We start from the raw sequence: 115343 nt of genomic DNA on the forward strand, positions 1-115343 counted from the left end.
TAGATGAAGGAGAAAAAATCCTCTATAAATCAGAAAATGTGAGCTTAAGTAGATTAATAAGATTATGTTGGGAATATAATATTGATGTTCTTGCATTAGATAATATCTATGAACTAGGAGAAAATGACAGAGAAATCGTAAACATTATTAAATTACTACCTCAAAATACCAATATTGTACAAGTAACATATCATAATGGGGAATTCAAGCAACTAAAGGAATTAGCGAGAGAGATAGGATACGAGGTTCAAGGAAAACTAACTCCACAAAAAACTGCATATTTAGATGCAATATTGGCCTTGAGGGGGTATGGAACAAGTATAAAAGTTGAGGAAAAACGAACTAAGATAATAGTATCAAGAGGACGAGCGTTAGGTCCAGGTGGAATGAGCCAAAACAGATATAAGAGATTCATAAGGGGAACTCTTTTGCGAGTAGCTAAAGACATAAAGGAAAAACTTGACGCTAAGGGATTAGATTATGATATGATAGTAAGAAGATCTAGAGCTGGAATTGAAGGTGCAGTATTTATAGTATATGCTCCTAGGGATAGGCTTTTCGGTATAGTAAAGAAAATGAGAGGGCATGATGTCGTAGTGGATATCAAACCAATATACAAAAATAAAATTGAGTTTAAGGATAAAAAAGCTGAGAGAAGATTAATAGTTGGGATAGATCCCGGTATAGAAGTGGGTATATCAGTAATTGATATATACGGTAAACCAGTATTACTAACCTCGAAAAGAAGCATCGATAGAGACGATATAATATCATTAATTTCAAAGGAGGGAAAAGCAATAATAGTGGCAACTGATGTTAATCCACTCCCAGATACCGTAAAAAAGATTGCAAGTAAATTCAATGCAAGATTATTCATTCCAGAAAAAAGTTTAAGTGTAGAAGAAAAACAAAGACTTATTGAAGATTATTCTAAACTATATAAATTAAAAATAGATAATCCGCATATCAGAGATTCCTTGGCTGCTGCATTAAAGGCGTATTATGAAGTAGAAAATAAAATAAGACAAATTGAGAGTTTTATTAGTAGATTGGATATTGATATAATTAATGAGAATAAAATTTATGACTGCGTAATATATGGTTCTACTTTATCTGAATGTATAGAAAAAGAAATTGAAAAATACATTAAAAGGGATGACAAAAAAATTGAGGAAAAAAGTGATAAGAAGGATGAAAATATTATGTATAAATTAACCAGATTAGAAGAAGAGAATAAAGAACTAAAACTAGAATTATCAAGGTACAAGAAGCTAATTTATAACCTCATAGCTGAAAGGGATTCGTTATTGAGAAAAATCGATGAGATAAAACTGCAAATAAATAGGGATATAGAAAGGGATAGAAAAATTTACGAATTAAACTTAAATTTACAAAATGCTTATAAACTTATAAATGAACTAGAAATTAGAGAACTCACTATCCAAAGACAACTTGGAAAATTGAAAGAAATACTATATAAGTTAATAAATGGAAATGCTATAGTACTTAAGAAGAATAATGGCATTGGTAATATATTTTTTGATGGGAATAATCTTTATATCATTGACGAGAAAGTTAGTAACGAAATTGCAGAGTATGCAGATAAGGAAATCGTAATATTAGATAAATGTCTATTAAAAGATTCTGAGCTGTTATATAAGGAATTACAGATAGAGAAGTCCAAGAATATAGATATTAAAAAAATAATTGATGAATATAGAAACAGAAAAATTAAAAGAGAGTGACCTTTCCCTCTAATATTAATTCAGTAATCTTATTGAATGAACTTAACATCTCATCTACAATACCATTTATTTCATTTTTAGTCTCATCAGTAAGACTACCGTTATGAGTAACCACATCTACGTTAGCTATTAAAGGATCATCTATAGGTCTTCCTATTTGCCCTAAGATCTGTACTTGAGTGAACTTAACTTCCTTAACTTCCTCAGCTATTTTCCTGGCTATAAGACCAGCTATTACATTATATAACTTACCAACATGGTTAACTGGATTCTTACCAGCAGTGGCCTCTAAAGACATGGGTCTCATTGGTGTTATTAAGCCAATGCCTCTATTACCTCTTCCAGTCATTCCATCATCTCCATGTTCGGCAGAAGTCCCAGTCACAGTCAGATATAGTATATTTTTATCAATCTTATCTCCAGTATTAATATGAACTCTTACGTTATACTCTGGAGCAATCTTTGACGCTAGATCTAAGATCTCGTTCTTCACTTGCTCTTTTACACTAATATAGTGATTAACGTCTTCTATTAGCTCGCTAATTGCTGCCATTGCTATTGTAAGATCTACCTCATTATTCCTCCTTAGTCCCATAACCTTTATATCTTCTCCCACTTCAGGTAATTTAGATTTCAATTGTTTAGAATTCAGATATCTCTCTGTCTCATAAACTAGCTTTTCTAATCTGGTAAACGGTGCGAAACCTACTCCGAAACTAGTATCATTAGATAGAGGAACTCTCTTGCCTGCTTCGAAGATGCCTACTAAATCAGCCGAACCCTTGCCGATTTTATAATCTACTATAATATGTTTTTCTGGATCAAGATATCTAAAATTATTTTTTATCCACTCTTTAGCACTCTCTATTATAATTGTACCTATAGGGATTTGATCTATTCCACTTTCTGTTTTTACCTCAGTAGTCGCTCTGCCCGCTACTATTATGTAAATTGGATGTATTACGTCACCACCTTTAAAACGAGGTGAAGCTTGTCCTCCTACTACCAGTGTCTTATCCAGGTTGTGATGCAATATTACACCATATCGTTTCAGATAGTATAGAGAAAGCTTCCTACTTGCTTCCTCTGCTACAGCATCAGCAATATAGTCTGGATGACCTAATCCTTTTCTTTCTACTAGCTCAACTTGCAATTTCTCTATATCTGAAAGCGGATTTAACTGCACATTTATGTTTCTCATTATAGGTTCCTCAAACAGTATAATAATTTAAATCTTATTTCTCAGTGTTCATTACGGTTTCGTAGTCTACGCTGATAAATAATATATTACTACCTCTTATGAGAACTCTACCATATTTTGCTACAGGCTCAGAAGTACCTTCCCTAATTTCAGTACAATCTCTTAATACTAAATTCATTGTACCATCAGTTTGCTCTAACTTTCCTATATACTCAGAACCATCCTTAAGCTTTACTAATACTATCCTATTTACTGCAGTTCTTAGACTCTTCAACGGATTTTCTACTTTTGCTTGCACAATCTCAACCCCCATTTCTTAATTTAAACTTTATCTTGTATGCTTTGACTTGCTATTATATATGCATTATTGTTTATTAGAGTTGCGCTAAGAACCTATTAATTATGGATCTAATAATAGATGACCCAGAGAAAATTTATGAAATTTCTAAAGCCTTATCTACAATGACAAGAATAAATATATTACAATTAATCTCAGTTTATCCGATGAGTGTAACTGAACTCACTGAAAAACTTAAGATGAGTAAAGGAAACATAAGCTCACATATAGCAGAACTTGAAAATTTAGGTTTAGTCGATGTTGAATATCAAAATGGAATAAAAGGGATTAAAAAAGTAATAAAAGCAAAATATGATAGAATAATAATAATCCTAAAGCCCAGCAGCGGCCTTAATGAATCCTAAGTATATTGGGGAAGGATTATTTGGTCTGCTCTTAAACTCTGGATGAGCTTGAGTAGCTACAAAAAACCTGTGCTTTGGTAACTCTATAATTTCTACTAATCCATTATCACTAACTCCGGAAACAACTAAGCCAGCCTCTTGCAACATATCTACATATTTAGGATTAACTTCATATCTATGCCTATGTCTCTCATATACAATTTTCCTTCCATATAATTTATATGCAAACGTCCCTTCTTTTAATATAATTCTCTGTGCACCTAATCTCATCGTCCCTCCAAGCTGAGTCACATTTTTCTGTTCGTCTAGTAAAGTAATTACTGGGTCTTTCGTATTGGGATTTATTTCAGTAGAATTTGCATCAACTAAGCCTAATACATTTCTCGCAAACTCCACAACTGATAATTGAAAACCGAAGCATATGCCTAAAAATGGTATATTATGCTCCCTAGCATACTTTATAGCTTTGATCTTACCTTCAGCACCTCTGCTTCCAAACCCTGGTAAGACTATAATACCATCCGCTTTTCCTAGAATCTCATCTAAATTATTAGAATCTTTCTCTAGATCAGATGATTCAATCCATATTAGATTAGGTTTAACTCCCAAATACGCTGAAGCATGATAAAGTGCCTCTTTAATACTAATGTAACTATCTTTTAGTTTGGTATATTTTCCTACTAATGCGATATTCACAGTTTTTTTGCTATTAATTCCTTTCACATTGTTAACAAAATTTATCCAATCAGAAAGATCTATAGGACGATCCTCTAATTTTAATTTATTAAGTATCTTAGTAACTAGTCCTTGTTTCTCAAGAACTATAGGTACTTCATATGGTGTATCCACATCATAGCTGGAAACTATATGATCTACCTTAACATTTGTAAATAAAGCTATTTTACGTTTAGTCTCTTCATCTAAAGCTAAAGTGGCTCTACCTACTATGAAATCTGGTTGTATACCAATTCTCCTCAATTCTTGTACACTATGTTGCAGTGGTTTAGTTTTCAATTCTCCAGTTACAGATAAATATTCTACTAGAGCTATATGAACGAAAACCACATTATCCTCCTCTTCTAATTTAAGTTGCCTTACTGCTTCAAGGAATGGAAGACTTTCTATATCCCCAACTGTTCCGCCTATTTCGACTAGTGTAATCTCAGCGTTATTTATCTTTGCGGCATGCCTTATCATATCTTTTATCTGATCTGTGACGTGAGGGATAATTTGAACAGTTTGACCTAAGTATTTTCCCTCTCGTTCTTTCTTTATGACCTCAAAATATACCTTACCAGCAGTTATATTATTATATCTAGTCATGTTAATATCCATAAATCTTTCATAATGACCTAAATCTAAATCAGTCTCTGCACCATCATCAGTAACGTAAACCTCTCCATGCATATAAGGATTCATTGTACCGGCATCTACATTAATATAAGGATCTATTTTTACAGCCGTAACATTATATCCTCTTTTTTTAAGCAACATTCCAATCGACGCTACTAATGTACCTTTACCAACGCTTGATAGGACCCCACCTGTGACGATTATGTACTTAGTAGACACTAATATTCACAGTAATTTGCATTCACGACTATAAAATAAAAAGTCACTGTCAATTACTTTAAGTACTTTTTAAGCCATTATTTACCATAGATGAGAGAGGTACTACTTGAAAAACTGCATAATGGAAAATTCTTGCAAGTGGCACTAGATTTTATAGATATTAATGCTGCATTAAAAATAGTAAATGAAGTAAAAGACCTAGAAAACGAAATAATTGAAATTGGGACACCTCTATTAAAATCAACTGGGATAGAAGGAATTAGGAAAATAAAATTATTGCTAAATACAGATAAAATTATTGTTGCAGATACAAAAACTGCTGATGCAGGGGATGTTGAGGTAGAAATAGCGAAATTAGGTGGTGCGAACGTAATGACAGTTCTAGGAATAATGGATGACTCTACTATTTACTCGGCAGTTAGAAAAGCTAAAGAAGAAGATCTACTTGTTCAAGCTGATCTTATTAACGTTAAAAACATCTACGAAAGAGCAAAAGAACTGAAACAACTGGGAGTTGATATCATAGGATTGCATATAGGTCTAGATGTACAAAAAAGCAGAGGCATAACTATAGCAGACCTAAAAAATGAGATAAAGAAAGTATCTGAATTAGGTTTAATATTATCAGTAGCTGGAGGATTAAATAAAGATAGAATAATGGAACTAATAGAACTACCAATAAATATATATGTGGTGGGCAGTGCGATAACTAAAAGTAAAGAACCAAGAAGAACTGCTGAAGATATAGTTAACATATTAAAGGGCGGAAGATAATTATATATGGGGTTTAAAATTGTCACAGCCAGGTCAACAGAAATCTAAAGAATTGAAAATGGTTTCAAAACAAGTCATAAACCCTAGCATATTAAATGAAGATAAAAGGAAATTGCAACTGTTATATATAATAAAACAGATAGGGAAATTAACGGAAAAGTCAATAATAATGTTGTTATATGAACTAAAGCAAAAAGGTATTGATCTTGGATATCAATTTAATGTAATAGGTAATAACGTCTTTAGCCCAATGGTAAAAGAGGATTTAACTTCACTCTTGTATTTAGGCTTAGTAGAAAACGATCCAATATCTAAGAAAATTAATATATCTAATAATGGAATTGAAACATTAGAGAAAAGTCAATTAGAAGAAGATTTTAAGAATAAATTAGCTCAAACATTAAATGAAATAAAAACAAAAATAACTGCCTATGATGAGGAATATAACTTAAAAATAAAAAGTGAAATGAAATTGAGAAGAAGATAATAAAATTTATATAATTTTTATTTTATATTGTAGATAATGGGCCTCTTCTCTCTCTTTCTTGATGCTCCTCAGCTACTGGCCTAGTCCATATTAATGGATCCAATTTACCCTCTTTACTCATTTTAGAAATCATTTCTCTGAACTGGCTGGTATGTCTAATATCCAACTCTAATAACTTCTCTAGTAGTTGCCAACTGGTATTCTTCACATCCTCTAACATTTCCCTAGGCATATGTTTTATAACCATTGGATCTTGCAACCATTGATCAAAGGCCTTTAAGGTTCTCATCATATGCTGAAATGCAGTTCTAGATGCTAATATTAAATCTAATCTATCCATACTTTCTGTTGGCTCTTTTTTCTCCATATCCTTTAGAGTTGATAACAAATTCTTCTGCAACTTTATCCATTCATCTAAATTCCCTATAAATGAACTTTCCATTACTTTACACCATATTATACTCTCCTCAAACAAATTAATAAGCTCATTTTAAACGGAACGGAACACCGTTACTTAATATAGTTTTCGGAATTCTCTCCTTATATTTTTCTAAAAACTTTACGTCCTCTTCTTCTTTTCTTAACTTATCTGGTAACATCCTTGGAATTTCGTCAATTATTGGATACCATCTATTACAAGACTCACAAAAGAGTAGTCCATCAACTATCTCATGCCTAATGCAATCCTCACATGGAGGTGACGAATTTAAGTCCTTAACATAAGAAGACTTAAATGAACAGTACAGTTCACATAAAGGCTTTTTATCTTCTGAACTTAGCTCTCTTTCTACTTCCTTTTCTGAAAAGACATAAAGTTTAAGTGGGAAATGTTTACACATGGGACATGCAAGTAAATCCATTAATCTATATTTCATACTAATTCACTCACTAATTTCTCTAATTCTTGAGCTAATTCTTTGGATTTATTTTCATCTTTAGCTTCGACTAGTATCCTTATTATAGGTTCTGTTCCACTTTTTCTCACTAAAAGCCAAAAATCATTACCAATTATTTTTATCCCATCTATCGTTATTATGTTTCCATATCTTCCGTATTTATTAATTACTTCATTATAAATTTTCTGAATATTAGTATTTTCTGAGATTTTCACTTTAGTTTTTACTAGATAATACACAGGAAGTCTATTAAATAAACTTGCTGAAGTTTCATTTTCAGATGCCATCATATCTAACATTAAAGCAAAAGACATAGCCCCATCTCTTACAGCTTGATGAGGAGGATACATAAAGCCACCATTCTCTTCAAACCCAGCAACTCCCCCTTCTTTAAATAGCATGTGTGCTATATCTACACTGCCCACTTTGGTCCACTTTACCTCTATATTAAAATTCTTTAAATACTCCTCAACAAGGCTAGAACTGGAAACTGCAGTAAATATACGTTTAGGTAAATTAGGAGCTTTTACTGAAGCCCAGTATGAGAGTAGTGTACCACTTCTATCTCCCCATTGAACTCTACCAGCAGAATCTATGAAAATTGCTCTATCTGCATCACCATCGTGAGCTACAGCTAAATCCACATTTAATTCTCTTGCAACACGGGCAGTTTCCTTAAGGCTATCAAAAGTAGGTTCTGGAGTTCTAGCTGAAAATAATGGGTCCAAATTTCCATTAATAGTTAAAACCTTACAGCCCAGCTCTCTTGCAACAATAGGTGTAGTTAATGAACCTACGCTGTTTGCAGGATCTATAAGCACTTTATATCTTTTACTTCTTATCTTATTCACATCAACGTGTGATAGAATACCCTTTACATACACATCTATAACTCTTTTCTCCTTCTTAACATCATTTATCAATTCATTCCAATCGACAGAATTAAACCTATTATTAAAATAAATCTCCTCAATCTTATCTTCATCTTCTCTAGATATTTCAATACCATATGGAGAAAGGACCTTAATACCATTATACTCAGCAGGGTTATGACTAGCAGTTATGATAACTCCACCATCATATCCCATAGTCTTTACCGCATATTGAAAGGCAGGAGTAGGAGCCATTCCTGCTTCATAAACAATTACGCCACTACTCAGTAACCCACTCTCTACAGCCTTAAGTAACATATCACCACCTGCTCTAACATCCCTACCTATTAAAACCCTTGCACCTCTGCCAAAATATGAACCTATAGCCTTTCCTATTTTAAGTGCAAACTCGGGTTGGAGTTCACTATTAGTAATTCCCCTTATTCCATCTGTTCCAAATAACTTACCCATATAGTACTATAACTATCTTATAAGATATAAAGATAAGCATAGAAATTACGAGAGCTAGCTCTACATTTAACTAAAAATCGGCCTTGACGTAGAGTAAACTCAGATATTGAAAAATATTAGGAAGACTATTTTATCATCTTATTAACTATTTATCTATTAATTGTTATTATTGAAATAATTCGTTTCATCATGAAGACTAAATTATTTCTATATCTTTTCTCACAAACCCAGAATATTTTGAACTAAGAATATTCCTAAGTCTTTTCAAGAAATTTATATACGTAAAGAACTCTTGAGAGTGTCCGAAATGAGAGAAATTCAGTGAATAATTATTTGAAATCTATCCCATTAATGAAAAACTGAATAATACTTAAGTTGAGCAAATTGACATCTATGTTAGTCAATTTAACCTCAAATTAAGGTGATAACTTGGAACATAGAGTTAATTTTATACTTTATATTAAAATAGGCCGAATTTTATGCAATTCGGACACTCTCTCTTGACTACCTAACGATATAATGTATTTTCAATATTTTTCAGTTAGATAACTTTTAAAATGAGTCTAAGTTAATACTATTGGGGAAATATTAGATCATTATGGATATTATAGCCTAAATTGGGGATAAATTTAATATAAGTGTAATAATAATGTAAATTATGGGATATGTAGCCAAAGTTGATGATAGAGGAAGAATAAAATTACCAAAAAAGCTAGCCAATTCTAGCGAAGTGATAATAATTGATACTGGAACTTTCTTTATTGGTATACCAATTCCAAAAGATCCAATTCTAGCTACATCTAATGTTACCAATATAGACGTTGAGGTCTCACAGTTAAAGGAAGCTGCGGATAAGGAAGCCGAAAATGATGCGTTAGAAAATGCTAAGAAGAAGGGATTTATAGAAAAGTGATTTGAAATGTTACTCGAAAGTGATCTCTTAATAGCTCATCTGAAAACTAAAGATAAGCTAAAAGATATTGCAGACAAACTTCTATTAAAAATTGCTAAAGGTGAACTTACTGTTATCGTAAATAGGGAAATAATTCATGAAATATATTATGTTCTACGCAATTTGAATTTTTCTATACAAGATATACTAATTAAGATAGGTGCTTTAAAAAGTATCCCTAACATTGAATGGATCCCAACTACTATAGACACTGATCTCTTAGCTATGGCTTTGATGAGTCAATATGGAATAGCTTCCATTTTTGATGCATACAATATAGCCACTTGTTTGCTTTACGATAAAGATAGAACTATTATTTCAACAAACCATATATATGATAGGATAAACAGTATAAAGAGAATAGATCCTAGAGACCTTATATAAATCTTCATGTCTACTATTAGGGTTTACGTAAATCTTTGTCTGAAACATACCATAGTTTCGTCATGAATGCATAAATTATTTCTATTTTTTGACACTTATCTTCATCCCTTATCCTATACAAATCTTATCTTTTAGCCTCATATTATAGATATCATAGGTACCTTAAATTCTCATTACTTGGCAGCGCTACGTACTTGTTTTTCCCAAGGGTGAGAGAAATAGGGAAAATCATAGGTTATTTCTTATCTTTGTTAGAGGATGTGGATAACGAATTTGTATTGAAATATACTAAAATTTTAGAAATATTTTTAATAATTCAGATTTATTTTTCAAGGTGATGATTTTATGTCTACCGCGTAGAGTAAACTGAGAGAAGAGAAATGGCGTTAAGCTTATTTTAATAGAAGTAAGATAATTAACAAGGGGCTCAGCTCGTAACGGGTTCATCGTGGATCAGCTCTCGCTCCATTCATCGCCATGCCCCCGTTTTCTAATTTCGACTTTTGAAGTATTTAGATCTTTCGGTTTTTATTTTCACTCTATTAATATCTCATTAGTAATAATATTACAGTATAAGGCTAAGCAAGCCATCACGCCTTCATCTTCTGTCTACCCTTCTCGTCATCGCCTCAATAATGAAATGAGATCTGATATGGCAAAGACAATAATAGAAATCCTATGAACATAGTTATTCCGTTGATAGTAGGATTATCATATCTGAAATGGGCATAATTTTTGAAACAGTATAAGATTGTAGTTCAGGGTATTTTTTGAAGATATCGTCTAGTCCTTTAATAAATGCATCAATATAGAGTATAGCATTAGTAAGAGAGTCTGGGATTATTACATTTCTAGCTGGAGTCAGTAATTTAGTATATTCATCAAAAGATAATAGTTTAGAAGGATCTTCGGTACGCTATCGCTCACCTCCCTTTTACCGTTTTTTCAGAAGATACCAGTAAGTAGAAGATATTTCCTTAGGTTTTCCGTATTTTTCATTAATATGTTGTAACATTCTTTTTTTCTAGTGGGTTCATCAATTTTTTCAGTTAATCATCTGGGAACTCCTCACTCCCCGCTAAAAACTGTCAAAAATATCTAACAGAGTTATATGACAGTATTTACTCACTCCCTTAGAAAAACTCATATAACAAGTCATATAACAAAAACATCTTACGTAAAATTTCTCTTTCTAGGAACTTTCTTTCAATTTAATATAAAGAAGGGCTCGGGCCGGGATTTGAACCCGGGACCTCCGGGTCCACAGCCCGGCGCTCTCCCAGGCTGAGCTACCCGAGCCAAGCACTATTCTATATCATTATCCGGCTTATTTTAAACTCTTCTTTTGTTATCTTCTTAGTTCTTCCCTTACTATGTCTAGTATCCTTCTAGCAACAACTGTTTTGAAATTTTTTTCTATTTTCCTTACATTCCCTATTTTGTCTATTACAATAACTTCATTGTAGTCAGATGAGAAGCCTATATCTTTTCTTCTAACGTTATTAGCAACAATTAAGTCAAAACCATGCCTTTTCATCTTAATCTTTGCCTTCTCAATCAACTCCTCATCTGAATTTACAGTTTCTGCAGAGAAACCTACTAAGAAGACTCCATATTTTTTAATATGCTCACTAATTTTGGGAGTTCTTTCTAATTCTACCTTAGGTATTTCCGTATGACTATCTATTTTTGTATTTGACTTAGTACTAAACTTATAATCAGCAGGCGCACCAGCGAGAATTACAGCATCGTACTTAGCTTTTTCTAGATTCTTAGTTACTTCATTTAACATTTCTTCTGTAGATTCTACATGTGATATGTCTTTAACGTATGGCCTTAATCTAGAGCTTATGGGACCAGAGACTAACTTAACATTAGCACCTCTAAAATAAGCTTCATTTGCAATAGATATTCCCATTGTTCCACTGCTAGGATTAGAAATAAATCTGACAGTATCAAGATATTCCCTTGTCGGTCCCGCAGTAACCAATATGTTGAGACCAGCTAGGTCTCTTCCTCTTAATATGTATGATGTTATTCTGTATGTTAAATATTCCAATTCTGGATAATGTGCTATGTCCCCTACTATATCCGGTTCAATTATTTCTACTCCCATTCCTTTTAGCCTATCTATTGCACTGACGACTTGTGGAGATATATACATTTGCAGATGCATAGAAGGGACTACGATTAAGGATTTCTTCATCCCGATGAAGTTTAACGCTGTTACAGTTATTGGCGTATCAGCTATTCCATAAGCTATTTTAACTATGGTATTAGCCGTAGAGGGAGATATTATCATTACGTCATTATCTTCTGCTAAAGTAACATGCTCTAAATCGCCTGTAAGTCTAACATTCACATCATTTCCCGTTGCCCATTTAAACATCTCTGGAGAAATCAGCTTTGAGGCATCCTTACTCATCATAACATTTACTTCTGCCCCAAATCTCATTAAGTTTCTAGCTAAATCTAAAGACTTATAAATTGCAACACTTCCAGTTACTGCTAATAATATTCTCTTTCCAGACAATTCCTTACTGATACTCCCAATTATTTTCTTTGAAGGATGCACCATGTATGTGTGCATATATATTAACTACATTATATAAAGATATTGATATGGAAATCGCTGAAAAGACTGAAGGAAAAGATTTTGTTATAAGGAATGCAAGAATGGACGATATAGATCAGATAATAAAAATAAATAGAGCAACACTACCTGAAAATTATCCATATTATTTCTTTGTAGAACATCTAAAGGAATATGGCTTAGCCTTCTTCGTAGCCGTAGTTGAGAACAAGGTAGTAGGATATATTATGCCCAGAATAGAATGGGGATTTAGTAATCTGAAGCAATTGCCTGCGCTGGTTAGGAAAGGCCATGTGGTTTCCATAGCAGTATTAGAGGAATATAGAAGAAAGGGAATAGCCACGTCTTTATTAGAACATTCAATGAGAAGTATGAAGAACGATTATAATGCTGAGGAAGTTTATCTTGAGGTAAGAGTTAGTAATTATGCTGCAATAAGCTTATATGAGAAACTTGGATTCAAAAAGGTTAAAGTTCTAAAGAATTATTACGCCGACGGAGAAGACGCTTACCTTATGGCTAGATCTTTATAAGTGATTTGAATTTTATCTCATCTTTTTCCGGATAATACTCCACGTAATATCCCCTATTTAAATTGCCTATAGATATTACTCTGGTCCTACCTATATAATAGTCGCCTTGAATCTCGGAGTGTGCATGAAAAAGTATCTTAGGTTGATTAGATAAGACTTTAGATAAGACACTTTCTAAACCTATCTTCACACTATCAATAATACCGGTGATCGAATCTTTTGGAGGATAATGTGTAACTACGATATCAGATGAAAAATCGGAAGATATATTTAAAATTCTAGTAAAATATCTTCCACTATTACGTAAATATTTCAGAATTGAAACGTCCTCCATTTCTCCGATTATACCTTGAAAATTTCTTATAAATTGAGGGCACTCTATATCTCCTAAACCTATAAAAAGATCTGTATCAAAATTGTTAAGTAATTCTATTAAATTTATATCACATTGAAAACCTGCTATCAAAGTTATTTTTCTTATACCACTCATCTAGATAATATATACCTAATGCTGAGGCTATAAGATCAGCTGTTGATCCTGGATTAAACCTATTTTCAACCAAATATTCATTAAGCAGATTTAACTCATGAGAAGATGGACAATCGGAAATCATTCGAGCAAACTTCGATACCTTAAGTGCAACAGAAGCACCATATTTTTTGAATATTAACGTATCTGGGTATTCTGAAAGAATGCGTATAAAAGCCCTTTGAATATCATTTTCAAATCCACATTTTCTCTCTTTTATAATCTTATACGCTTCAAAAGTTATGAAGTATTCATTTGTAATATTTAATGCTAAAATATCATATTTAGATGAAAATTCCATAAGTTTAAAAAAATCTATATTTTCTATTTCCCTATAATCCATTGAACTTAACTTACCTAGATAAGTTAAACTTAGTTCCCTTAAGGCTTTAATAAACCACCCAGCTTCATCAGTTCCTAAGCGTTTTAGAACATAGCCTACTCCTCTTTTTAAGCTAAAGACATCTTTTACTGCAATTGATTCATACGCAATTGGTGCCAACAACATATAGGTACCAAAGAGTTGATACTCAAATCCAAGCCTTCTAGCTCTGATTACTAAGTCGTATAATGTATCATATATCCTCTTTATCCCTTTAACCCTTCTCACGCACAGCTCTCTATAATATTGGCTTGATAATGTAGCACTTCTTACAAGATCAATGTATTTTACGTTAGCAAGATCTTGGAACCTACTGGCATTGCCTGGTTTAAAAACATACGATTCAACCAATGAGGCTTGAGCCAGAATATAAGCAATTTCATTACAAAGGTTTAACGTATCCTCTAACATCAATATCCCCAATAATTACAACATTCTCATTCTGGCATTTCATTAACATGCCTTCAATTTCAACTTCTCTCTCTCCAAATAAAGCAGAAGAGAAAATGCCCTCATAGCTTACTACCTTATTAACATTATAAATATTATTACTTATAACATTTGCAATAGATGGATAAAATAAAGCCTCACAAGTACCCGAAATCGTAGCTCTAAATTTAATCCTGCCTACCTTTTTGCATACATCGCTACAATATTTCCAGGGTCTATCATCAACAAAAAGAATTGACACCCTTTTACCTTTATAAACTCCACGTCTTCTATTATCGTATAATATATCTGCAAAATCTATTCCATAATTTTCGTTAGCTTCATATATCCATTCGTAATCCTTCTCAAATCCCGTAAATGTCTCCATGAAGTCTAAGGTCTTTTTACACCCATATATTATTAGATCGATGTCTGAATCTTTATGATAACTATTCAACAAGATAGATCCAGTTACGCCTACCTTATCGACTCGTATATATTTTTCAACAATCTCTATAAGCCTATATAAAATCTCGTCATTTATACTTCTGCTTAATATTTCTTGTAGCTTCTCTTCGGGTTTCAAATGTTTAACGATATTGGAAAGGTTGACTATGGGAAAGGAAGCATCATAACAACTTTCAAAATTGAATTTTTGTTTAACTTTAATAAGATTATGTATTCCATATCTTTTCAATACCCTTTCATATCCATTCCAAATTCCCTTACCAGTATAAATATACTTGAGATAGGCAAATATATAACCAGGAGGATTATAATTTGTTAATACTGTATATACATTATTCTCCTTATCAATTATAATGTCCCTATCCAAGAAATAACCTCTTCCCACTCTCTCAGCCTCACGTATGAAATTGGAGTTCCACTGCTTTCTAACATATCTAAGTAATAACGCAGATTACCCCCAAAATAAGCATTAGCTATAAAAGCTGAACCAACAGCAGACTCTTTAAATTTAAAGTCATACTTCTCGCCAAAGTCTAAGGAGTTCTTATTATAGCCAGATACGATTATAGGTAAGTGATATTTTTGACTATACCATTCAGCAATTATTCTTATAAGATCTAAATTCCTATTAATGTTATAAATTGTTGATTTATTAATGCCAGAATACTTACTAAGAAGATACGCAACTTCTCCATCTAGGCCATTCAAATAGGTACCACCATATCCATCTATTATTTTACCTTTAATTACAACTATAATTGCGGAAAATTTTCTACCCATTTCAATTAAAATGAAATCATCAACCTTCAGAAAAACTCTATAAAAAAACGCTGAGGCTACTTTGTCTGCAGTCCCTTTATCTATCACGTCAATTTTCTTTTCAGTTGGCACACTCTCTAATTCAATAACAGATGGCACGGTGAAAGAGTTATAAGAGCTTAAATACTGCCTAGATGCCAATAAAAAATCTCTTAAGGGACCATGAGAATTAGGATCTTTCAGTGTAAGCAAAAAAATTTCTTTCCCACCTATATTTCTTATATTATAAAAAGGTAAACCGTGACCAGAAGGTAAAGCGATTGACATAGGGCGATAATTTGCAATCAATTTAGCTAAAACTATGGAATTCTTCTCAATCAAATCCGTAGGTATTTCAAAATAGTTAATCAAATTTCCTAGCTCATCAACAAATGCAAAAGCATAAGTTTCACTTCCAGGATCAATACCTGCATAAATCATCAGTGGCTGCCTCGCTATATCACTATTCAATACGGCTTTTCGTCATCATCAATCACAACATATTAATCAAATATAAAAATATATCTTGCTAAATGCCACGTTAGCAACTCCAATAACTTCTTTGCTCTCTTTGATACTGTTACAAGCATAGTCAACCCAAAATTTCTGAGACTGTAAATTACGTTATTCGTCTCATTCTTACTATTTCTTAACATGACATGAGATAAAATACAATAAACGAACTTAATACACTTACAAGAGATGCTATAAATATGGTCAAAATCCTAAACAAAGTCGATATTATCCACTTCTGCTATATAAAACTCGTCCGTTTGCCCCTTTCCGGAAGATTTTTCATAAAGCACCTCGATACTCGATCGAGTATTTTTTATAAAAACTAATTTTGCATGGAGATAAAAATTTTTTGAAGAGTAACGGAAATGCTCTTAATAAGAGTAGTAGGGGGCTATGACCCCCAATGCGCCGCGGCCGGGATTTGAACCCGGGTCAGGGGCTCGACAGGCCCCCATCCTAGACCGGGCTAGACTACCGCGGCATTTACCATTCTTTAAGATTCGAACTTGTGTTGCGCTCTACGTTATCGTATAAGTATGTAATAAAAACTCACTTAAAAAACCATCGCTTATCCGAGAACCAAGAATCCCATAAGATTATTTATAATAAAAGTAATGCTAAAGATTTGACATTGAAGTTAAGATTAATTTTTAGAATAATCCATGTAAAGATAATTAAGGGTTCTACTCAAGTAAAATTAAGAAAGCAATAACATAATAACTTCCTAGGATACTAACTTTTTAGATTCTCTAAACAGTAAATATAAGAATCAATAATAATGGTAGCGGGGCCTGGATTTGAACCAGGGACCTCGGGGTGTCCCAACGCGTGCCTACAAGTATATGAGCCCCGCGGCCTTACCAGGCTAGCCCACCCCGCTACTTTACCCCGCCATTTATTTTAAATGCTACTTAACCTTTAAAGTTATTGTTACCATGATTTTGATTTTTAAGCTTAATAATTAAATCGACCACAAAGTATCTGCCCATATATCTATTGTAACTTTGTAATTACGTAATCAAGATTAAATGGAATGATTTCTCTAAAATATAATGCCTATTTGGAATATCTAAATGGGATCTCTACACAATTGGGTTTAAATTACAGCAATATTATAATTTAGGGAAAACTTGTAAGATATAATTTTTAACGCCGGGGGCGGGATTTGAACCCGCGCGGGGAAGATCCCCACTGGCTGCCTGGAAATAGTCTCCAGGCCAGCCCCTTAGTCCGCTCGGGCACCCCGGCACTAATATTTTTTTGCAAGAACTATAAAAAGATTTTTTTATATTAGCTGGATTTCGATATATACGTCTTCCGGAACTCTAACTCTCATTAATTGTCTCATTACTCTCTCATCTGCTGCTATATCTATTAACCTTTTATGTACGCGCATCTCCCATTTTTCCCATTTTTTCCTACCTTCACCATGAGGTAGTCGCATTATTGGGACTTCTAGTTTACTAGTAGGCAGTGGTATAGGACCTCTCATCTCTATTCCTGTTTTTTCAACGATACCTCTTATCTGCGTAATTACATAATTCAAATTTTCAACATTAGTACTCCATAACCTTATTCTTGCTTTTGTAGGCATAAAATCACCAACAAAAAATAAAATTAAATCACTTTATTTCTACTTTAGCTGGCTTCACGTCTGTAATCACGCCGACACCTACAGTCTTACCCATATCTCTCATTGCGAATCTGCCTAATGGTGGGAATTCGTTATACTTCTCCACGCATAATGGTTTGATTGGCTTAAATTTAACTATTGCTACATCACCCTGCTTTAAGAACTGAGGATTCTTCTCAGCTTCTTGTCCAGTTCTTGGGTCCAATCTCGCTACTAATTCTGAAATTCTACATGCTACACTAGCTGTGTGGACGTGAATTACTGGTGTATAACCGTTTGCTAATGCTGTGGGATGCCAAACTACTATTATTCTTGCAGTGAACTCATCAGCTACTGTGGGTGGATTGTTTGGATGACCTGCTACATCTCCTCTCTTTATATCTTTCTTTTCTACACCTCTAACGTTAAATCCTATATTATCTCCAGGCTCTGCTTTTTCTAACTTAGTGTGGTGAGTTTCAATAGATCTCACTTCTCCTACCTTTCCTGCTGGCATGAATACTATTTTATCACCAACTTTCAATACTCCACTCTCTATTCTACCTACAGGAACTGTACCTACACCTGATATTGAATATACATCTTGAATTGGTATCCTCAATGGCTTGTCTACTGGTTTTGGTGGTAGTTCTAATTGATCTAAATACTCCTCTAAGGTTGGGCCATTATACCACTTCATATTCTCGGATTTATGAGTAACATTTTCACCCGTGGGTGCGACCACTGGCACAAATTTGACTTTATTCATATTAAATCCATAACTCCTCATAAATTTACCTACTTGCTCTACGATTTCCTTGTAACGTTTCTCATCATAAGGAGGCTCTGTGAGATCCATCTTATTGATTGCAACTATTATCTGATCTAATCCCATCGTCTTAGCTAAAATTATATGTTCTCTGGTTTGTCCTTCCGCACTCATTCCGGCCTCATATTCACCCTTCTTTGCAGAAACTACTAGAATAGCTGCATCTGCTTGACTAGCACCGGTTATCATGTTCTTTACGAAGTCTCTATGACCAGGGGCGTCAATTATCGTAAAGAAGTACTTCTTCGTTTCGAATCTCATGAAAGTTAGATTTATTGTTACGCCTCTTTCTCTTTCTTCCTTTAATCTGTCTAGTAGGAATGCGAATTTCTCGCTTTCTTTACCTAGTTTTTTAGCTGCTTCTTCTGCTTCCTTTACTGTCTTCTCATCAATAAAACCTCTATCCATTAATAGCCTTCCGACTAATGTACTCTTACCGTGATCGATATGCCCTATTACTATTAGGTTAAGGTGAGGCTTCTGAGACATTTATAACACTCTCCTAACCGATATAGTGATAGAGTTAATAAAAGTTTACCTTGAACTTAACGCTATTCTTTCTATCTCTTCTTTTCTTTTTATTGCAAAGCTTTTTGGATCATTATTTGCAGCCGCAATTATCTCTTCAGCTAATGCCTCTTCTATAGGCTTCGGATTATTAAATGACGAATCCTTAGCACCAAGAGCGATATGCCTCAGCGCTAAATCTATCCTTCTCTGTGGTGAAACGTCAACTGCCACGTAGTATACAATACCACCGTACATTATTCTTGTTACTTCTTCTCTAGGTGCACTATTCTCTATGGCTCTAACTAACACTTGTATTGGATTTTGGTTAGTTTTTAGATAAATTATGTCAAATGCCAATTTTACAATATTATACGCTAAATGTTTCTTTCCTTTGTTTCTACCAGGCCTCATTATTTGATTTACTAATCTTTCCACTATTGGCACTTTGGCTTTTCCGAATCTTCTGTGTTCATGCCTACCTCCAGTATGTGGTAAATAAACTGGCATAAGAGAAATATATTTCTTTAAACTGGGATCTCTTACCTCAACCTTTGTATCCCACTTGCCAAACACTTTAATATCTAACTGCAAGTTCTCCAATGACATCTATTTGTTACCTCTAATGCTATCTATGATTTGGATATTTAAATTTATGATACATAAGTATATGATAGTGTATAGATGATGAACCTCCAACCCATTAAGGATGAGGATTTCATAAAAGTCAATTCCGTTGACGCGTTCTTCATGCCACTTCACGGTATCCCTACTATAGTCTGCTATTTAGAAGACGGGAGACAATTCTACTTATTTAGCGTTCCTGCAGAAATTGTAATAGCGATAAATAAAACGAAAGGTAACAAAGAAGAAGAATTCGGTGATAAGAGAGAAAATATATACGATATCATTTCATTTATACCAGAAATTGTAGATGATTTCTCAAAACATATAGAAAAAGTTATCATAGATGATATGATAAGAGATACTGGAGTATATGTTGCAACTGTAGAGTTCAAATTCGATGGGGTTGTAATTCAGAAGAGAATGATACCGAGTCACGCAATATTTCTTGCAATAATTACGAATAAACCAATTTTTGTAAAAAAGGGCCTTGTTGATGAGCAAGAAAAAGAAGGTAGAGAAAACCAGCAAAAATTCTAAATTTCCCTCTAATCTAATGTTAGCTTTCAATGCTTGTTAATTTAAATCTTAAAGCTTGATAGATTCAAAACTCGTCTTGATAAATATTTTAAGATCCACAATTTAGTGTTTGGGTCTAATCGAATTTCATATACTTTGTATTCAACTCTCAATCCTCATATAAAACATATTAGTCGGGTTTGAGTTATACAAACCCGATGAACGAGGTCGACTAGACCCTCGTATTTCACCGAAGTCGCGGATTTTTCCGCTTATCCTTTCCAATCCCATTAGGAGGATAATCCCACTCACCCTTTAAGAAAACCCTCCACATCTTGACTCTTCTTACCCACCATCATTCGGGAATTTATCATCCACATCTAGGGTGGGATCTAAAAAGTAAATCATGCGTATAGCATATAAATTTCGTGTCTTTATGGGAACTGCTTTCAACGTCTATTAGTTAAAGCTAACCTTAAATATTAACAACTGTTAAGGACTTTCTACTACCTATTATATTTTTGGAAAGATATAGAGAATTAAGTTGTGTTAACTTAGGATTTTTAATTACAAATATAAACATATAAAATAATAATAATAATTAAAAAGTATCTAAGAAAAAGTCCATAAAAATCTTTGATGGACTTAGTTGGTCAGATTATATCATTATTGTATATAAATAAACCAACTCATAAAAATCGTAACATCGCAATAAATAGCAAAAATTTTGAACGATTAGAAAACATTAAAACTTATTGGATATCATATTTAAATAGTGTAAAATTACCTAACTGGCTTCTGTTTTTTCCCTTTGTATAATGCATCTAATGATACGCCATTTACCATTATAACCTTATATCTTACTCCAGGTAAGTCTCCCATTGACCTACCTAACGTACCACCTATACCCGTAATTATTACCTCGTCATGTTCATCAATGAAGTTAACACCACCGTCACCTGGAACAAAAGCTGTAACAACTCTACCATTTTTGACTAATTGCACTCTTACACATTTTCTAACTGCTGAATTGGGTTGTCTAGACTCTATACCAACTTTTTCTAACACTATACCTCTAGCCATTGGTGCGCCTTCTAATGGATCATATTTCTCCTTCAACTTTAGGATCTTTGTCTTATATTTCCTTTGACTTCTTCTAAACTTTAATCTCTTTAATCTTAATTTCCTAGCTGCGTATATTCCCTTTGGTGATTTACTTTTGACCATTTCCCTTAACACCTTAAACTATTACTACATTATCAATATCCATGTACCTCTTTAAAATTAGCTTTGCTCTTACAACGTTCCTACCATTCTTACCTATTGCTAATCCTTTATCTTGAGGATCTACTGTTATATAAACTGACTTTTTCGAGTTAGTATTTACTACTTTTACGCTTCTAACTCTAGCTGGGCTCATTAGATTTTTCACCAAGTCCTCTAAATTGTCACTATATGCAACAAGCTCTATATCTTTTCCTATAATTTTCCTTAACTTTTTAACGTTAGTACCACTCTTACCTATCGCGACTCCCATATCTTTTGAATCGACCAGAAATATTATTCTATTATTTTCATTGTCAATTATACAATCTTTTACATTAGCCTTAGTAACTTCTTGAAACAATGAAATGTAACGAATCTCTTCTGGTGTTAATTTAATCTCGGGCAGAAAAAATCACCTCTCCTTTATAATATCTAAAATTTTGGAGTCTCCCTCATCCAAAACACTTATTGTGGAAATCATAAATGGTTTTCCACACAACGTACCGAGATCCCATCCACTACCTTTGTACTCATAAATAGGTATATTAGAGAGCTTTGCGTAGTATGTTATATCTTCTTTAAGATCTCCTCTTAACGTTGATGCTATTATTACCATTTTAACCTTACCTAATTTTACGTATTTTATAGCTTTTCTTGCTCCAAAGATAACCTTACCAGTTTTTAAAAGTGTCTTTAACTCACCTTCAAATGACACTTGTTGTTCTGCCATTTTAATCACCTTAATATCGGCCTCATTCTTAATTCAACCATTCCAGTACCTAGTTTAATTGGATGGCCAATTATAATGTTTTCTACTACACCTTTAAATTCTTCCACGTCGCCTCTAGCTGCTGCATCCAAAAGGTGCTTTACAGTAACCTCGAATGCTGCCCTAGCCAATACACTACTCTTCTCTCCGGTTACACCATGCCTTCCTATTTGCCTAACAACACCCGTTCTAGTCATTACATCCGCAACCAACAGTATATGTCTAATATCAACATCTAGGCCTTGTTCAGATAGCACTTTACTAATCTCTCTTATTATTATTTCTCTTGCAGCCTCTATACCAAAGACGTCTTCAATCTCACGTATGTTATTAGTCTCTATTTTGGCTGCATCTATACCTTTTACGCCAAGAACACCAGCCAAATTTGAGCCATCAGTAATAATTATATATTCGTCTCCTTTCCTTTGAACTATAGCCCGTTTTATTCCCTTTATTCCCTTTATTTTAGTATTTAGTATTTTATCTCTTAACTTAAATAACGCCGCTATACTATCTACGTTTGCAAAATTTATCGTTAAAGTATTATTTTCTCCTTCCTCTATGGAAAAATCACCTAATTTCAGCCTGCTTATAGCCTTTTTAACATCATCCACAGTAACACCCTTATCCTTCAACATGTCATTGTCTAGCTGAAGAATAATGGACATAGAAGCAATATCAATACTAGTAGATGCCACTACATTTTCTATTTTTGTATATTCTAATTTTCTAGCAACCTCTAAAGCCTTTTCCTTTTCTTTTTTATATTCATCAGTTAGGTAAATTGTCATCATTGGTGTAGATGGTACCTTCTTTGCATCAACAATTTCTATAAGCCTCGGAAGACCTAAGGTGACGTTTAACTCCCTTATCCCTGCAAAATGGAAGGTCCTTAATGTCATTTGCGTACCCGGCTCACCTATGGATTGAGCTGCGACGATTCCAATAGCCTCTCCTGGTTCTATTAACCCCTCACTATACTCCTTAATAGCTAAATCAAAAATCTTATCAATTTCTTCTCTAGTTATTAATACTTCTCTATTTAATATTGCATTCCTTAAATCATCTATGATTCTTCGAGGTAAAATCGTAGAAGCTTGTTTAACTTTTTCTTCTAAATATTCTTTATCTTTTTCTTCTATCATGTCTTCCACCCTATAACTCTTTCTAAAATCCTGTTTACGTCTACGGTTTTACCATGAGCTGAATACATTGGGAATACTCCATCATCACCATACGCAACCTGGATAATTTCCCCATACAAACTTCTTACTGTACCGTCATACTCTGCTCTTAAATCTGATAATGCATTTATAAGTCTCCTTTGCATGTATCCACTTTGTGACGTTCTTACCGCAGTGTCTACTAATCCTTCTCTACCTCCAGCCGCATGGAAAAACAACTCAACAGGCTTCAAGCCACTTCTAAACGAGGAATATATGAAACCTCTAGCCTCTGGAGAGATATCGTATGGTTTAAAATGAGGTAATGTTCTAGTCATATAACCTCTTTTTATTCTCTCACCTCTAACTGATTGTTGACCCAGCATGGCAGCCATCTGTGTAATATTTAACACGCTACCCCTAGCTCCAGTTCTTGCCATTATATACGCAAAATTAAATGGGTCTAGGTATTTACTTGCAATATCACCTGCAGTACTTCTTAACTTATCTAATGTGTCAAGAATATAGTTTTCTAAACTTTCTTCTATTGTTCTCCCTGGTATAGGTTCTAACTCTCCATTTTTATACTTTTGTATTAAATTATTAACTTCTATTTTAGCCTTATCTATTTCATTATAAATTTCTTTCTTAACCTCATCCGATAACGTTACGTCTTCAAGCCTCATAGTAAATCCTTGCAATTCTATAAATCTTATAAATACTCTAAATAAGTTATCCATTATCCACTTTCCATACTCGTTAGAATATTCTTTAATTAACCAATGAAGTATACTCTCTGGTTGCTGGTTACCTATGGCCTTTTTGTCGAAAACTCCTTCCAATAAGATCCCATTCTTAATTACAATAAACGAATCGTGAGGGCAGTCTTCATTCTTACATAATCTAGGCCCGCTACTAACGTTAGCTTGGCCATGGAAGTTAAAGTCCTTAGGCAGAAACGCACTTACGATTTGTTTTCCAGTATAGTATTCTTTAGGTGCTAGAATGGCAGGCTCTCCAAGATCAATTTTAGCGTCAACTACACCTAATATTTCTTGAGCCTCTTCTTTAGTCAATAATGTAGTCTTAACAGTTAGTAAATATGCACCACTTATATAGTCTTGAGCAGCACCTATTATGGGTCCACCATATCTAGGAGTTATAATGTTTTTATGGACTAACATTATTTCCTTGGCTTCAGCTATTGCCTCCTCTGATTGTGGAACATGTAAGTTCATCTCATCTCCATCAAAATCTGCATTATAAGGAGGACACACAAGTAAGTTTAGCCTAAATGTAAGTCCTTTTAATACCCTAACTCTATGGGCCATCATAGAAATCCTGTGAAGTGATGGTTGCCTATTGAATAAAACAACATCTCCATCAACAAGATGACGCTCTACTATATAACCGGGGGCAAGTGTTGATGCCAGTTCTTTTCTATCCTTAACATATCTTAAGTCAATTCTTCTTCCATCTGGTCTAATTACATAATTAGCACCAGGCCATTTATCTGGACCATTAATAACAAACTGTCTTAATTTTTCTATGTTCCATATGGTAGCCCTCTCTGGTACCGTAAGTGTTCTTGCTACAATCTCTGGTACACCTACCTCATCAATACTAATATTAGGATCTGGGGATATGACTGTTCTTGAGGAGAAATCGACTCTCTTACCAGATAAATTGCCTCTGAATCTACCTTCTTTTCCTTTTAATCTTTGCGCTAACGTTCTCAATGGTCTTCCAGATCTGTGCTTAGACGGAGGCAAGCCGGGTATTTCATTATCAAAATAAGTTGCCACATGATATTGAAGGAGATCCCATAAGTCTTCTATTATTAGCTGAGGAGCTCCAGCATCTATACTCTCTTTTAACCTCTCATTAATTCTAACTATATCAACTAATTTATGAGTAAGATCATCTTCAGCTCTTATACCACTCTCTATCATTATGGAGGGCCTAATAGTAATCGGAGGAACTGGTAGAACAGTTAATATCATCCATTCTGGTCTGCTGGTTGTGGGATCATACCCTAATATTTCAACGTCAGAATCAGGAACCTTTTCCAATCTTTCTCTTATATCCGAGGGGGTTAGCTTAACTACTCCTTCTTTTCTCTCCTCATAGAAGTTATAAGGTTTCTCTAACTTTATTTTAAATTGTTTCTCCCCACAATGAGGGCATATTTGAGCTTTCATAGCTGTTTTCTTTACATATTCAGTTAATCTTCTGGCTGCGGAAGGCCATCTTTTCTTAATTGCGTTATATATCCTTGAATATTTTTCTATTTCTTCTTGCGAAATTTTTACCCTTCCACATCTCCTACATGTTGCCCTTAAAAATTCATATACATGTTTTACAAAACCTACATGAATAACAGGCCTTACTAATTCAATGTGACCAAAATGACCTGGGCAACTGCCTAATGTGTTACCACAAGTAGGACATTTTTGTCCTGGTTCTATAACACCTAGTCTTGGATCCATTACACTACCTTCTATTGGCGTCCCGTCTTCATCATACACATCTGGCGTTATTATCGCAGTTACAGACATCTTTCTTATCTCGTCTGGAGAAAGCACACCAAATCTTATTCCCTTTATTATTTTTTCACTCATTCTCCCTACCCCTACTTAGCTCAACCTTATCCTCTAGAATTAACCTAGGTGAAATAATCATACTCATCAACTCTTGAATTAGAAGTTTGAATGCATAAGACACTGTTACTGCATGCAAATTACTCTTATCACCATGTATTGGACAGACATATTTATTCTTATTCTTATCATACCAGCCTATATATCCACATTGTTCGCATACATAAATCGTCGTTCTGTCTGAGTTATCTAATAGTCTATCCTTTAACAGCATCGCAGTACCAAAACCTATTAGACAATCTCTCTCCATTTCACCAAATCTTAGACCACCTTCTCTAGCTCTCCCTTCAGTTGGCTGTCTAGTTAAAATTTGAACTGGCCCTCTTGCTCTAGCATGAATCTTATCCGCAACCATGTGATGTAGCTTCTGATAATATACTACGCCAAAATATATTCTGGATTTGACTTTCTGTCCTGTTCTGCCATCATAAACAACTTCTGTAGCGTCAGGAAGATATCCATATTTCAATATTTCTTTCTGCAATTGCTCTATCGGAATCTTATAGAACGGCGTTGCGTCTACAAGATTCCCAGACAGTGAAGCATATTTACCTGCTATCCCCTCCATAATTTGCCCTAACGTCATTCTAGATGGTAGTGCGTGAGGATTTAATATTATATCTGGAACGACACCCTTAACCGTATATGGCATATCGACTTGAGGTATAAGCATCCCTACGACACCTTTCTGGCCATGTCTGCTAGCAAACTTATCGCCAATTGATGGTATTCTAAGATCTCTAACTCTCACCTTAACTAGTTTATTACCTTCAGCAGTCTCAGTTACTAAAACCAGATCTACAATGCCCATTTCACCATGTCTAGTTACTATTGAAGTATCACGTTTTGCTTGCTCTGGAGATAATTCTTTAAATTCTTGCAAGAATCGTGGAGGACTAACTTTACCTATTAACACATCTCCTCCTTTTACCTCTACCTCTGGAGAAACTATTCCATTATCTTCTAAAAGTCTATAATATTCCTTACCTTTGTAGCCTCTAACACCTGGTTCTGGTACTACTATCTTATCTTCTTGCCCTCCAGGATATTTTACCTCTTCTGTAGAGTATAATCTAAAGAAGGTAGATCTATACATTCCTCTCTCTACAGAAGATCTGTTCATTATTATTGCATCTTCCATGTTGTACCCAGTATATGCCATTATAGCCAAAATCGCGTTGTTACCAGCTGGTCTATTAGTATAACCTATAACCTCCAATGCTCTGGTCTGAACTAAAGGCCTCTGTGGATAATGAAGCAAATGTGCCCTAGTATCTGTACGTAACTGATAATTTGCTGCATAAAGGCCTAAAGCTTGCTTAGCCATAGCTGATTGATATGTGTTTCTAGGTGACTGATTATGCTCTGGATAAGGTATTATAGATGCAGTGATGCCTAGAATTGCTGGAGGCCATATTTCTAGGTGTGTATGTTCTGATGTTATATCAGTAGGTTCTAGCGCAACATACGCATTTTCCTCCTCTTCCGCATCTAAATACTCTATTTTTCCTTGTCTAACTAAATCGTCAAAACTAATTGCACCGACTTCCAGTTTCTCTATATCTTCTTTAGTTACTAACGGTTTGCCATTAGAAACAATTATTAGTGGTCTCCTAACCCTTCCTGAGTCACAATTTATATGAACCTCATTAATAAATTCGGTAACAATATGCGCTACATTAACTTCATCACTGATTTCGCCTTTTCTCCTTTTTTCTCTAATCTTAATTGCTAACTCGTTACCATCTGGATAATATCCGACTAATCTACCATTAAGTATAACTTTAGACCATTTTAAATACTCATTTTGATCTTCTCCACCTTCAGTAACTCTTCTTATAACTTCTTCTACTGGAACTACTCCTAGATCATAAAGTGTTTTCTCCACAATTTTTTCATTTATCCCTACTGCAATCTGCGCCATTAATGCTAGATTTTTCACTAATCCACTATTTGGACCTTCTGGCGTCTCGAATGGACACATCCTACCCCATTGGGTACCGTGTAAGTCTCTCGCTTCAAAGTTTGGTTGGCCCCTCGCTAATGATGATATCACTCTCCTTAAATGGCTTAACATTGAAAGCCAATTCGTCCTATCTAGCAATTGACTAACTCCAGTTCTCCCGCCAACCCAATTTCCCGTTGCGAGAGCATGCCTTATTCTTTCTGTAATAATGTCTGGCCTAACTAATGCCTTTAAAGTTAGCTTTCTACCTCTAACCTTAGATTTTTCTAACTGATATGTTAAATCTTTTACAAAGGCTTTAAATGCTACTCTAAACAAACTTGCAAATAGATCTCCAGCTAATCTTAATCGTTTATTGGCGTAATGATCCTTATCGTCTGGCTCTCTTCTACCAAGGTATAGTTCAATTATTTTAGATACTGCATAGGCTAAGTAGTAGGCCTTCCTTTTTCTATCGTCTGGTGAAGTACCTAAATGAGGTAAGAAGTATTTATCTAGTATCTGCTGGGCTTTTTCTATTCTATTTTCTCTCTTCTGTCCTATCGCAATTTTACTACCTATGAAATCCAACGCATCTTCGGTAGTAGATATAGAACTCGCTTGCTCTAACGAGGGGAATAATTCGTTCTGGATCTCAGGGTCTAATGATACAGCGTAAACTATATCCCTATCAGTCAAGATTCCTAATGCTCTCATTATTATGACAAAAGGAATTCTACCCGGCACTGCTGGGAAAGACACGTTAAAAGTTCCATCTTTTAGTCTTTCTATTGTTACTGGAACCCTGTAACCAGCTGTGCTGGAGATAATTTTCGCAGTATGTGTAACATTAGATCCTGCTTTTCCAGTATCTACAAGAACTCTATTTGGAGCTAAGTCTTCTTGTGTTACTATAACTCTTTCAGACCCATTTATTATAAAATATCCTCCAGGATCTTTAGGATCTTCTCCTATTTCAATTAGTTTATCTAAAGTATATTGTGATATCGGATCTATAGCAGATTTTAGCATTATAGGTAAGTCTCCTATATAAACTTCTTCTGGCTCAGCTTCAATATTGTTTTCAACCGGAATCATTGTAAGCCACAATGGTGCCGCATATGTTAAATTCCTTAATCTAGCCTCCATAGGAATGATCTCTCTTTCTCCTCTATCGGACTCTCTGACTCTAGGCTTTCCTACTCTTATCTTACCTAGCCTTACTTTTAAACCAGGTATTTCTGTTGGTATCTCACCTTGTTCATCTATGATTTCTTGAAGCTTATTTCTTACAAAGTCATTATAAGAATCTAAGTGCTGTCTAACTAATCCTTTAGACCTAAAGTAAGCTTCTATTATTCTCCATCTCTCATCAACGCTTAAAATACTTGACAATTTAACTCACCCACTAATTACATACCTATACGAAACAACTTCTCCGTATAACGAACTTTTCCTTACGATTCTAATTATATCTCCTGGCTTTGCTCCAATGATCTTAACTACCGGATCTGATGCTCTTATCCAAGGTAATTGCTCCGGCTTAATACCTAATTCTTTCAAAATTTTATATGCTTCCTCAATACTAAGAACCTCATGTTTAGGCACAAGATAGTGAATCCTTGGATCAATCTTCTTATTAGATGATCCTCTCATTATTAACCATTATTCACATACTGCATTTGGTTAATAAGAGTTTTACTGTTGCTTATAACATTGATATTTTACGAAATGTTAACAAGCTAACTGCAGATTGCTTTCTAAGGACTATATAAATTCTTATTTATGCTCAAAACGCTCGATTCCATATAATTCTAAAAGTATATTAAGTATATATAGAAAATACTAGATTATATCATTATAGATTTATATATTCTGGTTAAAAATTTTAGAGACAGCATTAATAATCTTGAAGCAATTACAACATGCATAAAATTTAGCCAGAAATAATAGCTATCCCGTTACTATCATATTTACTCTATAAACAAGAATAAATTTGCATTTACTAGGATAATAAAAATGTGGAAATGAAACATTTAGGGTTTAGGTCTCATTGAATTTCATATATTTTGTATTCAACTCTAAACCCGTGGACTTCACGAAGTCGCGGATAAATCCACTCATTCCTCTCCGTCCCATTAGGGGGATAACCCCACTCACCTTACGGTGAGAAAACCCACATTTTGTTTTAATCCCACCATCATTCGGGAATTTATCATCCACATCTAGGGTGGGATCTAAAAAGTAAATCATGCGTATAGCATATAAATTTCGTGTCTTTATGGGAACTGCTTTCGACGACACTTCTTATTAAATTAAGCTAAGTAGTAGTGTGTAAGGTCTTTTTAATAATATTATAATCGTTAATGAATTGACAAGAGAGTAAACTAATTTATTCTTCTATAGTATATTAAGGTGTTGTGGGTGAGTGAAAATTAGCAAAACTGAAAAAAGACTTAGACAACCAATTGTAGTAGTACTAGGACATGTCGACCATGGCAAAACTACCCTTCTTGATAAAATTAGAGGTACGACAGTGGTTAAGAAGGAACCGGGTGAAATGACGCAAGAAGTAGGTGCTAGTTTCGTTCCAAGCTATGTCATAGAAAAACTAGCTGAACCGCTGAAAAAAGTTATACCAATAAAACTACAGATACCAGGCTTATTATTCATCGATACACCAGGTCATGAGTACTTCTCGAACTTAAGGAGAAGAGGGGGAAGTGTAGCAGATATTGCAATACTCGTAGTTGATATAACAGAAGGTTTACAAAAGCAGTCAATTGAGTCAATTCAGATATTAAGAGAAAGGAAAGTTCCATTCTTAATTGCAGCAAATAAAATAGATAGAATACCTGGTTGGAAAGCAAACAATGATTTACCATTCTTAGAAACAATCGAGAAACAAAGAAATGACGTCAAAGTCTATCTAGATAATCTAATTTATAATCTAGTCTCCCAGCTAGCAAATCTTGGTTTCAATGCTGAAAGATATGATAGAATAAAGGATTTCACTAAAACAGTTGCAATAGTTCCCGTTTCAGCAAAAACTGGTGAAGGTATAGCGGACCTTTTAGCACTACTTGCTGGTTTAACTCAAAGATATTTAGAAACTAGATTAAGATTCGCGGAAGGCCCTGCAAAAGGAGTAATATTAGAGGTAAAGGAGGACCCTGGTTTAGGGCATACAATAGATGTTATAATCTACGACGGTGTACTCAAGAGAAATGATACTATAATACTAGGAGGAATCAATGGTATTATTATTACTAAGGTTAGAGGAATCTTCGTTCCTAAACCACTACAAGATATGAAAGTTAGCAAATATGATCTAACACCAATAGATGAAGCATATGCAGCAGCTGGAGTCAAGGTTTCAGCGCCTAATTTAGAGGAAGCATTAGCAGGGTCGCCAATTTACGTAATTGAAGACGAATCTAAAATAGAACAGTACAAAAAACAGATAGAAGAAGAAATTAAAGAGGTAAGGTTTTACAACGATATTGACGGTATTGTACTTAAAGCTGATAGCTTAGGAACCTTGGAGGCTCTAGTAAACGCACTACAACGTGAAGGAATCCCAATAAGGTTAGCTGATATAGGACCTATCTCTAAGAGAGATGTTTTAGAGGCGAGTATAGTGGCTCAAAGGTCAAAAGAGTATGGAATAATTGCGTCTTTCAGAGTTAGGATATTGCCTGGTACTGATACAAATGGAATAAAGATACTATATAGCGAAATAATATATCAATTAATTGAAGACATTAAGAAATACATTAACGAAGTAAAGGAAATGGAAAAGAGGCGTACATTCGATAGTTTAATCCTACCCGGTAAGATAAGGATACTACCTGGTTACGTTTTTAGGCGCAGCGACCCAATAATAGTTGGCGTTGAAGTATTAGGGGGAATTATAAAACCTAAATACCCGCTAATAAAAGATGATGGAAGAAAAATAGGAGAAGTACTCCAAATCCAAGATAATAAGAAAACAGTTGAGAGAGCAAATAAGGGGATGGAAGTAGCAATATCGATAAAAAGTAATGCAATGATAGGGAGACATATAAATGAGGGAGACGTACTATATACCGACGTACCTAAAGAAGATTTGGAGATATTGGTTAACAAGTATTCAAGTTCCATAACAGAGGATATGAAGGAAGTTATAAAAGAACTGATAAAAATAAAGAGAAAAGAAGACCCACTTTATGGATTAGGTTTACAAATCTAATTTATCAAAAAATATCGACATTTCTCGCTGTGCCTTCTCCAGAGAATCTGAAGCATGAATTACATTTTCTGACTTAGATAGAGCATAATCTCCTCGTATAGTACCTGGCGGTGCTTCTTTAGGATCTGTATTTCCAATCATTCTTCTCACAACTTGAACCACTTCATCACCTTCTATTACCATGCAAACTACTGGACCCGAAGTTACGTAATTTATGAGATCTTCAAAGAAGTTTTTTCCTTTATGCTCCTCATATAATCTCTCAGCAGTTTCTCTAGACATTTTAACCATCTTCAATGCTATGATTTTCAATCCTCTCTTTTCAAATCTGCTGATTATTTCTCCTATTAATCCTCTTTTTACTCCATCTGGTTTTATCATTACAAACGTCCTTTGGACTGCCATTTTCATCTTACCTTCATATATCTTGTAGTCCATTTGTACTTCTTTGGATCTCTGTGATACTTTAACATGGACTTTCTACATTTACTTGAACAGAACCACAAAATTGTACCATCATTTCTAACGTACATCAGTCCCGTACCTGGAGATATTTCGTGCCCACAGAAACTGCATTGCTTGACACTAGGCATTTAAACCACAAATAAACAATATGGGTGAAGTATTTAAGTGAATTGTTTATAGTAATAGCTGGTGGAAAAATGAGTGAGAAAGCTCAACAATCACAAAGTTCCTCCATAATAGAAGAATTTGGATTTCCAGCAGAAGTAATTCAGATTTTAGATAGAACTGGAGTAACTGGAGAAGTTACACAGGTTAGGGTAAGGGTGCTAGAAGGTAGAGATAAGGGAAGAATACTTACGAGAAATGTAAAAGGCCCAGTAAGAGTAGGTGACATACTAATACTAAGAGAAACAGAAAGGGAGGCTAGAAAAATAACAACTAAGAGGTAATAAAAACTAATGCCGTTATATATTGTTGATAAGCCTTTAACGTTACATATACTAACACAGCTTAGGGATAAAAATACTGACCAAATTAATTTTAGAAAGAACATGGTTAGATTAGGAAGAATCCTAGGCTATGAAATTGCTAACACCTTAGATTATGAAATAATAGAAATAGAAACTCCATTAAATGTTAAAACAAAAGGGATAGATATAGTCGATCTAAATAATATAGTAATTATAAACATATTAAGAGCTGCCGTTCCATTAGTTGAAGGTTTGTTAAAGGCATTTCCAAAAGCGAGACAAGGTGTAATCGCAGCGAGCAGAGTAGAAATAAATGGGGCAGAAGTACCTAAGGAGATGCAAGTAACAATATACTATAAAAAGATACCAGAAATAAAGGCTGGAATTGACAATGTAATAATAGCTGATCCCATGATAGCAACTGCAAGTACCATGCTAAAAGTCCTTGAGGAAATTGTAAGAGCTAATCCTAAAAGAATATATATTGTATCCGTAATTTCTTCAAAATATGGAATTGATAGAATACTCTCTAACTATCCTTCTGTTTATCTTTTTACAGTCTCTATTGATCCTGAACTTAATAAAAAAGGATACATTTTACCTGGTCTTGGAGATGCCGGAGATAGAGCATTCGGGTGAGAATCCTTGGATGAAGATGTAAAAATAGGATTAGAAGTGCATGTTCATATAACAGCGTTGAAGACTAAGCTTTTTTGCTCTTGTCCAGCAGACTATACTGGAAAAGATCCCAATACAGTAACTTGTCCCGTATGTTTAGGATTGCCTGGTGCAATTCCTGTTTTAAATGAAAATGCTATTAAGTTTGGAATATTAACTGCATTAGCCCTTAATTGTGAAATTGCAGATAAACTGATATTTGATAGAAAGCATTATTTTTATCCAGATATGTCCAAAAATTATCAAATATCGCAATATGACGGGCCAGGTAGTATGGCCATAGCTAAAAATGGATATATTAAATTAAATGAGAAAATTATAAGAATTAGAAGAATAAATATAGAAGAGGATCCTGCGAAAATTGTTTACCCTACGGGCTCTATATTAACTAGTAAGTACACCTTACTAGATTATAATAGATCCGGAACACCGCTATTAGAAATTGTTACTGAACCAGATTTAAGATCAGGTAAGGAAGCTAGGTTATTTTTGGAAAAATTAAGATCCATTCTAGAACATCTGGGAGTTTGTGACTGCAACATAGAAGGTGCTATGAAGGCTGATGTTAACATTTCAGTAAAAGGTGGCGAAAGAGTAGAGGTGAAAAATGTCGGTTCTCCTAAAGATGTTGAAGATGCCATCAATTATGAAATTGCTAGACAGAGAGCAAGCGTATTGCAAGGAATAAAAGTTGATAGAGAAACTAGACATTGGGATAATGAAAGAAAGGTCACTGTACCATTACGAACTAAAGAGACTGAGGAGGACTATAGATATTTTCCAGACCCTGACTTACCACCATACCCCATAACACCAGAACTTATTAAGAAGATTAAGTTTGAAATGCCAGAATTGCCAGATCAAAGAGCAGAAAGGTTAGTTAAACAGTATAATATCTCCTCTTATCAAGCTCAAGTCTTAGTCAATGAAAAAGCATTAGCGGATTTATTTGAAGAAGTAGCCCAGAAATATAAGAACTATACAAAAATTGCTAACCTTCTAATTAATGATTATTTAAGATGGCTTAATGAGAATAATGTTACAGTGGCTCAAAGTAAAGCTAAAGCTAGCCATATTATAGAATTATTTGAATATTTAGACTCAGGCGTAATATCAATAAAGATAGCTAAAGAGCTCTTACCAGAAATTATTTTAACAGGAAAAACACCAACTCAACTTATTAAAGAAAAGAATATGACTAACATAAAAGATAGAGAATTTCTAGAGAAAGTGGTAGATGAAGTACTACGTGAGGAAAAGGAGGCTGCAGAGAAAGCCAAAAAAGATCCGAAAGTTGTAAACTACCTAGTAGGAATAGTAATGAAGAAAACTGGAAAGAGAGCAGACCCATCAATAACAAATGAAATAATAAAACGAAAACTAGGATTAACGTAACAGATGGAGATCATAATGATACAAAATATGCAAGTAAAGGAAAAGGAACTAAGATTAAGACTATTTAGCGTAGATATCCTAAAGGAATTAAAAAATATTTATACCTATAAGGAGTTGTCTGATTTTTTCAATATTCAAGAAAGTTTAATATGTAGATACGTTAATGGAAGAACAATACCGAGCGAAAGACAAGCCTTAGAGATAGTAACTAGAGTAAAGAATAAGGATTTTCTTTATAATTTCTTTATAAAAAAGATAAAAGTCTACGAGGACGATTACATAGACGTATCTAACTTATTATTTTACCCTAGCTTGTTAAGGCTATTCCTAGAACTATATCTTATAAAACTTAGTAAAGCGCAGGACATAACAAAAGTAGTAGGAATTGCATCTAATGGCATACCATTTGCAACAATAGTATCATCTATATTGGAAAGACCACTTATCATATCGAAGAAGCACAAGGATTCTACTCAAATATCATATATTGAAGAAAATATAAGAGAAGGCAATGGTGTAATTTCAACAATTTACTTGAGAGAGGATTATATTTCTAAAAAGGATAGGATACTTATAGTTGACGACGTAATTAGAAGTGGTAAAACTCTCCTTTCACTATATAGCTTGATAAGTAAGGCAAATGCATCTGTAGTAGGTGCTTTTATAATAGCGACTAACACTGACAGTTGGAAGGGCAAATTAGCAAATAAAGATCTGAATGTAACGGTGCTTTTTAAAGTATGAGCCTAGCTAAGGTTTACAAAAACGTATACATAGTAGGAGGTAAAATAGTAGATGAAAATGATACAAACGCGTATTTAATTTATAACGAAATTAATGACTACTATCTCTTAATAGATACAACGACCGGAATTAACATTCGGTATGTAATAGAGGGGCTATTAGAAATTATGAGAGGACAGAATAAACTAAAATATATAATATTAACTAGTTGTAAAATAGAAAATAGTGGTGGTTTGAGTTATATTTATAATATTTTTAAACCCATTACAGTAGCTCATTTCCCAGACTCAATTATGATTAGAAAAGGTGAGTGTCAAAATACTTCATACAGTCCGTCCCCTATATCTTTAGAGATTAAGGATAAAAAATACAATTTAGATATTTTTTCAATATTCCTAAGTAAGACTATAACTAATGGTAATATTTTGATAAAGTATAAAGATATAATATTTTCGGGTAGCAATACTAAGATCTCGCCATATTATAAAAACGCAAAATATATTTGTGATATAAACAACTGTAGATCAATAAGTGACTAGTATGGTCTTCGAAGAAAATTGTCAATCTTGTGGAAAACTAAGGGAAATAAAATACTGTTCTATACTTAAAATTAATGTTTGCTATGAGTGTTGTACGCTTTGTAAGAAGCGAAGCGAATGTGATCTAAGGGTTTGGTTTAAGCAACTCATCCCGACTAAAAAACAACAAATTAAAAAACAAGAAAAAACTAATTTAGAAAAATATTTCTAACTTTACAGAGTGTTAAAAGACTTATACGTATTCCTATATATGTCTGAGTTCTCAAGCATAGAGGCCATTCGCTTATACTTTATAGCATCTCCTAAAGAGTTTTCGCCGTGTTCTTTAGTCCATCTATCAAGCGGTATTTGATACTCCTTTAATACCTTATCCCTGTATAAATCATTTAATACATTGTAGGTACAGAATGGAATTACTCTCCCATCTGGTACTACGTAATGAATATCACATCTCATCACTCTCTGTACATCATAGTTATATAGATCCATGAAGTGCATAGTCCCTAAGAACAATGTTCTATAATGCCATTCTCCTAGTGCCTCATAATTATGATGAATTATTATATTATATAACATCTTGTATACATCAAAGTCTTTAGGTCCTTGTTCTTTATCTATAAACTTCCTTATGCTGTATAATACCTTGCTTGCAACCCATACCTTATTTGCACCTTCTCTTAGTTCCTCTTCTTTTTCTTTAAGATATTCTAATAGACCTTCTAGATCAATGAACTTTGATATAGGAATAAAGTGAGGCTCATGGTTTCTCCATTCTACATAAACATATGTCCCAGCTCCACATGATGGATGATTAGCCATTTCAAATTGCTCCTTGCCAGTTAGAGCTTCAACTAATCTCGAAAATACTACTGAGGTGCCTATAGGATACCAGCTATCTTTAGTTATTTCACCATTAGTTTGCTCTTCTATATTCTTTATTACTTCTGGTATTGTGATTCTAAACTTAGCTCTCATATTTCTCTTCATCATCCCAGTTAAGCTAACTGGTTGGAAGTTCACTGACCTAACTACGTCCATATTATATGCGGCAAATCTGACAATATTCCCCAGATCATTATCATTAACTGTCTTAATTACAGTAGGAACTAGTACCACACTTGTCATACCAGCTCTTCTAAATACTTCTAGTGTATAAGGAATTTCCCAATGATTCTTGGGATTAGTCTTCCTAGTAGTGCCGTCAAAACTCATATAAATAGTATTTACACCTGCTTCTCTAAGGGCTCTAGCATATTTAATTGCCTTATCAGGATCCTCTAGATATAGCTTAGCAAAAGTTCCTCCCCATGTATTTAACTGAATATGCTTTACGCCATTTTCTCTAAGCATCCTTATAATCTCTATTATATCTTCTCTTAATGTAGGTTCTCCACCAGTTACTTGAATTACTAGTGTTATGTCTTGTTTCTTTAATTGGTCTACCATGAATTTTATTTGTTCTAATGTTGGTTCGTAAACATATCCAGCCTTCTCTGCGTAGAAGAAGCAATACCAACAAGATAAGTCACACCTATTAGTGATTACCAAGTTAACAAGTGCTGAATGTTGATGATGCATTGGACATAGACCACAGTTATAAGGACAAGGTGATTTAAGATCCACATAAGGTACTTTAGGACCCTTTCCTTCATATTCCCAATAATCAAATTTATAATATAAACTGGAATCCGCATAATACAAATCTTCAAATTCGCCATGTTCTGGGCATATTTTCCTTATAAATAATTTACCCTCTTTCTCAAATATAGTTGCAGGCAACAGTCTATAACAAACTGGGCATAGTGAGTGCGTTACTCTAACCAATTTCTCGTCTTTAGCTAATGTAGGCAAAGGTCCACCTATCTTAATTTCCTTCTCTCCAAATTTCACTACTCCTTCTTCGAAACTGGATGGTGCAGGTAAAAGTCTAGAGTGCCTCTCAGTATTTACTATTTGAGCCATTAAATGTAAGATTGATGGTCTTTATATATAAACATATTCTCTTTCACTTACATACATTCAGTTAATACCATCCAGTAAAATTATCCCAACCAGTATTTTTAATAATTTGATTCTTATAGCTTAAAATATTATGATTATTTGTAATTCTCCCTATAATTAACGGATTATATGCTAAATATTGTAAATCGTTTATCATCTCCTCTACTGGTGAGCCCTTATCCAAAATAAGAATTGGTAAAAATTCTTCACCAGAATATTTTAAAATATCATATTCAGTTAGATTAGAATACGACTTCAATATTTTAACTACATTTAAATCAAGTGGTAGACTAGTAATTTGTATACCTAAATTGAAATTATAGATTATGTTATACAACGATACTATGAGACCATCGCTGATATCTGTAGAGTATTTTATAAATTTACAATATTTTTTCATAAAAAGCAAAAGAGCCTTATTAACTATAGGATGCTTCACCTTAATTAATGCTTTAGATGAAATAGGAATGCGGAAATTATTAAGATATGAAATAAAAACATTTGTTGTGTATCCAATATAGTCACCAATTAGTACGAGGTCTCCTTCTTGTAAAATCTTGTCACTTGTATCACATACGAGGTCTCCTTCTATAAAGATATCAACCCAACCGTTAAAATCTGAATCGTTTAGATCACCTCCTACATATCTACCTCCATAATAGTGAATAGCATCAGATATTCCATTAAGCAACTCTTTTGCTTTATCTACTTCTATATTGGGATTTAACCCTAATGACACCAAATAGAAGTTAGGTTTAATTCCTTTAGCTATAATGTCACTCGTTGATGCTGTAACGGCTTTCCATCCAATATCATAATACGTCATAAACGGAAAAGCGTAAGAAAGCTTAAATCCATCAATCTTGTAACCTTTATTTTCACTTATAAAAACATCGTCTAAAAGATTAATATCTACATAATTCCTAATAATTTTTTTAATAAATTCATGCTCGCCTATATCTTTTAGTCTCATAATTACATTATCTATTTCATATTCTATACTATTAAAAATGTTAAGCCGCCGGCGGGATTCGAACCCGCGACCACCGGCTCTCTCATTCTGGGTACGAGGCCGGCGCTCTGACCGAGCTGAGCTACGGCGGCACCATTTTATTCTATCGTTATTAGATTATTTAAAGCTTAAAATGTTAAGGGTAACTCTAAGTTAGATCCGCAATTTAGTTTTTAATGGAGTCTTCAGCAAAACAAAACACATAGAGTTTATCAAACGTGTATAGTAGATGTCCTAGCAATTGATTTTTGATGATTCGAAGAAGTAAATAAACTCTTAAAATGATTCTACCATGCTAGATAATTAGATGTAAGTCAAAGATTTAATATTAATTGTGAATTTCGAATTACCTCTTGAGAATAACTTATAGCTCTTTCAATTAGTTTATAATAGGATCCTAAGTAATTCTTAGGATTAAGTATCTCCTCTAGCTCATTTCTAGAGAAATAGCTTAATATTAGGTTATCTTCAAGACAAACCTCCAATAGTGACTTTCCAGTTTGTTTTACCTTTGATGTTAGTTTATTCACATATTGATGTGCTTCATGTCTTTTCATACCTTTTAATGTTAAATTTATCATTAAACTTTCAGCCATTATTTGACCTTTAGTTAAATTTAAATTCCTCTCCATATTTTCAAAGTTTATTCTTAGTGATTTTAAAAGATTTATCATACTATCTAATATTTCATCTATAATTAAGAATTGATGTGAAAGTATTATTCTCTCAGATGAGCTATTGGTTAGATCTCTCTCATGCCATAATGGAATGTTTTCCAGTGAAGCTACTACGAGAGAACGCAAAATTTTCGCTAAACCGCCTATTTTTTCGGATATCACTGGATTTTCCTTTTGAGGCATAGTACTACTTCCGACTCGTCCTTCCACACCCTCACCTATTTCGTTTATTTCAGGTCTCATTAACTCTCTGACTTCCAGCGCAAATCTATCACATTGAGAAGACAAAATAGCTAGATCAGCAGTTAATTCCGCAAAGGCATCACGCGGAGCAACTTGTGTTGAGATCTCATGAGGCTTTAATTCTAAAGTCTCCATTACGCTCTTTTCAATTTCTAGCCCTTTGTCCCCCCATGCAGCCATTGTGCCTACAGCTCCGGACATCTTGCCCTTTACTATTCTTTTTTCTACCTCATTTAATCTCTCTAAAGATCTAGAAAGTTCATAAATATAATTTGCAATTTTAAAGCCAAAAGTTATTGGTAGTGCATGTTGTCCATGTGTCCTCCCTACCATTACGAGATCCCTATATTTGATTGCCAAATTTGTCATAATTTCCAATATTTTTATTAATTTATGTTTTACAAGAGTTATCGCGTCTTTAAGGATTAGGGCGTATGCAGTATCTACTATGTCATAACTTGTAGCACCAAAATGGATAAATCGACCAGACTCTCCACTTCGTTCTGCCATTAACACAACCATAGCCATAACATCATGGCCTATCTTGGACTCTAATTCATCTACTTCTTCTGGCCTTATTGTCATAGCAGCTCGCTCTACTTTCTGAATATCATCTTCGCTTACTAAACCGTATTTACTTAGAGCTTTTAATAACGCTATTTCAACTTGAATTCTTCTCTTTAATACCTCTTCTCTGCTGAAAAGTCTTCTCATTTCATTGCTTCCATATCTCCACTCTAAGGGACATATACTTTCATCCATGGCTAATTGCAAGTTATGTTTAACATTTATTAACTTATATATCAATCTCACACCAATGATAATCGGAACACTCGGCAGTCATTCTGCATTACAAATATTACATGGAGCTAAGAAAGAAGGTTTCCAAACTGCAGTAGTAGCTGATAAAAAAAGAGAAGATTTTTATAGAAATTTTAGTTTTATTGATAATATCCTCTCTTACGATTCGCTAGATAATGCTGTCATACAGATTAATAAAATGAAGGATAATGGAATTTTAATACCACACGGTAGTTTAGTTGAATATTTAGGTAAGGAAAGAGTAGATAAAATTCAAACAAAAATTTTTGGAAATAGAAAGATATTTGAATGGGAAGCAGATCAAAAGAAGAAAATGGAGTTATTAAGGAAATCTCACATAAAGATTCCAGAGATATTTGAACGAGTAGAAGATGTAGATAGATTAGTAATAGTGAAACTTAATGGAGCTAAAGGAGGAAAAGGATATTTTTTAGCGAAAAATAAGAGTGAAGTAAAAGAAGGCATATCCAATCTAATTAACAGCAAAATGATAAAAAGTGAAGAAGAAGTAATAATACAAGAATTCGTAATAGGAGTACCAATGTATTTTCAATTTTTCTATAGTTATATGCTAAATAGAACAGAAATCTTTGGAATAGATATAAGATACGAAACTAATATAGATGGACTAAGAAGACTCCCTTACAATTATATTAAGGAGACGAATCCGAGTCCGACTTTTGTAGTTGTAGGTAACATTCCGGCAGTAGCTAGAGAAAGTTTATTACCAGTTGCGTTGGAATATGCGAATAATTTTGTCAAAACAACTAAAGAATTAGTACCGCCGGGTATAATAGGGCCATTCTGCCTAGAGTCAATAGTAACCGATAACATGGACATAGTGGTTTTCGAATTCTCTGGGAGAATAGTAGCCGGGACTAATTTATACGTGAATGGGAGTCCTTATAGTTGGCTTTACTGGGACGAACCCATGAGCATGGGAAGAAGAATAGCACGAGAAATTAAAATTGCCAATGAAAAAGATAAGTTAAATTTGGTGGTGAGTTAAATGAATTTAAAAATCGCAGCATTGGCCAGCCATTCTGCACTAGATGTTTTTGATGGTGCAAAAGATGAGGGCTTTCAAACCATCGGATTGTGTAAAAAGGGGAGAGAAAGACCATATTTAGAATTTAAAGCCATTATGGATAGATGTATCCTTCTAGATGACTTTAAAGAGATCGTTTCAGATAGAGTGCAAGACGAACTGATAAAGGAGAATGCAATAATTATCCCTAACAGAAGCCTAGCAGTTTATTTAGGATATGACGACTTAGAGAGAATGAAAGTAAAGATTTTCGGCAACAGATACATGCTAAGATGGGAAGAAAGAATAGGTGAGAAAAATTATTATAAAATACTTAATGAGGCCAAAATACCCTCGCCAAGGATATTTAAACCTGAAGAAATTGATAGACCAGTAATAGTCAAATTACCGGAGGCTAAAAGGAGAGTAGAAAGAGGATTCTTTTTTGCAGTAAATAAAGAGGATTTCTATAATAAACTTGATGACTTACTAAGAAAAAATATAATAGATGAAGAAAGTGTAAAAAACATGGTGATAGAAGAATTCGTTTTTGGTGCACATTTTAATTTAAATTATTTTTATAGCGAAATTTTTAACAGATTAGAGCTAATAAGTATAGATAGGAGAATCCAAAGTGATTGGGATACCTTATACAGACTACCTGCAGATATTCAACTAAAACTGAATAGAGTACCTAGATTAATAGAAGTAGGCCATGAACCAGTTACAATCAGAGAGAGTTTATTAGAGAAAGTTTTCGAAATAGGTCATAAATTCGTAGAGGCTACTAAAAAACTAGAACCACCAGGGATAATAGGACCATTTACATTACAAGTTATGGTAACTCCAGACCTAGATCTCGTGGTATACGACGTTGCACCTAGAATAGGGGGAGGCACTAACGCGTATATGGGAATCGGCAGTCAATACTCTAAGTTTTACTTCGGAAAACCAATAAGCCTCGGAAGGAGAATAGCACTAGAAATAAAATATGCAATAATAAATAATTTAACCGAAAAAATACTAAGTTAGAATCTTAATTATCGTTTTAAAGGCTTACATCAAGAGTTTGATCATAAAAACTACGTATTTATCATTATAAAAAAGGCATAGATATGCTTAAATAAAATAAAGAAGAGGTATACAAAACGGTGCTTAATGTTATATTTAGTAGTCGGAGGATTTTTTGGCGATGAAGGAAAAGGAAAAGTAGCAGCTTATTTAGGGATTAAAGATAAGCCAAAATTAAGTGTAAGAACTGGATCAATAAATGCAGGCCATACTGTAACATATTCAAATAAAACTTGGAAGTTGAGAATTTTGCCATCAGCATTCATAAATAAGTCCACCGAAGTAGCACTAGGACCAGGTGCTCTTACCTCTTTGGAAGTATTATTCAAAGAGATGAGAGAAACCGAAACCTATGATAGATTGTATATTGATCCTCATGTTGGAATTATAACCGATGAGGAGAGACAAGAAGAGAAAAGAGATGAATATCTCATGAACGTTATTGGTAGTACTGGTCAAGGTGTGGGGTATGCTGAAAGTAAAAGAATATTAAGAAAATTAAAACTGGCTAAAGATTATAAGGAACTAGAAAGATTCGTCACAAATGTACCAAATAGGATATTAGAATACTTAGATAATGGATATAAGGTACTTATAGAGGGAACTCAAGGACATTATTTAAGTTTATATCATGGAGAATACCCATATGTCACTAGCAGGAATACAACAGCTTCAGGAATATTAAGTGAGGCAGGAATAGGTCCTAAATATGTAGATGACATTATAATAGTTTTTAAGAGTTACGTTACTAGGGTAGGAAAAGGTCCACTTGAAGGAGAACTATCTGAAGAAGAGGCAAAAAAACTTGGCCTGGTTGAGTATGGCACTGTAACAGGGAGATTAAGGAGAGTAGCTCAGTTTAACATTAAGTTAGCTAGAGACGCTATAAGAATAAATTCGGCTACGCAAGTTGCCATAACTAAGTTAGATGCATTATTTAAAGATGCGTATGGAATAAGAGAGTATGAAAAGTTACCCGTAGAGGCTAAAAAATGGTTAGACGAGTTACAAGAGGAGTTGAAAACCCCCATCACACTTATCGGAACGGGAGAGGATGCGTTAGATATGATAGATCTAAGAAAAGAGGTGAGTTGAATTGAGTTCTTATGATGTAGTGATTGTAGGAGGAGGACCCGCGGGGTTATTTGCAGCTTACGAGTTAGCTAATATAGCAAAGGAAAACATATCAAATTATAAGATATTACTGATAGATAAAGGAGTTAGAGCAATCAAAAGAACTTGCCCTTTATTATCACCAAAAGAAAAGTGCACATTTTGCAATCCATGCCACATAATGTACGGCTTTGGAGGAGCAGGAACGTTTAGCAGTGGAATAATAAACTTGCGCCCAGATATCGGAGGAGAATTACATGAAATAACTAGAAGCTGGGATAAGGCTCAGGATTTGATAAATTATGTAGACGATATATTTGTGAAATTTGGAGCTCCTAAAGATAGAATTTTTGAACCTAACATGGAAAAAGTTAAGGAAATTCAAAGAAGGGCAGCAAAGGTAGGTGCGGAATTTGTACCTATCAGACAGAGACACATGGGAACTGATAAAACACCAATAGTAATAGAAAATATCGTAAACTATGTAGAGAAAAGTGGTATTAAAATAAGTGAGCTGAACGAGGTATTAGATATAGAGAAGAAAGGAAATAAATTCTTACTTAAGACAAGTAAACAAGGAGAAATAGAATCTAAAGTCGTTCTTGTAGCACCAGGTAGAGCAGGTGCTAGATGGTTCTATGAACAAGCCAAGAAGTTGGGGGTAGATACTATACCGGGACCCTTAGATATAGGAGTTAGAGTAGAAGTGGAATCATTCGTATTTGATGAACTTACTGAGGCTGTATGGGATCCAAAAGTAATACTATATTCAAAGAGATATGATGATAAAGTTAGAACGTTCTGCGTGAATCCTAGAGGTTACATAATGAAGGAAGTCTACGATGATGGAACAATTGGCGTAAATGGAGAAACATATGTGGATAAGAAGAGCAATAATACTAATTTCGCCTTTTTAACAACAATCAAACTTTCTGATCCGCTCGAAGATACTATAGAATATGGGAAAAGCATAGCCAGGTTAATGACTAGGTTAGGTGGTGGAAGACCAATATTACAAAGGTTAATAGACTTCGAAAAGGGAAGAAGAAGTACATGGGAAAGAATAAACAGATCAACCGTTAAACCAACTTTAAGAGATGTGACACCAGGTGACATAAGCATGGGACTACCTTATAGAGTCGTTGATAATTTAATTGACGGATTAGAAAGACTTGACAATATAGCACCTGGTATATTTTCTTCAAATACTCTACTTTACGCGCCAGAAATTAAATACTATAGTGTAAAAGTCGTGGTAGATCATAATATGGAAACTGTAGTAGATAACTTGTTTGCTGCCGGTGATGGTGCAGGTTTGTCTAGAGGAATAAATGTAGCTGCCGCAACTGGTATTCTAGCTGCAAGAGGTATTGCGATCAAACTAGGATTAGATTAATATATCACGTTACCATTTTTTCAATATATGAATCAAGTTGAAATTTCAGATATTGACAAGGAAATATTAATGAAACTAGAATACGAATTTCCTTTTGATCCGCAACCTTTTAAAATTATTAGTGAAGAGTTGATGATATCCGAAGACGAATTACTTACTAGAGTTAAGAAACTACTTGAAGCTGGCGTAATTAAGAGAATAGGTATGTATGTTAGTTTCAGAGCAAAAGGAATGGATGGTGCACTAATTGCCGCTCGTATAGCGCCAGATAAAATAGAAAAATTTAGAAAGATAGCCCTTGGAATAAGGGAATTAACTCACAATTATGTTAGGGATCATCCAAAATATAATATCTGGTTTGTACTAAAGGCTAGTGATAGAGATACTCTAAATAAGAATGTTAAGGAATTACTTAATCAAGTAGATTCTAATGATTACGTAATATTATATTCTAAAAGGACATTAAAACTAAGTGTAAAATATGATGTAATAAGAGGTGTATCATGGAGTCCAAATAATGTAAGGAATCTAGGCAAAGTACCTACAGCAGAAGAATTAGGAATAAGTAAGGAATTACTTATAGATTTATCTTATCCATTAAAAATCTCACAGAGACCATTTAAAGATCTGGCTGAAAAGCATAAAATGAAAGAGGAAGAACTAGTTGAACTGATAAAGGAATTACATGAAAAAAATGTAATCAAAGACTATGGAGCCACACTTAATGGAGAAAAAGTAGGAATAGTTGAAAATGGAATGGTATTGCTAAATACTGATAACGTAGAACAAGCGTGTGAAAGGCTAGCCTTAAATATAAAAGAAGCAACGCATGTGGTACTTAGAGAAGCAAGTGATGAATCTTGGAAATACCTATGCTATAGTATGATACATGCAAGTAAAAAGGAGATTATAAAAAATGTAGCAAAAGAAATAGCAAAAGAAACTAACTCAAGAAGTTATATGATATTATTTAGTATAGATAACTTAAAGCCTGGAATTGTTATCTAATTTTAGAAAAAGATCCCTTTAGTTTTAATACTGAAGTTGATTTCAATAATTTTTCTATAAACTCCTTGTTTGACATATCACCCTCATATTCTAGATAAAAATAATATTGCCAAGGGATTGATTTTAACGGCCTAGAATATATCATTAAGATGTTTATATTGTATTCATAAAATACTTGAAGAACTTTATAAAGTGCGCCAGGCTTATGAGGAACTGTGAACATCACCATGGACTTATCTCCATTAAATCTAATCTCTTTTGATATGATTATAAACCTAGTATAGTTATTATCATAATTTAGCTTATTAAGAATAATATTTAGATTATAAAGTTTAGCTGCAAAAGCAGAACAAATAGCTGCGGCTTCTAGATCTTGTGATGCAATCTGAGCGGCTTTCGATGTACTTTCCACTGGTATATAGTCATTAAATCCTAATTCTTTTATTCTTTCTCTAGCTTCATTAAAAGCATGGGGATGGGAATATATTTTTTTAATTTTCCTTATATCATCGCTTTTGCTTGCTAGTACTAACTCAATTCTTCTCTCTATCTCTCCTATAACGTGAATATCATCGTACGTATACAAGTTATCCAGTGTTTCATTCACAGGACCCTCAAGACTATTTTCTATTGGAACTACGCCTATAGAGTTATTTGTTTTACTTATAGCGTTAAATATTGATGAAATTGTAGGGTTGCTTTTTAATTCCCCCTTAAGTATAATTGCTGCCTCATGGGTAAAACTTCCTTCTGGTCCTAAATAATAAATTCCATTTACATCTACCACCTACTCTTCTAAAATCTAAGATTAATAAATCATTCTACAATTTTTACATCTATTCCTTCATTTATTAAATTAGTTAGAAGCAAACTAAGAGATTCTGAGGATTGAAGTTCAAACGTGATGTATATTTTAGTATAACCAGGCAATACATCACTACTATGCCTATCATGAACTATATCAATTATATTTCCCCTAATTTTTACTACATAACTTAGCACTTTATTTAATTGCCCAGGTTTGTCTGGAACTATCACCCTTACCTTAACTACCCTTTTCTGCTTATATAAGAATTTTTCTGTAATTGTAGATAATAATGATAAGTCTATATTCCCTCCACTTATTAGAGAAATAACCCTTTTATCTAGTCCACTTACTTTTATCTTCCCTGAAATGAGAGCCGCAAGCGATGATGCGCCAGCACCTTCAGCTAAGGTTTTACTTCTCTCTAAAAGTAAGACTATGGCTTCGGCTATTTCCTCATCATCTACCAATACTATATCATCTACCAATTCATTTACAATACCAAAAGTTAGGTCAGAAGGAGATTTAACTAAAATACCATCAGCTATAGAATAACTAGGTTCTACTTCTATAAGTCTCCCTAAATCCTTCGAGACTTTCATTGAGGGTGATGAAGAGGATTGAACGCCTATTATCTTAATGTTCGGAAATCTGTATTTTAGAGCTACACTTATACCAGAAATTAGACCACCGCCACCTATAGGAATGATCACGTAATCTGGTTTAATATCGTATAATTCAATTCCTATAGTTCCTTGACCTGCTATTACATCTAAGTCGCCATATGGATGAACAAAAACTAAACCAGAATTCTGAATTAGCTCTTCGGCCTTTTTCATACTTTCATGCAAATATTTACCGTATAGAACAACTTCGGCTCCATAAGATCTTGTAGCTAAATACTTAGATGCTGGAGCAGTTTCTGGCATAACAATTACAGACCTTATACCTAAAGTAGACGCTGCGTAGGCTACTCCTTGTGCATGATTACCAGCAGAAACAGCGATAACTCCTTTTTTCTTTTCTTCATCCTTTAAGGATAGTAATTTGTTGAACGCTCCTCTAACCTTAAATGAACCAGTCTTTTGTAAATTTTCCAGCTTAAGATAAACCTTTGCATTAACTATTCTTGAAAAAGTCGTAGAATAGTCTATTGGAGTTTCATGTACATATTGCCCTATTCTTTCCTTAGCTAACTTAATTTTTTCAAAATACTCTAGATACGTCATCCGTAAAACCCTGCCTTCATCAATCATTCAGCATTCGAGGGCTTCTTCATTATCTCGTTAATTTTTACATTTATTTTTTTAAATGTTTCATCAAGAGTTTCTGGCATAACCTTGGTATTAAATATTACTGGCATAAAGTTTGAATCCCCATTCCACCTAGGGACAACATGAACATGAACATGCGATTCTATCCCAGCTCCTGCTACTCTACCTATATTCACACCTATGTTGAACCCATCGGGGTTATATACTTCTCTAATAGCCCTTATTGACAAATTGACTAAGTTAAACACGTCTAATGACTCCTCACTAGTGAGAAGTTCAATTGAGGGAAGATGCCTATAAGGCACAATCATAACATGAGCCGTGTTATAAGGGAAAGCATTAAGTATTATAAACGCATACTTACTCCTATATACTATATAGTTTTGTTGGTCATTATCTTCTTTCACAACCCTACAGAACAAACATTCGCCTCCCTTTGCTTTGCTAGAGTCAGCTATATATTTAGCTCTCCATGGAGCCCATAAAATATCCATAAATAATATACATATCAACAACACATAAAATATTAACTTCTATTCCTCTGCATCCCTTATTCCTTCTTCAGTTAATGCAAACACAACCTCACCTTCTGGAAGATGAGGGGCATCTACGACTCTTGCTATTCTTCTATTTCCTCTACTCTTCTTAAGTTGGACTCTTATTCCTGGTACGTGATATAAAGTATGGCCACCTACTGCTACTGTAGGATCTCCATAAAACATGTCTGGTCTGGCCATTACTTGATTAGTTATAATAACTGCTATATCATAAACCTCTGCTAATCTAGTTAATTGATGCAAATGCTTATTTAACTTCTGTTGCCTAACAGCTAAATTCTCCCTACCCGGATATTCTGCTCTAAAGTGAGAAGTAACCGAATCTACAATAATTAGCTTAATTGAAGGATCTTTACTGACCAATTCTTGCAAATCGTCTACTATAGCTATTTGATGATCAGTATTTATAGCCCTTATATAATATATATTATTCATAACATTATCTATATCTAATCCCAATGCCTTAGCCATATTTTCGATCCTTTCCCATCTAAATGTTCCTTCTGTATCTATATATACAGCCTTACCGGATAATCCACCCTTTTCAGGTGGAAGTTGTACATTAACACTTAATTGATGACACAATTGTGTCTTGCCAGAGCCAAATTCCCCAAAAAACTCAGTCATAGTCCTTGTTTCTATACCTCCTCCTAGCAGACCATCTAATGCTTGACTACCAGTAGTTATTTTCCTAACATTCATGCGTTCTTTTTTGATTTCCAGTGCTGTCTTGAATCTTATATCCAACGCATCTCTTGCTTCCTTAATTATCTTTTGTGCTGTGGATAACGGTATCCCAGCTGCTATACTTAGGTCTTGTGGAGAGGCTACAGCTAATGCTTCTAATGATGAATAGCCGGCCTCAATTAGTTTATTAATTACAGTCTGACTAATGCCGGACAGATCATTGATACTTTTTACATTCTTTTTCTGTTGTATCTCATTTGACATTATTATCACCGACTACTTATACTAGACAAATACCTCTGATTTCTAACTTTTATATTTATCCACCACGCCTTAAATACCATCCTATATCTTTAGTTGGTATTATCTCCGATAATCCTCTCCTTCTATTTTTAAATATCTTCACATAGGCTATAAAATTACCCAAATTATCAACAGCTATTGCATCTCTAAGATTATATACCAAGCCCATATATATTGGTTTTTTATATATTAACTTGTACAGTAAATTGTAATCTTTTATTACTATCTTATTCTTACACATATTCACTAAATAGCTTCCGAAAGCTAACGTAGGTAAAACTTCAATATCATTATAAACAACTATAGGTACACCAACAGAATATGGATGAAAATTTATACTTATCAAATTATTTATAAAATTTAGCAGAATATTATTATCACTATTAAACATAAATATTTGATTATATTTACCTTTAAGTTCAAAAAACTGCCTATCATGTACGAACTCGTCTAACTTATCCTTACATCCATATCTTAGGAATATAACCTCTAGTTTCGCCTTCACTTTGTCTAAATCAATAATACTAAATCTCATTTTCACTCCTTCTTTAAAAGGCATAGGAAAAACCCCTCAGTACCGTGAATATGTGGAAAAAACCTTAAACAGTTTTTTAAATCATCACTAAACTTAACATTACGGTAAATGGTATAGCCATTTAATGCAGGATAATTGTTTACGGGTATAATCTTCATTCCTAATCTCTCAGTAGCGAAATTTACAACTAATTCATCCTCCTCTGGTCCTATACTACATGTAGAATAAACCACGTATCCACCTTCTCTTAATAGGTCATAAGCTACTTTCATTAAAGATAACTGAATTAAAGAGAAGTTTTTCAAGTCCTCTATTGTAGTTTTATATCGTCTAGTAGGGTCCTTTTGAACTATCCCTTCACCGCTACAAGGAGCGTCTAACAGTATCTTATCAAAACTTATTTCTTTCACTTTTGTCAAATTCGATACATCTGTTCTAATTACCATTACATTTTCTGCTCCCAATCTATTAATATTACTTATTAGTGATCTAACTCTATCTCGATTCTTCTCTACTGCCACGACCAGACCTTTATTTTGCATTATTTGAGAAAGTTGTGTAGTTTTACCGCCAGGAGCTGCAGCCATATCCAATACAACATCGCTTGATGAAGGATTTAGGACATACGCTGGTACCATAGAAGCTAAACCTTGAATATGATAATATCCTAATAGGTATTCGAGAGTCGAACCTAAAGACGGTTTAGATGGTAACTTCTTAATAACATAACCGTGAGGGAGCCATTGTACCTTTTCCATTATAAAACCCTTTTCTGACATAATGTTCTCTAAAGCATTACATTCTACTTTTAACGTGTTACATCTAATGCTTTTCTTTAATGGAAAACTGCACGAAAATAAATATTCTTCAACTTCTTTTATATCAAGAAACATATTTAAATATCTTTCAATCATATAATCTAGAAAACTATACTTAGATGCAAGTTTCTTCGATTCATAAGAAGGAGAAATATCAAAGATCCTTTCATATTGGCTTAAATATTCTGCTACGAGATTTTCCATCAGAGAATAATGATTGAAAAGGAGGTTAAAATAGTAGTTGAGCAACCACCTATAAATCAATTGAAGGAATTACTAGATAGAGATCTAAAATTTCTAAACATAGAACATCAAGAAGATATTTACTTTAACTTTATCTATAGAAATTTTAAAATGAGCGATGAAGCTGTAAGAATAAGAATAAATGACAAAGGGATTGAATTAACATATAAAGGGCCTAAGTTTAATTCATCATTAAAAGCTAGGGAAGAAATAACCATTTCGGTAAATGATCTTGATAAAACAATTCATTTTTTAGATAGACTCGGATTTTATCCAGTGATAACGATCAAAAAAACCAGAATTAACTACCTAGACGATTCCTTTCTAATTTCGTTAGATCTAGTAGATAATTTGGGTCAATTTATAGAAATAGAAGCTATTCATGAAATTGAAGATGAGAAAATACATACATATGTTAATGATTTTATTAGAAAATATAAGATAAGAGGAAAGTTAACTACAAAATCTTATCTAGAGTTATTAATTGAGAAAAATGAGAAGAATTCCTCGTCAAATAGCAATACTTACTGATTTTGGAGCTGGAGATAATTACAATGGAGTTATGGAAGCTGTAATAAAAAGAATAAACCCTCAAGTTGAAATCACATATATAACTGGTGATAGTAAAAAATTTAATATAACTGCAGGAGCATATCTATTATATACTTCTTACAAATATTTTACCAGAAATACAATATTCTTAGTGGTTATAGATCCAGGAGTTGGAACTAGAAGAAGACCATTAATAATAAAGACAACTAACTATATGTTTGTAGGTCCAGATAATGGAGTTTTATTCCCAGCAGCTAAAAATGATGGTATTCAGAAGATAATAGAAATAAGTAATAATAAATTATATTTATCTAAAATGATATCAAATACGTTTCACGGAAGAGATATTTTCTCTGTAGCTGCAGCGTTTTTATCTGCAGGAATAGATCTTAACGTATTTGGAAACGAAGTAAAATTGGAAGACATAACTAAGTTAGATTTTGATTATAGAATAACAAAAAATGAAATCTGTGGAAAAGTAGTCTATATCGATCATTTTGGCAACGTAGCTACTAGCATACCTAGGGATGTAATATCAAATGCCTTTAATTACGATCAAGAGATAGTAGTAAAGGTAAATGATATGAAACACAACTGTAAATTCGTTAAAACATTCGGATATGGTAATGAAAACGAATTATTGATTTATTCTAATGGATATTTCATGCTCGAGATAGGAATTAATAAAGGGAGTGCACAAGATAAATTAAACGTTAAAGAAGGTGATGAAATCTGTATAGAGGGTTATACCCAGGAAGATTTCAGCCATTTCATTTAGGCCATTTAAATGTAGTTAAATGGAGCTTAGAAAGAGTTGATGAGTTAATAATTTTAGTGGGGAGTGCACAAGAAAGTCATACTGTAAGTAATCCATTTACTGCAGGCGAAAGAATAGAAATGATAAGAAACGCCTTGAGGGAGTCTGGAATAGATTTGTCAAGAATATATATAATACCAGTTCCTGATATATTGATGAATAATGTTTGGGCATATCACGTAAGTACATACACTCCTAAATTTGAGGTTGTATTCGCAAGGAATCCATTAGTAATTAGAATATTTAAGGAAGCTGGTTATAAAGTCGAAATTCCACCTCCATTCGATAGAGAGAAATTTAATTCTACGTACATAAGACGGCTTATAATTTTAAATGATAATTGGAGCGAGCTAGTACCTAAAGCTGTGCATAAGTATATTTTAGAGATTCGTGGTGATCAGAGATTAAAGGAAATTGTAGGCACCGATAAATGATTAGCTAAGAAATGTTTTTTATGTTTTCATATATTTGGAATATAGGAATTTTCCTAAACTGCTAGCAACAATATGAGCACTTTTCAGAACTTCTGGTATTTTAGAATAGATTTGATATTTTTCTATAATTGATCTTGTGAGACTTATATCGAGCGTGGAATATGTAAAAACATTCCCTTTTTTTGTAGGAATCTGCCGCAGATTGCCTAAAACGTTCAGTATCGCCTTTATTCTCTCCTTGTCACTAGAAAAATGTTTAACGAGAGCTTGCTTAATTATTTCTATCTTAGGCATTTTTGAATAAAAGAAAATCATATTCTCAGAATAGGGTATTATATAATTAAATCCTGCATATATAACACCATCTAAAATGATAATTTCGCCTTTCCTTAGTCTCTTTAGAACAGTTGTAGCATCGTCTCCATCGACAGTAATAAGATCCCAATCGACATCAACCATCTCATAATTGTCAAAAGTGACTACAACTAATGGAGCCATTCCTTTTCTTCCCTTATATGATAGTGGGAAATACCCATCATCAACCCCAGAGATCAGCAAACCTATTATCGCTTTCTGTTAACGTTTTAATTATTATATTTTTATCTACAGCTAAACTAATTTCCTTAGTTTTACCATACCTACCTCTATTTACAACTCTTGCAGTTAACAAGCCTACCATATCTAACTCATTTAAAATGTCGCTTACCCTTCTTTGAGTAATTGCCTCAATACCTAGCTTTTTAGAAATAGATAGATAAGCTTCGTACACATTTCCTGTAGTTAATACCGCATTTTTTTCTTCGAGTAACTTGGCTACAATTGCAGCAAGCACTAATTTAGAGTGAAAGGGTAAGGTTAATATAATATCCCTAACTCTGTCTCGTTCTATTTCATCTTTAGCCATATATACATATTCTTCCTTAACAGTTGAATCTCTTAACCTCTCGGCAATCTCTGCTGAAACTCTTAGAAGATCTAAAGCTCTTCGTGCATCTCCATGCTCTCGTGCTGCCAATGCAGCACATAACCTAATTACACTATCAGATAGAACACCGGGCTTAAGCGCCATTTGAGCTCTTTTTCTTAATATATCTTCCAATTCTTCTGCATTATATGGAGGAAAAACAATTTCTTCCTCACTTAAACTACTTTTAACTCTAGGATCCAACGAATCTACAAATTTCACATCGTTTGTAATTCCTATAAAAGATACCTTACCTTTGCTTATTTCACTATTAATCCTACTTAATCTATATAAGATATCATCATTATACTTTTTTACAAAAGCGTCGATCTCGTCAAGAACTATGACAACTTGCAAACTATATTCTTTTATGGCCTTTACTAAACGCCTATACAATTCGGCTATAGATAATCCAGTAAATGGGACCTTCACACCTAAGGCTTCTAATAAATCAGCCAATACTCTATATGGGGTATCAGTTTGTCTAGTATTAACATATACATACTTAAATTTATTTGGAAATTTCTTATATAGGTTAGATAAGACAAACTTTGAGACAGCAGTCTTTCCAGTGCCAGTCAAACCGTAAATGAAAATGTTATTGGGTCTTTCACCCCTATATAATGGAGCTAAAATTCCGGCAATCTTTCTTATTTGATCCTCTCTATGAGGTAATTCTTCAGGGATATAATCTGGCATTAAATAATCTCTATTTATAAAGATATTCGAAACCTTAAACGATGAAATGACTTCGTCAATTATATCACTCATCTATTGTATTGTTCCTAGTGTTATATTTTTAAAATATAGCCCATTTAACTGGGGAGTAAAATACCCCTTTGTTTCCACTGGAAAACTTAAAAAATAGCTGCAAAATCTCGACCCCTTTCTTTCCTATGGAAAAATAAATGAGATACAATCCTAATAGTCACAACATGATGTTTAAACAATTTGTATAATGTAATTTATATATTAATGAGTTAGCGCACTAAATTAGTTTCCACAAGAAACAAAGGGGTCCGAGAGAAGTGTGTATTAGATTAGGTAAATTTTTAAAGTACGTTATCTTTAATTTTTATTCGAGGGCCGGTAGCTCAGCCTGGAAGAGTGCTCGGTTGGCATCCGAGAGGTCCCGGGTTCAAATCCCGGCCGGTCCACTATTTTAATTTGAGCTGTTTAATTCGTTGTGCATATGAAAACTCTAATATGTAAAACATGTTTTCTCTTATAAAGAGAGTCTTAAAATAATATAATTGAAAATCTCTAGTTATAAGCATTTATTAGACTCAGTATATGAATACTAGCTATTAAACTAATTCTAATATAAATTATTAATCCTTTAAAACGAGAAAGTATAGAGAGTGTCTATAGATCAAATAGATCGGCGTCTTTTATCAAAGGCTAAAAAGATAGCTATCGAAAGAAGGTTTATAAATATAATTCTAAGAGGCAGTATGTTTTCAGTATTCATCTATATTGGGAGTAAGTGTGACTATGTATTAGACTTAAATAATTGTAGCTGTCCAGCATTTCTTTTTAATGTGGTATTAAGGAAAAAGCAAGAGCATTGTTATCATATCCTAGGATTAAAGTATGCTTTAGAAAAAGACAAAATAATAAAAATTGAATTAGCATTGAAGGATTTGTCAGAGATTTTGAGCGACATTTATACTTGTGGAAAATCTTTAAAACTAAGAAAAATAGTGAGCAATTTGGAGAGTTAACTTTGAATGATGTTCAACTAGTGTTTATATCTGGAATATTAATATTAGCTTTTATAATAGTCTATCTAATATTTGTTGAATTTCCAGTAAAGTCTTCAAGTACAAAAGACATTTATACGAAAAAGAAAAAGAGTAAAAATAAATAGTAGTGATTAGAATGGGTGGAAAGAGACGTAAGAGAACAAAAATAATCAGAGTAAAACCTAAATTACCTAAGACATTTGAATGTCCAAGGTGTGGAAAAGTTTCAATTAGTATAAAAAGAAAGGAAAATATCGCTAGAATTTCTTGTGGTAGTTGTGGTCTATATACTGAAGTAGAAGTACCACCAGTATTTGACGAGGCTAATGCCTATGCCAAGTTCATAGACATGTATTTAGATGGGAGATTACAAATAAAAGAGAGAACGAACGAAAATACTGAAGAAGAAAATGAAATTGAAGGGAAAAGTGAAGAAATACCTTATTGACAAAATAAGTAACAATGAGAAATTACATTTTTCTTTATTAGATCCGTATAAAATAAATTCCAAAGACGAACTTAAATTTATAGCTAAAAATCTATATGATGCAGGGACCGATGCGTTTTTAATAGGCGGTACACTAGGTGTTTCAAAAGAAAAGCTAGATTTTGTACTATCATCTCTTGATGATTATGAAATACCTAAAATCATATTCCCTAGTAATATAAACTTATTATCAGAAAAAGCTGATGCATTACTATTTCTATCTCTATTAAACTCTGATGATATATACTATATTATAGGAGCTCAGATAGTTGCTGCGCCAATTATTAAAATGTTACAGCTTGAAGCAATACCTACAGCTTATGTAATAGTTGGCCATGGAGGTACTGCTGCTCATGTAGGTAGAGCTAGAGTAATACCTTACGATAATTTTGAATTAGCTGCAGCTTACACTTTGGCAGCTGAGTATCTGGGTATGAATTTCGTTTATCTCGAAGCAGGATCTGGGGCACCTGAGCCAATAAAACCAGAAATGGTATCATTTATTAAAAAAACAACTAACATTCCATTGATTATAGGAGGTGGAATTAGGAGTACAGAAATCGCAATAAAATTGGCTGAGTCTGGTGCTGATATAATTGTAACTGGTAACATTATTGAGAGCGATGTTGAAAAGGCAATAAAAATAATAAGGGGAATAAAGAATACAAAGTATAAGGGGATTTAAGAGTATGCCTGCTCCTAAGAAGAAAAAAGAGACAGTTCCCCTTCTTTCAATGGCTGGATTAATAAGATATTATGAAGAAGAGAATGAGAAGATTAAAGTAAGTCCAAAAATAGTAATAGGCGCTAGCTTAGCACTAACAATTGCGGTTATAGTGATTACAAAAATATTTTAAATGTATAGTTAAAAATGGTATGGGGGCCTCTAGAGGGGGTAACGGGATTATAGCCTGAGGAAACTCCGGCCTCCCACCCTTACAAGAACCCCGATAAGGGGTGGGGAGAGAATCCCCGGCAACTGCACAGAAACGAAAGCCCTAACTCTAGATAGATGATAGGATCTACTAACAGGTAACTGTTAGTAGTACAGGATAAATGAAAGAGTTAGGGCGTGAAACGGCAGTCCTCTTGGGAGCAAGTTAAAGGGGAATGAGCCAAGGGTCAACCCCTTACAGTACGCTTAGTCGAATCCCCCAAAACAGAAGCCGGGTTATGCTAGGGGCCCCCCAAATATCCTGCTAGAAATTCTTCTTCTACTTCTAAGATTTCTCTCTCACTCTTTTTGTAATACGCTTCTAGAAGATTTTCATTTAGCTTGTAGAAAGTCGGACCCCATTTTACTAATGATAGCAACTTTAATCCAAGTTCTTTCTCACCTATAATAATCAGACTCGCGGCAACTGCTTCTAGCGAGGATAGTTTGAAAGGTTTTGCGTAGTTGATAGGGTTGCCTGCTAATAAAAATGGTAGTCTTCTACTTAGAGAATTTTCGTATTTTTTGAAGAATTTTTCATCGGATTTGTTCCATGAACTATCTAATACTGTTAGTCCTCTTTTTTGTATTATCTCTCTATCTTCATACGATAATGTTTTATTGGAAATTGGATTCAATAAGATTCCTTTTGGCGTCCTTACTCGTATGGCGAATCCCTTTCTGATCATTCTTTTTGCTGTACACTTTTTTGGATCGTCTTGTTCAAATTCAATCACAAAAATTTGCATTAATTGTCGCAAAGTTCTTATATCTTTATAAAATTAAAAGTCTGTGGATAAAAGTGGCTAGTGCGATAGTCCTTATAAATACAGATGCTGGTGGAGAGGAAGAAGTATTTGAAAAGTTAAAAAACATGAATGAAGTAGTGGAAGCATATGTAGTTTATGGAGTTTATGATATTGTAATAAAAGTAGAGACTGAAAATATGGATAAGCTTAAGAACTTCATTAGCAATTCTATCAGAAAAATACCAAAAGTGAGATCTACGCTAACTATGATAATTATGGAGGGAAAAAGTGTAATAAAGAAATGAGATATATAATAGGTATTGATGATCACGACTCATATAATCTTGGATGTACAACACATTTTTCTGTAATTTTGCTTTCTAAACTATTAAAGAATCATAATGCAATTTTGTTAGATATGCCATATCTAGTAAGATTAAACCCAAATATACCTTGGAAGACAAGAGGTAATGCGAGCATAAGAATTGAAATTGAATTTAACGGAACTAAGAAAGAACTTGCGGACCTAATTTTTTCATACTCAACTAAATACGTAAAAGAAATTTCCTTTGCGCTGGAACGTGATAGAAAACCTGGCCTAGCAATAATAGAATATAATAACTACGTAAGATCACTTAGTAAATTAAATAGTTTCTATCTTAAAGGGGTTTCAGATGTGATTCCTCTTGATTATGCTAAGAGATTTGCAGAAAAAACTGACATAGAAGTTAGAGGAGATAGAGGAATTATTGGAAGTATTGCAGCGTTAGGAGTGTATGGAGCTTATACTTACGAATTAATAACTTACAGAAAAAGGGAAAATTGGCTTAAGAAAAGGATAATAGACACCGAGTCAGTAAAAAGATTTGATGAAATTACATTTCCTATGACATTTGCCAATTACGATTACGTAAAGGAAAATCCTTTTATAATTCCACATGGTAGCGATCCAATATTATATGGGGTTAGAGGAACTTCTATAGAAGATTTATTGAAAGCCTTACACGAAATAAAAACAAATGAGGATATAGACTTCTTCGCCATATTTAAATCTAATCAAGGCACAAGTATTCATTTTCATAAAACTGGGGAGTTTTTCTATCAAGAAATTAAAAAAGTCATTGAAGTAAGAAGTGTTGAGGTAGGTAAAGGAGGTGATGTATTAATTAGATCTACTAATAATGATATTCTATTTGTTTATAAGGAAACTGGGGAGTTAAATAATGCGGCCAAATTGCTAAAGGCCGGGGATAAGATTCTTGTTTTAGGTGCAATTAAACCATCAACAAAATACGAAAAAATAATAGAACTTGAACAATTTGAAATAATAGAACTAAATGATATAGAATATACTAATCCAAAATGCCCAAAATGTGGCAGTTCAACTGAATCTTTAGGAAGAAATAAGGGATTTAGATGTAAGAAATGTAGATATATTATAAAATCTTCATCTAAGGTTATTAAGAGAGTTTCAAGGGATTTATCGCTAGGGGTCTATCAAACTAGGATTTATAGACATTTGACAAAACCTTTATTTTTAGAGCTAAGGTACACAAATAAACAATTTGAAGATGAGATTAAATTTTTAGATTTATTTAGAGCAGAACTGTATAAGATAAATTACGTGTTATAACTTAATTATCCTAGTTTAAATGTAATAATTGGTATTGTCCTTATAGATTATGTGAAGATTTTTACGAAAAATAAAAATGGAATGGGTTAACGTACCCCCATTCTACTTTTTCTCTTCTTATTATCATCTTTCTTGAGCTATAATCTTTAATATGAAATGAAGTAAAAGAAAAATAGTTATTAACAAACAGCTAGTAGAACACACGACTTAATTCTGTGATATTATTCATTATATTTTTAATAAGTCTACTTTTTTCCCTTATTACTCTAGTTTTAAACGTGGAATTTAAGTATATTTATAGTATCTAGTCTTTAACATTATTTTCCCATATTCCCATCATATCATTGTATTCTCATGAGATAGATAAGTACTATTATTTACTTGTGGTAACAAATGCTTTAAGCACTATTTTGATACCCCTCATTCCAATTACTTTACGGGAGTTATAGTATCTAGTCTTTAACAGAATTTCATACTCTCTAATTAGTCCATTACTGACGTTTATGTATAAAGAAATTAGGGGAACATAGAATTGCTTTTGATAGTTGATCTATTCAGTAACATTTTTATTTCTGTATTGATTCTATTTACAAGTATTATATCAGAGTTTCGCTTTTTCTTGTTACTCTACACATTAGTAACTTTAGTGACATTAACGAGCAATATTAAAGCTAAAATGATATACGGGAATAAGTATATAACGAACCTAGATCAGTTGTAATAAAGGAGAAGTAATTCTTTCTTACATAATAGTTTATCTAATTAAATTGGTAACAATTGAAAAATTCTTAGGTAAGTAACGCATTTGAGTGATAGGGGTTTAGGTCTCATTAAATCTTATGGTTAGCTTGAGATATCATTTACTTAAATCTATTAACTCTAGATGTACTGACTACCTTCACAACGTTTTATGTAGTATGCTATAAGAAATCTTCTAGGAAATGCTTTAGGATACCTAGTATTAAAAATAATAAAATTTAATAAAAATGATTACAAAATATGGGCCCGCTGGGATTTGAACCCAGGACCTTCGCCGCGTCAGGGCGACGTCCTAACCAGGCTAGACGACGGGCCCCCAATACTAGGTTACTGTTATTCTCTTTTAAACTTTACCTTCAACTAATTGAGAGTATTTACATAAAAAGAAAGATGCTAAACTTACAGCTCCAATATCTGAGGCATCTTCTAGTATTTTCACGTATTCTCCTAGAGATTGTTCAATTTTATTGAAACCACTTCCCTCTATACCAGAAAATACTACTAGCAATTTACTATACTTTCCTAAATCACTAAAATTAATCAATTTTTCTGAGTTTTGAGATACTAGGACTGTGATTTCTGGTTTCAGTAGATCTATCGCATCTTTTAGCTCTGGTAAAACTAATATTGGTTTATTATATTTAAAGGCTAATTTACTAATTTCTGGAATTCCAGACTGTGCAGCCGTTCCTCCAACTTTAGTTATAACTAAGTATTTCACGTATTTTAGATTAAATGCTAACTTGGAAAAGTCTAATAATCTTTGATTGCTAGTTATATTATGTAGGCCTAAATATAGTTCTTTCATATAATATACCCATAATTTCTTCTGCAATAGCAGTAGATAAGGCTACTGGAACGGACTCTCCAATTTGATTATATTGTTCATCTTTACTACCTAAAAATACGTGATCATCTGGATAACTCATTAATCTGGCTTGTTCTCTAACAGTAAGGAATCTATCGTGAAAGGGATGTATGAATCTAGAGTTGCCTAAAATAGTTGGTGCTAAATCGTCTGGATTAAGTCTTATGTACAGCGGTATATTTCTCCCTTTACTACCCTTGTACATAGTTAAGTATTCACCATATTTTTTTCTAGAAATTCTTAGAATCTTCTTTTCATTAAGTTCACTTATCTCGTTATTAGGAACTTCTATCTTACCATCTAAATCATTTATCGCATCATATACTGTTATTCTTTTATGAACTTTAGTGGGTTGAATTTTAACATTAGAAATGAATACTCTTGTACGTTTTGATGGGTTTCCGTAATCTTCTGCATGTAGTATGTTAAAGAATACATTACTATATCCTGCCTTCTTAAATTCATGTAGTAGTGCTTCTTTTAAGGATTGGGTCTCAATAATTGCAGGTACGTTTTCCATTACGAAAATTTTTGGTTTTATCTCATCTAATATCCGTATGAATTCAAGTGTTAAGCTACCTCTTTCATCTACATATAGTCTACTTAAAGGGTCTTGCATGCGTAATGGATTTGCCGCTGTGTAGGCTTCACAAGGAGGTCCACCAATTATTACATCTACTTCGCCGTTTACGTGCTTTAAGATTTCTCTCCCGCTTATTTCTCTTATATCATCTTCTATCATTAGTGTAGTTGGAAAATTTAAGGAATATGTTCTAGCTGCAGCATGATTTTTATCTACAGCTACTTTAGGTTCTATTCCTAATTTTTTGAATCCTAATGAAAACCCTCCAGCACCAGAAAACAGATCAATGACCTTTATTTCCACCAAATTTAGTCTCCTTTTCTATTTCCTCTTCTATTTGTCTTATTTTTTGCTCTAAGAAAGACCTAATTTTTTCTGAATCATAATATGTGAGTTGTGAACCACACTTTAGACATTTAAATTCATTTTCAAAAGCTTCTTCAAAAGAATATCTGCTATTATCTTGTGGACAAACGAAGAACGTGTTATTTTTTTCATATTCTAATCTGCTTTTTAATTTATCTAGAATTAATCTTTTTCTATTCAAGAGTATCTCGTTAACTTGATCTATATTTGGCCTCCAATAGTATATGAACCAACCGCTATCTTTATCACGTGTTTTTCTGTAGCTCACGAACCCTTGTTCCTCAAGCAAGTTTAGTTTCTTTCTTACGTCATTAACTTTTATATTAAGCTGGTTTGCTATTTCTTCATCTGTCATTTCAGTCCCTTTTTCTAATAGAACTCTAAGAACGTCTATTACGTCATCGCCTAATAGGCTTTTCGCTAAGTTAATAAACAAATCTTCTGCATTAACCATTTCTTATCACCTTTTTACCAGCTTTTTGAGGTATTATCTTTATTTTAGCGTCTCCAAATTCCATATATAGCTCTCGTCCCTTATAAATTCTATCTAAAAAAATTGCAAGCGCAGCTACTTCTGAATGTGGTTGATTACCTATTGCAATGTTGTAGTCAGCATTATGATAATACCAACCTTCGACTTTCTCTGATCCAACAATTAGTAATAAAGGATATTTTATTTTCTCTATTTCGTTCTTAAGATCATCAATATTTATTCCGTACATGGTTAGATGTATTACAGTACCTCCTTTTCTTTTCCATTCTTCTACCAATTTTTTACCACTTTTAATTTCTTTTACTATAAAGTATGAGCTACCACCCCAGTTATTTAGGATTTTACGAATAGAATCTACAACTTTTTCATCTTTTCCTTCAATATATATACCTCTAGCTCCAAAAGCTCTAGCTACTAAAGCTACATGTGTAGTTACTCTTTTATCTCTGGCTGGCCTGTGCCCTAGTCTTAAAACGTATATTTCTTTTATCTCAGTTGGGTTACTAGTTGATATATCCTATCCCTTAATAATTCTAGATTTGTTCTCTTTAAAGCTGATATTGGTATAACATCAATTATGGGAGAGTAGAGCTCTTTTGAAATTTCTGTTATTAGGTTTAATTTTTTATATAGATCCCCATCTATCTTATCAATTTTGTTAAGAGTAATTAATAATGGTTTGCCAGAAATCCCAATTTCTCTTAAGATTTCGAAAGATGATCGTAAAGTTTCTATTAATAAGTTTTCCTGAAATGTTGCATCAACGACAAGGATTAAGGCATCAGAATATTTTGCCTCAGATAATGTGACAAAGAAGGCATCAACAATTTGTGGGGGTATTCCTCTGATAAACCCTACGGTATCAATTAGCATTATTTTTTTATTATTTATTGAAATTGCATATCTCTTAGGTGACATTGTTGTAAAGAGTTTTGTATCAACTTTTTGTGACAACCCCGTTAGTGAGTTAAACAATGAGGTTTTACCAGAATTAGTATATCCTACAATTCCTATTGAGGGGATCCCATTTCTTCTATTTATCTCTATATTTTTTTCTTTAAAATTCTTTATACTTTCAAGTTGTTTAGTCAGTTTATTTATTCTTCTATTATAAAATTTTATTATGGACTCTACTCCATACACTCCTGCTCCTAAAGGACCTTGTTGTTCACCTATTTTTGATTTAGTGTAAGTTTCCTTTATTATTGGCAATTCATACTTAAGCCTAGCTAACTCTATTTGCATTTTAGCTTCTTTAGAGCCTGCATGCAAGGCAAATATCTCTAAAAGTAGTAAAATTTTATCTAAGACCTCTTTCCCTTTTAACTCTTTTCTAAGGTTTATAAAGTGTCTAGGCTTTAATTGATCAAACACTATTAATGTACCAATTTCATGGTTATTTTTAATCTCCTGTAATTTATCAAATTGTATATAAAATTTCGGGTTAGGTGATTTTGGTATCTTATAAATTTCGACTAATTTATAATCTGCACCTTCAGCTAACGCTATTGCCTCTTCTTTTAATTCATTAGAGACGAACAGTACTGCAGACCTCACTTCTTTCCCTCTTTTATGTTGACCACATCCCCTAACGTTAATTCAGTATCATCTACCTCTCCTTGGTTTTGTTCATTACTTTCCATTGGGACAACTAATTTAATTCCAAGAATCTTTTCCAATTGTTTAGCTTGAGATAAGGTTGGTTTAAGTTTACCACTTTCAAATCTCTTAATTATGTTTTCCGATACCTTTAACTTCTGTGCTAGCTCTTGTTGTGAAAGTCCTAGTTGTTCTCTAGCTGATTTTATGATTTTATGATAATCTGGCACTATTTCTAAATCACTGCTTTCGATTTTTGGAAGTTTAGGAGAAACTTTCTTAGATATTTCACTTTTTTTCTTATTTTCATTCACTATTATAGCATGCTTTTTTATTTTATTATAACATGAGTTGCACACGGTAATAACTGAGCCTTCATATGACACAGTTATACCTTTGCCATTAATCTGAGCTCCACATAGTTCGCAGTATTCTTTACTATTAGTTTGCATATAAATACCTATTGTTAATACTCGTATTAAACGTTTTTAGTCTATACTAAACAAGTATATATACGGAGATAAGTTGTCTGGAGATTTTGATGCGATAAGAGATTCTGGTTCTTCCGAAGAAACTCAGCTAGTTAGACTGTTGGAGGAGAAGATAAAGTCATTACAAATTGAAATTGAAAATTTAAGAAAAGAACTGAATTATTATAAGGCTGAAATGGAAAAAATGTTAAGTCCTCCTTTGATTGAAGCAGTTGTGCTTGATGTTTTACCAGATGGCAGAGTATTGGTTAGAAGTTCGTCTGGACCTAACTTAATAGTTAATGTTGCAAGCCATATCGATCAAACGTTGATAAAACCTGGTAGGTCGGTTGCATTAAATCAAAGAGGTTCTATCATTTTAGAAGTCTTACCACAGAAAGAAGATCCAATAATAAAATCAATGGAGGTTGTGGAAAAACCAAACGTGCATTACTCTGAGATTGGAGGATTAGAAGAACAAATTATGGAATTGAGGGAAGTTGTAGAACTGCCTTTAAAGAATCCTAAAATATTTAAAGAGATAGGCGTTGAACCACCTAAGGGCGTTTTATTATATGGTCCTCCTGGTACCGGAAAGACTATGTTAGCTAAAGCAGTAGCTACGGAGAGCAACGCTGTATTCATTCATGTAGTTGCCTCAGAGTTTGCACAGAAATTTGTAGGTGAAGGTGCGAGAATAGTTAGAGAACTTTTCGAAATGGCTAAGAGGAAGGCTCCATCAATAATCTTTATAGATGAAATTGATGCAATAGGTGCAAAGAGAATAGATATAGGTACTAGTGGGGAGAGAGAGATTCAAAGAACATTGATGCAACTTTTAGCAGAGCTTGATGGATTTAATCCATTAGATAATGTAAAGATAATAGCTGCAACAAACAGGATAGACATATTAGATCCTGCCTTATTAAGGCCTGGCAGATTTGATAGAGTTATTGAAGTTCCTTTACCCGATTTAAAAGGAAGAATAGAAATATTTAATATTTATCTTAAAAAGATGAAATATTCTGGAGATATAAATCTTGAGCGATTAGCCCAGCTTACAGAAGGTTTTAGTGGTGCTGACATTAAGAATGTATGTGTAGAGGCAGCTTATGTTGCAATTAGAGATGGGAGAAATGCAGTAACAATGGAAGATCTAATCGAAGCCGTAAATAAGATTAACGTTAAAAAGAAGAGAATGGAGAATATACAAGAGAGGCGGGAGAAGTATAGCTAGTTACAGAGAATTTTTAAGTAAACCCAAGGAAGCTAGTTATGAAGAGATTTCACTTTTACGTTTAATAGCTGAGTACCAATTTGATTATAGTGTAGCTCGATGTTTATTCCCTGATGATCATAGTTTTTTCATACAAAGATCATTAAGCACGGGAAAGATTAGAAATATATTAAATAACAATAGAGAGTTATATTTAGTACTAAGAGCACAAGATGTTCTATATTCACTGACTCTAATTAGTGGTAGCGTACTCAAAAGTTGCACGAAATTTCCAGAATATAGAGTAGTTGTACCAAATGACATTGAAGAGTTTATAAAAAATGGTAGAAACGTTTTTGCTAAACACGTGATTGAGGTTGATAGACGAATAAGGGCAGGAGACGAGGTATTAGTTGTAAATGAAAATGATAAGTTAATAGCAATAGGTAAAGCTAAATTATCTGGAGAAGAAATGATGGAGTATAAAAGAGGTATGGCAGTTCACGTGAAGAGAGGTGTATTAGATGAGTAATGTTAAAATAATAATAAAGAAAGATTTAAGCAATTTACAAGGCGCTACATTTATAACAGGATTTAGGACAATTGGAGAAGTAGGCTATTTAGCAACTAGGCATCTGGCGTTAAAGAGAAATATGGAAAGAATAGGATATGTTGTAACCAAATATTATAGAGATGTCACATTTCTTGATGAATATGGACTTGCAACACCTTTTGATATTTTCTATGATAAGGAAAAACATTTAATTCTTTTACTTAACCATATCCTACCATTCCAACGTGAATGGAACGATTTTGCTAATGCAGTAATTAAATGGGTCAAGGGAGTATCCGTGAATAACGTACTTTTAATAGGTGCATTGGATAAAAGATATAAAGTAGGTAATGAAAATTTAAAGTGGTTAAAAACGTCAAAATGTAATATGAATTTAGATTATCCTCAGTTAGATAAACAATTATTAATGGTAGGACCACTGGCACTATTTACTTTGCATGCAGAGATCGAAGATTTACCAGCTTTGGTATTATTACCTTATGCAGATCGTGAAAGAACAGATCCAGTAGCAGCTGCGACTGCAATAGAGGTTCTAAATAAGATATTAAATTTAAGCGTAAGTGTAAATGAGCTGTACGAAGAGGCAAAAAGAATTGAAGAGGATTTGCAAAAACAAATGGAGTTATTACAGAGGGAATTATCAAGAGGAGGCACTGATAGAGTTTATATGTAGATTTAGTTTTTCACAATTAACTAATTCTACTTTTTGATAATTGTTCCTACGTATAAATTCTAATATTTTATTTTTTATATCAGTTATTATATCTTCATCTATTTCTTTTGGTGCTTCAAACTGTGATAGTGGGTAAGATTCTGCTAATTCTAATGGTATTAGACCAAAAAATGGAACCGCTAGAAATACATCACCCTTATCACTATTAGCTAGACTATCTTTAATCTTCTGTTTATAATCGTAAATTGTCTCGCTTACTATTCTATCATAACAATATATCGTAATTTTTTCATTCTTTTTAGTATATCTAGTTAAGAATTTAGAATATCTCAAGATTTCTGGTCTATATAAGGAGTTAACGTCATATAAGAATATTCCTTTTGCATCACCTCTTATTCTAGGATCATATTTTTCTAAATATTCACTATATTTAAGCAACCTTTTGAATGCAGTATATACTGCGGGATGTGAATAAGCTTTCTCTTGAAGATACTCAAAAAGCCTTCCTTCTTTTATTGCTTGCTTTGTAGCCTTTATTTCTTCTGAAATAGTATAAAGGTTATGTATTGCTAATAATCTAGTTCTAGTCTTTTTATCTAATTCGAGCAAATCCTTTGGAGTGTGTTTAGAACATACTGGACAAGAACAAGGGAAGTATTCTAGGTCTTCTAATTTATATACGCGTGATCTAGTTATGTATCTATTATCTCTTGCATATATTATGTATGAAGCTGAATCAAAGCTATCAACTCCTAATGCTACCGCAAATGGGATGATATGTGGTAGTCCTCCTCCAAATAGATGGAAGGGAATTCCTCTTTTTATATTAGACTTTGCAGTGTATATCATATCAACTACTATATCATACATGTAGTGCTCTAAAAGTACTGTTGGGCTTCCAAGTGCTGCCATATTATATATTTCTTCAAAATTTATTAGTTCTTTCGCTGAAAATTTAATAAGATCTAAGAACCTTCCTCCTTGTATAGGGTATACCCAAATCATGTCGTTATTATTGGAATTTTTTGTAATTATATCGGAAGCCTCTTTTGCTCGCCTTAAGGTCTCGTATACTGTTTCTCTAGCGTTATCATAATTGTCTATATTTCCTGTAGGTAAATCCAATATAACAGCTATATCTGGTTTTATTTTAAGTTGATACTTTACGATTTCCTCATTAGATATTCCTATGTCTCCATATTCTAGAATTTGGTACGCACCAGAGTCAGTCATTATTACCATATCTTCAGAATTTAACTCCGTGTGTATATCATTTTTTACTACGTTGTATTTATACAGCATATATGAATTTGTAATAAAATTCTTAAATCCAACATTTTTTATTTCGTTTATTGTAATCTCATCCTTAAATACGTTAACCACTGGAAAGAATACTGGTGTTTCTATGTTGCCATGTTTTGTTCTTAATATTCCTATTCTTGCTGCTAAATCCTCGTATTTAACTTCAAATATCGTCATAAGCCTAATTCCTTTTTCTTTTTGTTTATATAATCGTTGTATAAATCATAAATTCTTTGGGCCATAGGACCACTTCCTTCTACACCGTTTTGTGATACTTTAATTCTTTCTAAGATTGTTACTATTCCGGTTTCTTCATATACCTTTATATCAGCTGATCTCAAATTTAGTGATCTTTCAACTAATTCTGCAAACTCTCTTGGCTCGAATAGGGGTGGATTCTTTATTATGATCTCGGAGATTATATTCCCATTTATCATTAATTTATAGAAAGTGTTATTGTTTTCATCTTTTACATTTGTCAAGCTTATAATAAATGGCGAAAGCTCATATGCGTAAAGTTGACCAGTATATGTTTTACCGTTAGTTGTCTTTATCACTATCGTTTTATCTATTAAGTTATTTAATTCACTCGCTATTCTTCTTCCACTACTCATACTATAGTCCCCAATAACGTTAATAAATTAAAACTTAAATAGTAATATGATGGAATCAAAGGCACAAGAAATTATTCTAGATTGCGAAATAAAAAATATAGAAAAGGGTAGTCTAAAGAATTTATCAATAGTAAAGATGTCATGTAATGATATTGACGTAAATTTTGATATAATTGATAATATTAATATATTCAAGGAAAATGAAAAAGTAAAGATGCTTCTTTCTAAGAGTAAACCAATATACACTAGTAATGATTTTTGCGCACATGGATATATTGTAACTGAGCTTAAAGATACCAGCATAACAGCCGATGCAAGATACACTATGATAATTTCATTGTTTGGGTTATTAGTAAAGATAAGTAATAAAGATAGTTTACTTAGATTGTTTCAATTTCATGTTATGGATCATATATATTTCTGTGTAAAGAAAAACACTTAATATGGGATAAATGTGTTTTTGTAATTTCCTTGTCTATCCAATGTTGCGACATCTATCCCATCTCCTGAAGTCACATCACGTTCGATAGACGCTTTTACAGCTTTTGTAACTAATTGTATTGCAGTATCTAAATTCATCTTTGGATTATATTCTGACTCTAATACTCCTATTGCAATTCTTGCTCCAGAACCTACCGCGGCGTAATTATCTTCAATTAACGAACCTATAGGATCTAGTACGTATAATTGTGGACCTTTATCATCAACTCCTCCAAATAGGATTTCTGATATGAATGGCATTATCTTATACTGGTACAAGATTACCGAAAGTAGTTTAGCCGCAGCATGAACAGAAATCGGCTTACCAGTTGAAATTTCATAATATTTTATTTCTACATTCATTATTCGAGTTAAGGTTTGTAAGTCACCATATATACCAGCTCCTGCCATGAGGAATTTGCCTATTTTATAAACCTTTTTAGCTTGTTTACTTAATACATAACCACCGTAACTTAATCGCCTTTCTGATGCTAATACTATACCATCATCTACCTTTATACCAACAGCAGTTGCAGGTAATTCTTCCATAAAAGTTACCCATACACATATTCATAAATGCCATTTATAACATTTGTTTTATTGCTTCCTGAACTTTCTCTAGTGATATGGTGAGTTGTTTTCGTGTATTCAAGTTCCTTATAGTCACTTCATTCTTCTCAAGTTCTTGCTGGCCTATTATTATTGCAATTTTGAATCCTTGAGACGCATAATATGGTAACAGCTTAGAAAGAGGCTGATCTTTGCTATTTAGCACTACCTTATATCCTTCCTTTCGTAAGATTCTCGAAATTAATATCATAGTTAAGATTGCATCTTCTGTCATACCTATAACTACTATGTTAGTCGGTTCTTCTATCTTTATATCTTTAATTACCAACAACGTTCTCTCAACTCCTATAGCAAACCCTATTGCAGGCGAGGGTAAACCGCCATAAAGTTCAATAAGCTTATCATATCTACCTCCCCCTGCGATACTAAATTGCACTGAAGGATGAAGAACTTCAAAAATTAAACCCGTGTAATATGCTAGCCCTCTTACAAAACCCAGATCTATTTTAAAATTCATATTTAATCTATTTAGAACATGTGCTAATTGATATAGATATAGAATTTCATTTTTAATATCTAATCTACTAACTTCTTCAATTTCACTCAGTGATTTCAATTCTTCCATTTTTAAATCCTTCTTAGATAAGATATCATGAAGAAAGTTTACTACAGTATTATCTTTAATAACGTTTTCGATAATTTCTAACGCCTCATTAATTTTGTTTTTATCTATTAAATGTAGAATATGCTCTTGCAAACTGTCATTAATGTTATATTTATCCATGATCTTTCTAAATATACCAATATTATTTATTTTGATTATAATATTATCGGAAAGGCCGAGTTTATCATAAAAGTTGTATAGTAAGTCCAAGATCTCTAGATCAGCTAAAATGGAAGAATCCCCTATCATCTCAACTCCTGCTTGTCTAAATTCTCTATACCTACCATATTGTGGTTCATCGTATCTGTAGACTGTTCCAAAGTAAAACAATCTCACTGGCTTAGGTGAACTTTGTAGATATTTAATATAAGCTCTCGCTACACTTGGTGTTATCTCTGGCCTTAACGCTAACTCCCTATCAGCTTTATCTTTAAATACGTACATAGTATCTCTTAATTCCTCTCCACCTTTGAGTGCAAATAGTTGAAATTCCTCTACAATAGGAGGTATAATTTCTGAATATCCATATTTTGTAACTAAATCTCTAAACGTAAATTCTATGTATCTTATCTTTTCTGCATCTAGTCCAATATAATCCCTCATTCCCCTAACTGTTTCAAAACCTACCATAACTCAATCACTTTACCATCTTTATTTCTGATAATGTATAATAGGTTACATCCCCATATTTATCAACTATTGAGACGTAAAGTTCCATATTCATCAATTTTGACTGATGCAACTTTTCCAAAATTTTCTTAAAGCTGATTTTTTCATTTTCATCAACTATTAATATAGTAGCAGTGAATTTACCATTTTCCTTGTCTTTTATTATAAGTGACTTCTCGTCCATTCCATCGATTACTACTCTACCTCTTTGTTTTAAATCGACAAAGACATTAACCTTGTTCCAGTTTACAGAATAGATGATATTATCTGTTAATTGTTTTGGTGAATTTAACGCAAGATATAATTTATCCAGAATAGTTTCGTCTTTCTCACTCATGATAGTCACTTTATCTAAAATAAGTATATTCCCCATAAAAGTTATGTTAAAATTATGGAATGTCCCATATGTGGTTCAGCAGAGATAATATGGAATGACAAAGACGGTGAAGTAGTCTGTAGCAAGTGTGGAACAGTAATAGACAATATTTACTATTATAACAGAAATGGTGATCATAATACTACAGAAGTGATTATTATCGATAACAGTTTTTATAAAGATGAAATAAAAATTAAACAAATAAGAATCAAAAAATTTTTAAGAAATCATATCAGTAAAAAGACAGATCCATACGAAATTATCTTGAATTCAATGTTACTTGATGAGGAATATAGAAAAATATATAAATTATTGTATGAGGAGGGAATTCTGAGCGGATTGAAAGCAAAAGGTCAAATAGCGCTTCTTGTTTATTTTAGATTTATGCATAGCAATAAATACATTGATATTCTGAAAAAATTAGAAATAAGATATGAACTTCTTAGAAAAAAGCTTAAGAAAATCGGGAAAAAGAGAATAGCCTTACTTTTCGATAAACTTAACGATGAGATAAATGGTAGATGATTGGAGTAAAATTTTTATATAACCTTTTTTAAAGACACAGTGGAAGGTGCGTAAAATGGCAACAGCTACAGTTGCAACTACCCCCGAAGGTATTCCCGTAATTATTTTGAAGGAAGGATCAAGTAGAACTTATGGAAAAGAAGCATTAAGAGTAAATATTGCAGCAGTGAAAGCAATAGAAGAAGCATTGAAAAGTACTTATGGCCCACGCGGAATGGACAAGATGCTTGTTGATAGTTTAGGCGATATCACAATAACTAATGATGGTGCAACTATTTTAGATAAGATGGATCTACAACATCCAACGGGTAAGCTATTAGTGCAGATTGCTAAAGGTCAAGATGAAGAAACCGCTGATGGTACTAAGACTGCTGTAATTCTAGCAGGTGAGCTAGCCAAGAGAGCTGAGGAATTATTGTATAAGGAAATTCATCCAACTATAATTGTTAGTGGATATAAGAAGGCAGAAGAAATAGCATTAAAGACGATTCAAGAAGTTGCTCAACCAGTAACTATAAACGATACTGACGTACTTAGGAAGGTTGCTTTAACATCTTTAGGTAGTAAAGCAGTTGCAGGAGCACGAGAATATCTGGCTGATCTCGTAGTAAAGGCTGTAACACAAGTTGCAGAGCTAAGAGGAGATAAATGGTACGTTGATCTAGATAACATACAAATAGTAAAGAAACATGGTGGTAGTATTAACGATACGCAGTTAGTATATGGTATTGTAGTAGATAAAGAGGTCGTACATCCGGGTATGCCAAAGAGAGTTGAAAATGCGAAAATAGCACTTTTAGACGCACCGTTAGAAGTGGAGAAGCCAGAATTAGATGCGGAGATTAGAATTAATGATCCAACGCAAATGCATAAATTCTTAGAAGAGGAAGAAAATATTTTAAGAGAAAAAGTTGACAAAATAGCTGCTACTGGTGCTAATGTTGTAATTTGTCAAAAAGGTATTGACGAGGTAGCGCAGCACTATCTAGCAAAGAAAGGTATACTAGCTGTAAGAAGAGCTAAGAAGAGTGACTTAGAAAAACTTGCCAGGGCTACTGGAGGAAGAGTTGTATCTAACATTGACGAGCTAACGTCACAAGATTTAGGATATGCCGCATTAGTAGAGGAGAGAAAGGTAGGAGAAGATAAAATGGTATTTGTAGAGGGTGCAAAGAATCCTAAGTCAGTCAGTATATTAATAAGAGGTGGTTTAGAAAGAGTGGTAGATGAGACTGAAAGGGCTTTAAGAGATGCTTTAGGTACTGTGGCTGATGTGATAAGAGATGGAAGAGCTATAGCTGGTGGTGGAGCAATAGAGATAGAAATTGCTAAGAGATTAAGGAAGTTTGCTCCACAAGTTGGAGGTAAAGAACAACTAGCCATAGAAGCGTATGCAAATGCAGTAGAAGGTCTGGTCATGATACTAGCTGAAAATGCAGGACTAGATCCAATAGATAAGTTAATGCAATTAAGGAGTTTGCATGAGAATGAAGCCAATAAGTGGTATGGGCTTAATTTATTTACTGGAAACCCGGAGGATATGTGGAAACAAGGTGTTATAGAGCCAGCCTTAGTGAAGATGAACGCTATTAAAGCAGCAACAGAAGCTGTTACATTAGTACTAAGAATAGATGATATTGTAGCAGCAGGAAAGAAGAGTGGAAGTGAAACTGGAGGTAAAAAGGAGGAAAAGAAAGAAGAATCATCTTCTGAAGACTAAAGAATTTTTTTAATTTTTATTATCATTGGTATTTTTAGATTAGGTGAACTAATTATAGCTTCTCCTATATCTAACTTATCTAAACTTTGAGTTAGTCTTTCATCTAACGATAAGGCCTCTTTAATTGCCTTTTTATCTACATCTGACTTTATGGAATGAATAATCTTTATGTTAGTATTTTTCAAGACGTTTTGTGAAAGTAGTGATGGTGATTGTGTGATAAAACATAATCCTATATTATATTTACGTATCTCAGATGCTAATCTGTCCATAAATTCATTTCCATCTTTACTAAAATAGTTTTGGGCCTCATCCAGAATAATAAGTGTTTGTTGATTTATCTTAGATCTTACGTGACTTTCTATGAGTAATTTGATCAAGAATAGTGCATACAGTCTTCTAAGCTTAAGATTTGAAATAAAACTCAAATTTATAATACTTGAAGCCTTAAAATATTCTAGGAAGTTATTAAGTGAAGTCTCGTCTGTTGTATAGAATAGCTTTGTTGCTATTGGGGTAAATAAGATGAATATTTTTCTAAGCAACGCATATTTTACGTCTCTCATCCAATACGAAGTGTCCTCTATACTGTTTATTACTTCTAACATCTGATTTAGTGAGAACCTTTTAAAACTTCTCAATTTTAATAGGATTGTGTAGAGTAAGAAGCGTTGTGGGTCTGTAAGCTGTAAAACATCCCCTATAATATCCACAGTATCTTCTACATCTAAATCTATTAAGTATAGGGGATTTATTTGTACTATGTTATTCTCATCATAAACTATAAACCTGTCTTTTAGGAGTGAGGAATACTCTCCATGCCAATCAAATATTATAACTTTGACTCCCTTCAAGTTCAACTGAGAAGCTAAAATCATGGAAGTGTTAGTTTTCCCCGATCCCGTACTTCCAAAAATACCTATATGTCTGGTGATATCTTTAGTTCTTATACCTACCTTTGTTAACATTGTTCCATTTGTAGCTTCCCCTAACTCTATATCAAAATCTTCAACTACTATATTAGTATTTGTGGGGTTAGAGTAAGTTATCTCAGATACCATTAAAAATGGATAATTTCCAAAAGCAGATGGAATAGGCAGTACATTTTTTGACGATTGTATAATCTTAAGCTCCAGATGTGGTGCTACTGCCTTAGTTAATGCTAGAAGATCATTAATTTCTTCTGTAAACTCATCTAATTCTAATTCATTATTATCATCTACAATCTTATAGATTATTAGAGAGGAACCTAGTTTATTTTTCTCTATTGTAGTGATTACAGCAAATTTGAACTCAGAGTCTTTTCGTGCAATAGCGTTTATGAGATCTCTTAGTTCTCTTTCCAAATCAATATTCTTATTTGAATTAGGCTCAACTTTACCTACAATCTTCATAGCTACTCCGGTCACAGATTTACCATCGTATGAAACGCTGAATATACCATTTTTTGTATAATATTCGTTAATTTTAAACTTAATTTTATTTCTTAGTAGGCCGATTATAACAACTCCTAAGATCATTGGAATAACATATAGCATCAAATTAAAATGAATTGTATTATAAAATAAAATACCTATACCTACTATTATTATTAAAATTGGTCCAACTAGATTTCTATTCATCTTAAAAATACGTCATAGGTATTAATCACAGTCGGTCAACTAAAAGTAAGGAATTTTTAGTGAGAACTAATCTTTCTTCATTGCTTGAAATTCTATATGGCAGGAAATTTACATCTTTGTTATTACCTTTACAGCATTCTATAAGATATAATTTATTTGCTTTCTGTTTTTCTTCTCTAACATAATTTAAAGCGTCCTTTATTTGTTCAAACTGTGATAGAAGAAGTAAAAAAAGTATCCTTCTATTTTTTACTTTGATTGGACCCTTGAAATTGAAGTAAAAATAACAAGCTTGTCTAATTACACTCTCTGATGGTATATTCGGTAAAATTTGTGAGATGCAATTACTATCATCTTTGATTAATAAGGATAAATCTATATTGTCCGGTTTATCAAGTTCAACTATTCTTATATTTAGTATGTTCAACCACCATGGTTTACCGGTATTATTTCGATGACGTCATCGTCACTTAACTTCTGCAAGTCACATAATCTCCAATCCTTTCCATTTATTAATACCAGAATCCCAGATTTTATCTGATTATGCTGATTTAGTATTAAATGTTTTTTCCCATCTATCTTAGACAATACATTAAAAAGATTATTGTCATTTATAGTTATCTCTTTATAATTAAATTGAGAAACAAGGGGGCCTTTTAAAATTATCCTTACCATGTTAGATCTCTTCAGAGATCTCCTCTTTTTCCTCAACTTGTGAGGATTCTTTTTCTTTCATAACTTTGTAATATCGTGTAAGATAACCAGCCAATCTATTTCTAACTTTTTTTGATTTTACATCAACATATTTAACAATTATCTGTTTATTAGCACTATAGTCATCTTTAATTTCATCTTTATATTTTTCATATATTTCCCTTACAATCCTCTTTATATCTTTAGTATATATATTTCCCATTATCCATCACCTTACTCTTGGGAACTCTCATGGGAATACATGCTTGGCTTTGTTTTATACATATCTGTTTCCTTCTTAAATCTATTTCTAAGTTTCTCTATGACAAGTGGAAGTGTTGTATATTCCATTTCTTCGGGTTCTAGTCTATGAGGCATAAATGGTCCATGCTTTCTAATATAATCAGTAATTATCTGTGCAGTTCTCCTAACCTCATCAAACGCAGGGTCATCAAATAAATCAGTAGGTCCTACTAATCTTCTATTTTTAATATTAAATCCTAATCCTACTAATCTTGGCGGTCCGTCAAATCTAGTTGCTCTTGCGTCTTTTTGTGGGACTGGCATAAGAGGTCCATAATGACTACCCCTCATCCATCCTGGTACTAGATAAGGTACCGTAAATGCCTCTAAAATTTCACCTAACGCAGGTAAACCGTGTTGAGCTCTTATAATCATAACAGGATCATCCTTCCCTACATATTTTCCAGCTATCAAGTTTAGTCTTTCTACAGATACTACAGAAGCCTGTAAATTATCAGCCTTCCTATATACCCTTCTAATTATGTATCTGCTTGGTGTTCCTATTAGAGCGAGTAAATCGTAACTTTCTTCTGGTGTGTTTAAGATTATTGATTCACCCTCACGTACGTCTAACACTTCGAACTTATATCCTTCGTGCATTGTTGGATCTATTACCAGTCCAGCTGTGTTAAATGGATCAGCGAATATTTTATATAGTGGAAGATTATAAGCACCAGGTTCAGTTTTATCTGCCATAAAGATAACTACTGGTTCTGCTGGTCTTTCTTCAAATTCGATTTCTGCTATTCCAGGTCCCATACCTCTAAGATTACCTGAGAATGAATCAGAGAGCAAATCTTGTCCCGCAGCATATAAACCTAACTCTTTTGCTACCTTAGCTGCCTCTTTAAAAGCGTTCCAAGCAGTTTCATGAACTTTAGTATCCAATTCTCCTCTTTCATGCGTCATTATCAGTTGTAGGTCGTCTCCTACGAAAGTTATATAGTAATCAGAGATAATGTTATTTCTCTTGGCCTCAGCTAATACTTTGTTAGCAGCAGCTATCGTGTCTGGATGAACAACGTGATGACCTGCAAGGCTACCTATATCAGCCTTTATCACACTAAGCGTAGTTTTCATGCTTTAATTTATGTAAAAGCATAACTAAAAATCTTACTGGGCAGATACTGCCATAGAGTAGTATTCACCTTTTTCTTTCTGAACCCTATCCAGATAACTTCCTAATTTGTTAATTCTTGGTCTTCCAGTTTCTGAATCTCTTCTAAATGTAATATCTAATTCTTTTAGGAATTCATTCATTCCAGTTTTTAATGTTGTTGGAGAGCTAGCGTAACCAGATTTTTCAGGAATTCCTTTAAAGACTATTATCCTATCAGCTATATAATCGTGTATTGATAGATCATGATCTACTATAAAAGTTACAGCCTTTCTCTCTCTCGTTACTCTTTTTATAGCCTTGGCCACTATATATCTTTCCTCTACGTCAAGATATGAAGAAGGTTCATCAAGAACATACAGATCTGCCTCTTTCGCTAAAGCTGCTGCTATATATAGTTTTTGTAGTTCACCACCACTTAGATCATTGACATTTGATTCCAATAATCTGTGTAAATTAAGTCTTTTAGTTACCTCTTCAAAGAACCATGATGAAGTAGAAAGAGTGTCTTTACTAACATTCTCTAAATATTGTTGTACGGTTCCATCATAATTAGGTAATATGCGTTGTGGTTTGTAGGATAATATTTGCTTTTCGGGGATTACAAAGCCTTCATCTGCTTGAAGTTCCCCGACAAGTATTCTTGCGAATGTTGTTTTTCCTATTCCATTAGGTCCTAAAACGCCTATAATTTCTCCTTCCTTAGCATCTCCTTCATTTATTATTAACTCGAAATCACCTAATTTCTTGGTTATTTTGCTCCATTTCATTTTAACCTTTATATCTTTAGAAAGATCTAGGTCACTTAGCTCTTTTAGCATGAACTTTATCTCATCTGGTCTTATTTTCATATTTTCAGCTGGGAGATATCCTTTTAGAAAATTATTTATCCCAACTCTAGCTGAATAAGATTTAGAAACCCTTCCATATACAGAGCTTTCGCCATAAATTATATGTATCAAATCTGCTAAATAATCTAAAACTATTAAGTCATGATCAACTACTATAACATATTTGTCTTTCAACATCTCCCTAATAGCCTTAGCCATATTCATTCTTTCTCTTACGTCAAGATATGAAGAAGGTTCATCAAAGATATATACATCAGCATCCCTAAGTAATGAAGCTGCTATTAATAATCTTTGTAAACCCCCACCTGAAAGTACCTTAACGTCTTTATTCCAAAGGTTCGTAATATTAAGAAGCTCTCTGACTTCATCTTTCTTACCTATCTCATCAACTTTTGACAAAATTTCATTAACAGTACCTTTAAGAAATTTTGATACATATTCTATATATTGTATTTTATGTACTATTTTTAATTTATTATTATAAAGTTTATCAAAATAATTATAAATCTCTTTTCCTCTAAATCTCTTTAATACATCATCTTTAGTTAATTTGGCATTTGGATCTCCAAAGTTAGGTAATAATTCTCCTGCTAATATTTTAAGTACTGTAGTCTTTCCAACGCCATTCTTTCCTAAGATTCCTAATACTGTACTACTCTTTGGTGTGGGTATTCCAAAGAGTTTGAAACCATTTACCTTATATCTGTGCACAACTTCACCTTCCAATTCATCAGGCAGATTTACAATAGATATTGCCTCATAAGGGCACTTCTTTATGCATATTCCACAACCTATGCAAGTATCTTCATAAATAATTGGTTTGCCCTTTACAATTTCCGATAACTCTATTGCTTTTCCTCCAGACCTATCAATTGGACAGAAGTTAATACATTCATGATTACATTTGTCTGGCTTACAGAAATCATAATTTATTACAGCAACTCTCATCAATAACCACCTAACTCTTTAAAAACACTTAACCAGAATAGTTTACATCTTATTACTTCTCCTTTTTATCTTCTAATAAATCTTCCTATAATCTGTGAAGTAATGGTCTGATCAGAAATTCTCTAAAAACTTTTAAGTGTTCTTACATGTCCCTGTTAAATTTAAATTTGGTAGAATTTACATTAACTCGACTCCTAGGCAAAATAATTATTCGATTTATTTCTCCAATAGGATATTTTTATTTCCTATTAATGTGCTTTCTTAATAGTGGCCAAAATAGGTAAAAGCGTGAGTAGGAAGATAATGAAGATTGATTAATGTGAGCCCCTTTCTCATTCTCATTGAGATGAAAAAAGGTAGAGGGATTTGAATGGAGCTAAAAGAGAAAAGGAATTTAGAATTTAACTTCCTTCCCCTTTTTCCGAGGTAAGAACTTAAACCTACCTCTAAGTACAAAGAATGATACTAGTCCTATTCCAGCTATTCCTATTAAAATCTCTGGTAAATAACTGATATACCACGGTGGGGGTTGTGTAAAAGTTGCATTTGCTGGGAGGCCAAGTGTCCCAATAGGACAAACAGGTACACTCGAGTTTGTGCAACCGAAGCCATAGGTCACCGATATTTTGAACCACTTAAAAAAGGGGGAGTTGCCTTTTATGATATAAACCTTATCGTGATTTCATTATTTAACCAACACTTCAAAAGGTACACGGGATTTTTGACAAAGGTGAAAATGAATGTATTTTGATTCCATGGCGTCTTTGACGGACACCCGTAAATTCAAAAAATGGCTTAGTGTTTTTAATTAAGGAATTTTTGCCGTCTTCTTTCAATTTAACATGTTCTAACGGCAAAATTTAACGGTTGTCAAAGTCTTATAAATCTACTTTTGTTAACCGTAAATTAAGGGCGAAAATGACGCAAAAACAAAAGACTTATACGTTTGGTGATATAATCATACGTGAAGTTAAAAGTCGGTATTACGTCTATTTATCGAGAACGTCGAGTAGTGACGGAAAGGAACATTACGTAGGTCCTTTGGCTGACGTCGTTGAAACTTACGAGAAATTTAGGAGTGGGGGCGTGGGAGTTTCACCCCCACAGCGGACCCGCCGGGATTTGAACCCGGGACCTGCGGCTCCGGAGGCCGCCGCTCCGTCCTGGCTGAGCTACGGGTCCATTTTTATATACTATGGGCTTTTTGACGCATTTTATATTTAAATATATAAATCAATTACATCAAGAAGTTAGAATAAAAATGATTGTTGCAATGTAGTAGTCTGCCTAATGTATTCTATACTACTCATTATTTTTCCTAGTCTCTATGTTAGTTCTACTCCCTTAGTCTCTGGTATAAAAAGCAAGGTCACTATGCATGATATCAATGCAATTGCTGAGTAAGTTGCAAGTAAAACTGGAAGTCCGAATTTTACTAAAAGTAATGGGAATGCGGTTATGCTGAACGCGGCTGCTAGCCTATCGATTGCTACGCTAATGGCTTGACCTGTTCCTCTTATTTTAGTTGGAATGAGTTCTGGCGTTAACATCGCGGATCCTATTATTGAAGCAGGCCCTATTGCAGATGATAGATAATTTAGAAGATAAAATGTGAATCCGAGTAATGCAGCTTGTCCAGTTAGACTTTCTGCAGCGTTCAATGGATTGCTTATATGTATGTTAAATCCAAAATAATGTGGCTCTATAAGAAGTAACGAATACATGAAAAGCCAAAATGCTACACCAGCGTAACCTATTACGATTAAGGGTTTCCTTCCCAATTTGTCTACCAAATAAATGCTAATAATTTGACCTGGTAGTCCAGCTAAAAATTGTGCTGCATATGTAAATTCTATTGGGTTCAGTCCTAAATTGCCGGCTATAGTTATAGGGCCATAAATTGCAAACGTGGAGGAATACATATCATAAAGAAGCCAAAGTATAGAAGATATAACTATAATTCCTACTGCAGATTTAAATCTTTTTGAAAATGGTATCTCATCTAACGAAATTGCTACTTTACTTTTTAATTCTCTTTCAAGCTTTTCCAACTCTTCCCTTTTTGGCTTAATTCTAGTTAAATATTTGTAAGTTTCAGGAATTCTTCTTCTTAAGTAGAACACTGAAAATGCTGGGATTATTCCTATGAGCAAAACAAGTCTCCAAATTATATTACTGTTAGTTATATTAGTGACTAGCAAAATTTGCTCAACTAAAGCTGCTGTAACGGCACCTAATCCCCAAAGTACTGCGAAAGTTACTATCATTCGTTTTCCTCTATTTTTAGGATTTGAATTTTCTGCAGTAATTATAGGTGAAAGTACGTAATCTGCACCTATTCCAAAGCCTAGAATTATCCTGGCGACTGATAATTCTACAAAGCTATTTGACAAAGATTGGAGTAAGATTCCCAAACTCATTAGGCTGACATCTAGGCCATATATTAATTTTCTACCAAGTTTATCTGCTAAAAATCCCAATAAAATTGCAGCAACAGCTGCACCGTAATATGCACTTGCTATAACTAATCCTTCTTCGAAACTATTTAGCTGAAACGCTTTTTGTATATAATAGAATACTAAAGAAATGGCATAAAGTTCATATCCATCTGTGAACACTCCCATACCTGCTGTTAATACAGATTTTACTTCTAATTTAGTGAAATCTGGTCTATCGTAAACCATTACAGTGTGAATATGTTAGTAATAAGTTATAAGACTATCTTGAATTAGTATCTACCAATTAATATTATGTGCGGACCCGCCGGGATTTGAACCCGGGACCGCCGGCTGTCTCCCTTAACGCTAGAAGGCCGGCGCTCCGTCCTGGCTGAGCTACGGGTCCAACATAAAATGAGAATTCAATAAAATAAGATTTTCTCATTCGTTTACTCGTATTCTCTCCATACCTTACCGCATTTCGTACACTTGTAAAACCTAGTAGGTGGTTCATCCGCTCTTCTGGTCTGTAATATCCAGAAGTATGCTTCATCATTCTTACATGATGGGCATAATACTCCTTTTATTTTTTGCGCACCTGTTGGCATCTCTTCTTCTTCTAGTACTAGGGTTTTCTCTTTGATGCTATGTTTAACTTTAGTTGTTACTACTACTGTAGTCTGTGGAACGTCTTCCTCATATCCGCATTTCGTACATTTGTATATATTTTTACCATTAGTTTTTCTTGGAACCATCATAGAATTACATTTAGGACAGAACTTCATAATTACCACGCTACAAGCTTAACCATTTACTTTGTGTGTATTTAACTTTTCTGATATCTTCTTTACGATATTTTGACAGATTTTTTCAGCTTCTTGTTCACTAACATTTTTGCCTATGTTTAAATTAGAGTATTTCACTTCATTAATAATAGATGATGAGATAAATTGTAGAGTTAAACGGTCTTTATTCGTATCTAGAAACAATTTTTCCAAAAATACACCTCTGAATACGCATATTGCATATAATTCGTTACCTTCAGAAAATATTGCTATTCTAGCTTCTTTCTTCACCAGTTATTCCCTTTATTTCATTGACGTACTGTGAAGATAAGTTTTTTATGTTCTCAATTGCCTTTATTAGTGCATCTTTAGGGGTTATTGTGCCATCAGTTAATACTTTAATGACTATCTTGTCAAGTAGTGGATGCGGTTGGTAATACGATGCAAAATTTACGCCCTTTATTCTTCTTAACATTCCTGCTATCAAGTTACCTAACGTATGATCTTCTCCTTCTATTTCTAGCTCTAAGTAATTATCTTCACTTTTTAGAACCTTAACTTCCACTTTTCCTCACCATATAAACCCCTATTTTCCGCTGTTCAATATTTCCGCATCTCTGACATTTTAAATTATTCTCGTCTTGTTTCATTAATAAGTAACCACATCTTGAGCATTTAGCGTAGATCACACCTAGATCTTTCATTTTAATTGTTAAGGCTAAGGGGAAAGTATATGAAAGAGGCTTTGCCCTAATTATATCTCCTACCCTTACAGCTTCTGTTATACTGTTTAACTTCTTATTTGTGATTTGTGATATATGTAAATATGCTGAAATGGGTGGTGCTACACTTTTTTCTTCAATTCCAACTACTGATACTTGTGCGATGTCCTCTTTGACTGTGTTAATGATTCCCACTACATATTTTGCTTTTTTTAAACTCTGGAAAATAATTTTCTTTATTCCGAGTACGTTGCTTTTTCTATTTAACATATCGTAGAATATTTTCCCAATAACGGCTGCTCTTACTATACCATTTAGTTCATAAGTCCCATCTCCGGCAATAAACTCCTCAATTACTGCTAGTTCTTCCCCGGGTAAGGTTAATTCACCTTGTACTTTCACTCAATTCACCATGGAAAGATATATGGTTCCAGATTATTATTTATGATCATCTTTGCCTCGCCTGGCGTCAAGACTGGCTTTTCATAATTGTAAAGGTCATCTATGGGTAATCTAGGACATGACGTCACTAGAAATACATCTATATAATTTCTATCTATATTTCTTAAAACTTCCTTGGTAAGTACTTTATTTGTAACTATAAATACATCATATCCTTTCTTAGTTAGCTCCTCATAGAAATATTTCACCATCATTGGCCTATTCTGTCCAACTTTAATACCCTGTATAATTATCCAAGTTCTTTTATCTATAGCCTCCAGTATTTTACCATATCTAATTTTTAATATTTTTCTAACTTCATTTGTAATATCCTCACTTTTTTGCAAATATGGATCAAGTTTTATCGTTGGTTTATTAGTACTTAATCCTAATCCTAGGGCATGGAACATACCGCCTGATAGAATAACATATATATCAGCGTTAACTTCAGCTGCCTTGTAGTCACATCCTAAAATTTGTCCATCAAACATAAACTTACTTGAAGGCTTACCTATAATTACCTCGTATCCCTTACTTTCCAAAAAATTTCTAACTTTTGATAATAGCCTTACATGTTGTAAAGTTGCTGTTAAGGATATTTTCATTCCATCGTACTTTCCAAGATCTTTCTCTAACTGGAAAAGCGCATTATCAGAGATGTCTAACGTACTTTCCGTATTAATAAACAACGTAGGAAACTTTGGATAGTACCATGTATATGGTGTATGACCAAAATGAACTATCAGATCAGCTGCAACTTGCATTGCTTCATCTTCTGCAATATCGCAAGCTCCCCAACTTGGCTCCCCAGATATTATAAAATCAACATTAGGTAACTTTTCCTTTAATCTCTTTACGACATCTATAGAAAAATATTTCAATCCTTCAGGAAACTGCAATAAAACACGTTTAGCATTCCTTTCCTTTATCTCCTTAATTATGCGCTCTTCTTCAAAAATATAACTCAACTTGCAGCCTCCTGTTTGATAGGCTTTAATGGAATTACCTCAATTCTCGTACGTAAAGGTAATTTCTTTGAGGCTATTTTTAGCGCCTCTTTTGCAAATTCTAAATGTTCTTTCTTAACTTTTACAACAATTATAGTCTCTCCTAGTTTCTCAATTCTTGCTGCAGTTCCAATCGGCGTACCAAATGATAATCTCATTCCATCTTGTAATCTATCTGCTCCAGCAAATGCCATCATTTTATTTTCTCTTAATACGTGATGGGGGTATTTAAGGATCCACATAAAGAATGATGTTTCACTCCCAGTTCTCTTAGCTAATGTTTTTAGGGTAATAGTTCTAGCGGCTTCTAGGGCATTGTGCCTTATTTGTCCAATCTCAGTAGTAATTAATCTGACTTCGTAATCATAATCTCCATTAGGATTACCGGATGTGAATTTACTTATTTTTGGCTGTGGAATACCTGGTATATACTCCTTTCTAGTGTATGCAGGACCAGAGAAATGCCTATAGCATCTTCCGGGTCTTAATGGCATGTAGACTCACGTATAAACTTTTCATATCAAGACTAAATATTTAACTTAAACTATCAAGTGATGCACGCAATGCCTTTATATGTGTTAGGATCTCATCTGCAGTATTCCTTACTGTTAATATGTCATTAGCATTCTTTAATTGCATTCTTATTGTAATTTCTAGCAAGTTATTTTTAACATTGCTTTCAATTGTCATTCCCTCTGGGAAATTTACGTTATCAACGTTCAAACTTCTCATAATTATATTTGCATCTTTACATTCCAACAAGAGCTTTAGTTCTATCATCAATTTGAATCAAACCCTCCTTCTTTAATTGGGGCAGAAAATATCTACTAGTATAGAGTTTGTCTCTTTCTTTTAGTACTATAATTTTATCTCTTCTTATCTTTTGAAGCTGCAAAAGTATTAGTTGTGCTAACAAGGGAGAATTAAAATTAGTTACTTCTATAATGTAATACGTTTGTTTCGTATCTACCAAATTTACTGAGAACCCCTTAGAAAAAGTCTGTCTGAATCTGTTTATTAGTATCTCAGCGTAGGAAGATGATAATCCGAGTTGCATTAATTCTGTACTTCCTATAGTATCAAATGAGTATATTAGCGCAAATGTCAATTCCAGTAAATCATAATCTAGATAGAAAATCCTATCCGCTATTATGTCATCTCTAGTGAACTTAGGGTTTTCCTTTACTATTGCAGAAATTATTTTAAAAAGTAATGTGTTTAGTTGATTTTCATTAAGATCTTCTAATTTGGATATCTCATTAGCATTTATTTCTTTTATAAGATTTAGTGTATTTTCTCTGTTTCCAGTTATGTTAGGAATATAAGGATCTAACGAAAACATTAATGATAGGAATAACGGTAAGTGTTTATATCCGGGAATTCTAAGATTTTTCTCGAAAAACAAGCCAAATTTTTCTAACTCTTTTAGCATAGATAGTTCCCACTCTGATAAGGATCTTCTATCTATTGTCATAGAGGTTAATATACAAGAGACTATAGGTAATATGTCATCAGTATTTATTGACAAATACGAACAATACGAATTTTGACCTAAAAAGTACCTTTTTTTATTTTTATTGTCAATTATCCATTTGCCGTTAGCATCAAATTTAAGTTGTATTTCACATTCTTCTGATTGATACGAGATCATAAAAGCATTTTTTATGTTTTTTGAAATAATATATGAGAACAATAGAGGTTCTAACGAATAATATGTAGAAATGCAGAGATAGTCTTTTAAGTAAAGGTTTCTAACAACTTCCCTTATTTCTTGATTGTTAGGCTCTCCTAAGAATACTTCCATCACTATCTCTTTAGAATTTCTTTTGACCATTTTTTAAGTTCTTCAAAGCTCATATCCTTAAAGAATACGAATCCTATAATATTTGCTACTATATAATTTAGTCTCGTTAAAAATACGTATGAAGGATTTAGAAATATTGACAAAGCTAATTCTCCAACAATAGCTGCAGATGGTATTGGAATTAAAGTTGATACTTGATATAAAAATGCAATAAATATTGATAATAAAATATTATGTGTTATATAATAAAAATATCCTCCATAACAAGTGAAACTAAGTGCACCAATTAAAATATAAAACGTGAAATCCTTAGTGGTACCTTGTTTAAGGTACTGTTTAAATTCTATATAATCTGCTACAATTCTTTCCATTTTTATTATCTTAAATATGAACTGTTCCACTTTATTTACCTTATTATGCTGTAAATAGAAGTAAGAAAGAGCAGCAGCCCACCCAGCTATATTAGATATCACTACTAATATAAATATAAGTTCTAAGGGGTTAAAATACAGAGGAAGAAATAAAATATACCCAAAGCATATTGCAAGTACATCTATTGATCCCACAAGAATTGAAAAACTAAACGATTGCCTTAAATTTAATCCATGCTTATTATAAACTAAACTTCTGACTAATTCTTGCCCAGCCCACCCGGGTATTAGCAAACCAATTGAGTTGCCTAATAATCTGGCTTTTAAAGTTACATCTACTCTAAGTTTAGTTAATAGCGAATCTTTGATCGATATTATAAAATTTTGAACTATATAAGTTAAAAGAAATAGAAGAAAAAATCTCGGATCTTCAGATAGTACATGCAATATGTTAATTTTAAATATGAATGCGTAAACTGCAACAACTATAAATGGCAAAACTATTGCTGCAATATACTTCTTATCCATTATCTTCCCCTTTTCTCAAAACAACCCACATTAGGGTAGCATAAGAGTATACTACCCATACTTTTTGAGATTTCGGGTTTATCTATATCCAGCACTTGTAGATTAGTTCTAAAAATTCCACATTTAGGTTTCCTTATCTTCTGATTTAAAAATGGAAACTCATTTAACGAGCATGCCTTACATCTACTATTCTTCTCTACCTTTATTTTTTCCACATTTATGTTTCTAGAGTCTATATAGTACAATGAATAATCTGGCATTCCCCTTAAGTGATTGAGCATAAGATTAACTTGCAGCGTTGCAGTTAATTCCACTATCAGTGGCGTAGCACCTACAACATCACACATATTTCCGGTTTCTTCATCGTCTTCGGAATAGTTAATAAAGCATGACAAGCAAGAAGTTTCATTAGGTACTATTAATTTCGCAGAACCATATTCTCCATTTATTCCTCCATAAATTAAAATTTTCTTCATCTTTACTGCAGCATCATTTAGTAAAAGTTTATAATATAGATTATCTAATGCATCGAATATATAATCCTTATCGGAAAGTATATTCTCAATATTTCTTTCATCAATAACATCTATAGTATGATTTACTTTAATTGAGGAATTTATAAGGGAAAGCTTTTTTGAGCAAACTTCAGCTTTGGGTTTACCTATATCATTTTCGTCAAAGAGATGAACCCTATGTAAGTTAGTTATATCTACTACATCAGCGTCAATAACTGTTATTTCTCCAACTCCTAACCTTGTTAAAAGTTCAGCTATAACTGTACCCAAAGCTCCACATCCTGCAATTAGGACTTTCAGCTCGCCTAGTTTCTGTTGTGTCTCTAATCCTAGAGCTAAGAGCTGTCTTGAGTATCTTTCCACAAAAATATAATGTACAATAATCTTTAAAAATAAGTGTTTCTTAGTAAATCTGGGGTTTGATGTTGTTCCAATGGAAAAAGGTGGAAGTGATGGAGCTCCAATATCAATAGAAGAACTAAACAAATTAAGACAAATAGCTGAAAAAGCGAGAAGAAATGTCATCAAAATGCTATTTTACGATCAAACGATACATGTAGGTTCTTCTCTAAGTAGTATAGAAATATTAACTACTTTAATATTTAAATATATAAGACTAGATTCAAACTTAGTGAATAAAGATTGGTTAATTTTAAGTAAAGGCCATGCTGCGCCTGCTCTCTATGCCGTTTTAGCTGAAAAGGGATATATAAAGGAGGAAGAGTTATGGAGAATCCAAGATATTACGGGCTTATTGCAAGGTCACCCAGAGACTTTCATTCCGGGAGTAGATATGTCAACAGGAAGCCTAGGTCAAGGTTTAAGTTTTGGGATAGGAGTAGCTACTGGTATCAAAATGGCTAATGGAACTGGAAGGGTTTATGTCATAATGGGTGATGGCGAACAAGATGAGGGAGAAATATGGGAAGCAATGACACATGCGGTTACTAGAAATTTAGATAACCTAATTGCATTTATAGAAATGAATAATTTCCAGTTAGATGGCTCCACGGATGAGATAAAGCCTAAGAGTTTCTTACCTAAGGTCTGGGAAGCGGTTGGGTGGAAAGTATTAAGTTGCGATGGTCACGATTTTATTAGTATTAGTAATGCTATTAATGAAGCTTTTAAAGCAAATAAACCAGTAGTTATATTTGCTAATACCGTGAGGGGAAAGGGATTTCCCGCGATAGAAAATACACATAAACAGAGGTCTAGTCCAGATGATGCAAGGAAATATCTACTCAATGCGTGAAACTTTCGGAAGGTTACTAGCAGAATTAGGAGATCAAAATAAGGATTTAATAGTAATAACTGCTGACGTAGGGGATTCTACTAGAGCGTCATATTTTAGGGAGAAATTTAAAGACAGATACTTTAACGTTGGTATATCGGAACAAGATATGGTGAACTTTGCAGCTGGATTAGCAGCTATAGGTAAGAAACCAGCTATAGTTAATTTCGGAATGTTTTTAATGAGGGCTTGGGAACAAATAAGAAATAGCATAGCTAGGATGAATTTAGATGTTAAAATGTTTGTAACTCATACTGGCTATAGCGATCATGGTGATGGTTCTAGCCATCAAGTTCTTGAAGATATAGCATTAATGAGAGTACTCCCAAATATGAAGGTGATAGTTCCTGCTGATCCTAAAGATATAGAAAGAAGTTTGCCAGTTATAATAAATCAGGAAAGAGGTCCGTTGTATTATAGAATGGGTAGAGAGTACTCTCCACCGATTACCACAGGTCAAGATTATGAATTTAAGGTAGGTAAAGCATATATAATTAGAGAAGGAAGCGATTTAGCTATAATGGGTGCTGGTGTAGTTTTATGGGATGCGTTAAAAGCTGCAGAAGAGCTAGAGAAATTAGGTATTAGCGTCGCTGTGATAAATTTATTCTCTATAAAACCCATAGACGAGGATACTATAGAATATTATGCTAGAAAAACGGGTAAAATAATCACAATTGAAGAGCATAGTATATATGGAGGAATAGGATCTGCAGTAGCAGAGGTGACAGCAAAGCGTTATCCAGTGCCTATAAGGTTTATAGGTGCAACTACATTTGGAAGATCTGCTAGAAGTCAAAGAGATCTACTAGACTACTATAATATAAACTATAAAACTATTATAAGAGAGGCTATTGATTTATTGAAGTAGATGAGTGAGGAATTAATAAGATTAAGAGAGGAGATAGATAAAGTTGATGAGCAGTTAGTAAAATTGCTTGCATATAGGTTAGAATTATCTAGAAAAATAGGGAAAATAAAATCAAATTCCAACATTAGCGTTACTGATGAGAATAGAGAAATAAAAGTTAAGGAGAAATGGTTAGTTAATGCAAGGAAGTATAATATTCCTGATAGTCTAGTTGAATCAATATTACCCTTAATTTTTTCATACTCTAAGTTAATGCAAATTAATCCGGGGGAAAAGGAGAAAGTAGTTATTTATGGATATGGCGGAATGGCTAAGTCACTTGCTTCCATTATTTCTTTAGCTGGTCATGAATTAGCCATTACTGGAAGAGATCTAAATAAAGCTGAGATATTAGCAAGTCAATTTAAATGTGTAAGTATGAACTATTCACAAGCTATAAATTGGGGAGATATAATTATATTAGCGATACCGCCAGATATAATTATAAATAATTTAAATGAATTCTTTTCCAATAAACTTAAAGATAAGATACTTATTGATATTAGTTCATCTAAATCTATAATTTTCAGATATTTAGAGGAGTTATCTAAAAAAATAGGTTTTAAATACGTTTCTACTCATCCTTTATTTGGTCCAATAGAATATCCGATAGGAGAAAAAATAGTCATTATTCCCTCTCAAACTAGCTCTAAAGATGATCTAGCAAGAATTGAGAATTTCTGGAGAAAGGTTGGCCTAGTTCCAGTTATAACTGACGTAGATACACATGAGAAAGCTATGGCTGTAGTTCAAGTTTTGACACATTATTATCTATTAGGACTAAATAATTCAATAGAAATATTATCCAATGAGTTAAGTGTTGATTTTAGTAATTTTTATACAACAAATTTCAAGGAGATTAACAAGATATTAAGGAGAATTAAAGACCTTAAAGAGGTAATTCTTGAGATACAAAAACAAAATCCTTATGCTTATAAGGCAAGAAACATAGGTTTAGAGGAGCTTAAAAAAATTAAAGAAGAACTAGATGGAGGTTAAATAGTATGATCCTATATATTTTAAAAGATAAAAGCGACTTCTCAACGTTAAAAGAGAAGTTAAATCAGAATTCGGCGTCTTATAAGGTATTAAGTTTGTATGGTAAGAATTTAGTGTTAGCATGGCCAGATCAAAATGTAAAAAGTATCAGTGATGACAGCATAGAAATAAAAGTTGAAGTTAAGAAACCTTACATTCTTGCAAGCAATGATTGGAAAAAACAGCCTACGATAGTTAATGTGAAAGACGTTGAAATAGGTGGCAATAAAGTTGTAATTGCGGCTGGTCCTTGTGCAGTAGAAAGTGAAGAACAAGTACTTACTACTGCTAAAGCTGTTAAAAGAGCTGGTGCGTCATTACTTAGAGGAGGTGCATATAAACCTAGAACAAGTCCATATTCATTTCAAGGTTTAGGGGATGAAGGAGTAAAGATTTTGAGGAGAGTAGGCGATGAAGTTGGTTTACCTATCGTAACAGAGATAATGGATACTAGAGATTCGCCAATATTTAAGCAATATGTCGATATGATACAAATTGGAGCCAGAAATGCACAGAACTTCTCCCTCCTCAAGGAAGTAGGCCAGTTAGGCAAACCCGTACTATTGAAGCGAGGAATGGGTAATACAGTAGAAGAGTGGCTTCAGGCAGCTGAGTACATTTTACTAGAAGGAAATGGTAATGTAGTGCTATGTGAAAGAGGTATAAGGACCTTTGAAAGATCAACAAGATTTACATTAGATATAGGCGGAATGGTAGCAGCTAAATTAATGACACATTTACCTATTTGTGCAGATCCAAGTCATCCAGCTGGCAGGAGAGAGCTAGTACATTCATTAGCATTAGCTGCGGTAGCTGCAGGTGCCGATATGCTATTAATAGAAGTTCATCCAACACCCGAAAAGGCACTAAGTGATGCTGAGCAACAACTAACTCTGGAATCTTTTGAGGTCTTAGTTAATAGAATTAGAGATCTAACAAGAGCTTTAGGTAGAGATGTATGAGAGAAGTTACAGAAAATATTTGTTGTTCTGAGGTTAAAGTGGTAATAGGTGAGGGTTCTCTTTCTAAATTGCTTGATATAAAAGATCATAAAATTGGGGTTATATATTCAAAGAAATTAAATATAGATAATGTTATTAAGTATCTATCAGATCCTTATCTAATTTCAATTGAAGATGGAGAGAATGCAAAAGATCTATCTAATATAATGCTATTAGTGAATGAACTGTTCGAAAGGAATTTTGATAGGAGTGATTATATTATTGCCGTAGGTGGTGGAACTGTAACAGACATTGCAGGGTTTGTTGCATCAATATATCTAAGAGGAATAAATCTAGTAAACGTACCAACTACGTTTTTAGGTATGGTAGATGCTGCAATAGGAGGTAAAAATGGAGTAAATTTTAATAATATAAAGAATATTATTGGAACATTTTATCAACCCACTATGATAATTTCTGATCTAACATTTTTGGAAACCTTGCCAACAGAAGAACTAAAGAAAGGATTAGCAGAAGTAATTAAATATGGTTTAACGTTAGATAAGGAATTATATGACTTCCTATCTCTAAATAAAGATGAAGTATTAAATAAAGATAAGTTAGTTTTAGAGGAGTTAATTTATAGATCCACAATCGATAAACTTGCAGTTGTGAAGGAAGATGAGAGAGAGACGAGAGGTATACGTATAGTATTGAATTTTGGACATACAATTGGACACGCGATAGAGGCTGGTTCTGGATTTAAAGTTCCACATGGTTATGCTATTTCAGTAGGGATGGTGTGCGAAGCGAAGATAGCAGAGGAGTTAGGTTATGCAGAAGAGGGAGTTGTTGAAGATGTATTATGGCTGTTGCAATTGTATGGTTTACCTTATGATATTTCACAGATAGATGCCCCGCTAGATTTAAAAACTGCGTTAAACGCTATCGAGATGGATAAAAAACATAGAAGGAACGTTATCTTGATGCCTTTTCCTACAAGAATTGGCAATTGGAAGAAAGTTGAGGTACCCTTAAATGTGATTAAGGGGTTTGCTGAACAATGTTTGACGAAATAAATTATGATACTAAACTTTTTGGTTTGATAGGTAAGGATATAAAATATACTTTATCGCCATATATTCATAATTTTTCCTTTAGATCTTTGGGAGTTAATGCAGTATATTTAGTTTTTGACATGAATGAAGATAGATTTGAACGAAGTATAGATGGCTTACTAGAGATAGCTGAAGGCCTAAACGTCACTATACCATATAAGGAAAAAGTTATGAAACATTTAGATAGAACAGATCTATTATCTTCACGAATACAAGCTGTGAATACAATATACAAAAGGGAGGGATATAATACTGATTATGTAGCGGTAAAAAATTTAGTTATAAAAAAGGTTGAGAATATATCAGGCTTCGAGTGCTATATATATGGCGCTGGCGGTGCAGCAAAAGCTGCAGCTTTTGCATTAGCTGAAATGGGATGCACTATTAATATTATAAATAGAACTAAAGCCAGAGCGCAAGAATTAAAAACCTTACTGAATAAGAATGGTTTTGAAGCGTTAATTAAGGAAAAATGTGAGAAAGACAATAATTTAGTTCTAGTTAACAGTACTCCGGATCCAAATGTAGTTGCTGAAGAATGCGTGAAGAAATCTAATTTGGTAATAGAATTTGTTTATAAACCAGTGGAGACTGAATTGATTAAAAAAGCGAAGAAGTATGGAATTAAATATATAAATGGGTTAGAAATTTTAGTAAATCAGGCCGTAGAAGCGGAAAAGATATGGTTTAATAAAAGTGTTCCAGATGAAAAGATTATAGAGTATCTTTATGCCAGGAAACTCGTTTGGTAAGATATTTAGGATAACTACATTTGGAGAGAGTCATGGTCCTGCAGTAGGTGTAGTAATAGATGGGGTACCAGCTGGTTTACCATTAAGTACAGAAGATATTAAGTTTGAACTGGAATTTAGAAGACCAGGAAGGTTATATGTATCGGGTAGAAGAGAAAAAGACGAACCAGAAATACTAAGTGGGATCTTTAACAATAGAACTACCGGATCTCCAATAGCTGTGATAGTGAGAAACTCTGACGTGATATCCAGTCTATATGAGGAAGTTAAGTATAAACCTAGGCCTGGCCATGCTGATCTACCCTATATTATGAAGTATGGTTACGAAAATTGGGACTATAGAGGAGGTGGGAGATCTAGTGCTAGAGAAACAGTAGGTAGAGTAATTGCTGGAGCTGTGGCAAAGAAACTGCTCATGTTAACTAACACGTGGATAGCAGGTCATCTCAGGAGTTTAGGACCAGAAGAATTAAAGGAGGAAATATCATTCGAGGAGGTCCTATGTTCAAAATATAGCCCGGTAAGAGCTAGTAAAAAAGAGTTAGAAGAGAAATTTGAAGCTCTAGTAAAAAAGGCCATGCAAGAAGGAGATAGTTATGGAGGCGTAGCTGAAATAGTAGTTAAAAATTCCCCTGTAGGTTTAGGAGAACCAGTTTTCGATAAAATAAAAGCTGATTTAGCTAAAGCAATAATGTCAATTCCTGCTGTATTAGGCTTTGAATATGGATTAGGTTTTAATGCAAGTAAAATGAAAGGAAGTGAAGCTAATGACGAAATTGTAAAAAAAGATAACAGACTTGGATGGAAATATAATTATGCTGGTGGTATTTTGGGTGGATTAACTAATGGGGAAGATATAGTGCTAAGGTGTGTATTTAAGCCAACTAGTTCAATTAGAAAACCCCAAAAAACAGTGGATTTAAGGAACTTAGAAGAGACCACAATATCAGTAATTGGAAGACATGATCCAGCTGTTGCAATTAGGGGAGTAGCTGTGGTTGAATCAATGGTTGCAATAACTTTAGTTGATCACGCAATGAGAGCAGGATACATTCCCTCAGTTAGACTTACAGAAGATCAAATTAGTGTAATCCAACAACGTTGGGAGAGGTATGTGAACTCATGCAAGCCTATGGCGGGATCTCAGTAGTTAATGCCTTGCCTTCTTGGTATGGCTCTTCTATGGCAGTTAATCTAAAGATTAATGTTACAATTAAAGAGGGTAAAAGAGATTACACCAAAGAAAGTGAGTTAATTAGAACTATTGTTGATTATTTTAAAGAAAAATATCTCATTCCAGATATTGTAGTAGATATTGAATCTGAGTTACCCCAAAAAAGCGGTCTAAAGAGTAGTAGTGCAGTATCTGTAGCATTAATAAGCGAGATAGCAAAGCGATATAATATAAATAACGTTAACCCTCCCATTCTGTCCGCAATTCTTTCATTAAAAGCTGGAGTCTCATATACTGGGGCATTAGATGACGCCACTTCTTCTTATTGTGGCGGAATATCATATACACACAATAAGTATTTCCAAGTAATAAAGATGGATAATCCAAAAGACGATCTAGTTATTCTCATATTAGCAAAAGGAGGAAGACAGAAGTCAGTAAAGTTATACGAGTTAAAGAAATATAACAGTGTATTCGAAGAGATTTTTAAGATAGCTCTTAAAGATCCCTTAGTTGCAATGAAAATGAATGGTATATTGATAGCTAATATTCTAGGTTATCAACTAGATCCCATAGAAGTTTCATTAAGAAAAGGTGCGTTAGCTGCAGGCATTAGCGGGAATGGCCCATCATATTTTGCCGTAACTAAAGATGGAGAAGAAGGTCCAATATACGAAAGCCTTAAGAGATTTGGAGACGTTATTATATCTAGGCCTGTAGACCTTGATTGTAAGGATATATCCATCAAAAATTAGCGGAATGATAAAAGCACCACAATCAAAAAGTGTTGCCATTAGATTAATCTTTCTTTCTCTTTTTACTAGGTTGCGTCTTCGTAATCTAATTCTATCAGAAGATGTGGTAGATGCGATAAACTCAGTCAGAGCTTTAGGAGTAGAGGTAAAGGATAACTCTGAGTTTATTCCACCAAAGCATTTGGAAATTAAGGAAAAATATATAAAATTGAAAGGATCTGGTACCACACTCAGAATGCTTATTCCGATAATCGCCGCTATAGGTGGCGAGGTAATTATTGATGCCGAGGAGAGTTTAAGAAAAAGACCAGTGAGAAGAGTTGTTGAAGCATTAAGTAATTATGGGGTATTATTTTCCTCTTTCAGCTTACCCTTGAAAATTAGTGGGAAGATAAATAACGATAGAATAAGAATTTACGGTGACGAGAGCAGTCAATATATTTCAGGTTTAATATACGCTCTTCATATAATAAATGGAGGTATTATTGAAATTATACCACCTATTTCATCTCTAAGTTATATCTTGCTTACTGTAGATTTGTTCAACAGATTCGGGTCAGATGTTAAGATGGTCGATAACAAGATATATGTTCATCCTAATAAATTATCGGAGTTCGAGGGTGAGGTAGTAGGAGATTATGGCTTAGCTTCATTTTACGCTCTTTCAGCATTAACAAGTGGGGGAAATGTTACGATAACCAATTTATGGAAGCCAGAAAAGTATTTTGGTGATCATAGTATAGTTGAGATATTTAGGAGAATGGGTGCAGTAAGTGAATACGAAGAAAATAAATGGTACGTTGAGGCTAGAGAAAGATACCTTCCGATAAAAATAGATATAGATGAAGCGCCAGATTTAGCTATGACGATAGCTGGAATAGCGGCCATAGCAGATGGTATAAGTGAGATTAGCAAGATTGAGAGATTGCGAATCAAAGAAAGTGACAGGATAGAAAGTATTCAAAAAACACTTTTACTATATAATGTATTGAGTGAAGTAAAAAATAACTCAATTTTCATATTTGGAACTGATAAAAAACTGTTGAATTCTCCAGTTACGGATTGCCTAAACGATCATAGAGTTGCTATGATGTCGTCCGCTTTAGCCTTAATTAAAGGTGGTGCCATCACTTCTGCTGAATGCGTAAATAAGAGCAATCCGAATTATTGGCAAGATTTATTATCGCTTAATGCAAAGATTTCTATTGAATGAGACCATTAGTTGTAGCTTCATTTCCAGTTAAGAGGATAGAGGATTTAAGGCTCATAGAGAATTTTCTAGATTCTGATTTAATAGAGTTAAGATTGGATTACTTAAAAGATATTAGTATTATATCTAACTATTATGAATTTTTAGATAAGTACAAAAGTAAATTGATAATAACATTAAGGGACAAGGAAGAAGGAGGAATAAATCAAATAAGAGATGAAATAAAAGTAAAGCTTCTAAAGGAACTTTATGATAAGGGCTTTCTTTATGACGTAGAAGCATCATTTCTTAAGAGAAATGATTTACCTTATGATAATAAGATAGTCTCAGCCCACTACTTTAAGTATTTACCATCACGAAAAGAAGTTGAGGAAATAGTCAGGGAATTCTCTGAAAAAGCCTACAGCGTTAAGATTGCAATTCCTAGTTTAAGGGGATACAAAGAGATCCTTTTGCCTCTTCTTGAAAATGAAAAAATTACTATAATACCAATGAGTAATAATCCTTTGGAGAGAATCGCAGTTGGTCTATTAGGTTCAAAACTGGTCTATTCCTATGCAGTGGAACCTTTAGCACAAGGTCAAATTTATTATAAAAACCTTATAAAAATACTTAATTATATTAATGATATGATTACCTCATCCGGAGTTACCTGAGTTTTATACACTCTTATAGGCTTTCTTGAGGCACCCTTCTTAGGTTCACCAGTATATATCGAAAAGTGTGAAAAGTGACATTGACAAACCAGTTCCTCCTTTATTATGACACCATATTTCGAGATATCGCATCCTAAATGAGGGCATCTATTATCAAACGCAAAAAATCTATCTGCACCTAAGTAAAAAATCACCAATTCTTTGCCATCAGGCAAGCTAATTTTTCTTTTCTCTCCAGTTCTAAATCCATTTCTGCTTATTCTTATTTCTCTCATAATTTCAATATGTTAAAAGAGTAGAAGAAATTAAAAATAAACGCTAGGGTATTAAAACCCTTACTGCGCGTAATACTACAACTGCACTTAATGGTTTAGATGCCTAAAAATTTATACTTAATTACGATATTTATTTTTGATCTTATTTTACGTTTTGTATAAGGTCATTATGGCGTGGTAACTTTACTTGAAATCATTTATCTAAAAATTTTTTATTAAAGCAAATTGTAAGATTTAAACATAATAGACGTTGCATAATAAAAACTACTTAAAAGATTATGAACAAACAATTTATAAGAGTGAAAGCAGACAAAGTATAGTAGAGGAAAATAAAGATGTTAGAAATAAGTGAGGATCTCAGAGTTAAACTGGATTATAGAATTTTCGAAATAGTTCAGAACTCACCTGCTACTGAAATAAAAGCCATTATTGTAACCTCATTGCCTCCATCAAGTGAAGTAATAAATGAGATACAGAAAGCCTCATTAAAAGTAGATAGGGTTTTTAGTATTATGAATGTAGTTAAAGTAAGAGGAAAAGCAAAGAATGTAATATCATTGTTAGATAAGCCTTTTGTCAAGTACATAATGTTAGAAGAAGTTATAGTAAACGCTCCAGAATTAATTTAATTGTGGAATTCAGAGAGTGGCAAAGCAAAATAGCTGAAAAAGTTATTGATGCATTAAGAAATAATTTTTTAGTTATATTACAAGCTCCTACTGGAAGTGGTAAAACTCTCTTTGCTCTGTACACTTCTCTTAAGGTAAAACAGAAGGTAATATTCGTAGTTAGAACTCATAATGAGTTTTTTCCAGTCTATAGGGAATTGTCAACCCATTTTAGGGACAAGAGGTACGCGTTTTTAGTAGGTAAGTCATTAGCTTGTGTATATACTTCTAGCGACGTAGATCCGCAAGATATTTACTGTGGAGGCTGTGAATTATTTAACGTAGCTGACGTTAAAATAAATGATCCACCCAAAATAAGTTTAAATAAGCTTAAGGATGAGAGTAAAAAGTTAGGTTTTTGTCCATATTACTCACTTCTGGAGACTATAAAAAGCGCAGACGTCATACTACTTACATATCCTTATTTATTCATGCCTTGGCTTAGGAACTCATTAGACATAAACTGGGAAGATTATGTGATTATTGTAGATGAAGCGCATAATATAGAAAACATTTCAAACATGGAAGAGAAAAGATTAAATAAAAAAATAATAGAGTTGGCTATCTCTCAAGCTAAATCACAAAATGCAAAGTCTATCCTAGAGAGACTAAAAGAAAATTTAGAGAAGCTCGTATACTCTGATGATAGATATATACTCGTTGATAATGATAAACTAGCTAGTATAACGTTATCTGATGACGAGATTGACACTTTAACAGAGGAATATGAGGATATCAGGAAAGATATGATAAAAAATAAAAGTTTAACTAAGAATTATTTAGGATCAGTAATAAGATTTTTTGAACTATTGAAAGATGAAAAAGTAAGAGTGTTTTCATATTCAAACTCCTTAGTGGCTAAATATGTCATATCATCCGATTTCATAAATATACTTAATGACGAGAAAATCAGCTTTATGCTAATGTCAGGAACTATGCAACCATTAAATTATCTTAGAGATATTATCGGAATAAATAGGAAAATTGTTTATATAGATGTCGAGAAAATTATGAGAAGTAGATTAACTGGAACATACGAGTGCCTTATATCCATGGACGTAACAACGACATACAGTTTAAGATCAGAACAAATGGCACGTAAATACGCTTCGTACTTATTAAAAATTTTTTATAACTCTAATAAACATATTCTGGCTATCTTTCCCAGTTACGAATTTATGCATATGGTATCCAAGTTCTTAAATAATATAGGATACTTAAAAGAAGACTCAGAGACTAGTATTGAAGATATTATTGATAAGGTGAAAAAAGGAAAGACATTAATTATGGGTATAGCTAGGGGCAAGATATCTGAAGGTATTGAGATAGTTGAAAACGGAATTAGCTTAATCTCTGATGTAGCAATAGTAGGTATTCCATATCCGCCTATTGATGATTATCTAAAGTTAAGAGCAAGTGAGATATCTAAAGTCTTGAAAAAAGATGTTAGTGATGAGTTAATTAGAATACAAGCATTAACTGCAGTTAAACAAGCTATAGGTAGGTCTATCAGAAGCCCAAGGGATAAGGCGATAGTCTGGCTTCTCGATAAAAGATATGACAGTTTGTGGTGGAAGAAAGAGCTTAATTGCTTGAATGCAAGAAAAATTAAGCTGTGAAATGAAAATGGAAGTGGAGATCTTCATTCATAAGACATGTGTAGAATGTAACATGCTATTGGAATATTTGGAAAACAAAGGGTTATTAAGTAAAGTTAAGATAATAGATACCGAGCTATATCCATTTTTAGCTTTTGAGAGAGGAGTCATATCTACCCCATCAGTTTTCATAGATGGGAAATTAGTTTATGCTGGTGCTGTAGATTTTGACGAGTTTGAAAAAATAATAAGTGGAGAGAAAATAATTAAACAGATAGATAAGAATAACCTAATTGAAAAATTGATGTATGGTATTGTTGATTCATTCGCAGCGACCGCGTGGTTATATATCAACAGAGACTTCGATTCATTTATGGCTCAAAAAGATTTCGTCATTGCGGTAACTGGATTAGCTCTTCTAAATGATAGTGAAAAAGAAGAGTACTATAACTACTTAAGAAATGTGATGATAAAGGAAGGAGAGAAATACATAGAGGAATGGAAGCCAAAGATGTTGAGAAATATCGCCTCTAATTTCATTAGGGAATTATTTTGGTTATATGAAAAGAAAATAAGTAAAGATGTAGTTATTCAAAAGTATCCGTTAGAAGTTTTCGCTCATTGGCTAATGGTACGAGGTGGAGCTGTAGGAAGAGTTGGGGTAAGAATTCATTCGCTCTCCAATACTATAATCATGAACAGAATATTAGATGCCTATAATTTTATGTTAGAAAACTACGATGAACTGTTTAATAAAATTGAAAAAGAACAGACTGAGTTAAAAGCTAAAAATAGAGAAACATTAAGGTACATACGTATTTAAAAACCAATCATTAAAGCTAAAAAATGTTTTAAACTTTTAATCTCCAATAAAATAACTCATTACATGGATAAATTAGACCTTAGGGGCAAACCATGTGAGGAATTTATACTTGAACTTTCAAAATACTTAGTGACCATGAAAGTAGGTGACAGCATATTAGTATTAACAGATAAAGATAGGGTTTTATGCACTCATCAGCTTTTACGAAACGCTCCCAGATATCTATTTAAAGCGGACCTAGTGGAAGATCATGCAGAAATTACGATAAAAAGATTAAGGTAATGCTAATAATTGAATTTTTGACTGTCATATAAATTAATTTTTATGTTGTTCTCATAGTATCGTCATGAATGAATAAATTATTTCTATTATATCTTTTGGCCACTTATTTTATACAATCTTATCTTTCAGTCTCTATAGGGAGATCATAGATATCTTAAATTTTTAACTACTTGGCTGCGCTATGATGGTTTTGCTCTAACTATATGCATTAAGAATGATTCATTACTAAATTTAAATCAAAAGGGTAAAACAATATTATTTCATGTAACAGATGGAATCGCCGACTATCTTTAAAGTTGAACCTTTTTCTTGTAGTACTAAATCTATGAACTTACTGTAATCTAATGCTATTCCAAGATCGCTAAGTTTTATACATCCCTCTTCCAAGACTTTTTGTAATATGAGATCGTAATTATCACTAACTAAGTTTATAACATCTGCTATTTCGTTCTTATGTGTAACTATACTTGATAAATCTTGTATGACTTGCAGAAAAGACGCTAATGCCTCCATTCTTTTACAAATGGGTTTTGTATTATCGTTTAATTCCTTTTCAAGTAAGTTAATAAGCTCAAATTCTTTATACCTATCTAAAGAAGGTATCTCACTTTGTATACGTTTATATTCCTCTTTCAATTTGGTTACTGTATCAATAGCTAATTTTAAACCTTGTTCCATGATTTCTTCACTTTTTATTATAAATGTCGCGGGCTTCTCGTCATTAAGTTTTATTAATATCTTTAGAAGTTCTTGATTAGTGCTTAGATTGAGAGAATTTAACATCTGTAGAAATTTTATTAGCAACTCTACACAAGCTTTACAACTATCAATATTTTCCTTACTTGCTAATTCCTTAATGTATATTATTGACTTTTTAATGTCTAGTCTTATATCTGTAATTTCACTATCGTAGTTCTTACCTAACAGAGTTTTTAACGACTTAGTCATATTCTCAACATATTTAGATAATATATTCATATTTTCACTTATTCTACTAAGTAATTTGCTTATCTTAATCGTATCGTCTTCATCTATTTTTATGGGTTCAGATAATGGCTCAATCCTATCTAATACAATTCCATAATTTTTAATTTCCTCTACAATTTCATTGTATTGTGAAATTTGATCGAATAAATAGTCATTAATGTTTCTTTCTAGTTCTAATTTTTTCGCGTTTATTTCCATCTCTATATTTTGTAAAGACTTTATATCAGCAATTGTTTCTAAATTAGCTGATACAGAAGAGAAAAACTTTTCATATTTCTGTATTATAGAGAATAATTCCATATCTGTAGAATCTTTTGACAATAACTTTATTTTATCTAAGCTACTCTTAACTTCATTTAAACTTTCATTAATTTTACTCTTCCGTTCTACGATTTCACGTTTAATATAAAAGTTAGTTTCTATTATTGATAAGATAGACGGAATTAAATTTAAAATCGCTGAAATTAACGTAATTAAAGCAATTATCTCTATTTTCTCATTAGAGATATATAGGAATATGTCAAGTGGTATAATTCCAGCTAGGCTGAATATATATTTTAATCCGAATAATATCCCTGATATCACAATAAGTGCTAGTGATATCCATAAATTAGGATTATACGGAAAGCTATAATATTGTAAAATAGGAATTACAAGTAAAGGTAAGACGGAAAGAACATTTACGGAAATTTTATTATTTTTTTCACTTATTCCGAAAGGTAAAAATAATATAAGATATGGATTATATAGTGCTAGAAGTAAGGAATCAGATGTTATTACACTCTCATTAGACCTAAATTTTAATATTGAAATTAAAGGTATTACAAATAAGAAAACTAGTACTATGATTAACTCTATCAGATATTTGATCGAATAAAACTGTATAAGGGGATATAATGACAAATAATAGATAGCTTTCGTAAGTATTGCCTTATCTATAATATACAATGCTAAGAGTATTATGGAAAGTTGTTTATAGAAGAAGAATGAAATTACCGAGATTGCTGCTATAGTGAAATATACATATTCTACAGGAATAATTTCATATAATATATTATATGAGATGATCGCATTAACTACTGCTGCTACTACTCTATTAATATAGTCATAAACAGTTTCAGTATTAGGCTCAGGATTCTTTATAAACATTCTAAAGATTATATTATTTCAGAGATATATATGGTTTACTAGGTTTAGGAAGTTAAAGATATAAGTGGTTTCTCATATGTTTACCTATGGCTCTCCAAATCCAATTTAAAAAGTACGAGCTACCTCCATTACCATATAAGGTAGACGCACTAGAACCATATATAAGCAAGGACATAATAGATGTACACTATAATGGTCATCATAAAGGTTACGTTAATGGCGCGAATTCCTTTCTAGAAAGGTTAGAAAAAGTAATTAAAGGAGATTTACAGTCTGGTCAGTACGATATTCAGGGTTTGATGCGTGGCCTTGTATTTAATATAAATGGGCATAAGTTGCACGCCTTATATTGGGAGAATATGGCTCCAAGTGGTAAAGGTGGTGGTAAACCGGGTGGCGCATTAGCAGATTTGATAAACAAACAATATGGAAGCTTTGATAGGTTTAAGCAAGTATTCACTGAAACTGCAAATTCATTACCAGGAACTGGCTGGACCGTACTCTATTACGACACAGAGACGGGAAACTTAGAGATAATGACGTTTGAGAACCATTTCCAAAATCATATAGCAGAATTACCTATTATATTAATAGTGGACGAATTTGAGCATGCATACTATCTTCAATATAAGAATAAGAGAGCTGATTATGTGAACGCATGGTGGAATGTAGTAAATTGGGATGCAGCAGAGAAGAAATTACAGAAGTACCTAACGAAGTAAAACAATTTTTTATCTATTAACGTTCTTATCTTACTATGGTATCTGCAATTATACTAGCTGGGGGATACGCTACTAGGCTTAGACCTTTAAGCCTAACTAAACCCAAGGCTCTTTTTCCTCTTCTAAATAAGCCAATATTAGCGTACATATTAGAAACTCTTTATGATGCTAACATAACTGATATATACTTGTCGTTGAGAGTAATGGCCGATAAGATAATTGATTATTTGAAAGGTATTAAGATGGCAGACAAAATTAAGATTGAGGTAGAGAATGAACCCTTAGGTGATGCAGGACCCTTAAGAATTCTCTCTGAGAAGTATAATTTAGATGATGATGTCCTAGTAATATATGGAGATATATATAGTGAAATAGATGTCAAGTCTCTTCTAGATTTTTATTACAAAAAAGGATGTGACGCGGTAATAGTGGGAACTGAAGTTCAAGATCCTCGTAGATATGGCGTTCTTTACACTGAAAACGATATTTTGGTCGAATTAATAGAAAAGCCAAAAAAGCCTATAAGCAATTTAATTAATGGTGGAATATATATTTTCAAGAAAAAATTATTTCAAAATATAAAGATTCCTTCTTCTATAAGTAGAGACTTCTTACCTGAGTTGTTGAAATCTAAATGCATTGCTGTATATAAGTATCGTGGACTATGGGCAGATATAGGATTACCAGATGATTATCTAAGATTAAATTTTGAACTGTTAGTCCAAAAATATCCTAAAGGATATATTGATCCCTCAGCAAGAGTTAATGAAAATTCTACTCTTATTCCACCTTATTATATTGGTCCCAATGATGTGATAAAAGAAGAGGCTTACATTTCATCTAATACGATTTTGGGTAATGATGTGGAAATAGGAAAAGGAACATATATATCCGAAAGTATTCTAATGAATAAGGTAAAAGTTAAGGAATATACTTACATAACTGGATCAATAATAGCTGAGAAATGTAAAATAGGAAAATGGAACCATGTACTAGATGGCTCAATTTTAGGTGAAGAAGTTATAACTAATGATGGGATACTTCTAAATCGGCGCACTATAATTCTACCAAATAAAGAAGTTAATGATTCAGTTTATGATACGGGCCGTATAATATTGTGAGGTGAAACCTTTGATTTTAGGAGAAATTGTAGAGGAACTGTCATTTTATCTAAAACAGAGAAAAATAATAAATGTTTGCGTTAGTCCAACCTATACATCAGTTATGTTAGATGACCAATCGATAGGAATTTCTCATACCATAACAGACGGTGAAATAGAGGGAGCTGGCGAAATAGTAGGTAAGTATGCTTATGATGTAGTGATAAATAACTTAGACTCTAATCTGCAAAGATCTTTATCGTTAGCAATTCTAAATGCGATAGGAGGAATGAACAATTTTAGTCCTGGCGATCCTATTAGTCTATATTCTGGTGGTAAGCTTTGCGTTTTTGGATATTCGCCACAAGTAGTGGCTAATAACTTTGATAGTGTAATTACTTATGACTTCAGTGTTACCGAAATAAGGAAAGTTGGTAATAACGAAATAAGACCATTTTCATCACTGTCACGTGAAGTATGTTCAACTGCATTAATCTTTGCATCTTCGCTAGTTAACAATACTATAGATAAGATATTAAGTCAGATCTCTGCCAATCATTTGATTTTGTCTGGGATTTCGTCAGTAGATGCACCAAGCACGCTTAAGAGTCATGGATTTGAAGTTATAGGTAAATTATTTCCAACTGAGAAATACAGAGTATTTAGGGTAGTTTGTGAAGGAGGTAGTAATAGGATATTAGGTAAATATATGGCACGTTATTTTAGAAAAATTTAGGTTGTATCTCCTCTAACTTAGAGTAGCAATTGCCATCGTAAAATAGCATCGAAGAGGGGCAGTTATTATTTTTGACCACAGTTATTCTTACATCTATAATATTTGGATGATATTTATTTGCTTTTATATTTTCGAAAAGTTTGAGATATGCTATTGAAGCTCTCGCGATAACTTTAGGGTTATCCATCGTGGCTCCTAATGCGCTACTTAAGCCCTTTAATGCCAGATCCCTATAAGTATTATCGTTTGTTATATTCCATAATTTTGAAAAAAATATAGAAGCTTCTGCGTTGGAAATTGGCTCTAAATAAGACACTTTAGTTATATTATCAGTAACTTTTATATCTCTGAATCCTTTTTCATGTTCTAAATTATTTTTTATATAATTACTAATCTTCATCGAAATTTCTAGGTAATTTTCATTAAATGTTCTTTCGTACTCACTTAGTAATGCATTACCTACAAGCGCTTCATCTAATAGCACACCTTTATTTTCTTTTCTTTTACTTCTGAAAACCTCACCGTTAGTAACATCTATAAACTCTAATAACCTATTCACATCAGTTAACCCGTAATTTACCAGCATTGCAATATTGCCGGAATATCGTTCATCTATTTTGACTTCCTTACTTCCTTCTAAAAGATATCTGGCAAGGTCATCTGCAAGTTTTATTCTATTTCTTGCTTTTAGATACTCTTTGTATATATTAGTGTATGTTAAGAAAATTTCTATCATTCTACTGTCAGCTTCGTAACCTTCTATTACTCTATTAACAGTTTCATATATTATACTAGGTGTTGGATCTATAGGTGTTGGTATATATTCCTCTAATCTTATTCCTCTTATCTTTCTATTTTTATATCCGTCTATTATTTCCCTTAGCTTATTCTCAATAAATTTTATATCTTTCGATTCTATTACAGCCAATAAATCTAAACTAGGAGTAAGTATGGTTATAGTTGGTATAATTCCTCTTGTTAGTCTAATAGTATATTGAACGTACTCTAGAGCATTCACTTTTATTCCTATATACTTCGAAAAAATTGGTAATTCTTGCATTTTTAAATATAGACTATCACAGTCTTTGCAATTATCATCAGTAAAAAACATCAATATGGGCTTATCATAGAATTTAGCGTCATCGATTATGCGTGTAGTTATTATCATCATAAACCGTAACGCTTATTTGCATATAAAACTTCTACTATCTATGAGTCGCGCAGCTACAAAATGGAAGTGCGTATTATGTAATAATACAATATATTGGGACGAATTATTCACTTACTTAAAAAATGGTGTGTCCCACTATACATGCTTAAGAGATAAAGCAATGAAAAATACTAAGATAGATAACAAAGAAATGCAAACTCTTTTGGATTCACTAGAGGAAGAACTAAAGTCTATAGTGTATTATAAGCAAAAATTGTCCTCATTGCAAGATGAGGAAATAAAGAAGACATTAGATCAAATTGAGAAAGACGCAGAAAAGAACGCTGGAATTCTAACTAGATTAATTGAGAAATATAGTGATATATCTTCATAAAGTTTTTATATTTTTCTTCGATTTTATGCACTTAGAGTATTTCTGACGAATCCGGTAATAATATCTAGTATTGAAGCTTAAATAGGTATTTTTACGAGAATAATATTTAAGATAAGATGATTTCTGTCAAATTAGTTTCCTATACGCACGATGGGGAAAGAGTTATTGCAATAGCTGCCAAAATGTCGAGATCAAGAAAGGGATGGGATTATCATACAAAAAATATGACTGATGAAGAGATAGAAACATGGATTAGGGACGCTATTATACACGGATATTGGTCAGTTTTGGAGCACTCTGTCTATACGTTTTCCATTGAGGGTATTTCACGTGTTGCGTCTCATCAACTTGTAAGGCACAGAATTGCCTCCTACACGCAGATGAGCCACCGTTTCGCTAAACCTGTTGATGAGTACTATAAACCAGTGATTCCCCCATCCGCCGAGAAAAGAAATAAAGAGGCTATTGAGAAAGCGTATAAAGAGGCATACAATAACTATTTCAAATTATTAGAAAATGGAGTACCAGAGGAAGATGCTAGATATGTATTGCCTAACGGTGTAAATACGAACATTGTAGTGACAATGAACGCTAGGGAATTGTATAACTTCTTCGCTCTGCGTTTATGTTCCAGGGCTCAATGGGAAATTAGAGCAATAGCATGGGAAATGTTAGAAGAAGTAAGGAAAGTTCATCCCAGACTGTTTAAATATGCTGGTCCAAATTGTATTATACATGAGAATTTCATAAGAAATGAAAATGAATATATAACATTAGAAGATATATTTAAAGATTACAAGTTAGAGTTCATATCTCAAAGATGCATTGAAGGAGTAACGAGAGAAGGTATAAAAAGATGCATTATGAATTCGCGTAGTATATTGTCAGATATTAAATAACCGAGTCATAATATGTGATTTTTTAGCGTAACCTTTTAACGAAGAGTATTTAAATTATTCCCCCTTATATATGCTTGCGATGTCACTTACTCAAGCTATTTTAACGTTTGGGATTCCTATAGTCGTGTTCTTAGCTGCAGGTTATGGCGGATATAAATTCTTATCACTTGTAGTGCCCTCAAAACCAAATCCCCTTAAGGTTAGTAGGTTTGAAGCTGGTAATATACCAACGGGATTAGGCAGATTATGGTTTCCCCTACAATATTATGGTTATCTGCTAGTATATACTACACTAGAACCTATAATTATATTATTACTTCCTGTTGCTTATTCTGATTACTATTCCTCTATGACGGCTTTTAGAAATCTTCTACTCATAGTTGTAGTCTTCATAGTATTATTATATCCAATTCTATATTATTCAATAAGGCAAATTAATGTATTAAATTACTGGGAGATGAGAAGATGAGCGAATCTATGAAAAATCTCGCTAATGAGTTACAAACTAAGTTTAAGTGTCAGGTAAAGATAGAAAGTGATAGAAGATTAACTGTTATAGTCCCTGACAAAAAGGCAATATTAGATGTAGCTAAGTATTTAAAAGAATTTGGATTTGATCACGTTAAGGCAGTAACTGGAATAGATTATCCTGAACAGGAGAAATTAGAAGTAGTATATCATATATCTTCATATTCTAATTTGGACTTAGCGAAAGTTATACTAGCCTTAAGAACTTCAACAACTTATAAGGATCCTTCAATACCTTCACTATATCCGATTTTTGAAAGTGTTTGGACTGGTGAAAGAGAAACCTTTGAGATGTTGGGAATTAGATTTGAAGGTCACCCTGATTTGAGAAGATTATTTTTAGATGAGGATTTTGAAGGAGTTTATCCGTTAAGGAAATCATTTAAAATAAAATTGGAGGGGGTATTTGTTGACAAGCCAGCCACAGAGTGAAATTCAAAAGGATTTATTAGCAGCTACTGGAATGTCAGTAGAATTTATACCAATTCAAGGCGAACTTAATGTAGGGCCACAGCATCCAGGATCAGGTCATATGAGGATATTTGTGAAACTGAACGGGGATATCATAGAAGACGTAGATTTAGATGTAGGTTACGTCCATAGGGCAGTGGAAAAGCTTTCGGAAAATAGGAATTACATGCATCTTATACCATTAGTTGAAAGACCAGCTATCCTAGATTCCATACATATGAACCTAGGCTACATTATGGCTGTAGAGAAAATATTAGGTGTAGACGTACCAGAAAGGGCACAATACTTAAGGAGTTTTGCAGCGGAGGTAAATAGGATAGCTAGCCACCTTTATGGCTTAGGTATATTAGCTATATTCTTGGGGCATTCAACTGGTTTCATGTGGGGTTTTGGAGATAGAGAAGTCTGGGTTACCATATTGGAGGCTTTAACGGGAGCTAGAGTTACCAATTCTTATATTATACCCGGAGGAGTTAGGCGAGATATGTCACAAGAAATAAAGGATATGACTTTGAAGGCCATAGCTTATCAACGCAGAAGGTTAGAGGATTGGAAGAAGATCTTCTTTTATAATCCATCGATTAGAGCAAGGCTTGAAAATGTAGGAGTTATGAGTAGAGAGAATGCTATTAAGTGGGGTGCTGTAGGACCTAATTTAAGAGCTTCTGGAGTATATTATGATGTTAGAAAGATTGAACCATATGCTGCTTATGATAAATTAGATTTTGAAATACCGGTCTATAAAGAAGGAGATGGTCTTGCAAGAGGTTTAGTTAGATTAGAAGAGATTGAGCAAAGCATGAGAATATTAGAGCAGATAATAAAGAATATACCAGAAGGTAATATTTTGAGTGATAGATTCTTTAAGCAAATACCTCCCACTAGACTTAAGAAATATTGGGAAACATACAGACGTATTGTTTTACCTGGATATTATGCTTCGTTTAGACCTCCTAGAGGGGAGGCAATATCTAGAGTAGAAGCAGGTAGAGGTGAGCTAGCATATTATGTAGTAAGTGATGGTTCTCCAAAACCTTATAGATTGAGAATGATAACTCCTTCATATAGATTAATATACGTTTTTAAACAATTATGTAAAGGTTCGCGATATGCGGACCTAGTTTCGATTTACGGTAGTTTAGATTATTTCCCTCCGGAGGCGGATAGGTAATGAGTGTTCTATCAGCTTTAGAATATTATTTCTTTTACCCATCGTTTTTCCTTACAGTTATTTTCCCAGGTTTAATTTTTACCCTCATTTTTCTTTTAGTGACTATATGGTTTGAAAGGAAAGCTGCAGCTATTGTACAACTTAGATATGGTCCCTATTACGCTTCCAAAAGAATAGGTGGCTTGCTTCAGCTATTTGCCGATGCAATAAAGTTTGTATTTTCAGAGATTATAATTCCAAATGGTGTAAATCAGACACTTTATGCATTATCTCCAATACTTGTAGTAATATTCGCATTTTTGCCTCTAGGTCTCATACCACTTTCTACTATTCCTCAACAAGGATCAATACTTTCAGTTTATCACAATTTGTTCTATGATAATGTCATACATCAATCAGTTCTAGTTCCATTCTTCACTCAATACAATTTAATAGCTATAATTGCATTGGAGTCGCTATATCCAATTTTAGTGGTCTTTTTAGCATGGAATACAAATAACCGATTTGCAGTAGTTGGAGCTATAAGAGAAGCATATTTATCTGTATCATATGATGTATTGTTAATAATATCTACGTTAGCTTTAGCAATTGAGTACCATACTTTAGACGTTGCCAAAATAGTAGTTTCTGGAATACCTGGATTTATAGCAAACCCCATAGCAGCATTTGTATTTTTAGTAGCAATGCTAATAGGATCTTCGAGATTTCCTTTTGAAATAGTTGAAGCAGAGACTGAGTTGGTAATTGGCCCTTATACTGAATATAGTGGTTTCCTATTTGTTCTAACAATGGCTGGTTCATACGTTGCAAATTTAGTTTACGCAATTCTATTCGTAGATCTATTCATAGGTGGTTGGTTACCGTTTACCGGGTTTGTCGGAGCCGTATTTACTGTTTTTAAGGCCGCAATAGTAGTATTTTTTGCAGTTTTTCTTAGAAGCGTTTACGGGAGGTATAGAATAGATCAAGCACTAAGGGGAAGTTGGAAATACTTCTTCCCCCTAGCTCTTGCATCCTTAATATTAGGTGTGGTGGTGGGTTACTTATGGATAAGGTGAAGGAATATAAGAAAGAAAATATAGGTAGTTTATTCGCAGAACATATTCAATCTATAGTCACGGGAATAAAGTATTTTGTAAGACCTCAAAGAATTACTTTACAATATCCAGAGGATAGTCTTACTCTTCCGACAGGATATAGAGGAATGATTAGGCTCTATAAAGACGTATGTATAGGCTGTACTTTATGTGCTCTTATATGCCCTGCAGACGCCATGAAAATGGTTACCGAAAGTGGAAAGAAGTTTCCTCAAATAAATTATGGAAGATGTGTTTTCTGTGGTTTCTGTGTAGATGTTTGTCCAGTGGATGCATTAAAAGAGACTAGGGTTCACGATTTAGTTTTTACCTCTAGAAAGGAGTTAATATTTGACCCAAATAGGTTTAATGAAGATGTAGATGAGGTTCCTTTGGAGAATAAACCAGTGAGAAAAGTAAAAGCAGTAGTAGATGAGAAGAGGGGGATAAAATATGTCCCTGCAGACGAGTGATATTATTCAATATATATTGTTTGGGTTTTTTGGAATTATGGCAATAGCTTTCTCAATATACATAGTTAGGGCTAGAAATGTTTTCTATGGTGCAGTGAGTTTAGCCTTTTTAGGTGTAAGTATAGCTGCACTCATAGCGTTAGAGGCACCAGCTACCTACGGTATATACTCAATATTTCACATACTTCTTTATGTAGGTGCAACTGTAACTTTCCTAGCTATTTCGCTAGTGATGTTTAAGGATTTAGAAGTAAAAGTAAGTAGAGGCAATTTAGGAGTATTAGTAGGAGGAGCTGTTGCACTACTGTTCTTAATAGTTATTTTCCTATCAGTCTTTCAAGTATCTTCAGTTCCTCTTCAACCACTTAACTTTCAGATGCTGGCTAATGATTTATTGGAGAATTATTGGTTTCCATTAATTATCCTCATTATAGCTTTATTAACCACTTTGATTGAGGCAATATCGTTGGCTAGGAGGGATTGAAAATGATGGAGATTAGCTTATTGGGGATTATCATATCAGGTCTTCTAATAGGAATAGGCATTTATGGCTTGTCCTCTACATCAAATATAATTAGAGTGTTACTATCATCCGAAATAATACTAAATGCGTCAATATTATTCGTTTTTTCATTCTCTAGTGTTGCGGGTATGATTTACAAACCCATAATATTTTCACTCTTCGCAATAGGGATGGCCCTTACAGAAGTTGTAGTTGCATTCGCGGCGGTTATCTTGTATTATAGACAAAAGGGCAAATTGGAGGTGGAATAAATTGTCCTATATCTCCTTTATATTAGTAGTTATTTCTTTAATCATATCTGTTTCAATATTTTTTATTAAATCTAAAAGAGTTTCGTTTACATTAAGTCTAATAGCAATCGCGATAAATATTCCATTTCTATTTATGATAAATAGCTTTGAACATATCTTTATTGCAAGGTATGTTGGTGATTTTGGATTTGTAGTCAATAATCTGAATTATCCCTTTATAATAACCATTTTAGTAGTTACATTACTTACCACCATCTATTCTCTCAGATATATGGAGCATAAGTTTAGGGAAGAAAACAAGTACAATTGGGGCCTCTACTATGCTCTGTATACGCTATTCGCATTATCGATGCTCTACACAGTATTATCAACTAACTTATTGGAATTGTACATATTTCTGGAGATTTCTTTAATTTCTTCATTCTTACTAATAGCTCTCTATGGATATGGCGATAGGCGTAGAATAAGTCTTATGTATTTCATATGGACACATATAGGCACTATATTGCTTCTAGCCTCTATTATAGTTATAGGACTCACTACGGGAACTATGAACATTTATATTGATGCAAATACTTTCGCAAACTATTCTATAATACCTTATAGTATTCTAGTATTCTTAGTTGCCGTTATTGGAATGTTTATCAAAGGTGCTCAAGCAGGTTTCAATATTTGGTTACCCTATGCTCATGGTGAAGCGCCAACTCCAATTTCCATCTTATTGAGTCCAAATATGGTAGGATTAGGAATATTTGTAGTAATCATTTATTATTATCTGTTTCCATCAATGGCATTTTTAGCTCCTATTTTTATAGCTTGGGCTATTATCACAATGATTTATGGTGGTATCAACGCCCTAGCACAAAGGGACTTTAAGAGATTCCTGGCTTATTCAAGTGTTTCACAAATGGGATATATGTTATTAG

127 protein-coding genes, 9 tRNA genes, 1 other RNA gene and 1 pseudogene (2 of these 138 running past the window's edge) are annotated in these 115343 nt (G+C 33.3%); 64 read left to right on the forward strand and 74 right to left on the reverse strand.

The window, feature by feature from the left end:
• Positions 1-1745, forward strand: partial view of a DUF460 domain-containing protein gene (locus V6M85_RS10750; RefSeq protein ID WP_338599831.1) — the 3' portion only. Its footprint begins 76 nt before the window's first position; only the last 1745 of its 1821 coding nucleotides appear in the window; its start codon lies off the left edge, out of view; its stop codon occupies positions 1743-1745.
• On the opposite strand, the gene V6M85_RS10755 is transcribed toward V6M85_RS10750, so the two are convergent.
• Positions 1732-2949, reverse strand: coding sequence for a methionine adenosyltransferase (locus V6M85_RS10755; protein WP_422398141.1), 1218 nt, complete (start codon positions 2947-2949; stop codon positions 1732-1734). The two genes, V6M85_RS10750 and V6M85_RS10755, sit on opposite strands and share 14 nt — an antisense overlap.
• Before the next feature lie 31 nt (positions 2950-2980).
• Positions 2981-3244 (reverse strand): U6 snRNA-associated Sm-like protein LSm6, encoded by a 264-nt coding sequence (locus V6M85_RS10760; protein ID WP_338599837.1) that lies wholly within the window; start codon positions 3242-3244, stop codon positions 2981-2983.
• 104 nt (positions 3245-3348) lie between these two features.
• On the opposite strand from V6M85_RS10760, the gene V6M85_RS10765 reads away from it, so the two are divergent.
• Positions 3349-3648 carry an ArsR/SmtB family transcription factor gene (locus tag V6M85_RS10765; protein ID WP_338599840.1) on the forward strand — a complete coding sequence of 100 codons (300 nt, stop codon included), beginning with the start codon at positions 3349-3351 and terminating at the stop codon, positions 3646-3648.
• Here V6M85_RS10765 and V6M85_RS10770 read toward each other — a convergent pair.
• Positions 3616-5220: a CTP synthase gene (locus tag V6M85_RS10770; protein WP_338599842.1), complete on the reverse strand. Its 1605-nt coding sequence runs from the start codon at positions 5218-5220 to the stop codon at positions 3616-3618. The genes V6M85_RS10765 and V6M85_RS10770 overlap by 33 nt on opposite strands.
• Before the next feature lie 90 nt (positions 5221-5310).
• Here V6M85_RS10770 and V6M85_RS10775 point away from each other — a divergent pair, with 90 nt between their 5' ends.
• Complete coding sequence (locus V6M85_RS10775; protein ID WP_338599844.1) at positions 5311-5994, forward strand: orotidine 5'-phosphate decarboxylase / HUMPS family protein; 684 nt, start codon at positions 5311-5313, stop codon at positions 5992-5994.
• 19 nt (positions 5995-6013) lie between these two features.
• Complete coding sequence (locus V6M85_RS10780; RefSeq protein WP_338599846.1) at positions 6014-6481, forward strand: hypothetical protein; 468 nt, start codon at positions 6014-6016, stop codon at positions 6479-6481.
• A gap of 22 nt (positions 6482-6503) precedes the next feature.
• Here V6M85_RS10780 and V6M85_RS10785 read toward each other — a convergent pair whose 3' ends face one another.
• Genes V6M85_RS10785 through glmM form a run of 3 tightly spaced genes read right to left on the reverse strand, consistent with a single transcriptional unit; the run spans position 6504 to position 8720 of the window.
• Positions 6504-6923, reverse strand: a complete 420-nt coding sequence (locus tag V6M85_RS10785) for a DUF2153 domain-containing protein (RefSeq protein ID WP_338599848.1) — start codon at positions 6921-6923, stop codon at positions 6504-6506.
• A gap of 43 nt (positions 6924-6966) precedes the next feature.
• Entirely contained in the window at positions 6967-7356 is a 390-nt protein-coding gene (locus V6M85_RS10790; RefSeq protein WP_338599850.1) for a Trm112 family protein, read from the reverse strand.
• Positions 7353-8720, reverse strand: coding sequence for a phosphoglucosamine mutase (glmM, locus tag V6M85_RS10795; protein ID WP_338599853.1), 1368 nt, complete (start codon positions 8718-8720; stop codon positions 7353-7355). The genes V6M85_RS10790 and glmM overlap by 4 nt, the downstream gene beginning before the upstream one ends.
• A gap of 658 nt (positions 8721-9378) precedes the next feature.
• Between glmM and V6M85_RS10800 the strand changes: the two genes are divergently transcribed.
• Both V6M85_RS10800 and V6M85_RS10805 read left to right on the forward strand, forming a co-directional pair.
• On the forward strand, positions 9379-9633 hold the full coding sequence (locus V6M85_RS10800) for a VapB-type antitoxin (protein ID WP_338599855.1): 255 nt from the start codon (positions 9379-9381) through the stop codon (positions 9631-9633).
• Positions 9634-9639: 6 nt separating this feature from the next.
• On the forward strand, positions 9640-10056 hold the full coding sequence (locus V6M85_RS10805; protein WP_338599858.1) for a VapC toxin family PIN domain ribonuclease: 417 nt from the start codon (positions 9640-9642) through the stop codon (positions 10054-10056).
• A 1225-nt stretch (positions 10057-11281) separates the two neighbouring features.
• Here the strand turns inward: V6M85_RS10805 and V6M85_RS10810 are convergent.
• Together V6M85_RS10810 and coaBC are read right to left on the reverse strand one after the other, a co-directional pair.
• Positions 11282-11355 (reverse strand) — tRNA-His (locus tag V6M85_RS10810).
• Positions 11356-11404: 49 nt separating this feature from the next.
• Positions 11405-12646, reverse strand: coding sequence for a bifunctional phosphopantothenoylcysteine decarboxylase/phosphopantothenate--cysteine ligase CoaBC (gene coaBC / locus V6M85_RS10815; RefSeq protein WP_338599861.1), 1242 nt, complete (start codon positions 12644-12646; stop codon positions 11405-11407).
• Between the two features lie 32 nt (positions 12647-12678).
• Here coaBC and rimI point away from each other — a divergent pair, with 32 nt between their 5' ends.
• Entirely contained in the window at positions 12679-13182 is a 504-nt protein-coding gene (rimI, locus tag V6M85_RS10820; protein ID WP_338604755.1) for a ribosomal protein S18-alanine N-acetyltransferase, read from the forward strand.
• Here the strand turns inward: rimI and V6M85_RS10825 are convergent.
• From V6M85_RS10825 to V6M85_RS10870, 10 genes are all read right to left on the reverse strand, one after another.
• On the reverse strand, positions 13169-13672 hold the full coding sequence (locus V6M85_RS10825; RefSeq protein ID WP_338599864.1) for a hypothetical protein: 504 nt from the start codon (positions 13670-13672) through the stop codon (positions 13169-13171). The genes rimI and V6M85_RS10825 overlap by 14 nt on opposite strands.
• A complete protein-coding gene (locus tag V6M85_RS10830; protein ID WP_338599867.1) occupies positions 13626-14504 on the reverse strand; it encodes a triphosphoribosyl-dephospho-CoA synthase in 879 nt (292 codons plus the stop codon). Before V6M85_RS10830 ends, V6M85_RS10825 begins: the two co-directional genes overlap by 47 nt.
• Complete coding sequence (locus tag V6M85_RS10835) at positions 14476-15375, reverse strand: nucleotidyltransferase domain-containing protein (protein WP_338599869.1); 900 nt, start codon at positions 15373-15375, stop codon at positions 14476-14478. The genes V6M85_RS10830 and V6M85_RS10835 overlap by 29 nt, the downstream gene beginning before the upstream one ends.
• On the reverse strand, positions 15339-16229 hold the full coding sequence (locus tag V6M85_RS10840) for a DUF1464 family protein (protein WP_338599871.1): 891 nt from the start codon (positions 16227-16229) through the stop codon (positions 15339-15341). The genes V6M85_RS10835 and V6M85_RS10840 overlap by 37 nt, the downstream gene beginning before the upstream one ends.
• Before the next feature lie 481 nt (positions 16230-16710).
• Positions 16711-16785 (reverse strand) — tRNA-Asp (locus V6M85_RS10845).
• 298 nt (positions 16786-17083) lie between these two features.
• A tRNA-Met gene (locus tag V6M85_RS10850) sits at positions 17084-17184 on the reverse strand.
• A 270-nt stretch (positions 17185-17454) separates the two neighbouring features.
• Positions 17455-17552: transfer RNA gene (locus tag V6M85_RS10855), tRNA-Ser, on the reverse strand.
• A 37-nt stretch (positions 17553-17589) separates the two neighbouring features.
• Positions 17590-17898, reverse strand: a complete 309-nt coding sequence (rpsJ, locus tag V6M85_RS10860) for a 30S ribosomal protein S10 (protein ID WP_009990464.1) — start codon at positions 17896-17898, stop codon at positions 17590-17592.
• Positions 17899-17926: 28 nt separating this feature from the next.
• Positions 17927-19234 carry a translation elongation factor EF-1 subunit alpha gene (gene tuf / locus V6M85_RS10865; protein WP_338599908.1) on the reverse strand — a complete coding sequence of 436 codons (1308 nt, stop codon included), beginning with the start codon at positions 19232-19234 and terminating at the stop codon, positions 17927-17929.
• A gap of 45 nt (positions 19235-19279) precedes the next feature.
• Positions 19280-19861 (reverse strand): 30S ribosomal protein S7, encoded by a 582-nt coding sequence (locus tag V6M85_RS10870; protein WP_338599911.1) that lies wholly within the window; start codon positions 19859-19861, stop codon positions 19280-19282.
• Between the two features lie 78 nt (positions 19862-19939).
• Here V6M85_RS10870 and V6M85_RS10875 point away from each other — a divergent pair, with 78 nt between their 5' ends.
• Positions 19940-20416: a bifunctional nuclease family protein gene (locus V6M85_RS10875; protein WP_338604758.1), complete on the forward strand. Its 477-nt coding sequence runs from the start codon at positions 19940-19942 to the stop codon at positions 20414-20416.
• A gap of 762 nt (positions 20417-21178) precedes the next feature.
• Here the strand turns inward: V6M85_RS10875 and V6M85_RS10880 are convergent.
• Genes V6M85_RS10880 through V6M85_RS10910 form a run of 7 tightly spaced genes read right to left on the reverse strand, consistent with a single transcriptional unit; the run spans position 21179 to position 29854 of the window.
• Positions 21179-21622, reverse strand: a complete 444-nt coding sequence (locus tag V6M85_RS10880; RefSeq protein WP_338599913.1) for a 30S ribosomal protein S12 — start codon at positions 21620-21622, stop codon at positions 21179-21181.
• Positions 21623-21635: 13 nt separating this feature from the next.
• Positions 21636-22067, reverse strand: coding sequence for a NusA-like transcription termination signal-binding factor (locus V6M85_RS10885; protein WP_338604760.1), 432 nt, complete (start codon positions 22065-22067; stop codon positions 21636-21638).
• Between the two features lie 6 nt (positions 22068-22073).
• Positions 22074-22391 (reverse strand): 50S ribosomal protein L30e, encoded by a 318-nt coding sequence (locus tag V6M85_RS10890; protein ID WP_338599916.1) that lies wholly within the window; start codon positions 22389-22391, stop codon positions 22074-22076.
• A 5-nt stretch (positions 22392-22396) separates the two neighbouring features.
• Positions 22397-23575 (reverse strand): DNA-directed RNA polymerase subunit A'', encoded by a 1179-nt coding sequence (gene rpoA2, locus V6M85_RS10895; protein WP_338599918.1) that lies wholly within the window; start codon positions 23573-23575, stop codon positions 22397-22399.
• On the reverse strand, positions 23572-26214 hold the full coding sequence (rpoA1, locus tag V6M85_RS10900; RefSeq protein WP_338599920.1) for a DNA-directed RNA polymerase subunit A': 2643 nt from the start codon (positions 26212-26214) through the stop codon (positions 23572-23574). The genes rpoA2 and rpoA1 overlap by 4 nt, the downstream gene beginning before the upstream one ends.
• Entirely contained in the window at positions 26207-29584 is a 3378-nt protein-coding gene (locus tag V6M85_RS10905; protein ID WP_338604763.1) for a DNA-directed RNA polymerase subunit B, read from the reverse strand. The genes rpoA1 and V6M85_RS10905 overlap by 8 nt, the downstream gene beginning before the upstream one ends.
• A 15-nt stretch (positions 29585-29599) precedes the next feature.
• Positions 29600-29854 (reverse strand): DNA-directed RNA polymerase subunit H, encoded by a 255-nt coding sequence (locus V6M85_RS10910; RefSeq protein ID WP_338599923.1) that lies wholly within the window; start codon positions 29852-29854, stop codon positions 29600-29602.
• Between the two features lie 772 nt (positions 29855-30626).
• On the opposite strand from V6M85_RS10910, the gene infB reads away from it, so the two are divergent.
• Complete coding sequence (infB, locus tag V6M85_RS10915) at positions 30627-32429, forward strand: translation initiation factor IF-2 (RefSeq protein ID WP_338599926.1); 1803 nt, start codon at positions 30627-30629, stop codon at positions 32427-32429.
• On the opposite strand, the gene ndk is transcribed toward infB, so the two are convergent.
• Both ndk and V6M85_RS10925 read right to left on the reverse strand, forming a co-directional pair.
• A complete protein-coding gene (gene ndk / locus V6M85_RS10920; protein WP_338599928.1) occupies positions 32418-32834 on the reverse strand; it encodes a nucleoside-diphosphate kinase in 417 nt (138 codons plus the stop codon). The two genes, infB and ndk, sit on opposite strands and share 12 nt — an antisense overlap.
• Before the next feature lie 2 nt (positions 32835-32836).
• Positions 32837-33022 (reverse strand): 50S ribosomal protein L24e, encoded by a 186-nt coding sequence (locus tag V6M85_RS10925; protein WP_338599930.1) that lies wholly within the window; start codon positions 33020-33022, stop codon positions 32837-32839.
• 69 nt (positions 33023-33091) lie between these two features.
• On the opposite strand from V6M85_RS10925, the gene V6M85_RS10930 reads away from it, so the two are divergent.
• From V6M85_RS10930 to V6M85_RS10950, 5 genes are read left to right on the forward strand one after another with little or no spacing between them, the layout of a single operon-like run.
• A complete protein-coding gene (locus tag V6M85_RS10930; RefSeq protein ID WP_338599932.1) occupies positions 33092-33343 on the forward strand; it encodes a 30S ribosomal protein S28e in 252 nt (83 codons plus the stop codon).
• A gap of 9 nt (positions 33344-33352) precedes the next feature.
• Entirely contained in the window at positions 33353-34003 is a 651-nt protein-coding gene (gene upp, locus V6M85_RS10935; RefSeq protein ID WP_338599934.1) for a uracil phosphoribosyltransferase, read from the forward strand.
• 6 nt (positions 34004-34009) lie between these two features.
• Positions 34010-35437 carry an Asp-tRNA(Asn)/Glu-tRNA(Gln) amidotransferase subunit GatB gene (gatB, locus tag V6M85_RS10940; RefSeq protein WP_338599937.1) on the forward strand — a complete coding sequence of 476 codons (1428 nt, stop codon included), beginning with the start codon at positions 34010-34012 and terminating at the stop codon, positions 35435-35437.
• A gap of 3 nt (positions 35438-35440) precedes the next feature.
• On the forward strand, positions 35441-36181 hold the full coding sequence (locus V6M85_RS10945; RefSeq protein ID WP_338599939.1) for a phosphoribosyltransferase family protein: 741 nt from the start codon (positions 35441-35443) through the stop codon (positions 36179-36181).
• Positions 36178-36720 (forward strand): MBL fold metallo-hydrolase, encoded by a 543-nt coding sequence (locus V6M85_RS10950; RefSeq protein ID WP_338599941.1) that lies wholly within the window; start codon positions 36178-36180, stop codon positions 36718-36720. Before V6M85_RS10945 ends, V6M85_RS10950 begins: the two co-directional genes overlap by 4 nt.
• Before the next feature lie 213 nt (positions 36721-36933).
• Here V6M85_RS10950 and tes read toward each other — a convergent pair whose 3' ends face one another.
• The 4 genes from tes to purB form a co-directional block, all read right to left on the reverse strand.
• Positions 36934-38682 (reverse strand): tetraether lipid synthase Tes, encoded by a 1749-nt coding sequence (gene tes / locus V6M85_RS10955; RefSeq protein ID WP_338599943.1) that lies wholly within the window; start codon positions 38680-38682, stop codon positions 36934-36936.
• 61 nt (positions 38683-38743) lie between these two features.
• Positions 38744-39694 (reverse strand): thiamine-monophosphate kinase, encoded by a 951-nt coding sequence (locus V6M85_RS10960; RefSeq protein WP_338599946.1) that lies wholly within the window; start codon positions 39692-39694, stop codon positions 38744-38746.
• A 43-nt stretch (positions 39695-39737) separates the two neighbouring features.
• Positions 39738-39825 (reverse strand) — tRNA-Thr (locus tag V6M85_RS10965).
• Positions 39826-40047: 222 nt separating this feature from the next.
• On the reverse strand, positions 40048-41466 hold the full coding sequence (purB, locus tag V6M85_RS10970) for an adenylosuccinate lyase (RefSeq protein ID WP_338599949.1): 1419 nt from the start codon (positions 41464-41466) through the stop codon (positions 40048-40050).
• Between the two features lie 4 nt (positions 41467-41470).
• Here purB and V6M85_RS10975 point away from each other — a divergent pair, with 4 nt between their 5' ends.
• The 5 genes from V6M85_RS10975 to V6M85_RS10995 all read left to right on the forward strand — a co-directional run bounded on the left by V6M85_RS10975 (position 41471) and on the right by V6M85_RS10995 (position 47090).
• The gene (locus V6M85_RS10975) at positions 41471-42484 is read left to right on the forward strand and encodes a formate--phosphoribosylaminoimidazolecarboxamide ligase (protein ID WP_338599953.1); all 1014 of its coding nucleotides are present in this window, start codon (positions 41471-41473) and stop codon (positions 42482-42484) included.
• Positions 42485-43534: a formate--phosphoribosylaminoimidazolecarboxamide ligase family protein gene (locus V6M85_RS10980; protein WP_338599956.1), complete on the forward strand. Its 1050-nt coding sequence runs from the start codon at positions 42485-42487 to the stop codon at positions 43532-43534.
• Positions 43535-43660: 126 nt separating this feature from the next.
• Entirely contained in the window at positions 43661-44668 is a 1008-nt protein-coding gene (locus V6M85_RS10985) for an adenylosuccinate synthetase (RefSeq protein WP_338599959.1), read from the forward strand.
• A 1-nt stretch (position 44669) separates the two neighbouring features.
• Complete coding sequence (locus V6M85_RS10990; RefSeq protein WP_338599961.1) at positions 44670-46082, forward strand: NAD(P)/FAD-dependent oxidoreductase; 1413 nt, start codon at positions 44670-44672, stop codon at positions 46080-46082.
• 27 nt (positions 46083-46109) lie between these two features.
• Positions 46110-47090: an Lrp/AsnC family transcriptional regulator gene (locus tag V6M85_RS10995; protein ID WP_338599963.1), complete on the forward strand. Its 981-nt coding sequence runs from the start codon at positions 46110-46112 to the stop codon at positions 47088-47090.
• Here the strand turns inward: V6M85_RS10995 and V6M85_RS11000 are convergent.
• The 6 genes from V6M85_RS11000 to V6M85_RS11025 are packed head-to-tail and all read right to left on the reverse strand — an operon-like array spanning position 47083 to position 52273.
• Positions 47083-47877, reverse strand: a complete 795-nt coding sequence (locus tag V6M85_RS11000) for a prephenate dehydratase (RefSeq protein WP_338599966.1) — start codon at positions 47875-47877, stop codon at positions 47083-47085. The two genes, V6M85_RS10995 and V6M85_RS11000, sit on opposite strands and share 8 nt — an antisense overlap.
• Before the next feature lie 29 nt (positions 47878-47906).
• Complete coding sequence (gene ilvA, locus V6M85_RS11005; RefSeq protein WP_338599969.1) at positions 47907-49124, reverse strand: threonine ammonia-lyase; 1218 nt, start codon at positions 49122-49124, stop codon at positions 47907-47909.
• A 23-nt stretch (positions 49125-49147) separates the two neighbouring features.
• Positions 49148-49663 (reverse strand): HIT domain-containing protein, encoded by a 516-nt coding sequence (locus V6M85_RS11010; RefSeq protein WP_338599972.1) that lies wholly within the window; start codon positions 49661-49663, stop codon positions 49148-49150.
• A gap of 39 nt (positions 49664-49702) precedes the next feature.
• A complete protein-coding gene (gene radA, locus V6M85_RS11015) occupies positions 49703-50677 on the reverse strand; it encodes a DNA repair and recombination protein RadA (RefSeq protein WP_338599974.1) in 975 nt (324 codons plus the stop codon).
• Positions 50678-50732: 55 nt separating this feature from the next.
• The gene (locus V6M85_RS11020; protein ID WP_338599977.1) at positions 50733-51275 is read right to left on the reverse strand and encodes a hypothetical protein; all 543 of its coding nucleotides are present in this window, start codon (positions 51273-51275) and stop codon (positions 50733-50735) included.
• Complete coding sequence (locus tag V6M85_RS11025; protein ID WP_338599979.1) at positions 51254-52273, reverse strand: RsmB/NOP family class I SAM-dependent RNA methyltransferase; 1020 nt, start codon at positions 52271-52273, stop codon at positions 51254-51256. The genes V6M85_RS11020 and V6M85_RS11025 overlap by 22 nt, the downstream gene beginning before the upstream one ends.
• Before the next feature lie 9 nt (positions 52274-52282).
• On the opposite strand from V6M85_RS11025, the gene cyaB reads away from it, so the two are divergent.
• Genes cyaB through V6M85_RS11040 form a run of 3 tightly spaced genes read left to right on the forward strand, consistent with a single transcriptional unit; the run spans position 52283 to position 54115 of the window.
• Complete coding sequence (gene cyaB / locus V6M85_RS11030; protein WP_338599982.1) at positions 52283-52843, forward strand: class IV adenylate cyclase; 561 nt, start codon at positions 52283-52285, stop codon at positions 52841-52843.
• Positions 52806-53642 (forward strand): S-adenosyl-l-methionine hydroxide adenosyltransferase family protein, encoded by an 837-nt coding sequence (locus V6M85_RS11035; RefSeq protein WP_338599985.1) that lies wholly within the window; start codon positions 52806-52808, stop codon positions 53640-53642. Before cyaB ends, V6M85_RS11035 begins: the two co-directional genes overlap by 38 nt.
• Complete coding sequence (locus tag V6M85_RS11040) at positions 53597-54115, forward strand: nicotinamide-nucleotide adenylyltransferase (protein ID WP_338604766.1); 519 nt, start codon at positions 53597-53599, stop codon at positions 54113-54115. Before V6M85_RS11035 ends, V6M85_RS11040 begins: the two co-directional genes overlap by 46 nt.
• Before the next feature lie 18 nt (positions 54116-54133).
• Here the strand turns inward: V6M85_RS11040 and V6M85_RS11045 are convergent, their stop codons facing one another.
• Together V6M85_RS11045 and V6M85_RS11050 are read right to left on the reverse strand one after the other, a co-directional pair.
• Positions 54134-54673: a DUF99 family protein gene (locus tag V6M85_RS11045; RefSeq protein WP_338599987.1), complete on the reverse strand. Its 540-nt coding sequence runs from the start codon at positions 54671-54673 to the stop codon at positions 54134-54136.
• Positions 54654-55850 carry an orc1/cdc6 family replication initiation protein gene (locus V6M85_RS11050; RefSeq protein ID WP_338599989.1) on the reverse strand — a complete coding sequence of 399 codons (1197 nt, stop codon included), beginning with the start codon at positions 55848-55850 and terminating at the stop codon, positions 54654-54656. The genes V6M85_RS11045 and V6M85_RS11050 overlap by 20 nt, the downstream gene beginning before the upstream one ends.
• Before the next feature lie 312 nt (positions 55851-56162).
• Between V6M85_RS11050 and V6M85_RS11055 the strand changes: the two genes are divergently transcribed.
• The 6 genes from V6M85_RS11055 (at position 56163) to rnpB (ending at position 58498) form a co-directional block, all read left to right on the forward strand.
• Positions 56163-56236: transfer RNA gene (locus V6M85_RS11055), tRNA-Ala, on the forward strand.
• Between the two features lie 204 nt (positions 56237-56440).
• Positions 56441-56803 carry a hypothetical protein gene (locus V6M85_RS11060; protein ID WP_338599992.1) on the forward strand — a complete coding sequence of 121 codons (363 nt, stop codon included), beginning with the start codon at positions 56441-56443 and terminating at the stop codon, positions 56801-56803.
• A 157-nt stretch (positions 56804-56960) separates the two neighbouring features.
• Positions 56961-57272 carry a transcription elongation factor gene (locus tag V6M85_RS11065; protein WP_338599995.1) on the forward strand — a complete coding sequence of 104 codons (312 nt, stop codon included), beginning with the start codon at positions 56961-56963 and terminating at the stop codon, positions 57270-57272.
• Complete coding sequence (locus tag V6M85_RS11070; RefSeq protein WP_338599997.1) at positions 57235-57996, forward strand: geranylgeranylglyceryl/heptaprenylglyceryl phosphate synthase; 762 nt, start codon at positions 57235-57237, stop codon at positions 57994-57996. The genes V6M85_RS11065 and V6M85_RS11070 overlap by 38 nt, the downstream gene beginning before the upstream one ends.
• Positions 57997-58000: 4 nt before the next feature.
• Entirely contained in the window at positions 58001-58168 is a 168-nt protein-coding gene (locus V6M85_RS11075; protein ID WP_338599999.1) for a preprotein translocase subunit Sec61beta, read from the forward strand.
• Positions 58169-58190: 22 nt separating this feature from the next.
• An RNA gene (rnpB, locus tag V6M85_RS11080) (RNase P RNA component) lies at positions 58191-58498 on the forward strand.
• Here rnpB and V6M85_RS11085 read toward each other — a convergent pair.
• Positions 58488-58994, reverse strand: coding sequence for a DUF367 family protein (locus V6M85_RS11085; RefSeq protein ID WP_338600001.1), 507 nt, complete (start codon positions 58992-58994; stop codon positions 58488-58490). The two genes, rnpB and V6M85_RS11085, sit on opposite strands and share 11 nt — an antisense overlap.
• A 53-nt stretch (positions 58995-59047) precedes the next feature.
• Between V6M85_RS11085 and V6M85_RS11090 the strand changes: the two genes are divergently transcribed.
• Together V6M85_RS11090 and V6M85_RS11095 are read left to right on the forward strand one after the other, a co-directional pair.
• A complete protein-coding gene (locus V6M85_RS11090) occupies positions 59048-59299 on the forward strand; it encodes an Lrp/AsnC ligand binding domain-containing protein (protein ID WP_338600003.1) in 252 nt (83 codons plus the stop codon).
• Positions 59296-60627, forward strand: a complete 1332-nt coding sequence (locus V6M85_RS11095) for a tRNA(Ile)(2)-agmatinylcytidine synthase (RefSeq protein WP_338600006.1) — start codon at positions 59296-59298, stop codon at positions 60625-60627. The genes V6M85_RS11090 and V6M85_RS11095 overlap by 4 nt, the downstream gene beginning before the upstream one ends.
• 1000 nt (positions 60628-61627) lie before the next feature.
• Here the strand turns inward: V6M85_RS11095 and V6M85_RS11100 are convergent.
• The 7 genes from V6M85_RS11100 to V6M85_RS11130 all read right to left on the reverse strand — a co-directional run bounded on the left by V6M85_RS11100 (position 61628) and on the right by V6M85_RS11130 (position 65747).
• Positions 61628-61702: transfer RNA gene (locus tag V6M85_RS11100), tRNA-Val, on the reverse strand.
• A 27-nt stretch (positions 61703-61729) separates the two neighbouring features.
• Positions 61730-62194, reverse strand: coding sequence for a RecB-family nuclease (locus V6M85_RS11105; protein ID WP_338600009.1), 465 nt, complete (start codon positions 62192-62194; stop codon positions 61730-61732).
• Positions 62166-63143, reverse strand: a complete 978-nt coding sequence (locus V6M85_RS11110; RefSeq protein ID WP_338600012.1) for a DNA cytosine methyltransferase — start codon at positions 63141-63143, stop codon at positions 62166-62168. Before V6M85_RS11110 ends, V6M85_RS11105 begins: the two co-directional genes overlap by 29 nt.
• Complete coding sequence (locus V6M85_RS11115) at positions 63121-63657, reverse strand: transcription factor (RefSeq protein ID WP_338600015.1); 537 nt, start codon at positions 63655-63657, stop codon at positions 63121-63123. Before V6M85_RS11115 ends, V6M85_RS11110 begins: the two co-directional genes overlap by 23 nt.
• Positions 63650-64186 carry a tRNA (cytidine(56)-2'-O)-methyltransferase gene (locus V6M85_RS11120; RefSeq protein ID WP_338604769.1) on the reverse strand — a complete coding sequence of 179 codons (537 nt, stop codon included), beginning with the start codon at positions 64184-64186 and terminating at the stop codon, positions 63650-63652. The genes V6M85_RS11115 and V6M85_RS11120 overlap by 8 nt, the downstream gene beginning before the upstream one ends.
• The gene (hflX, locus tag V6M85_RS11125; RefSeq protein ID WP_338600018.1) at positions 64183-65253 is read right to left on the reverse strand and encodes a GTPase HflX; all 1071 of its coding nucleotides are present in this window, start codon (positions 65251-65253) and stop codon (positions 64183-64185) included. The genes V6M85_RS11120 and hflX overlap by 4 nt, the downstream gene beginning before the upstream one ends.
• Positions 65250-65747: a multiprotein bridging factor aMBF1 gene (locus tag V6M85_RS11130; RefSeq protein WP_338600021.1), complete on the reverse strand. Its 498-nt coding sequence runs from the start codon at positions 65745-65747 to the stop codon at positions 65250-65252. Before V6M85_RS11130 ends, hflX begins: the two co-directional genes overlap by 4 nt.
• Positions 65748-65820: 73 nt before the next feature.
• Between V6M85_RS11130 and V6M85_RS11135 the strand changes: the two genes are divergently transcribed.
• The 3 genes from V6M85_RS11135 (at position 65821) to V6M85_RS11145 (ending at position 68228) form a co-directional block, all read left to right on the forward strand.
• Positions 65821-67002, forward strand: coding sequence for a proteasome-activating nucleotidase (locus V6M85_RS11135; protein WP_338600024.1), 1182 nt, complete (start codon positions 65821-65823; stop codon positions 67000-67002).
• Between the two features lie 64 nt (positions 67003-67066).
• Positions 67067-67513, forward strand: a complete 447-nt coding sequence (locus V6M85_RS11140; RefSeq protein ID WP_338604772.1) for a PUA domain-containing protein — start codon at positions 67067-67069, stop codon at positions 67511-67513.
• A complete protein-coding gene (locus V6M85_RS11145; RefSeq protein WP_338600027.1) occupies positions 67506-68228 on the forward strand; it encodes a proteasome assembly chaperone family protein in 723 nt (240 codons plus the stop codon). The genes V6M85_RS11140 and V6M85_RS11145 overlap by 8 nt, the downstream gene beginning before the upstream one ends.
• Here the strand turns inward: V6M85_RS11145 and tgtA are convergent.
• Together tgtA and V6M85_RS11155 are read right to left on the reverse strand one after the other, a co-directional pair.
• On the reverse strand, positions 68196-69707 hold the full coding sequence (gene tgtA, locus V6M85_RS11150) for a tRNA guanosine(15) transglycosylase TgtA (RefSeq protein ID WP_338600030.1): 1512 nt from the start codon (positions 69705-69707) through the stop codon (positions 68196-68198). The two genes, V6M85_RS11145 and tgtA, sit on opposite strands and share 33 nt — an antisense overlap.
• The gene (locus tag V6M85_RS11155; RefSeq protein WP_338600033.1) at positions 69704-70144 is read right to left on the reverse strand and encodes an Lsm family RNA-binding protein; all 441 of its coding nucleotides are present in this window, start codon (positions 70142-70144) and stop codon (positions 69704-69706) included. The genes tgtA and V6M85_RS11155 overlap by 4 nt, the downstream gene beginning before the upstream one ends.
• A 46-nt stretch (positions 70145-70190) precedes the next feature.
• Here V6M85_RS11155 and V6M85_RS11160 point away from each other — a divergent pair, with 46 nt between their 5' ends.
• Positions 70191-70586 (forward strand): DNA-directed RNA polymerase subunit G, encoded by a 396-nt coding sequence (locus tag V6M85_RS11160; RefSeq protein WP_338600036.1) that lies wholly within the window; start codon positions 70191-70193, stop codon positions 70584-70586.
• Here V6M85_RS11160 and psmB read toward each other — a convergent pair.
• From psmB to V6M85_RS11175, 3 genes are read right to left on the reverse strand one after another with little or no spacing between them, the layout of a single operon-like run.
• A complete protein-coding gene (gene psmB, locus V6M85_RS11165) occupies positions 70583-71173 on the reverse strand; it encodes an archaeal proteasome endopeptidase complex subunit beta (protein WP_338600038.1) in 591 nt (196 codons plus the stop codon). The genes V6M85_RS11160 and psmB overlap by 4 nt on opposite strands.
• A 34-nt stretch (positions 71174-71207) precedes the next feature.
• On the reverse strand, positions 71208-72488 hold the full coding sequence (gene hisS / locus V6M85_RS11170) for a histidine--tRNA ligase (protein WP_338600041.1): 1281 nt from the start codon (positions 72486-72488) through the stop codon (positions 71208-71210).
• A gap of 7 nt (positions 72489-72495) precedes the next feature.
• A complete protein-coding gene (locus V6M85_RS11175; protein ID WP_338600044.1) occupies positions 72496-72900 on the reverse strand; it encodes a hypothetical protein in 405 nt (134 codons plus the stop codon).
• An 18-nt stretch (positions 72901-72918) separates the two neighbouring features.
• On the opposite strand from V6M85_RS11175, the gene V6M85_RS11180 reads away from it, so the two are divergent.
• Positions 72919-73428: a TFIIB-type zinc ribbon-containing protein gene (locus V6M85_RS11180; RefSeq protein WP_338600046.1), complete on the forward strand. Its 510-nt coding sequence runs from the start codon at positions 72919-72921 to the stop codon at positions 73426-73428.
• 55 nt (positions 73429-73483) lie between these two features.
• Positions 73484-75148, forward strand: a complete 1665-nt coding sequence (gene thsB, locus V6M85_RS11185; RefSeq protein ID WP_338600049.1) for a thermosome subunit beta — start codon at positions 73484-73486, stop codon at positions 75146-75148.
• Here thsB and V6M85_RS11190 read toward each other — a convergent pair.
• From V6M85_RS11190 to V6M85_RS11215, 6 genes are all read right to left on the reverse strand, one after another.
• Positions 75145-76770 carry an ATP-binding protein gene (locus V6M85_RS11190; protein WP_338600051.1) on the reverse strand — a complete coding sequence of 542 codons (1626 nt, stop codon included), beginning with the start codon at positions 76768-76770 and terminating at the stop codon, positions 75145-75147. The two genes, thsB and V6M85_RS11190, sit on opposite strands and share 4 nt — an antisense overlap.
• A gap of 423 nt (positions 76771-77193) precedes the next feature.
• Complete coding sequence (locus V6M85_RS11195) at positions 77194-77445, reverse strand: hypothetical protein (RefSeq protein WP_338600054.1); 252 nt, start codon at positions 77443-77445, stop codon at positions 77194-77196.
• Between the two features lies 1 nt (position 77446).
• Positions 77447-77686, reverse strand: coding sequence for a 30S ribosomal protein S17e (locus V6M85_RS11200; protein ID WP_338600056.1), 240 nt, complete (start codon positions 77684-77686; stop codon positions 77447-77449).
• An 11-nt stretch (positions 77687-77697) separates the two neighbouring features.
• Complete coding sequence (gene fbp / locus V6M85_RS11205; RefSeq protein WP_338600058.1) at positions 77698-78846, reverse strand: fructose-1,6-bisphosphate aldolase/phosphatase; 1149 nt, start codon at positions 78844-78846, stop codon at positions 77698-77700.
• Between the two features lie 33 nt (positions 78847-78879).
• Positions 78880-80682, reverse strand: a complete 1803-nt coding sequence (locus tag V6M85_RS11210) for a ribosome biogenesis/translation initiation ATPase RLI (protein ID WP_338600060.1) — start codon at positions 80680-80682, stop codon at positions 78880-78882.
• A 394-nt stretch (positions 80683-81076) separates the two neighbouring features.
• Positions 81077-81301 carry a hypothetical protein gene (locus V6M85_RS11215; protein WP_338600063.1) on the reverse strand — a complete coding sequence of 75 codons (225 nt, stop codon included), beginning with the start codon at positions 81299-81301 and terminating at the stop codon, positions 81077-81079.
• 299 nt (positions 81302-81600) lie between these two features.
• On the opposite strand from V6M85_RS11215, the pseudogene V6M85_RS11220 reads away from it, so the two are divergent.
• Positions 81601-81759, forward strand: a pseudogene (locus V6M85_RS11220) (putative integrase); the annotation flags it as partial.
• A 30-nt stretch (positions 81760-81789) separates the two neighbouring features.
• Here the strand turns inward: V6M85_RS11220 and V6M85_RS11225 are convergent.
• From V6M85_RS11225 to V6M85_RS11285, 13 genes are all read right to left on the reverse strand, one after another.
• Positions 81790-81864: transfer RNA gene (locus V6M85_RS11225), tRNA-Arg, on the reverse strand.
• A gap of 143 nt (positions 81865-82007) precedes the next feature.
• The gene (locus tag V6M85_RS11230) at positions 82008-83366 is read right to left on the reverse strand and encodes an MFS transporter (protein ID WP_338600066.1); all 1359 of its coding nucleotides are present in this window, start codon (positions 83364-83366) and stop codon (positions 82008-82010) included.
• 71 nt (positions 83367-83437) lie between these two features.
• Positions 83438-83526 (reverse strand) — tRNA-Arg (locus V6M85_RS11235).
• 43 nt (positions 83527-83569) lie between these two features.
• Positions 83570-83905 (reverse strand): transcription factor S, encoded by a 336-nt coding sequence (locus V6M85_RS11240; protein ID WP_338600068.1) that lies wholly within the window; start codon positions 83903-83905, stop codon positions 83570-83572.
• Between the two features lie 18 nt (positions 83906-83923).
• Positions 83924-84196, reverse strand: coding sequence for a DNA-directed RNA polymerase subunit M (locus tag V6M85_RS11245; RefSeq protein WP_338600070.1), 273 nt, complete (start codon positions 84194-84196; stop codon positions 83924-83926).
• Positions 84180-84470, reverse strand: coding sequence for a DNA-directed RNA polymerase subunit L (locus V6M85_RS11250; RefSeq protein WP_338600073.1), 291 nt, complete (start codon positions 84468-84470; stop codon positions 84180-84182). The genes V6M85_RS11245 and V6M85_RS11250 overlap by 17 nt, the downstream gene beginning before the upstream one ends.
• On the reverse strand, positions 84460-85029 hold the full coding sequence (locus V6M85_RS11255) for an exosome complex RNA-binding protein Csl4 (protein WP_338600076.1): 570 nt from the start codon (positions 85027-85029) through the stop codon (positions 84460-84462). Before V6M85_RS11255 ends, V6M85_RS11250 begins: the two co-directional genes overlap by 11 nt.
• A gap of 5 nt (positions 85030-85034) precedes the next feature.
• Positions 85035-86036, reverse strand: coding sequence for a diphthamide biosynthesis enzyme Dph2 (dph2, locus tag V6M85_RS11260; RefSeq protein ID WP_338600078.1), 1002 nt, complete (start codon positions 86034-86036; stop codon positions 85035-85037).
• The gene (locus V6M85_RS11265) at positions 86033-86569 is read right to left on the reverse strand and encodes a 50S ribosomal protein L16 (protein WP_338600080.1); all 537 of its coding nucleotides are present in this window, start codon (positions 86567-86569) and stop codon (positions 86033-86035) included. Before V6M85_RS11265 ends, dph2 begins: the two co-directional genes overlap by 4 nt.
• 40 nt (positions 86570-86609) lie before the next feature.
• On the reverse strand, positions 86610-86855 hold the full coding sequence (locus tag V6M85_RS11270) for a KEOPS complex subunit Pcc1 (RefSeq protein ID WP_338600083.1): 246 nt from the start codon (positions 86853-86855) through the stop codon (positions 86610-86612).
• A complete protein-coding gene (locus V6M85_RS11275; protein WP_338600085.1) occupies positions 86824-87909 on the reverse strand; it encodes a single-stranded DNA exonuclease in 1086 nt (361 codons plus the stop codon). The genes V6M85_RS11270 and V6M85_RS11275 overlap by 32 nt, the downstream gene beginning before the upstream one ends.
• Positions 87882-88778, reverse strand: a complete 897-nt coding sequence (locus V6M85_RS11280; RefSeq protein ID WP_338600088.1) for a hypothetical protein — start codon at positions 88776-88778, stop codon at positions 87882-87884. The genes V6M85_RS11275 and V6M85_RS11280 overlap by 28 nt, the downstream gene beginning before the upstream one ends.
• On the reverse strand, positions 88778-89821 hold the full coding sequence (locus tag V6M85_RS11285) for a HesA/MoeB/ThiF family protein (protein ID WP_338600091.1): 1044 nt from the start codon (positions 89819-89821) through the stop codon (positions 88778-88780). Before V6M85_RS11285 ends, V6M85_RS11280 begins: the two co-directional genes overlap by 1 nt.
• Between V6M85_RS11285 and V6M85_RS11290 the strand changes: the two genes are divergently transcribed.
• Genes V6M85_RS11290 through V6M85_RS11335 form a run of 10 tightly spaced genes read left to right on the forward strand, consistent with a single transcriptional unit; the run spans position 89727 to position 99141 of the window.
• The gene (locus V6M85_RS11290; protein ID WP_338600094.1) at positions 89727-90548 is read left to right on the forward strand and encodes a transketolase; all 822 of its coding nucleotides are present in this window, start codon (positions 89727-89729) and stop codon (positions 90546-90548) included. The genes V6M85_RS11285 and V6M85_RS11290 overlap by 95 nt on opposite strands.
• Positions 90517-91458: a transketolase family protein gene (locus V6M85_RS11295; protein WP_338600097.1), complete on the forward strand. Its 942-nt coding sequence runs from the start codon at positions 90517-90519 to the stop codon at positions 91456-91458. Before V6M85_RS11290 ends, V6M85_RS11295 begins: the two co-directional genes overlap by 32 nt.
• On the forward strand, positions 91459-92496 hold the full coding sequence (locus V6M85_RS11300; protein ID WP_338600099.1) for a chorismate mutase: 1038 nt from the start codon (positions 91459-91461) through the stop codon (positions 92494-92496).
• 5 nt (positions 92497-92501) lie between these two features.
• Positions 92502-93497, forward strand: coding sequence for a 3-deoxy-7-phosphoheptulonate synthase (gene aroF, locus V6M85_RS11305; protein WP_338600101.1), 996 nt, complete (start codon positions 92502-92504; stop codon positions 93495-93497).
• Positions 93494-94555, forward strand: a complete 1062-nt coding sequence (gene aroB, locus V6M85_RS11310; RefSeq protein WP_338600103.1) for a 3-dehydroquinate synthase — start codon at positions 93494-93496, stop codon at positions 94553-94555. The genes aroF and aroB overlap by 4 nt, the downstream gene beginning before the upstream one ends.
• The gene (gene aroE, locus V6M85_RS11315) at positions 94540-95346 is read left to right on the forward strand and encodes a shikimate dehydrogenase (RefSeq protein WP_338600106.1); all 807 of its coding nucleotides are present in this window, start codon (positions 94540-94542) and stop codon (positions 95344-95346) included. The genes aroB and aroE overlap by 16 nt, the downstream gene beginning before the upstream one ends.
• On the forward strand, positions 95324-96496 hold the full coding sequence (gene aroC, locus V6M85_RS11320) for a chorismate synthase (RefSeq protein ID WP_338600108.1): 1173 nt from the start codon (positions 95324-95326) through the stop codon (positions 96494-96496). The genes aroE and aroC overlap by 23 nt, the downstream gene beginning before the upstream one ends.
• Complete coding sequence (locus V6M85_RS11325; protein ID WP_338600110.1) at positions 96469-97275, forward strand: shikimate kinase; 807 nt, start codon at positions 96469-96471, stop codon at positions 97273-97275. The genes aroC and V6M85_RS11325 overlap by 28 nt, the downstream gene beginning before the upstream one ends.
• Positions 97244-98488: a 3-phosphoshikimate 1-carboxyvinyltransferase gene (aroA, locus tag V6M85_RS11330; protein WP_338600112.1), complete on the forward strand. Its 1245-nt coding sequence runs from the start codon at positions 97244-97246 to the stop codon at positions 98486-98488. The genes V6M85_RS11325 and aroA overlap by 32 nt, the downstream gene beginning before the upstream one ends.
• Positions 98485-99141, forward strand: coding sequence for a type I 3-dehydroquinate dehydratase (locus V6M85_RS11335; RefSeq protein ID WP_338600115.1), 657 nt, complete (start codon positions 98485-98487; stop codon positions 99139-99141). The genes aroA and V6M85_RS11335 overlap by 4 nt, the downstream gene beginning before the upstream one ends.
• On the opposite strand, the gene V6M85_RS11340 is transcribed toward V6M85_RS11335, so the two are convergent.
• Complete coding sequence (locus V6M85_RS11340; RefSeq protein ID WP_338600118.1) at positions 99102-99416, reverse strand: Rieske (2Fe-2S) protein; 315 nt, start codon at positions 99414-99416, stop codon at positions 99102-99104. The two genes, V6M85_RS11335 and V6M85_RS11340, sit on opposite strands and share 40 nt — an antisense overlap.
• A gap of 335 nt (positions 99417-99751) precedes the next feature.
• On the opposite strand from V6M85_RS11340, the gene V6M85_RS11345 reads away from it, so the two are divergent.
• The 4 genes from V6M85_RS11345 to V6M85_RS11360 all read left to right on the forward strand — a co-directional run bounded on the left by V6M85_RS11345 (position 99752) and on the right by V6M85_RS11360 (position 102787).
• Positions 99752-100045 (forward strand): hypothetical protein, encoded by a 294-nt coding sequence (locus V6M85_RS11345; protein WP_338600121.1) that lies wholly within the window; start codon positions 99752-99754, stop codon positions 100043-100045.
• 2 nt (positions 100046-100047) lie between these two features.
• Positions 100048-101703 (forward strand): ATP-dependent DNA helicase, encoded by a 1656-nt coding sequence (locus V6M85_RS11350; protein WP_338600124.1) that lies wholly within the window; start codon positions 100048-100050, stop codon positions 101701-101703.
• Positions 101704-101710: 7 nt separating this feature from the next.
• On the forward strand, positions 101711-102505 hold the full coding sequence (locus tag V6M85_RS11355; RefSeq protein WP_338604775.1) for a thioredoxin family protein: 795 nt from the start codon (positions 101711-101713) through the stop codon (positions 102503-102505).
• Between the two features lie 63 nt (positions 102506-102568).
• Positions 102569-102787 carry a hypothetical protein gene (locus tag V6M85_RS11360; RefSeq protein ID WP_338600127.1) on the forward strand — a complete coding sequence of 73 codons (219 nt, stop codon included), beginning with the start codon at positions 102569-102571 and terminating at the stop codon, positions 102785-102787.
• Positions 102788-103042: 255 nt separating this feature from the next.
• On the opposite strand, the gene V6M85_RS11365 is transcribed toward V6M85_RS11360, so the two are convergent.
• Positions 103043-104923 (reverse strand): hypothetical protein, encoded by a 1881-nt coding sequence (locus V6M85_RS11365; protein WP_338600130.1) that lies wholly within the window; start codon positions 104921-104923, stop codon positions 103043-103045.
• 86 nt (positions 104924-105009) lie between these two features.
• Here V6M85_RS11365 and V6M85_RS11370 point away from each other — a divergent pair, with 86 nt between their 5' ends.
• Genes V6M85_RS11370 through V6M85_RS11380 form a run of 3 tightly spaced genes read left to right on the forward strand, consistent with a single transcriptional unit; the run spans position 105010 to position 107481 of the window.
• A complete protein-coding gene (locus V6M85_RS11370; RefSeq protein WP_338600133.1) occupies positions 105010-105645 on the forward strand; it encodes a superoxide dismutase in 636 nt (211 codons plus the stop codon).
• Between the two features lie 35 nt (positions 105646-105680).
• Positions 105681-106766 (forward strand): NDP-sugar synthase, encoded by a 1086-nt coding sequence (locus V6M85_RS11375; RefSeq protein WP_338600135.1) that lies wholly within the window; start codon positions 105681-105683, stop codon positions 106764-106766.
• A 10-nt stretch (positions 106767-106776) separates the two neighbouring features.
• Complete coding sequence (locus tag V6M85_RS11380; protein WP_338600138.1) at positions 106777-107481, forward strand: Rossmann-like domain-containing protein; 705 nt, start codon at positions 106777-106779, stop codon at positions 107479-107481.
• Here the strand turns inward: V6M85_RS11380 and V6M85_RS11385 are convergent.
• Positions 107468-108652: a hypothetical protein gene (locus V6M85_RS11385; protein WP_338600140.1), complete on the reverse strand. Its 1185-nt coding sequence runs from the start codon at positions 108650-108652 to the stop codon at positions 107468-107470. The genes V6M85_RS11380 and V6M85_RS11385 overlap by 14 nt on opposite strands.
• A 40-nt stretch (positions 108653-108692) precedes the next feature.
• Between V6M85_RS11385 and V6M85_RS11390 the strand changes: the two genes are divergently transcribed.
• The 10 genes from V6M85_RS11390 to V6M85_RS11435 form a co-directional block, all read left to right on the forward strand.
• Complete coding sequence (locus tag V6M85_RS11390) at positions 108693-109025, forward strand: DUF2175 domain-containing protein (RefSeq protein WP_338600142.1); 333 nt, start codon at positions 108693-108695, stop codon at positions 109023-109025.
• Between the two features lie 116 nt (positions 109026-109141).
• Positions 109142-109924: an FAD-dependent thymidylate synthase gene (gene thyX / locus V6M85_RS11395; protein ID WP_338600144.1), complete on the forward strand. Its 783-nt coding sequence runs from the start codon at positions 109142-109144 to the stop codon at positions 109922-109924.
• Positions 109925-110003: 79 nt separating this feature from the next.
• Positions 110004-110393, forward strand: a complete 390-nt coding sequence (ndhC, locus tag V6M85_RS11400) for an NADH-quinone oxidoreductase subunit A (protein WP_338600146.1) — start codon at positions 110004-110006, stop codon at positions 110391-110393.
• Positions 110390-110884 carry an NADH-quinone oxidoreductase subunit C gene (locus V6M85_RS11405; RefSeq protein WP_338600148.1) on the forward strand — a complete coding sequence of 165 codons (495 nt, stop codon included), beginning with the start codon at positions 110390-110392 and terminating at the stop codon, positions 110882-110884. Before ndhC ends, V6M85_RS11405 begins: the two co-directional genes overlap by 4 nt.
• On the forward strand, positions 110862-112094 hold the full coding sequence (locus V6M85_RS11410) for an NADH-quinone oxidoreductase subunit D (RefSeq protein ID WP_338600152.1): 1233 nt from the start codon (positions 110862-110864) through the stop codon (positions 112092-112094). The genes V6M85_RS11405 and V6M85_RS11410 overlap by 23 nt, the downstream gene beginning before the upstream one ends.
• On the forward strand, positions 112094-113152 hold the full coding sequence (gene nuoH / locus V6M85_RS11415; RefSeq protein ID WP_338600155.1) for an NADH-quinone oxidoreductase subunit NuoH: 1059 nt from the start codon (positions 112094-112096) through the stop codon (positions 113150-113152). The genes V6M85_RS11410 and nuoH overlap by 1 nt, the downstream gene beginning before the upstream one ends.
• Positions 113140-113643 (forward strand): NADH-quinone oxidoreductase subunit NuoI, encoded by a 504-nt coding sequence (gene nuoI / locus V6M85_RS11420; RefSeq protein WP_338600158.1) that lies wholly within the window; start codon positions 113140-113142, stop codon positions 113641-113643. Before nuoH ends, nuoI begins: the two co-directional genes overlap by 13 nt.
• Entirely contained in the window at positions 113624-114127 is a 504-nt protein-coding gene (locus V6M85_RS11425; RefSeq protein WP_338600161.1) for an NADH-quinone oxidoreductase subunit J, read from the forward strand. The genes nuoI and V6M85_RS11425 overlap by 20 nt, the downstream gene beginning before the upstream one ends.
• 2 nt (positions 114128-114129) lie before the next feature.
• A complete protein-coding gene (locus V6M85_RS11430) occupies positions 114130-114417 on the forward strand; it encodes an NADH-quinone oxidoreductase subunit NuoK (RefSeq protein ID WP_338600164.1) in 288 nt (95 codons plus the stop codon).
• Between the two features lies 1 nt (position 114418).
• Positions 114419-115343, forward strand: partial view of a proton-conducting transporter membrane subunit gene (locus V6M85_RS11435; RefSeq protein ID WP_338600167.1) — the 5' portion only. It continues 2462 nt past the right edge of the window; only the first 925 of its 3387 coding nucleotides appear in the window; it begins with the start codon at positions 114419-114421; its stop codon lies beyond the right edge, outside the window.

Source organism: Sulfolobus tengchongensis, from assembly GCF_036967215.1.
Lineage (GTDB): Archaea > Thermoproteota > Thermoprotei_A > Sulfolobales > Sulfolobaceae > Saccharolobus > Saccharolobus tengchongensis_A.

Bases quoted from the DNA above. Each gene is read 5' to 3' on its own strand.
- V6M85_RS10765 (WP_338599840.1), top strand. From the start codon at position 3,349: ATGGATCTAATAATAGATGACCCAGAGAAAATTTATGAAATTTCTAAA.
- V6M85_RS10775 (WP_338599844.1), top strand. From the start codon at position 5,311: ATGAGAGAGGTACTACTTGAAAAACTGCATAATGGAAAATTCTTGCAA.
- V6M85_RS10785 (WP_338599848.1), bottom strand. From the start codon at position 6,923: ATGGAAAGTTCATTTATAGGGAATTTAGATGAATGGATAAAGTTGCAG.
- V6M85_RS10790 (WP_338599850.1), bottom strand. From the start codon at position 7,356: ATGAAATATAGATTAATGGATTTACTTGCATGTCCCATGTGTAAACAT.
- glmM (WP_338599853.1), bottom strand. From the start codon at position 8,720: ATGGGTAAGTTATTTGGAACAGATGGAATAAGGGGAATTACTAATAGT.
- V6M85_RS10800 (WP_338599855.1), top strand. From the start codon at position 9,379: ATGGGATATGTAGCCAAAGTTGATGATAGAGGAAGAATAAAATTACCA.
- V6M85_RS10805 (WP_338599858.1), top strand. From the start codon at position 9,640: ATGTTACTCGAAAGTGATCTCTTAATAGCTCATCTGAAAACTAAAGAT.
- coaBC (WP_338599861.1), bottom strand. From the start codon at position 12,646: ATGCACACATACATGGTGCATCCTTCAAAGAAAATAATTGGGAGTATC.
- rimI (WP_338604755.1), top strand. From the start codon at position 12,679: ATGGAAATCGCTGAAAAGACTGAAGGAAAAGATTTTGTTATAAGGAAT.
- V6M85_RS10825 (WP_338599864.1), bottom strand. From the start codon at position 13,672: ATGAGTGGTATAAGAAAAATAACTTTGATAGCAGGTTTTCAATGTGAT.
- V6M85_RS10830 (WP_338599867.1), bottom strand. From the start codon at position 14,504: ATGTTAGAGGATACGTTAAACCTTTGTAATGAAATTGCTTATATTCTG.
- V6M85_RS10840 (WP_338599871.1), bottom strand. From the start codon at position 16,229: ATGATTTATGCAGGTATTGATCCTGGAAGTGAAACTTATGCTTTTGCA.
- rpsJ (WP_009990464.1), bottom strand. From the start codon at position 17,898: ATGCCTACAAAAGCAAGAATAAGGTTATGGAGTACTAATGTTGAAAAT.
- tuf (WP_338599908.1), bottom strand. From the start codon at position 19,234: ATGTCTCAGAAGCCTCACCTTAACCTAATAGTAATAGGGCATATCGAT.
- V6M85_RS10870 (WP_338599911.1), bottom strand. From the start codon at position 19,861: ATGTCATTGGAGAACTTGCAGTTAGATATTAAAGTGTTTGGCAAGTGG.
- V6M85_RS10875 (WP_338604758.1), top strand. From the start codon at position 19,940: ATGAACCTCCAACCCATTAAGGATGAGGATTTCATAAAAGTCAATTCC.
- V6M85_RS10880 (WP_338599913.1), bottom strand. From the start codon at position 21,622: ATGGTCAAAAGTAAATCACCAAAGGGAATATACGCAGCTAGGAAATTA.
- V6M85_RS10890 (WP_338599916.1), bottom strand. From the start codon at position 22,391: ATGGCAGAACAACAAGTGTCATTTGAAGGTGAGTTAAAGACACTTTTA.
- rpoA2 (WP_338599918.1), bottom strand. From the start codon at position 23,575: ATGATAGAAGAAAAAGATAAAGAATATTTAGAAGAAAAAGTTAAACAA.
- rpoA1 (WP_338599920.1), bottom strand. From the start codon at position 26,214: ATGAGTGAAAAAATAATAAAGGGAATAAGATTTGGTGTGCTTTCTCCA.
- V6M85_RS10910 (WP_338599923.1), bottom strand. From the start codon at position 29,854: ATGAGAGGATCATCTAATAAGAAGATTGATCCAAGGATTCACTATCTT.
- ndk (WP_338599928.1), bottom strand. From the start codon at position 32,834: ATGGCAGTCCAAAGGACGTTTGTAATGATAAAACCAGATGGAGTAAAA.
- V6M85_RS10925 (WP_338599930.1), bottom strand. From the start codon at position 33,022: ATGCCTAGTGTCAAGCAATGCAGTTTCTGTGGGCACGAAATATCTCCA.
- V6M85_RS10930 (WP_338599932.1), top strand. From the start codon at position 33,092: ATGAGTGAGAAAGCTCAACAATCACAAAGTTCCTCCATAATAGAAGAA.
- upp (WP_338599934.1), top strand. From the start codon at position 33,353: ATGCCGTTATATATTGTTGATAAGCCTTTAACGTTACATATACTAACA.
- V6M85_RS10945 (WP_338599939.1), top strand. From the start codon at position 35,441: ATGGAGATCATAATGATACAAAATATGCAAGTAAAGGAAAAGGAACTA.
- V6M85_RS10950 (WP_338599941.1), top strand. From the start codon at position 36,178: ATGAGCCTAGCTAAGGTTTACAAAAACGTATACATAGTAGGAGGTAAA.
- tes (WP_338599943.1), bottom strand. From the start codon at position 38,682: ATGGCTCAAATAGTAAATACTGAGAGGCACTCTAGACTTTTACCTGCA.
- V6M85_RS10960 (WP_338599946.1), bottom strand. From the start codon at position 39,694: ATGAGACTAAAAGATATAGGCGAGCATGAATTTATTAAAAAAATTATT.
- V6M85_RS10975 (WP_338599953.1), top strand. From the start codon at position 41,471: ATGATAATCGGAACACTCGGCAGTCATTCTGCATTACAAATATTACAT.
- V6M85_RS10980 (WP_338599956.1), top strand. From the start codon at position 42,485: ATGAATTTAAAAATCGCAGCATTGGCCAGCCATTCTGCACTAGATGTT.
- V6M85_RS10985 (WP_338599959.1), top strand. From the start codon at position 43,661: ATGTTATATTTAGTAGTCGGAGGATTTTTTGGCGATGAAGGAAAAGGA.
- V6M85_RS10995 (WP_338599963.1), top strand. From the start codon at position 46,110: ATGAATCAAGTTGAAATTTCAGATATTGACAAGGAAATATTAATGAAA.
- ilvA (WP_338599969.1), bottom strand. From the start codon at position 49,124: ATGACGTATCTAGAGTATTTTGAAAAAATTAAGTTAGCTAAGGAAAGA.
- V6M85_RS11010 (WP_338599972.1), bottom strand. From the start codon at position 49,663: ATGGATATTTTATGGGCTCCATGGAGAGCTAAATATATAGCTGACTCT.
- radA (WP_338599974.1), bottom strand. From the start codon at position 50,677: ATGTCAAATGAGATACAACAGAAAAAGAATGTAAAAAGTATCAATGAT.
- V6M85_RS11020 (WP_338599977.1), bottom strand. From the start codon at position 51,275: ATGCCTTTTAAAGAAGGAGTGAAAATGAGATTTAGTATTATTGATTTA.
- V6M85_RS11025 (WP_338599979.1), bottom strand. From the start codon at position 52,273: ATGGAAAATCTCGTAGCAGAATATTTAAGCCAATATGAAAGGATCTTT.
- cyaB (WP_338599982.1), top strand. From the start codon at position 52,283: ATGATTGAAAAGGAGGTTAAAATAGTAGTTGAGCAACCACCTATAAAT.
- V6M85_RS11035 (WP_338599985.1), top strand. From the start codon at position 52,806: ATGAGAAGAATTCCTCGTCAAATAGCAATACTTACTGATTTTGGAGCT.
- V6M85_RS11050 (WP_338599989.1), bottom strand. From the start codon at position 55,850: ATGAGTGATATAATTGACGAAGTCATTTCATCGTTTAAGGTTTCGAAT.
- V6M85_RS11065 (WP_338599995.1), top strand. From the start codon at position 56,961: ATGGGTGGAAAGAGACGTAAGAGAACAAAAATAATCAGAGTAAAACCT.
- V6M85_RS11070 (WP_338599997.1), top strand. From the start codon at position 57,235: ATGAAATTGAAGGGAAAAGTGAAGAAATACCTTATTGACAAAATAAGT.
- V6M85_RS11075 (WP_338599999.1), top strand. From the start codon at position 58,001: ATGCCTGCTCCTAAGAAGAAAAAAGAGACAGTTCCCCTTCTTTCAATG.
- V6M85_RS11085 (WP_338600001.1), bottom strand. From the start codon at position 58,994: ATGCAAATTTTTGTGATTGAATTTGAACAAGACGATCCAAAAAAGTGT.
- V6M85_RS11095 (WP_338600006.1), top strand. From the start codon at position 59,296: ATGAGATATATAATAGGTATTGATGATCACGACTCATATAATCTTGGA.
- V6M85_RS11105 (WP_338600009.1), bottom strand. From the start codon at position 62,194: ATGAAAGAACTATATTTAGGCCTACATAATATAACTAGCAATCAAAGA.
- V6M85_RS11115 (WP_338600015.1), bottom strand. From the start codon at position 63,657: ATGGTTAATGCAGAAGATTTGTTTATTAACTTAGCGAAAAGCCTATTA.
- V6M85_RS11130 (WP_338600021.1), bottom strand. From the start codon at position 65,747: ATGCAAACTAATAGTAAAGAATACTGCGAACTATGTGGAGCTCAGATT.
- V6M85_RS11145 (WP_338600027.1), top strand. From the start codon at position 67,506: ATGAGTAATGTTAAAATAATAATAAAGAAAGATTTAAGCAATTTACAA.
- tgtA (WP_338600030.1), bottom strand. From the start codon at position 69,707: ATGACGATATTTGAAGTTAAATACGAGGATTTAGCAGCAAGAATAGGA.
- V6M85_RS11155 (WP_338600033.1), bottom strand. From the start codon at position 70,144: ATGAGTAGTGGAAGAAGAATAGCGAGTGAATTAAATAACTTAATAGAT.
- V6M85_RS11160 (WP_338600036.1), top strand. From the start codon at position 70,191: ATGATGGAATCAAAGGCACAAGAAATTATTCTAGATTGCGAAATAAAA.
- psmB (WP_338600038.1), bottom strand. From the start codon at position 71,173: ATGGAAGAATTACCTGCAACTGCTGTTGGTATAAAGGTAGATGATGGT.
- hisS (WP_338600041.1), bottom strand. From the start codon at position 72,488: ATGGTAGGTTTTGAAACAGTTAGGGGAATGAGGGATTATATTGGACTA.
- V6M85_RS11175 (WP_338600044.1), bottom strand. From the start codon at position 72,900: ATGGGGAATATACTTATTTTAGATAAAGTGACTATCATGAGTGAGAAA.
- V6M85_RS11180 (WP_338600046.1), top strand. From the start codon at position 72,919: ATGGAATGTCCCATATGTGGTTCAGCAGAGATAATATGGAATGACAAA.
- thsB (WP_338600049.1), top strand. From the start codon at position 73,484: ATGGCAACAGCTACAGTTGCAACTACCCCCGAAGGTATTCCCGTAATT.
- V6M85_RS11190 (WP_338600051.1), bottom strand. From the start codon at position 76,770: ATGAATAGAAATCTAGTTGGACCAATTTTAATAATAATAGTAGGTATA.
- V6M85_RS11195 (WP_338600054.1), bottom strand. From the start codon at position 77,445: ATGGTAAGGATAATTTTAAAAGGCCCCCTTGTTTCTCAATTTAATTAT.
- V6M85_RS11200 (WP_338600056.1), bottom strand. From the start codon at position 77,686: ATGGGAAATATATATACTAAAGATATAAAGAGGATTGTAAGGGAAATA.
- fbp (WP_338600058.1), bottom strand. From the start codon at position 78,846: ATGAAAACTACGCTTAGTGTGATAAAGGCTGATATAGGTAGCCTTGCA.
- V6M85_RS11210 (WP_338600060.1), bottom strand. From the start codon at position 80,682: ATGAGAGTTGCTGTAATAAATTATGATTTCTGTAAGCCAGACAAATGT.
- V6M85_RS11230 (WP_338600066.1), bottom strand. From the start codon at position 83,366: ATGGTTTACGATAGACCAGATTTCACTAAATTAGAAGTAAAATCTGTA.
- V6M85_RS11240 (WP_338600068.1), bottom strand. From the start codon at position 83,905: ATGAAGTTCTGTCCTAAATGTAATTCTATGATGGTTCCAAGAAAAACT.
- V6M85_RS11265 (WP_338600080.1), bottom strand. From the start codon at position 86,569: ATGCCATTAAGACCCGGAAGATGCTATAGGCATTTCTCTGGTCCTGCA.
- V6M85_RS11270 (WP_338600083.1), bottom strand. From the start codon at position 86,855: ATGATAGAACTAAAGCTCTTGTTGGAATGTAAAGATGCAAATATAATT.
- V6M85_RS11275 (WP_338600085.1), bottom strand. From the start codon at position 87,909: ATGGTCAAAAGAAATTCTAAAGAGATAGTGATGGAAGTATTCTTAGGA.
- V6M85_RS11280 (WP_338600088.1), bottom strand. From the start codon at position 88,778: ATGGATAAGAAGTATATTGCAGCAATAGTTTTGCCATTTATAGTTGTT.
- V6M85_RS11290 (WP_338600094.1), top strand. From the start codon at position 89,727: ATGGAAAAAGGTGGAAGTGATGGAGCTCCAATATCAATAGAAGAACTA.
- V6M85_RS11295 (WP_338600097.1), top strand. From the start codon at position 90,517: ATGATGCAAGGAAATATCTACTCAATGCGTGAAACTTTCGGAAGGTTA.
- V6M85_RS11300 (WP_338600099.1), top strand. From the start codon at position 91,459: ATGAGTGAGGAATTAATAAGATTAAGAGAGGAGATAGATAAAGTTGAT.
- aroF (WP_338600101.1), top strand. From the start codon at position 92,502: ATGATCCTATATATTTTAAAAGATAAAAGCGACTTCTCAACGTTAAAA.
- aroB (WP_338600103.1), top strand. From the start codon at position 93,494: ATGAGAGAAGTTACAGAAAATATTTGTTGTTCTGAGGTTAAAGTGGTA.
- aroE (WP_338600106.1), top strand. From the start codon at position 94,540: ATGTTTGACGAAATAAATTATGATACTAAACTTTTTGGTTTGATAGGT.
- aroC (WP_338600108.1), top strand. From the start codon at position 95,324: ATGCCAGGAAACTCGTTTGGTAAGATATTTAGGATAACTACATTTGGA.
- V6M85_RS11325 (WP_338600110.1), top strand. From the start codon at position 96,469: ATGCAAGCCTATGGCGGGATCTCAGTAGTTAATGCCTTGCCTTCTTGG.
- V6M85_RS11335 (WP_338600115.1), top strand. From the start codon at position 98,485: ATGAGACCATTAGTTGTAGCTTCATTTCCAGTTAAGAGGATAGAGGAT.
- V6M85_RS11340 (WP_338600118.1), bottom strand. From the start codon at position 99,416: ATGAGAGAAATAAGAATAAGCAGAAATGGATTTAGAACTGGAGAGAAA.
- V6M85_RS11345 (WP_338600121.1), top strand. From the start codon at position 99,752: ATGTTAGAAATAAGTGAGGATCTCAGAGTTAAACTGGATTATAGAATT.
- V6M85_RS11355 (WP_338604775.1), top strand. From the start codon at position 101,711: ATGGAAGTGGAGATCTTCATTCATAAGACATGTGTAGAATGTAACATG.
- V6M85_RS11360 (WP_338600127.1), top strand. From the start codon at position 102,569: ATGGATAAATTAGACCTTAGGGGCAAACCATGTGAGGAATTTATACTT.
- V6M85_RS11365 (WP_338600130.1), bottom strand. From the start codon at position 104,923: ATGTTTATAAAGAATCCTGAGCCTAATACTGAAACTGTTTATGACTAT.
- V6M85_RS11370 (WP_338600133.1), top strand. From the start codon at position 105,010: ATGGCTCTCCAAATCCAATTTAAAAAGTACGAGCTACCTCCATTACCA.
- V6M85_RS11375 (WP_338600135.1), top strand. From the start codon at position 105,681: ATGGTATCTGCAATTATACTAGCTGGGGGATACGCTACTAGGCTTAGA.
- V6M85_RS11385 (WP_338600140.1), bottom strand. From the start codon at position 108,652: ATGATGATAATAACTACACGCATAATCGATGACGCTAAATTCTATGAT.
- V6M85_RS11390 (WP_338600142.1), top strand. From the start codon at position 108,693: ATGAGTCGCGCAGCTACAAAATGGAAGTGCGTATTATGTAATAATACA.
- thyX (WP_338600144.1), top strand. From the start codon at position 109,142: ATGATTTCTGTCAAATTAGTTTCCTATACGCACGATGGGGAAAGAGTT.
- ndhC (WP_338600146.1), top strand. From the start codon at position 110,004: ATGTCACTTACTCAAGCTATTTTAACGTTTGGGATTCCTATAGTCGTG.
- V6M85_RS11405 (WP_338600148.1), top strand. From the start codon at position 110,390: ATGAGCGAATCTATGAAAAATCTCGCTAATGAGTTACAAACTAAGTTT.
- nuoH (WP_338600155.1), top strand. From the start codon at position 112,094: ATGAGTGTTCTATCAGCTTTAGAATATTATTTCTTTTACCCATCGTTT.
- nuoI (WP_338600158.1), top strand. From the start codon at position 113,140: ATGGATAAGGTGAAGGAATATAAGAAAGAAAATATAGGTAGTTTATTC.
- V6M85_RS11425 (WP_338600161.1), top strand. From the start codon at position 113,624: ATGTCCCTGCAGACGAGTGATATTATTCAATATATATTGTTTGGGTTT.
- V6M85_RS11430 (WP_338600164.1), top strand. From the start codon at position 114,130: ATGATGGAGATTAGCTTATTGGGGATTATCATATCAGGTCTTCTAATA.